This is a genomic window from Pseudomonas sp. FW305-3-2-15-E-TSA4, from assembly GCF_058787295.1.
In genome coordinates, this window is the sequence record NZ_JBYSZP010000015.1 from 65,723 (window position 1) to 172,901 (window position 107,179).

Genomic DNA, 107,179 nt, shown 5'->3' on the forward strand with positions numbered 1-107,179 from the left:
GCCGGGGCGCGTTTCGAGCGCTTCGAACATGACTACGAAACTTACGTGCCCGGTGGCAAGAGCTGGCAGGCCAGTGACAACGCGGTGACTCCGCGCATCGGCGTGACCTATGACCTGACCGAGACATTGGCGATCTATGCCGACACGGCGCGCTCTTTCAAGCCGAACACCGGCGCCAGTCGCCAGGGCGGAGGGTTCGAGCCAGAGAAGGGCAAGTCCTATGAAATGGGACTCAAGTGGGAAGCGCTGGATCAGCAGTTGAGCGTCGACGCGGCGATCTATCAGATCGAAAAACGTAACGTGCTGACCACCGACCCGGTTGACTCGACCTTCAGCGTTGCGGCCGGCGAGGTGCGCAGCCGTGGATTCGACGTCAACGTGGCCGGCAACCTGACGCCCGAATGGCGGGTGATGGGTGGCTACGCCTATGTCGATGCCGAGGTGACCAAGGACAACGTACTGCGCTCTGGCACGCGGCTGATGAACATCCCGAAGAACAGCTTCAGCCTGCTGAACATGTATGAGTTCCAGGACGGCACCTTCAAGGGACTGGGCCTGGGCACTGGCCTCAAGTACGTCGACGAGCGCGCCGGCCAAACCGCCAACACCGCGTTTTCGATGGGCAGCTATACCGTTGTCGACTTGCTCAGCTTCTACAAGATCAATGACAAGGTGCGGCTCAATCTCGACGTGAAAAACCTCTTTGACCGTGATTATGAAGAGGGCGCATTCGGCAACGTCTATGCCTACCCGGGGGCGCCGCGAACCGTGCAGGTCGGCGTTTCCTACACCTTGTAGCAGGGTGGAGCAAAATTCTCACAGGCCACAAATGAAACAGCCCTGAATATTCAGGGCTGTTTCTTGATTATCCGATAACGCTTGAAACGTTCTTGCTGTAGCCGCTGCCGGCCTCCGTCAGATTCGCGTAAAAGATACAGCCGATCAGTCTCGCGAACAGGCCTAACGTATCCGCCAGATCCGGGTCGTCGAAAATCACCGCCCTGGAGTCCAACGCACACAGCGCGCCCCAAAGTTGTCCGTCAGGAAGGAAAATGGGCGCGCCTGCGTAGCTTTCAATCAAATATTGCTTCACCACGGGGCGTGTGGAAAATCTGCCGTCGCGACTTATCTGCGGCACGAAAAGCACCTGAGGGTCTCTGCGAAACTCACTGCACAGCGTGGTTTCCAATTCCAGCGTGTCGCCGGAGTTGATCCCAAGCTCGATCGGATCGTAGGCGGAACAGACGATCCAGTCCGTTTCGGTGAATTTCGCGATCGCCGCGAACCGCGTCCCGGTCATGCGTGTAACAAGCTGCAGAATATTGGTTGTAGCTTCAATTTCAGCGATAGAGGAACGTTCCTCTGCGCTTAGCAACGCTCTGTCAATGGTGTCACTGAGGGGCATGCATTGTTCTCCGGTCATGATTTTTTAAGTTGGCGACTGCTAAACGCTTTTGAAACTGCCCATTTTGATACTAAACAAAATGGATTCGTTCACATCAAAGGTTTCTGATGGCTGCAATAGCGAAGCGTCATTGGCGTGCGGCTTGAGGCGCCGTTATCGGCGGCGTAGCCTTGATCTCATAAATGTTGGATGTCGCATTGAATGAAAGGTGAAGAAAGTGGAAGGTGTAGTGTTGAGCGAAAAGATGCAACGTGAAGCTGATCGGCTCCTGGCGCAGATTGTCCGGGCAGACTCGATGATCATCGCCGTGAAGGCGGGGGCTCGTGCGGATGGCTTCGTGCTTGGGCTGGAAACCAGCGAGGTTCTGCGTGCCGGCGATGCTGAAAGGCTGTACGTCATTTTTGAAGCGGCTTTGGTCGAGCGGCTGAAAACGCTTTCTCGCAGTTGAGCTGCAGAACATTTATCCGCTTGAACTAACGATTGACCGGTAAGTCAGGGTAGTTATCTGCCACTCTGATTTTGAGGTTATTAATGCGCAATTACACCATCGAGTACCTGTTCAACGGCGAGTCCCGTACGCATCAACTCGCGTTGCAGCAGTCGAAGCTCTCCATTCACGACGCTGCCATGCATCTGCTGGAACTGCATTTTGGGGATGCTGAGAACAGTCTGATCATGCCAACAGCTGACTCGACTGCTGAAGAGATACTGGAGCAGGCCAGTCTGGTGGGTATTAAGCAAATCGACGTGAAGGATGCAGGCGCTGACTGATTTCTTCTTCGCTCGCCCCCGGCCCCTGCGCGATGCCCAACCCTGCATTGACGATACTCACGTAGACACTCAGGCGAGTTGACACGCAGTCGTTCGGAAATCGGGACATCAGCATCCTTGAACCCCCAGTTGGTTCCAGTGGACAGGAGGGTATAACTGAGGCAGGCGGCGAAGGCGTCCCAGGCCATGGCCGCGCTGTTGAAGGAGATCGCTATTGGTTTGATTGCTACGAAAAAGCGAGTTTGCCTGTGAGTGGCGGCTAATGGCCGATCTGTGGCGTTCGTGGAGGGCAGAAAACGGCCAAAAGCAGTCATTGCGACGATGCCGTACGATACACGCCTGCCGTTAGATCATTAGGGCTTACCCATGCAATTTCATGGTTTCGAATTCGGGCATATTGAGGTTGAGATTCAAAACCGTGCGTATGACCTTCATAACTTCTACCACGCCAGCACCATTAATTACGACATCATGGATAGGTCGGCTGTACTCATCTTTACTCGACGGACTGAAGCCTGGGTGCCGACCGAAGAAGCACACAAGATTACTATCAGCTTCCATGAGGTCGATTACTTTTCATCAAGTGGGCGGAATGATTACCCAATCGATGGCGACGATAGTGTTATTCATTCGATCGGAGCCGTGGAGTCCAACGCAGAGACACAGGCCTTTTACCTGACAGATCACATCCAACCAGATCATCATCTTGTCATGTGCTTCGAGTCTGGTCTTACATTACGAATACAGGCCGCTGAAGCACGATGCAAAATCGATTTTTAAAAGGCAAAAATTTAGAAAAGGGGACAGAAAAGGGGACGGATTTATTTTCCAGAATGGGAAGTTCAGCTCGATCACCCGCTCTTGGGTCACGCTCTACCCATTTCCTCATACGAAGCATCGACGAACATGATGTGTTCATCGCAAGCCGCTTCAGTTACATCCCGGATTATTTCAGCAAGAGTATCAACATCCAACCCCTGAGCTTCGATGCAGGCCAGGCGTCCGGGTGACCAATCTATGACAGAGCACTGTGGATACTTCCCTAGCAGTGCGGACAGGGCCTTCTGAGGCGGCTCTTTGCAGGTGTACATGAAATCAAAGTACGGGGCGCTGGTGTCCTGAAGCGAGTACACCAGAGCCCAAGCATTTGATGGACCGGAAAAGTACATCGTGACGTAACGATGTGCCCATTCTGGCCCGCCATGTTTGATGAGGCGAAGTACTTCGACGATTGAATGACAATCGGGGATTCGGATCATGCGATCAGGGTCAAACGTTCGGCCAGGCACAGGTTGGGCTGCTACTTTACTGAGCAGAAATGCAGTCATTCTTGCTTTCTTATTCATCGTATTGTCTCGAGTTCGAATGTCCGCTTTTGGCCGAAAGCCGTCGGTCGCGAACGGCAGCAATCGGCCACAAGCTGACATTCTCACAGTATCTTGATAGACATCCTTGAGGCCTGAGAGGCTCTTTGAAATTGGGGACGACTCAATGCAACTCCACTCTAGGGCCGCGCTGTACTAGTCCTCTTAACTACCTGCCCAGAAGTCTGCTTGAGGTAAGGACTAAATAGTATTGCTGCCCTCAACGAATGTGCCGCCGACATGCAACTGCTCAAGTATTTTGAGAGCCAAGAGGCCATAGACTACTTCAGGCTTGGTGTCATTTCGGGCGTACCGGATGCGGGTAACGACATGTGAGGTGCCAAAGCGTCGATTCGCCTCCGATGTTCCTTCGAGTACGCTGGCAACGATAACAGCCTCAACTAATGGTTCGTGATTACATGCCCCCTGCGGCGGGAGACACTCACAGATCGGCTCATGCTGCTCACCAACTCCTAGGCGCAGTTGCAGGAGATTATGCCGAGGCTCAGTAATACGTGAAGCGGCAAGGTACTCTCCGTGGCGGACGAAATGCATGTGATGTGGCTCTGCTGTTTGGTTAAAGGGTGCACTCTTCGCGTCAGGAACTGCGTCCGCCCCCATTCATTGTTTGAGCGTCCCGAAGGAAAAGCGAGCACGAGAGGGCGGTCGCGTAAGTTGCCCGGCTTCTGTGCGGTACGCCCGTCGCGGTGTTCGCCACTGCGACGTGGGCGAATCATGTTTCGTCGCGGACCTGCATCAGCGCGAACCCCAGCAGATTCAGGCCTTGCCACAGGTTGGGGTTATTCGCGTTTACGTGATCCTGGGCGAGTCCGATGCCCCAGATGCTGTCAACCGGGCTAGCCTCAACGATGATGCGAGAACCAGTACCCTTGAGGAATGCGTTCAACTCCGGGTTTTGCGAGAACTTGGCCTGGTTGGCCCGGACGACAATTGCATACCTGTGTTGCAACCAATCGTGTTCGTTGAATCCACGCACGTTGCGGCCAAGCGCCTTGGCCGCGTTGGGCGTAGGCGCCGTTAGCACTTGAGCGCGAATGTCCTGATCGCCGAACAAGGCTGCTTTCTCTGCCATCATGAAATGTTCGGCAGTCGCGTAGCGTTGCCCGTCGACAACAAATTCGGCTTCGAACCACTGGCTGAAGCACGAAGCGCTGACTCCGTGCCTGCTTCGCTGGTGTCCCCAGAAAAAGACATAGTTCAGCTCCTCTCCAGCGTTGAAGCGGGAGCGGAGGTCTTCCAGATATTTGGAGTCGTGCAATTGGACTTCCTTCATGCTTTGTCAAAACCAAACAATGAACGCAGCCAGCCTGCCGACTTCCGTTCATAGAAGGGTGTGGTTTGCTTGAGCAAGTAATCGCTAAGGCCTGAATCTGCGTCATGAACGCGGTACAGGTCAACGGGTTCGCCATCCGGAGCCAAGTCCGCGGCAACGCTGCCCGCTTCGCGCATGACCTGTTCAAAATCGCCGTCCGCTTCGATCCCGATGATCAGATGAGGCTTTTGGTCAGACGAAGCGTCATGCATCAATGCCAGAAACGCGCGCTTCACATTGCGATGTCTGGCGAGTAGTTGCTTGAGCGAATTGACCATCTTCGAGGGATATTGCGACGGCTGTCCGAGCAGTACCTGAGTGTCCTTTTCGACCGTGCGCTGCACCGGTCCCTGGCCGATCTCATCGGAGAGCAGGTAGCGCACTTCCTCGGGGAAAAACTCTTTCCCGTAGGGAGACTTCGGATTGAGGAAAAGAGGAGTGCCCAGCGTGATTTCAAACAGCGATCTGGCCGGGATCTCTATATAGGACTCCTCGCTGTTTATGGATCTTCGTAGTGTATGCAACGAAGTGAAAAACGGGATGACCGCGGAGCCGTCGGGCTTTTGCCAGTGCGCAATGCTGATGTTGCTGCCTGCCTCAAGGTTGACTTGCCCTTCGCCAGTGCCGGCGGTGCCGAGGACGTAGATTTCCGAATTCAGCAGCGTCTTGAAAAAACCAGGTCGGTGGGCGTGTTCATCCGCCGCCAGTCTGAGTGACTTTTCGAGGGTGTTTTCTTGCTGGGTATCCATGATGTCCATCGGCCGTTCCATCAATGCAGGCAAAAAATGGGTGACAAAGAACGCGCAGTTTTTCACGCTGCTGTGAAAACAGGAAGAACTGAAGCCTGATAAATCTGCCGCATCAGGAAGGCAACACCGCGTGATGACGCCGAGCCGCGTGGAAAGAATGCTCTACCTCGCATTCAGTTCATATGCGCACCGTAGAAGTGGTTGAGCAGTATCAACTCAATCACAGCTACAAAAACGCACAGCACGAGAAAGCCAGGACTGAAGACGCGCTTGCGGCCGGATGAGCTTATATCCATCCAGTTAGCGCCGGAATCGCCGGAAGTCAGCAGCAGGAACATTACCCAGGCACAAGCCCAAACTTTGCCCCAGAAACCAGCATTTCTGAAAGATGTCATCCGTGTTTTTCCGTATGCCGCTTGATTCGGCAGATCTTTATTTGCTGGTTAAGCCAAGCGGAAGGGCATTTACGCCTTCCAGAGAACGCTTCTGTGCCAAACGAGACGGCCGATTGATTTCCTCAACCCCCAGAAACGACAAAGCCCTGAATAATCAGGGCTTTGTCGTATCAAATATGGCGGAGGCGATGGGATTCGAACTCATGGACCTGTTACAGTCGACGGTTTTCAAGACCGCTATGGGAAGCCGCTGAATACGCGGCCTCAGCCGCTTTTTCGTTCCAATACTTCTGTTTTGCAGCACCTCTACAGACCGCATTCTACAAGGGGCGACTTTCGGGTTATGGAACTCTTTTTCGGCCTATTTTGAGGGTTTCGCGATGGCACCAACGCGACGGTAAACCCGTTCGGTAATGTCGCCTTTCGTGTGCCCGAGCAGCAGGCTGGCGTCACCCACATCACTGATCTCCGATGCCGCCTTCGGTCGAATGTCCCGGAACTGGAATTCACCGATCCTCTTTGCCAGCAGCTCGTCTCCCTGCTCAAGAGCTTCCAGCTTTGCCTTCTCCCGCGCGGCATCCCATCGCTTCCTCAGCATCGTCGCCGTCATCCGTTTACCGCTCCGGTTGATGATCAGGTAGCTCGAAACGTGCGCAGCGTTCCGCTCTGTGATCGCAGCGATCAGAATGCCCAGGCTGTTCGCCTCTCCGGCGGTCGTCATCTGAATGCGCAGCTTCTTGTGCGTCTTGTTCTGCTGAACAGTCAGATATCCGCCTTCAACATCATCCTTCCTCATAACCAGCACGTCTGCCGGCCTTTGCCCGGTCAGATAGGCCAGGTCCATCGCTTCCTTAAGCTCCTGAGCTGCCTTCTTGTATACCGCCTCCCAAACGACATCATTGGCGTAGTAGTCCCTCGGCGTTTCCTTGTTCTTGCGCACCCCCTGGCAGGGGTTTTCCTTTGTTGTCAGGCCCCACTCCCGGGCAATGTTGAAAATATGGGAGAGGGTAGCGATCTCGCGGTTGGCCCGGACCTTTGCCGATCGCGCGTCTCGGTAGCCAGCAATCGTTGCTGGCGTGATCGAGTCGATTGGGGCGCTATCGAACATCGGCCGAAGCTGCTTGATCTCCGCCAGGTTGTCCTTCTGCGTGCGCGGTGCTTTCTTCGGCACCACATCGCGAATGTACCGATCGAAGATTCCCTTCATGGTGCGCAGGTCGAGCGGTTTTTCCTTGGCTTCGAGTTCGGCCCACTTCAGTCTGGCCTTATCGAGATCCTTGCCCAGGGGGATGTCATTGCCGAGCAGGTCGCGGTAGTAATATGCGGTCCACGTACTACCGTTTTTGCGCTTTCGGGATCGCTTGTACATTCGAGGGGGCAGGTGCTGGTGCTCGGTCTTGCGGGGGCGCATATCAATTCACTCGCGAATAATCAGGTGTCCATACCGGTGCGGCCGGCGGCGGGTTCGGATCGGCGATGGTGGGGCTGATCATGCCCAGCTTCATGCGGGCGTACATCCGCCCCACCAGCGGGCGCTTACCGCGACTTTCGACAAACACCCACTGGCGATCAATCAGCCAGCGGCGCTGGTATGCGCGGGCCTTGTAGCCGGTGAGTTCGGCCAGCTCCTCGTCAGAGAGGATTTCGGTTTCCATGAGGTATTGCTCCATGCCGCGCGTGGCGGCAGAAGGTGGTGGGTATTGAGTGGTCGCACCTGGTCTACAGTTGGTGGACGCGCTACTTGACGTGGAGAAAATGGATGTTCAGCAGGTATCCCGAACAGAAGCAGAGCCGAAGGGTGATGGGAGCTCTTGGTGCTGCATTCCTAGCGTTGGGCTTGTTTCTGATTGCCATCGACGGAGTGGGTGGCGTTCTTTTCACCGTTATAGGGAGCGGTCTATTGCTGTTGGTGTTTCTTGCGAATGAAAAAACGTATGCGAGAGCAATGCGTGTTCTAGGCTGGTTCGACGGACTTTCGTGAGTCGATTTCCTCCCGCTCTACACCTGCAAGCTGTTGAGTTGGGGGAGGGGTTACATCGAAAACAGGCCAGGCGGCGATTCGGGGAACCAGAACCCCGAGATCCGCCAGACCCTGCAGCGCGATCGCGCATTCATCGCCAAAGGCAAACATTGCACTACCAGCACCGGAGCGGCCCTTCTTGTGGCTGTTTTCATGGCCAGGCACGAAGGCAATTCGTCCTTTGATCAGTAGGGTCGCTGAAGCACTTGCCATCGCTTCCTGAAACCACTCGGCATCCGTACGGCTGAACACCAGCGCGATGCCGTCGCCATGAGCAATCAGCCGGCGCATCCAGAACCCAGTATCCGGACCGTAGGGCGGGTTCATCCATACTCGGCCTGTCCACGGTTTCGAGAGGCCGTCATCGAAGATGGTGTATTTCGTCTTCGCCGGTACCGCCGTCACAAAGTCGTGCGGGCTGGAAGGGTCGAGGTCAAACTGCAGCCCGAGTCTGTCGAATATCCAGGCCGGGGTGTACCACTCGACGCTCTTGTGCTTCGGCGGCGCCGCGCGGGCGCCGATCATTCCGGTCATCGCCACGGCCCCCTGTAGATCAGGTAGGCCATGTAGAGCGGGGCGGCTATCGGAATGAGAATGATCATGGCTGAACCCTCTTGAACTCGACGACCCAGACCCACGGGTTGGCATCCCAGTCGCCGCCGGTGGTGTTCCACAGATTGCCGAAAGCGTTCCGGGCGGAACCCAGGCACTGTTCGTGACTGATCGTCTCGGCCCACATCCAGCCTTCTCGCTGCGGGTGATGTTCTGTAGGCGCTGGACAGTCGCCGACCTCACTCCATCCTTTGCCACCATGGCCACACTTTCGGCCGTAGTCGGTGAAGAAGCAGCCTTCTGCCTGGGCCTGTTCCTCGCTGATGTCCTGCAACCGCTCGACGCGCACGTCAGTGATCTCCAGCAGGATGCGGCTGGCCCAGCGCGGCATGTGGATGGAGGGCACAGCTTTTTGGCCGCGCGCTTTATCAACCCTGCGTGGGTTGCCGCTCACGCTGTATCTGGCACCTGGCGCCCGGGTACTTTGAATCCACCAATAACCGAGCTCCGGCGTTCTCGGGACATCGTGGCGGAAGGTGCCTGGCTGAGTAGGATCCTCTGGACTGAGCAATTTGCTGTAAATGCCGCTCTCGCGAACCCACAGCCGGTCGCCGGGCTTGCCGTATGGGCAGCGGATAATTGGGCCGCCGACGTTCCAGCAGACGCTGTTCAGTGGTGATTCGTCGGCGGCGGTTGTCACTGCGAAGCAGGTCGACAATCCTTTGACCGGTCGGCGCGTGACCGTCTTCCTGCCATCCAGAATGGCGCGCACCATCGGGGCCGAGAACAGGATCGGCCGTTCCTTGACGTTGCTCATGCGGACTCCTTGGCTGGCGGCCATTTCGCGTATTCATTTGGCGGAAGCTGATCAGTTACGTCATGACTGGCCCAAGCCAGAAACTTCTCCTTGGTCACCTTCGGGTAGTGCTTGCCGAACCCAACCGAAGGGCCGTCGTACTGAACCTCACACGAACCGACCCAAGTGATGGTTCGGTCGTTGATCGATGGGTTCCAGGTATCACCGGCCTTGGCTGGCTTCTTTGCTCGGTAGGTGCGGCCTACCTGGAGTTTGAGTTTTTCTTCAGGCATGACTTCGTCCTTGCCGCTATAGCGGCTGAATGGAAGAGGGGAATGGCAAAGTGCCTCGATAGAGAGTCTTTGCAAAATTCGTTACAACTGGAATTTGATCTTATTTGGTGACCGGGAGAGAGTCGTGCCGCACAACTTGGATAGGCCGGTCACACATAAATATCGCGGCCATCAGCTTTTTTTGAAGTTCGATTGGGAAAAGCCAAATGACGCGGCGCCGTCTGCGGCGCATGTTTTAGAGAAAAGCGAGATTCCAGGCCTCGCCAATACAGTCGCTGATATCATTGGGCCTTGGCCGGACTATCGAAGCGCTCTTGCGGAAGCAATCTCGGCTGGGGAGCGCTGGATCGATAGTCAATCCCCGTGAGTTCGGGGAGTAGATCCGTATCCAATATTTAGGATCGATGCCACACTGAATCTACAGGAATAGAGGCCCGTACTTCCGAGCCAGTCCTATCCCAGAAGTGCATTCGAAATGCTACCCATTGATGATTTTCGATTCACCGCTCACCAACACCTGCTCGATCTCGACGCGACCACGAATCATCTAATGATGTTGGTAGTCGCCAAAGAGGTTTCCGGAATCCGCTGGGACGATGCAGTGTTGCGCCAGAAACTAGCCTTCGAAGCATGGACATCCATCCTCCCGGGTGTCCATACAGATCCGATGCCTGCGCTTGATGGGCGCCCACCTGAAGAGCCACTCACTTCCTAATACCGCGGCAACGCGGGATTTTGTGGAAGCGCAGATCGGCAGACGAACCGAGGGCGATCATGGCGTCACCTCGCATGCTTCTGCTCTTGCGGCGGCGACCTCGTCGATGAGCGATTGCGGGAGTCGCGCGGCGAACTTTCCTTCCGACCACGACAGCGGTTGAGACTGGCGAATCATCTCGTTCAGCAGCTCGAACGCCGCAAGCAGCTGGTCATCGTTGATCTCGCCGTCTTCCGGCAGGTCGTCGCAGAAATGGTCCGCCGGGTCGATTTCACTCGGATAGTTCGGCTCACAGATGCAGAGCTGCAGGTCGGCCAGGTCGATGTCGCTGTCGACCAGGTAGTCGCGCAGATCGTCTTCATCGAAGAAGTACCGGTTACCATCAAAGATAACCAGCGGCTCGCCGGCCCAGTCCTTGATCGGCATAGCCGCAAATTTTGCTTGGAGCCGGGCGTGCCGGCATTCATTGCAGGAACTGCTCACCTCATAGATCGGATGTTCAGGATTCACGTCGCAGCGGCGATGAGTGGCGCCGCAGTAGCGGGCAAGGTTTTCGTCGGCGCCGAAAAAGCGACCGTCAGCGGAAACCCAACCGGTTACCGTTTTGAGGCTGGCCGCTTCCGGAGCGTCGAACATGATAATTGGCTTTTGTGCAGGCATGACTTCGTCCTTGCCGCTATAGCGGCTGACTTTGAAGGGGGAGGGGTTAATGGGGTTGTATCTAAATTTTTAATGACATTTTCTGGTGTTTAGCTGACGCTTCGTCGGCAGAAACGCTGAACATCTACTAGGGAAGCCAATATGGATATTACTGCGGCTTATCGACTGTGTCTCAGAACGCAAGCTTTAAAGAGAGGTTTGCGTTCTGTCCAAGAATGCCTTGCAAAACAGGCAGAAGATGGTTGGCGGGTTGAGGAAGCCGCTATAGACGTCTTTCAAAAAATTGAGGGTTATAGAGTTAGTACTCCTGATGTCATAGCTTTTTTTCCAAAAAATTTGAGTATTCCGATAACGCATTCAGGCCTCAGTAGAATGCGTGATGATTTTCTTTCGGTAGACATTGTTGTTCCGCCCTATTACCAGATGGGTATGCTAAGCGAACTATCATTCGCAGTTCACTGCGCTCCCACGATGGAGGAGAAGCTTAAAATCGCAGATACTGGCTTGATCGGCATGTTTGATTGTGAGTCGTTGGCAGCGCTTGTTGAGGGTGTATATCGTAAGAAAAGGACAATGCGGAAGTATGCCGATCAAATAAGCGAGTCAATAAAGGCATATTTTTTAGGGCTTTATGGAGTAGCGATCACCGGTCTAATTCCCTGTGTAGAGGGCATAATTAGGACGATGGGTAACGATATTGGCCTACCAGTTGGCGAAAAAGTGGATGCTCGCTCCCTACTCAGGGTTTTCAAGAAACTGAAGCAGCAAGAAGTTGATAGTGCTCTAGACGGCTATGGTTGGTACCCTGAACAGATGAGTGTAGCGTTTTTTGAGCGATTTCATGAGCGTATTCAAATGCTCGGTAATGTTGTTGTATTCATCGAAACTGCTCTCTATCAACATACGTCTTTATATACTCGTGAAACTCTCCTAAACAGGCATGGGATTTCACATGGACTGTTCGAAGGCTACGCATCAGCAGCGAACTTCCTTCGGCTGATCAATCTTATTAACGCGTTGTCCGCCGCAGCTATATTGGTTGAAGGGCTCGGTAGTTTTTTTCATCCGCCAGTGACTGATGAATCTAAAAAACTTGCATGGAATTACCGACGTTGTTGGCTTTTGAAATCTTCTGTGAGCTGATCTATATCCTAAGCCTTGTATGATCACCGGGCAGTGGATGGCGTCGAAAACTAGTTTTAACCGGCCTTAAGCATGTGTTTCGTGCTGCGCACGAGGATCAACAAACGGTCATCCTCTTCTAGTGCTTGCGGGGTGCAAAGCAGAGCGGCACGATGGTTCTGGTAGTTTCCAATCGGAGAAGCGAAATGAAATGCCAGTCAGAGAAGTGCGGAAAAGATTTCAAGGCAGAACCACACGATGACCCATCCATTGGCGGATTAGCCGTCGTTTGTCCGATGTGCGGCGCGAAACACGTTGCAGTAGAAGACATAAGCCTGCCAGGCGGCCCGCTTCAGCAGCGGTTTAGGTTGTGCACAAACACTGCGAAGACCGGAGGTTTCGATCATGACAACGGATAAGCGCACGAGCATTTATTGAAGGCGGTTTAGGCTGTTGGGGAAAGGGCGAGAGTGTCCTCGCCGCCGCGCGCAATGCCGGCGTGCAGATCCACCCTGCGCCCTGCGAGCATTCCCGCGATTTGCGCATTCAGGTCGATATCGACGTCGCGCGCTTTGCGGGCTTTGCCCACGCCTTTGGTTGCGAGGTACTCAGTGATCAGCGCCTTGTCTTGCGCTTCGACTACGATGATGTCGCGGCTGTGGCTTGCTGACGGGATATCGTCTTCGCCTTTTGGGACAAGGGCGATCAGCTTCCCGTAGACCTCGTGGACCCATGCCAGGGCGAAGTGGTCGCCTGCAGTTTCGGCTGAGTACGAGCTGCGGTGCACACCCGCACGCACCGCTGCGACGTATTCCTTGCGGGCAAATTTGAGCTTTATCAGAAGCGCCTCGAACGCATACAGCGCAATGTGCTGAGCAGGTGTCACCCCCACGAAAGAAGTGCGGGCGATGACTCGATCTTTTTCACTGCAGTACTGCCGACAGTACAAAGAGGTGCACCCGAAAACGTTGGCAACCGCTCCGGCCAGGCTACGCTCCCACACGGCTAGGCGTTCGGCCCGAGTGAATTGCGACTCGACTTCGCCGACATCGCTCAACTTCACATCCATTTCAGTCAGCCGGTACTCGCGCATCAGTGCCTGTGCCTGACGCAACGCCGTAGCGGCCTCGTTCTCGTTGGCGCTCTGGGCCAGTGCCAAGCAGTGCTTGATCTTTCGGATCGCGCGCTCGAGTTTCTTTTCGTCGATCTGTTGTGCGGACATAGGGGATCCTCGCCGGCTGGCGTGAAGTGTTGAAGTGATGGAAGATCTAAAGCCTTGAGAGCATTCAGAGGAAGAAAGGCATGACCCAGAGCCAAAAGCGTGCGAAGGACCGGTTTTTATCGTTTTTATTGTTGTCAGTATTTTCTGTTGTGCTGGCAGTCATTGTGGCGGTTGGAGCGTACAGATACACGTTCGGCGGAACTCTGGCGGTAACATCCGTAGAGTGGTCAAACTTCGGGGGATACATCGGTGGGCTCGTTGGCCCGCTCGTGTCGTTTGTAACGCTTCTGGCCGTACTGAAAACTGTGTATATGCAGAGAGAGCTTTTGGATGTGCAGAAGCACGAATTCAATCAGCTCCTTGAATTCCAGCGCCTTGAATCACTCAAGCAAGACGAACAGCTGTTGCTTGCAAAATCCGAGGCCAACAGAGCCAAGGTTCATGCCTACCAAACAAGCCTCCTAAATGTTCTAGAAAGCTTCAGTAATGAATGTAGGCTTGAATCTAATGAGATGTTTGCAGCTGCTGATAAAGTTTCCTCAGATCCCTTGGATGTGATTTTAGGTAATAAGGCAGTGGAGAAATATAAAAGACGCGGTAACGAAGCGAGAAGAAAGGTTGCGGACTTTAAGATCCTAGCTTTTGAGTTATCTGTTGCAGAGTTTTCAGAAGTAAGCGAAGTAAGGGAGAAGTTCGCTCCTAGGTTACTGGAAATAATTAATCGTGCAGAAGATCCACAATAGTTTCAGTTAGGTGCCTCGATTTCATCTTCTGACTCTGGCGGATCTTCAGCGAGCGACTTCCTTCCGGCCGCTTCGATCTGTCGCGACACCTTTTCAGTAACAACAAAAGGTGTCGTGACACACTTCAGCATCTTGGCCTGGGTCTCAAAGTCGGCCGCGATCAGATTGCGCAGCAGGTTCTGATACACCTCCTGCTGGTTGTTGAAGCCGTGGGCGGCCATGACTCGCTTGAGGTCTGGCTTGAACACGCCGGCGACTTCAATCGTAAACTTCTCGACGCCCAATGCAGCGTCCTTCGCTGCTGCCTTCTCGCGCTTCCTGCGCTGCTTGATGGCTTCCGCTGTCGGCTGGGGTTCTTCCACCGTCAGTTCCTGTTCTTCGGCCATGGCCTACCTCTTCAATTCCGCTGGCCGGCAAGTCCGGCCATGTCTGTCGTCGGCGCTGGCGACCTGGTTGCTGATGAGCCTCGTGCAGCGACTATATCGCACAAATTTTTAGATCCATTGTGTGCCTCAATGCGGGCGTCGCCTTGCGGAGCTAAATGCGGTGCGAAAACTTCAGTGATGGCAATTTGCGATTGGAAAATTAGCGCACTGTCATTATGATTGCCGCGCTCATCTCAAGGACGCCGCGTAATGTACCTGCTACTAATCGCTCTAATAGTGTTTCAGATATTTACAACCTCAATCGCTCTATATTTATATGGGTTAACGCGAAAAAAGGGCAGTGATAAGATTGAGCCATATAGCCAATTTTCGATAGGCGCGTGTGCACTCGGTTTTGCTGTTACGATTTTGTTTCTGTTTTATGTTTTTGTTAGCGAGGAGTTTGAGATTTCTAAGAACTTGGGGCAGGTGGGTGACTTTGTTGGAGGGCTGACTAATCCTGTTCTAAGTTTTATTGCTTTGATAGTGCTTTTAAGGACAACTCTGATACAGACGATTGAAACTAGGAAGACTTCCGCGATTATGCTGGAACAGCAAAAGCTTTTTGAGCAGGAGCGATTTGAGTCTAGTTTTTACCAATTGCTTGAACGGTACGAGACTGCTGCTGAGAGGCATTGGCGGCAAACTAATCATGGTGAAAAGTACACGAGGGGGATAAGTAAAGTTCTTGAGCTAAAATCACGTAAAGAGGAAATCGATGCATTTCCAATCAAAGTCAGACTAAAAGAGATTGAAGCGGAGGTAAGGAAATGTCTTGATAATGATAAAGATAAGAAAGCGATTTTAAAGGCTTTCAAGGTGTTTAGCTTTTTGCATGGTTCTAATTTGTCGACAAAAAGAAAAAAATATTATTTTTCTATATTTACTGATGCTATGGAACCGTGTGAGCTGGTTATGTTTTTAAGTATGACATTCATTACCAAAAGCAGTCGTAGAAAGTTGAAAGTTTATGCTCCTTCAGCGAATTTGAAGCACCAATTTTTCGTATCTGAATCTGTTTGTAACTACTTTAGTCGTAGGTGATTCGGTAAGACCATCTCATCGCCCGGATCGCGCTTCAGTTCGGCCAAACATTCACTCTGAAATATCCGCGCCACGCTCTCACGTATCTGAGTTTTGTTGCGCGGACTGGCAATCGCATTATATGAAAGAGTTGGTCCGAGAGCATGCGCATTCAGGATCAAGTCATGCATCGCCTCGTTGATTTCCGTAATGTCGTTCCAGGCCAGCGCGATGCCTTCTTTCTCGCAAATCTCGCCCCGGTTCAGCATCTTGGCCATTTCACGGATTCGCGCGGCCCGCTCAGTTGTTTCATTTCTCACCTCCGGACGCTGGAAGCTTGGCGGATGCTTCCGCTCGGAGGTGCTGGTTAACTTGATCGCCGCCGTTTCTGGCACGTCGATCTACCCGCCGGCGGCCAAGTACTGTGCAATCAGAGTGGAAAGATCGTTGGCATTCTGACGCCTCCGCTCGACGTAGTTGAGGTGGTTGCTGATCATGCCGCCACCCTGACCAACTTCACTCCGGCCATGCTGAACTTGGCGCCTTGGGCGGCGACCATTGCGTCGAGCATCTCCCAGTCCACGGTCAGAACCGAGATTGGAGCATGACCACCTGCGACGGCATGGATCAGCGCTTCCAGATCGAACACCTCAGCTTGCAGGCTAACCGGCACCGCGGTTGTGGTCGCTGGCTTCGATGCAGACTGAACCGGCGCCGCAGCTTTTACCGGTGCCGGGCTGTTGACTGGTGCAGGCTCAATCGGCGCGCTGGCTTTCGCCTCGTCCGCGATGCGCTGCAGCTCCTGCTGACGGATCTGTTCGCGCTGCGCTTCGACTTTCTGCTCCTCCGCCTTCTGGTGTTCCGAGATCCGCACCTTGATCAGCGCGACTAGATCGTCGTGTGCTTTCATCACCAGCTGTTGAACGTCGTTGAACAGGAACATGTAGTCGGCTGCGAGCTCGTCCAGGGTAGCCAAGTTGCTCCGAATGCTGTCGCCGACCTGGCTGGCGGCAATCTTTGCCCGAGCCAGCTCGGAATCGGCAGAGTCGCGTAGGCTGCTGATCGTCTTTTTGCCTTTGATGGCTCCGGCGAAATCTGCTGGCACCGCCGGCATGCGCGCTTTACCGCCCAGTGAAGCGTTGATCTGGTCGATGTGGACCTGTAGCGCCTTGGCTGCATCCATGACGATGTCTTCACGGATGCTGAGCTTGCGGGCCTTTACCAAGCTGTTCAGTTCTAGGCGCTTGCGCCGTGCCTCAGCCGCGATGTCATCAATGGTCTTGAACAGAGCGTCGATGCTTTCAGTTTGGCTCAGCGCGTGCTGCTTGGCGGCTTCCAGGCGCTCCTCGACATCGCCGCACCACTTGACTGTTTTTTCGGCGTCAGCGAAGTGCTGATCGGTTTCCAGCTCGATGTTGATTGAGTTGAAGACAGCCAGCGAGTGCGCTTTGAACTGCTCCAGGTTGCTGGCGGTAACCATGCCGGTCACTTCGATCCGCAGAGCTGGCAGTGATTCCGGCGTTTTGCCGACGGCTTCCGGCACCACCTCGGCGGGGGTGAAGTCCAGCAGGTCAGCTTGGAACTGTTTCCAGCCCGCGACGAGCGTCGCGGCCCGGCCCGGCACCGGCGCGTATTCCATCGACACGAAGTTTTCCTCGGTGCCGTCGGAGCAGACGAAAATTACTTTGTCTGCGCCGCTGACCAGCAGCTGCTGTTCGAGCTGCCAGTAGTAGTGCGGATCAAGGTTGCCGGCGCGAACGTCGGCAGCAAGTTGCTCGTTCCACATTTTGTGTTCGAACAGCACGTCACCGAGGATTGTGCAGCCATCGAGGGATGCGAGCAGATCACCTTCGGTGCCGACGACGGGAAACAGGTCCTCGCCAATTCGCCCCTCAAGAATTGGCCGAGCGAGCGCCTCCGCTTCGTGCCCTTTGTCGAACAGATTTTTCTGCACCCACCACGACACGTCCCGATCAAGACCGGTCTTCTTCGCGTGCAGCAGTTCAGTGCGCTTCATCTGCTTCGAGGCGCCCATCATTGCCGGCGCTTCTGAAGCAGTGAAGTAGTTGGCGCGGAGTGCATGCCAGGCTTCGGAACCCTGAGCGACATTGTGGATTTTCATTCGTGGTCTCCTTCAATCGGCGCGAGCGCTTTGATCTTGGCGATCTGCTCGTCGCTCAGGGTGAATTTGCTGCTGACGGTTGCAATCAGGTGATCAGGGGCGGAGCGTCCGGCATCGACCGCGGTTTGCCATTTGGGAAGGTTTTCCGCGAGCTTCTCGTCGGGGTAGGGTGGAAGTTCAACTGGTGCCGAGCCCCGCGCCGGCGATACGTCGCGAATGGTTGGTGCGGTTTCTTCGAGTTCATCCGGGCTGTACACGCCGAGGATCACGTCCGGGCAATAGAGGCGCGACCAGCGCTTGGTGGCGAGATACGCCAACTGCTGGCGTGGATCATCCGCCCAGAGCGTGCTGTTCCGGGTTCGGGCCTGAGCCAGCAGCAGCTCAAGGATCCGCGGCTCTTCTTCGCCGCGAAAGGTCGCCCAGACCTTCACGCCCAGACCTTGCTCGTCCTCAAGCTTCCATCCTGGCTGACGGTATTGTTTTCCTTCGCTATTGGTCTTGATGTCGAATTGGCCAATCACCTTTTTCCAAGCTCCGAACCACTCGTAGTGCAGACGATCCACCACCGGTGCGCAGGTAGTGATCACCGCGTTTACCAACTGCGCTTCGTAGCCCAGCACGCCGTTCACCAAGTGCGTTTTCTGTGCCACGGCGAACGGGTTCATCTTCCACTGCATCGACTGCATGACGACCGCCAGACAATCCGCTGGGTTGCCGTTGAAGTGCTTCGGCAGCGTGGCGCGGCCGGTGGCCATGACTTCGGCCAGGCGCATCATCTTGTCCAGGCTGTCGCCGTCCAGCACCAAAGCGCTGGTGCTGGTTGCTGCATGCGGAAGGACGTGGAGGTTTCGGTCGTGCGCCACCGGCGCAACGCTTTGAGCGGACATGACTGTTCCTTGCCGCGCTGTGCGCAGCGATTGAATGCTTTGTTTATTGAGTGATGCGATCGGCGAGGGCGCTGAGCAGCATCAGGAAGGTGAAAACGCCGAGTGAGGAGAACGCACCGCGCCAGATGATCAGGCGGCGCGCCCATTGGCGACCGGTCACGGGCGAACCTTTACTGCAATTCGCCCGCCCTTCATTGAAGGAGCGAGGCGCTGAGGCAGATTGGCGACCAGATCCTCGCGCTTGCGACCGATGACCTCGTTAAAGGGAAGGCCGAAGCCGAGCAGGGCGATCTTGTGTTCGATGTCCTCGAGCTGCTCGTCAATCAGCGATTTAACCGGTGCCGTACTCATGCGTCCTCCTTGCGCCGCTGACAGGTATCACGCAGGCGTTTGCAATAGTGGTTGAACTCGTCGATGGTGATGGCGCCGTCGGTGAAGAGGCGGGTGATCAGGCCCTGAACCAGCAGGCTGATGTCTTCTTCGCCGGCGGGCGCCGACACACCTTCTAGGGCTTGGTCGATAAGGATGTGAGGGCTCAAAACCCACACTCCCGCTCTACGCGATCGCTTTCGCGCTTGGCATCGCGGTACTCGTTTGCGTGCACCGCGACCAGGTCGCCGGCGAGCGTTCGAACAATCTGCGGATCACCGCCGACGGCTTCGATGGCCCACTTGTGCAGTACACCGCCATCCCCGCGACAGATCAGTTCGATCAGGATCTTCTCGATGTACCGATCGGGATCAGGGTTCGCGGCCATGTGATCAGCCAGCGCCTCCGGTAAGTGGTCAGCGTTCACCAGGACCTTGCTTCGCCCAACAGGGTTGGGCGCCTCGACGTGGCGCCGATAAAGCAAATCGTCGACCGACTCGGTCAGCCATACCTGACCTGCCTCCGTGTCGAGAAAGTCGTCTTCCGGGATGGTCTTGCGTAGAGCTGACATGGTCGTCTCCAGAGTGGCGGGGTGTTGATCCAACAAAACTCGGATGCACTCATCCGCTCCGCTGGTTGCCGTTGGGCGCGGAGGGGAGTGCATACGGGTGGTGTCGAAAGGTGTAGGGAGGGATAACGGTGTAGCGGTTTAGTGGGGCCGGCGGTGGAGTCTTAGTCCTAGCCGCCGGCAACGAGCATGGTTACTCTACGATGCAAATCCAGCGGTGATCTTGCCGGTATGGCGCGCGAGTGAAGTGAACATCTGAAACCAGATTCATGCCTCGCTCTTGGAGCACTTCGGTCAGTTGTACGAGTGTCTCTGCTTGGATAGTCATTGCTGTCACCTCGTCAGATTTTCTGCGTTCATAATTCTTGACCGGGCGGGCAACTGGCTAATTCAATTTTTCTACTCGGTCCATTTGTTCAATCCACACCGCAGAGCGCTCCCTGACTGTCCCCTTCATTCAAGATTCAGGGCAAGGAGGGCTCTGCGCTGTGGACTGATGCCGCCTCAGAAAAGCGGCATCAATAAATGCATGGGTGTTGCTCGCGCCTCCTACCGGGTCATTCGCCAGTTCGGTCAACACCTCGTCCGCCGTCGCAGTTCTGCGCGTTGGTAGCCTTTCGGGGCTATCGGATCGCCGGTCGCCGGTAGTGGCAGCGCGATTTTGTTCACCTGACTTCATCTCGCCCCACAGGTGTGGCCGGGGCTGACCTCCCAGCGTGAGCCGGGTAATCGTTTATGGCGCGGGTTGTTAAAGAACGGCGCGGCTTTCGCTGCTAGGCCGTTATTGCTTTGGCTTGCGAATAAAAGTAGCAGTGCTGCTATTTAAAGTAAATAGCGCTGCTAATAAATAATTCTTCGTACACGAACGAGCCCGCGTTTGGCGTATGTCATAGGGGGGAGGGGCGCAGCTAAACACTTTATTGCACCGTCAGTCGCCGCCATCGAACCGCTACGTAACGTGCGGCCTCTACCGACTCAAATCGCATTAGGTGAATAGCCATGAGAGTCGAAGAGAAACAAAAAGCACTGTCTGCGTGGCGCAAGCTGCTGGAGGAGCCCGAAATCAGAATGGACGCCGAAGAGCAGTACGATGAGTTGCTCAAAATGGCAGACGCGATGGAGCAGGAAGGATTGATTACTGCCGGCGAGTGGCGCCAGTTGGTCAGAGAGGCTGGCACGAGGTTCGCTCAAGCAACTGAAGGGCTCGGAGGCGGAACGTAGGAGGGGAGATACTGGAAGCCCGGCACTGGGGCCGGGCTCCAAGGTCAACATTCGGCTGAGATAACTTCAGGCCGCCATGTCGCCGTTAGCTAGGCTTTTTTTCAGCGAAGTTTTCATCACTTCCATTTGCTCACCCATTTCATCGAGTTTCGCCTTGCCCAGCAGCTTCTTGGCCTTCGGAAACATTTCGGTTTCCTCTTCCTCGATGTGATGCTCGAGCAACTCCTTCACCACCTTTACCCGGCCGGCAAACTCGGGTGTGGAAGGGTCAGTGCCTTTCAGATCTGGCAGTACCAGGGAATCCACTGTGCGATGCTCTTCCTTCGCCTCGTAGTACATCTCGTCCTGCTCCTTACCACCGGCCTCTTTGAATGCGGGGTAGAGGATCTGCTCTTCCAGCTGGGTGTGGATGGTGATTTCCATCTCCAGCTTATCGAGCAGCTCGACGCGTTTTTTCAGAGCGCGGTCAGTGGATTCGCTCAGCTGGCTCAGGATGCCCTTTACTTTTTCGTGGTCGGCTTTGAGAAGGTCAATAGCGTTCATTTTTGTATGCCTCATCTATCACAGGTTAGCGTCAGCAGCTCTCCGGCTGCGGTTCACGTTCTCCCAGTAGTAAGGGCATCTTCTGTGCCAACTGCCCGAAAGTAAAAGACTCAACGATTTCAAGCATTTCGCAGGGCTGATGGCGAGGTGAGGGCATGCACTCTGCACGGATACCGATTTATCCGCCTTGCAGAAGACGGTTATCGCGCGCAAAAAAAAAGCCCGCCAAGGGGAGGCGGGCTATGAAGTTCATGAGGAGTAGTGAGCATAGTCGACGTGAAGCTATTTGCATGCGATGCATAGACTGCCGCACCGTTCTCCCTTCTCCCAAAAAGGGTATCGCCGACGGTGATGGTTCGCGGGGGGCGTAGAGGAGGCGACAATCTTTCACGCGCACTCGGTCGAAGGGCTTCAGGGATGCAATTAGGAGGGAAGGGCGGAACGGAAAAGCCCGGCGCTGGGCTGGGCTTCTCGCTTATTTGGGCTGTTCGGATGATTTGCTTTCAAGCTTTATGCGCATTTCTGTCACTGACTTCGATATGTCTTTCACGTCATCAGCTATACCCTTCACATCCTCTCGGATGTAGCTGCTGAAGCGAGCGTTCTCCTCCTTTTGCGCCGACAAGCCCCACTGAACCGTGCTGAGAAAAATAGCTAACACGGCTATTGCTGTACCGATTGCCCACCACTTGGCGTTCGATAAAGCGTTAACCGTCTGTTGATTAGATGTTTTGAGATCGGAAATAGCTGTCGCAATGTCAGAAACTTTTCTGTCGAGCCGTTCCTCGATTAGCTGCAGCTTTGCATCGATCTCTTCTCGGGTGATATTGGTCATAGCTGCAGTATTAGGCGTTTTTGCATGATTGTCACCCCTCACGAATTTAGGCCGCGGCAGGTGGCCCTCATTGAAAATTCCCTTTTCAAACTGACTCATTCTCAGCCTCTTCGTGAGATGGTTTATCAAGCCACTCTCTAACCTTGTCAGCGCGGTGTGTTCGCATTAGCCCGCAATTCAGGCATTCAATCTCTAGGTTCAGCACGGAAACGCCATTTCGCGAGAGGCCTGACAATCTCAAAAGGCATTCGTCGTCATTGCCTTTTGCAGTAGGTATCTCCCATTGAGATGCACCACAAGCTGAGCACACCGCACCCTTGCAGACAGTTTCAAAAAAAGTCACTGCTTCGTCAAAAGCGATGGTTAATGGTGCTGCAGCAGTACTAACGACAGCTGGCTTGTTTACATCGTTGCTCACTTAGTGATTCTCCATTGGTCAATAGTCCGATTGCGAGCATTGAAGTAGCTGCGTCAGCGCGAGTACATCGCCCACCAGAACACATGTCCCAGAATCGAGATCTGCTGCTCCTGGATCTGCTGGAACGTGTAGTCCTCATCCGGATGCTCGTCACGGTTGAAGCTGCGAAGGCGCAACCCGGTAGGGATCCGATAAACCTGCTTCACACGAAGCTGGCCGTTGTGGTTGATCGCGTACATCTCGCCGTCGACGATATCGCTCAGTGAGTTTTTCCCCACGTTCACGCCAACTGTGGCGCCGTCGCGCAGCACGGGCACCATGCTGTTGCCGCCAACCTTCACGCACTTCGCGTTGCTGAATTGAACGCCGTTGTGGCGCAGGTCCTTTTTGTTGAAACGCAGGCGCGAGTTGGCGTTTTCTTCGATCGCGAACCTGCCCGATCCGGCCGCCAGCTCGACTTCGTGAAGGAAGGGGACGTAGACCTCGTCTTCATCGAGAGGGGTTTCATCGTCCCAGGTCTCGATGGTGCCAAGTTTCACGCTGGGCTGGATGCGCTCTTGCTGTACGTTGGCGACGGTGGAGACCAGTCGAGAACTGACCTCGCTCGCATCGAAATTCAAAGCCTTCGCGAGTTTCAGCAGCGCTTCTACGTTTAGCGGCACCTTGCCGGTTGCGTATTGACTAAAAGCACTTTGGCCAGACCACCCACAAGCCTCGGCAACATCCGCCTGCGTCAGGCTACGACCGGCCGCTTTTGCAGCTGATTTCCGCTGTTCGTAGATGGCCTTGAGCCTAGCGCTCTCGGCGACTTCTTCGGGGGTGAGGGGGCGACGTATTTTCATACGAATAAGAGTATTAGCAGAGCTGATATCCAAGCAAACAGCGCTGCTAGTATTTTGTTGCTGATAAAAAGCAGCACTGCTACTATCCATGGCAGATATCCAGCCGTGGAAATTCCATGAAAAAGATCCCTTTGAGCAAATACCTAGAAGAGCACGGCACTCAAGCCGCGCTTGCTGCTGCTCTCGGCGTGAACCAGAGCGCGATCTCGCAAATGGTTCGAGCTGGCAGAAGCATCGAAATCACCCTTTATGACGACGGGCGTATTGAGGCGAATGAGATTCGCCCGATTCCTGCGCGCCCCAAGCGCTCCGCAGCCTGAGGCAGCCATTGCTTACTGCCCAACAAATGATCGCCGAGGCACTGGCAGGGCGCCACTGAAACAAATTTGAGGTTTTACGAATGGAAGATTTTCTGCGGGCGTGCCAGAGCGCTGTCCTCGACAACGAAGCCAAGACCCTTGCTGCAAAGATGGGCGTTCCTCACGTTGGCCTGCTTCAGCGCGCCAATCCGGACAACGACGCACACCACCTGACCGTGGAGCATTTGTTCGGGATTCTGTTGCACACCGGCGACGTGCGCCCTCTGGCTGCACTGGCGAGTGAATTTGGTTTCGACCTCGTCGCAAAAGTTGCGCCGGAGCCGCAAGCGTTGACCAAGTCACTGATTAATGTCGGCAAAGAGGTCGCCGATCTGACCATCGCGGTGCACCAGGCGCTGGATGACAACCACGTCAGTTCTTTCGAGAAAAACTTGATCCGCCAGGAGATCAACCACGTTCGGCAGAGCCTAGACGTGATGGACGCCTCGGTGAAGGCCGCCTGAATTCCGGGCACAAAAAAGCCGACGGAGAAGGTCGGCTAATTCGCAAAACTAGAGAGGCCCGATTATGCAGAGCCATCCCATTTCAAGCAATACCTTCAACAGTGTCGCGACACGTTTTCAAATTTCTCAAAACGTGTCGCGAGCTTTTGTCTTTTCCGCTCACGTCAGGAACATCTGACATGCAGTTCACCGTCACGATCAATCAGGTGAAGGCGTTGGAGTGGGGGCTGAATTCTCAGCAGGCCCTGCTGTTCGCCCTCGTCTACGGCTGCCCGAGCTGGACAAAGCCAATCAAGACTGACGACGGGATCTTCTTCGCGCTGAGCAAGGCCAAGATCGTCGAGGAGCTGCCGCTGCTCACTGACAAGCCAGACACTGCTTATCGCATGCTGAAGGCCCTGGAAGAGGCGGATTTGATTGAGCTTTCCAGCACCTCGAACATCACGCTGTTCCGCCTGACCGAGAAGGCGATCGAATGGAACCCCAATCCCATGGGGCACGTCAGCGCTTATCAGCCGGCTATCCAACTACCTCGTCGCCGAACAAAGAAAAAGCCCATCCCTTCAAAATTGCGAACTCTCGTTTTTGCTCGGGATGGACATGTCTGCCTGCGCTGTGGCTGTTCGGTGCGACTCCGCTTGAGAGCTGACCATGTCATTCCAGAGAGCCAGGGTGGCGAAGCATCCATGGAAAATCTTCAAACACTGTGCATGTCCTGCAATAGCTGGAAGGGTGTTCAGACCATCGATTTTCGCGGTATCACCGGAGGTGCCGCATGAGCATGGGCCTTATGGTCGCCGCTATGAAGCTTCGCGTTGGTAACCCACTGCGTAAGCTGGTTCTCATCAAGCTGGCAGACAATGCCAGCGATATGGGGGAGTGCTGGCCGTCCTACCAACACATCGCCGATCAGTGTGAGATCAGCAAGCGTTCCGTTATGAATCACATCACCGCGCTGTGTGAGTCAGGGCTGCTGCGCAAGGAAATTAGGAAGGGTGGGCCGAAGGGCAACTCGTCGAACGTTTACTTCCTGACCCTCGATGGTGGTGCACCTCCCGCACCAGGGGTAGTGCAGCAGATTCACCAGCGTGGTGCAGCAGGTTCACCCCCTAGTGAATCTCCTGCACTAGGGGGTAGTGCAGGAGCTGCACCCAGAACCAGTCACTCTTCTGAACCAGTCAATGAACCGGTCATTGAACCAATTGCACCCCCGGCTTCCGCCGAGGTTGTGCCGGCTCAGTCCCGCAACTTGGTGCTAGTGGTTGATCGCACCGATGCGCCACGGGTCGAGATCCCTGCCGATATGCCAGGCCCAAAAGATCAGTCCTGCAAAACCTTCAAGGTCTGGGCGAACTACGCCATGGCCTACCGCAAGCGCTACAGCACTTGGCCGGTGTGGAACGCCAAGGTCGGTGGCCAGCTCGGCCAACTGGTCGACCGCCTCGGCGCCGATGTCGCTCATCACGTCGCCGCGCACTACCTGAAAACCGGCGATGCCGCCGTTCTGCGCAAGTGTCACAGCCTCAACGAACTGCTGGCCAACGCCGAGAGCTACCACACCCAGTGGGTGACCGGTCAGCGCATCAACGGGACTACCGCGCGCCAGATGGAACGCACCGAGGCGAACGTATCCGCCGCCGAACAGGCCGCGCAAATGGTCTTGGCGAAGCGCAAAGCAGGAGAGCGCAATGAGTACCTTTGAAATGAACGACCAGCAGGTTGCTGGTCTCGCCGCTGCGATCTGCGCTACAGCCGAGGCCATGGGTCAGGAGATGAACCCAGGCACCGCGGCGATGATGGCCGAAGATCTTTGCGCGTACTCGGTGCCTGCTGTGAAGGCTGCGCTGAAGGCCTGCCGCTTCGAGGTGAAAGGCAAGCTGGCGATGGCCGACATCCTCCAGCGAGTGCAGGCCGCTGACGGCCGCCCGGGCAAGGACGAGGCCTGGGCGATCGCCATGACCACCAACGATGAATTCGAAACCGTGGTGCTGACCGACGAAATCCAGCTCGCGCTGGCCGCTGCAAAGCCTGTCCTCGATGCGGGCGACAAGGTCGGTGCGCGCATGGCGTTCAACAGCGCTTACGAGCGCCTGGTGGGGCAGGCTCGGGAGGACAGCAAAGAGGTGAACTGGCATGTGTCTGTCGGCTTCGACGCCAACCGCCGCACGCAGGCGATTACCAAAGCCCTGCAAATGCAGCGAATCCCACAGGAGCGCGCTCAGCAGTACCTGGCCGACTTGAGTGTCGCGCCGGTCACTGAAGACGGTAGGGCCGTGGTTGCGCTGCTCACCGGTGAGGTCGCGCGGCCTTCCCCAAAACTGCGCGAGAGGCTCGCCGCGGTGAAGGACTCGATGCTGGCGATGCGCAAAGCCTCGGACGAGGAAAAAACAGAACTGCGAATTTTGGCAGCCAACGAGCTGGCTGATCGCCGGGCGCAGCTGATTCGGCAGGCCGAACAATTGAAAGCAGGGAGCGCGGCTCAATGACCGATACCACTGAACAGAAAAAGCAGGCTGAGGCCAGCTTCAAAAACTTCCACCGCAGCCTCTGCGAGCGCTTCGGCTACTTCCACGATGAGATCGACTGGCAGCGTGACCTAGTTTCGCTGGAAGAGCACATCGCCACTCAATTCAGCCACGTCAATGCGGAAAACGCGGCGCTGCGTGGACAGGTGCAAGCGCTGCAGCGCGGTGCCGGCCAGTTTCAGGAACAAAACGATGCTTTGCTCGAAGGCATGACACGCATCATGCAGTCGACTCGCTTGGGCGACCCGGCGTTTGCCATAGCGTGCGAAGTGGTTGGGGAGCTTGAGCATTCCGCTGGCAGTCGAGCGGGTGGGGAAGGAACAGAATCCAGCCTCTCGCTTTCGCTCAGACTTCCGAAAGGTTCGCGCGCGCATGAGGCTGGTGAGCAGAGTTTATGCAACGAAAAAAGCGTGATCAAGGGGGTGGACCATGGCTGACAAAATCTCCGTGAACTGCCAGGCCAAGCTTTCCGAGGCTATCACCGCTATCAGTGCCATGTACCGCGACAAGAAGTTCGTCGTGGTCTCGCTGCGCCCCGGCAAGGACCGAACGCTGGACCAGAACCGGCTGTGGTTCGCGATGTACAAGCGTATTTCCGAGATGACCCAGATCGGCGACGCGGCCGACGCCAGGTGCTACTGCAAGCTGCACATCGGGGTGCAGATCCTGCTGAGCGAGGACGCTGGTTTTCAGTCTGAGTGGTATCGAGTGATGCGGCACCTGCCATACGAGGCGAAGCTCGCCCTGATGGGGGAGTGCAAGCTCTTTGGTCCTGACGGGTTCCCGGTGACCAGCCTGTTCAATCGCGCCCAAGGCGTTGCCTACACCGACCGCATTGTCGCGCGCTTTGCGCCGCAGGGCGTGTACTTCGATGATCTGCTGAGCCAGGAGGCTGCGTGACGATCGAGCGAAAACCGCCCCGCGCCAAAACATGCCGCGTCCCAACTTGCAGGGAATCATTCGTCCCTGCGCGCCTTGGACAGGCAGTGTGCAGCCCAGCCTGCGCGCTGAAGGATGCGCCACGGAACGAGCGGAAGGCGAAGCTGGCCATCGCCCAGCGCAATCGCCGCGAGATAAAGGTGCGCAAGGAGGCTCTGAAAACTCGCGCCGATCACCTCAAGGACGCTGAGAAGGCTGTGCGCGATTACCGGCGTACCTACGAGCTGAGCATCGGCAGCGGCTGCATCAGCTGTGGAGAATCGCAGGAATCGATTCTTGCGGCGCAGGGCTGGAAGACTGGCGGCGCGTTCGACGCCGGCCACTTTCTCGGCAAGGGCGCCCGGCCGGAGCTGCGGCTGGTGCCGACCAATATCTGGCTTCAATGCAAAAGCTGCAATGCTGGCTCATCCAAGTACGCCCGAAAGGGCCAGACGGTTTCGCAAAGCTTCCGCGCTGGCCTGATCGCCCGCATCGGCCTGGCAGAAGTCGAAGCGCTTGAAGCCGACCATGAACCACGAAAACACACCGTAGAAGAACTCAAGGCGATCACCGCTGAATACCGGGCCAAGACCCGAGAACTGAAAGAGGGGCAGGCAGCATGAAACTGATCAACGCAAGGCAGGTATGGACTGAGGCTCAGCACGAATCGAACGCTTCGATCAGCGCTGCGGCCATTGACCGGGCACAGTCGGCACCGGTTAAGAAGGGGGCCCGGATGCGTCGGCATGAAGCCGTATTCGCCGCACTTGGTGAAGACAAGGAAGAGCGCATTCAGGTTGTGCGCGAAAGGATCAGTATCAGCGAGACGCGTCGCACGCCAGTTGGCCGCTCAACCGCACGCGCCGCGCATCTGGCGATGATTGGCAAAGTACTGCGCGCGATCGACACGCTGCCGTTCCAAGTACAGCAGTTCGGGCACTACCTGTATCACCCGGCGATGAACATGCGACATCTACTGAACGCGGTACTGCTGATCACTGCCAAGGCGGCGCTACCCGATCTGACCTCGGCCAAGCGAGTGAAGGCGCAGTACCTCGTTACTCTGGCCCTGCAGTCGTACAAAGGAGAGGTTCAGGGGGCGGCGGAGTGGGGGCCGGCGCGGGTGTCGGCTGAGATGGATGCCTTCTTCGGTGTGACAATCGACCCGAAAAATTGGACGCGTGACTGGTTGGGATTGTGGGAATCCCTGAAAGAAGTCATTAAGGAAGTGGATATTCAGGCACAGCAACCGCTATGGCAGGTGATCCACGCGGAAAAAGATCAAGAAGCGGCATAATCATGTTGACATGACGGCGTTTCGGGCGTACTTTTCCCATAGTGCACAAGTAACGCGAAACGCGCTTAGACATTCAAGCCCGGCCAAGCGCCGGGTTTTTTGCTGAGGTGATATGGATACTGCCGGCCACCAGCTCGACCAAATCTACTTCGTCACAATTTACCTACCTGGTTTCTTTTCGTTTGTATTGGTCATCGCCTTATCAGTGCTTCGGAGGCGGTTTTTCGTCATACCGCACTGGATAGCTATTTTGCTCTTTACGATAGGGTTGCTGATCATCGGCGGTGCGTTACCAGTATGGCGAGCACTCTTTCCTGAGCCATGCCTTTACTACCCTTTTAAGCCATTGAGCCCGTGTTGGATGGAGCCATCAGCAGCATTTCAGATGGGACTATTTGGCGGGCTTGTCGGTGCGCTAATTGCGCTGGTGGTACTCAAGGTTTCGCGGGTAGCCGCTAGGAAAATAAGCCGTGTCAGGTAGTAGAAAGCCCGCCCAGTGCGGGTTTTTTTATGTCTTGAATTTACCTGTAGCCAGGACAGCGCTCGGGAAGGCCTAGTAGCAATTTAATGGCGCTCAGTACAAGATGCTCCTCCTAATGATCGCCACGGAGAGCGATATGAACGAAGTGAATGTGCCAGTAAAACGCAACGTAAGCTTCCTGCTTGGTCTTGGAATCGTTTTCTTTCCCATCGTGTTTGTTTGGTTTCTGTTAAGGAAGGAGCATTCGGTTCTTGCGCGCATCATTGGTTTCGGGTGGCTGATTTTGGGCATTCTAGCGATATCTGTAGCACCATCTTCCGGCACTCGAAACTCAACGCAATCCACAGCCTCGATCGCAACTGCACCGGCAACTGTCTCCTCATCAGCACCCGCGACTGCACCCGCGGAGCCTATGAAGGCATACACCGCGATTCAGGTTGCCAAGAGCTATGATGAGAACACTGTTGCTGCTGATGCGCTATTCAAAGACAAGAAGGTAAAAGTCACCGGGCGTATCACCGATATCAACACCGACTTCATGGGTAACCCCTATCTGGTTCTTGCTGGTACCAACCAATTTATGGGACCGCAATTTAAATTCGAAAAATCAGATATGTCCGTTATGGCTGCTCTGAAGAAGGGCGCCACTGTGAGCGTTATCTGTACGGGCATTGGTGATGTTGTTAAAACTCCAATGTTCGAGGATTGCTCAATGGCTAAGTAGTTTGCCTCCGCGCAGCGTTTTTCGTAGTAATCAAGCCCTTGCACTCGCAGGGGCTTTTTCGTTTTCGGCCCACATACCCATTGCTCGGAGCTGGGAATGCAGTGGAGCTGATTCAGTCTGCAGGCCACGGCCTGCCATTTTCCTAACTCCCTAAAGGGGAGGAACCGAGATGCCAAACATGCCAGACAAACCAGACACATGGGCGATAGCGCTTGCGTGGTTGAGCCAGCATTCGCCGATCCTCTATGCGGCTGCGCTGTCCTGCGCTATGGCCGTCTTGAGGATCACTTACGGTGGCGGCACGCGTCGCCAGATGTTGGTGGAAGGCGCCATTTGCGGCGGCCTGACCCTGACCATCATCAGCGGCCTGGACTTCTTCGGACTGCCACAGAGCATGGCCACCTTTGCCGGTGGCTGGGTTGGCTTCCTGGGTGTGGAGAAGATTCGGAACATCGCGGATCGGGTGACTGACTTCAAGTTGCCGGCTCGGAAAGGCGAGTAGGCCTCTTCAGGCTCTAGCTCGTTTAAGGGTAATTGCGAGCATTATCGAAGACGTGATTCCAGGCATCAGGAATATGCATGTGGCCTCTGGGATCTCGCGAAGGTAGTAGGCGACGATCAAGCCCCAGACCATGGTCAACACTGCACCAAACGCGAGTAGCCGAGGATTTCGAATATGGGGCGATGCTGCCATTGCGAGCGCGTAGATTTTCCAGGCCGAACCGATGCCGAAAATCGAGATGAGGCAGATACCAATGGATGCGGCAACCACGAAAAGGGTGGTCGGAGCGATAAATATGGCAGGGACAAAAAGTCCGATCATGCCCGCAGTGAAAAGTAGCGTGATCGGTAGAAGGCCGACAACTGCACCAATTGAAAACACGATGCGCAGTTTTGTCAGGTTATCCATTTCCCACGCCTTGAGTCTTTTAACGCCAATCAGGCGGCTTTATTACCGGTATCCGACCACCATGGCAAGCATTGAGTGAGGCATGGCTGGGTAGATGTGCCGCAGGTGAGTGCGGCACGGATGTCCAGATCTTAAAAAGTCTCTTTTTTGTGGCCTGTGCGGGCTTCTCTGTGTTTGCGGTCAAGCTCAATGAACTCGTCTGTCGGCTCGCCATTGTGAAGTGCTACATATCGTTCTGACTCTTGTCGTGTAAGTCCGACAAACAGTTCTTTGTCGGATTCAACTATGAGCGCTCCCGTCGCTTCCAATTGCTTCCTGTTGAAGCTGGGAAGATACAGGGGCTCCACTCCCGAGTTCAGTAGGCCACAAGCACTCACCGCCTCATCCTCAAATTGATACGGGCCGCCGACATAATCACCGTCGGCCTGCGAGTCCTCGATCTGATAGCAGTATTGATCGATCGGGAGCGCGGGTGGCTGTGCCCCATGTTGAATTGCGATAAGTGCCACGTTTGGGCGGCGCACAACACTGTATCTGTCGTTCATTGAATCCATCCTTGTGTTTGACGCTTACCAATACCGTCAACCAGTTTGCATTTCAAGCAATCGGGACAATCCATGACAATCAGACAACCCGACTGGAAGGCGATCTAGCATGCCCACCCAGCCGAGATTGCAAACTTCAGGGCTTACTGAGCAGGCAAGCAACGATCCCGGGGTTCACACATTCCGGAGCGATCGTGAAAATGACGACTGCTACTGCAAGCACTAAGTAAATTGTGTTTTTCATCCTTCGAGCCTCGTTGGTTAATGAGCGCTCATTAGGCCGGGCTGGCTCGCGAATAGGCGGGCAATCTGCCCCTCTTTTAGGGGCGAACTCTGAATTGAGAAGGTTCTTCTGGTATGAATCGGCCGCTTCCTCCTGCGTCATTGGTCGAGCTATCCGATCTTTCGGATTTCGGCACTCGCCTGATGCCTGCCCCCGAAGTATGGGAATGGCTCCAAACCGAGATCCTCACCGAGACTGGCAGCATCCACAACGAGGACCATGCCCATCTGATCGACGCGGACATTCGTGTGATGTGGGCTTCTGCTGCCTTCACGAAGAAAGGGCAAACGGTGGTTGGCCAGGCTGAGCAGGTAGCGTTCCGCGCGGGTGGCTGGCAGAAGGCCCGGATGGAGCAGCAGATGCGTGATTGGTTCGGCGAAGTGCCGGGCTACATCATCACCCTGGCCGCCGACTACTGCGCTGACTGCTCCGATGCTGACTTCTGCGCTCTGGTCGAGCACGAGCTGTATCACATAGCCCAAGCGACCGATAAGTACGGCCAGCCAGCCTTCACCCAAGAAGGTCTTCCCAGGCTTGAGATGCGCGGACACGACGTTGAAGAGTTCGTCGGTGTAGTCCGCCGCTACGGTGCAAGCCCGGCAGTTCAAGAGCTGGTGGACGCTGCAAACAATCCTGCTGAGGTGGGGAAATTGAACATATCGAGGGCCTGCGGAACCTGTCTGCTCAAGTCGGCCTGATTCTGGACAGGCTCTGGACGGATGAAAATCTATGGCAGCCCTTCAAAACGACGTGAAGGCCTTTATCGTTCAGGCCTTGGCGTGCTTCGACACGCCTTCACAGGTTGTTGAAGCCGTCCAAAAGGAATACGGGATATCGGTGACCCGCCAACAGGTGGAGACACACGACCCGACAAAGACATCAGGGAAAGGCCTGGCCAAGCGCTGGGTGACGATGTTTGAAGATGCCCGCAAGCGCTTCCGCGAGGAAACCGCCGAGATCCCGATCGCGAACCGAGCATATCGACTCCGCGCCATGAACCGGTTTGTCGAAAAGGCCGAATCGATGAAGAACATCGGCTTGGCCATGCAGATACTGGAGCAGGCTGCGAAGGAAGTCGGCGACGTCTACGTCAATCGCCACCGGAAGGATGAACCAGATGACGAACCGGCAATCCCGACGCGTATTCAGGTCGATGTAGTGGATGCGAGGAAGCCGAATGCCGAGCCTTAACGTTCCGCAGTCGCAGTTCCTCCTGTTGCCCCACAAGTTTCGCGCCTTCGTTGCCGGCTTTGGCTCCGGGAAAACCTGGGTTGGATGCTCGGCGCTCAGCAAGCATTTCATGGAGTGGCCCGGCGTCAACGCTGGTTACTTCGCGCCGACCTACCCGCAGATCCGCGACATCTTCTATCCAACAATGGAAGAGGTGGCCTACGACTGGGGGCTGAAGACCAAGATCAACCAGGCGAACCATGAGGTTCACATCTACAGCGGCCGGCAGTATCGCGGCACTGTGATTTGCAGGTCGATGGAGAAGCCGCAGACCATTGTGGGCTTCAAGATCGGTCACGCTCTGGTCGATGAGCTGGACGTGTTGACGTCGATCAAGGCGCAGCAGGCTTGGCGCAAGATTATTGCCCGGATGCGGTACAACATGCCCGGGCTGAAAAACGGCGTGGACGTGACCACGACGCCGGAAGGCTTCAAGTTCGTCTTTCTCCAGTTCGTGAAGCAGTTGCGCGACAAGCCGGCGCTGAAGGAAATGTATGGGCTGATCCAGGCCAGCACCTTCGACAACGAACTGAACCTGCCTGACGACTACATCGCCTCGCTGATGGAGTCGTACCCCGAGCAGCTGATCCGCGCGTACTTAAACGGTCAGTTCGTCAACCTGACGTCCGGGTCGATCTACCACGCCTACGATCGCAAGCTGAACCAGTGCTTCGACACGGTCCAGTCCGGCGAGCCGCTGTTCATCGGCATGGACTTCAACGTCGGCAAGATGGCGGCGATCACCCATGTCAAACGTGATCAGGGCCTGCCGCGAGCCGTGGACGAGTTGATGGATGGCTACGACACGCCGGACATGATCCGCCGCATTAAAGAACGCTACTGGGAACACACCGGCAACGACTTCAGAAAGACCTGCGAGATCCGTATATACCCGGACGCCTCCGGTGATTCCCGTAAATCGGTCAATGCCAGCCTCACCGATATCGCCATGCTCAAGCAGGCAGGCTTCACGGTCATCGCGCCGGCTGCCAATCCGCCAGTGAAGGACCGGATCAACGCCATGAACGCCATGTTCTGCAACGCGCAGGGCGAGCGGCGCTACCTGGTGAACCCGTTCACATGCCCGACCTACGCCGACGGCTTAGAACAGCAGATATGGGCACCCAACGGCGAGCCGGACAAGAGCCAAGGCAACGACCACGCCAACGATGGCGGTGGTTACTTCATTCACCGCGAGTACCCGATCATCAAACCGGTCACCGCTATCAAAATGGGATACGCCCGATGAGCAACGACGTCTCCTTCAAGCGGGCGGACTACATCGAAGCACTGGATCGCTGGTCGACCGTTCGCGACGTTTGCGCCGGCCAGCACCGGGTTGTCGACCGACTGCCTTACATCAACGCTCACGACAAGTCGCCGGAGAACGTAGAACGAAACAAGGCCTATCGCGAACGGGCGGTGTTCAAGAATGCCACCGGTCATACGCGAAATGGCTTGCTAGGCTTGGCGTTTCACAAAGACCCGACGTTGGTCGTTGCGAAGAAGATGGAATATCTGCAGGACAACGCCAACGGCTCCGGTGTGAGCATCTACCAGCATTCGCAGGGCACGCTCGAAAAGGTGCTTGAGGCTGGGCGGCATGGTCTGTACGTCGACTATCACCAAGACAGCGGCACCGGTGGGCACTCGGTGATCCTGTCGTATTGCGCCGAGGACATCATCAACTGGCGTACAGGCATGGTGAACGGGCACAGCGTGCTTACCCTGGTGGTGTTGCGCGAGTCGCCGGAGATCGAAGACGGCTTCGGTTTCAAGGTGGTCGAACAATACCGGGAACTGGCTCTCGAGGATGATGGCTTTGTCTGCCGCGTTTGGCGCCGATCCGGGCCGAAAGGTGGCGGGCCGTTGGCCGTTGTTCAGGAGTTCAAGCCCACAGGAGCCGCCGGGCGCTTGAAAGAGATCCCGTTCACCTTTGTCGGCGCGCAGAACAACGATCCGAGTATCGACGAGTCACCGCTTTACGACATCGCCATGATCAACCTGGGCCATTATCGGAACAGCGCCGACTACGAGGACAGCGTCTTCTGGTGCGGCCAAGCCCAGCCATGGATTTCCGGACTGGACGAGCAGTGGCGCGACTGGATGGAGAAGAACGGCGTTTACGTCGGCTCCCGCGCTCCGATGATGCTGCCTGCCGGTGGTCAGTTCGGGTATGCCCAACCATTGCCGAACACGCTGGTCAAGGAGGCAATGGCCGACAAGAACCGGATGATGATCGAACTCGGCGCCCGGATGGTCGTGGCCTCTCTCTCGACCAAAACGGCGACCGAAGCCCGTGGTGATCAGTCAGCATCGACATCGGTGCTCGCCGGCTGCGTGGCGAACGTCAGCGAGGCGTACACCCGGGCGATCATGTGGTGCTGCACCTACATGGGCGTCGACGACGCGAAGGTTGCATACCAGATCAACCAAGAGTTCGTGGAACTGACGGCAGATCCGCAAATGATCACCGCGCTGGTCGGCCTCTGGCAGAACGGTGGATTCGCCAAAGCGGATCTTCGGGCCTATCTGCGCAGACTGGGCCTGATCGCGCCAGAGCGCACTGACAAGCAGATCGATGACGAGCTGGCAGAGCAGGGCGACGGCCTGGGCCTGGACGATGAGGGCGTAATCGATGGCAGCAAACCAAGCAATCCTTGACGCCACGATCCGGCACGCGGTCTTCCTTGAAAAACTTAAGGCCGGGGAGGTTGGCAAGTTCGCTCCCTTCCTCAAGGAGATCGACCGCTCGATCCGCGACCGGCTCACCCAGTCGGATCTGACCGAGTACAACGTGAGGCGGCTGGAAGCGCTACTGAAAGAGGTCGACAGTCTGCTGCTGGGCATCTTCGACCGTTACAGCGCGCAACTGAACCTCGACCTGATCGACATCGCCAACTACGAGGCTGAATTTGAGGCGTCGAGCCTGGCCCGGTCGGCTCCGGTTGGTGTCTCGTTGGATGTAGTCGCGCCGACGGCAGCGGCTATTCGCACTGCGGTGCTGACCAATCCCCTCAGTGTGCGCGGCACCGGCGGCGGTAAGCTGCTGAAGTCGTTCATCAAGGGCTGGACCAGTGCCGAGCGTGAGCGTGTCACCGGCGCGATCCGGCAGGGATTCTTCGAAGGGCAGACGAACTTCCAGATCATCCGCAACATTCGCGGCACCAAGGCAGCCGGCTACAAGGACGGCATTCTCGCCACCACTAACCGCAATGCCAGCACGGTGGTGCACACAGCGATTCAGCATGTGTCGTCACAGGCGCGAATGGAGGTGGCCAAGGCCAACACGGACATCGTGTCCGAGGTTGAGATGGTCGCCACGCTGGACAGCAAGACCAGCCAGCAGTGTCGGTCGATCGATAAGCGACGGTTTCCGGTCGACTCCGGGCCGAGGCCTCCGTTTCACCCGAACTGCCGCACTACGTTTGTCCTGCTGACCAAGCTCAGCGAGATGTTCGCCAAGGGCGCTACCCGCGCTTCGGTGGGCGCAGATGGAGCGGGGCAGGTCAGTGCTAGCCTCGACTATTACCACTGGCTTCAACAGCAGCCGGCGTCGTTTCAGGACGTCGCGATCGGCCCTGTTCGGGCCAAGCTATTCCGGGAGGGTGGATTGACCGTTGAGCGTTTCGCCGAGCTGCAGCTGGATCGCAACTTTGCGCCGCTGACGCTGGCACAAATGAAGGGGCTCGAGCCTCTGGCATTCGAGCGCGCGGGAGTCTGATATAGGATCGTGGCTCTTATCAAGGAGCCGTTATGGATCAGGTCATTCAAAGGAAAATCGAAGAAGCCTTGAAGGGGCTTTTCACCGCCGTTTCAATGCTCCAGGAAGCCTATCCGGGCAAACCTTTCACTCCGGATGGTCGCCTTGTCGGAGACATCGGCGAAGTGGTCGCGAGTCTGGCTTACGACCTGACACTGAATGAAGGTCTGACCAAGCACCATGACGCTGTCACAAGCGATGGTCGAAATGTGCAAATCAAAACCACCTTCGGCACCAGCCTTACTTTCCCAGTTCACCATGTGCCTGATTATTACCTCGGCATTCGAATGAATCGGGATGGAACGTTTGAGGAGATCTACAACGGTCCGGGGCGTTTTATCCAGGCGGCGCTCTCGGGGCGGAAGGCCACGAAGACAGGCCTTCATGGTGCGCTAATGCCAATGCTCAAGCGATTAAATCAGACGGTTCTCGAAGAAGATCGCATACCCAAACGCTAATTCACATCAAGCCCGGCCAAGCGCCGGGTTTTTTTATGCCTGCAAAGCGGGCAACACATACCCAAGGGGTGCATCAACGTGGCAGAAGAAAACGAAATCGACCTGGACAATCCGGCAATTAAGGCCGCTATCGCGACTGCCGTTGAGGCCTCCGTATCTGGTCTGAAAACCAAGAACTCCGAATTGCTGGGCAAGCTGAAGGACACCACTACCAAGCTGTCGCAGTTCGAAACCCAATTCGAAGGCATCGACATCGACGCCGTCAAAGGCCTTCTCAGCCGGGCCGGCCAAGACGAGGAAACCAAGCTGCTGACTGAGGGCAAGGTGGACGAAGTATTCAACCGCCGTACTGAGCGCCTGCGTGGCGACTATGACAAGCAGTTGAAGACTGTCACCGCGCGAGCCGAGAAGGCCGAAGCATTCGCCGCCAAGTTCCAGGGCAAAGTTCTGGGCGATTCGGTTCGCGGTGCAGCGCTTAAAGCCGGCGCTCTGCCGGAAGCAACGGACGACATCATCCTGCGCGCCAAGGGCGTGTTCTCGCTGAACGAAGAGGGCGAAGCGGTCGCCGTTGATGAATCCGGCCAAGTCATCCTCGGTAAAGACGGCAAGACCCCTCTGACTCCGCTCGAATGGGCGGAATCCTTGCGCGAAAGCGCACCTCATCTGTGGCCAAGGGCTTCAGGGACACAAGCCCCGGGCGGGGGTGGCGGCCAGGCTGCATTCAAGCGCTCCGAAATGACTGCCGAGCAAAAGCGCGACTACCAGCGCAAGCACGGCCAAACCGCATACCTGCAATTGCCCAAGTAAGGGGATTCACCCATGGCAACGACTGTGAACAGCGACCTGATCATCTACAACGATGAGGCGCAAACCGCATACCTGGAGCGTGTCCAGGACAACCTCGACGTATTCAACGCATCGTCCAACGGCGCGATCGTGCTCGACAACGAGCTGATCGAAGGCGACTTTCGCAAGCGCTCGTTCTACAAGATTGGCGGCTCGCTGGAGCATCGCGACGTCAACTCCACCGGCAAGGTGACCGCGAAGAAGATCGGCGCGGGCGAAGCCGTTGGCGTCAAGGCGCCGTGGAAGTACGGCCCATACCAGACCACCGAAGAGGCTTTCAAACGCCGCGGTCGTCCGGTCGACGAGTTCTCCCAGATCATCGGCGCCGACGTTGCTGACGCCACACTGGAAGGCTTCATCCAGTACGCCACCGCCGCACTGCGCGCCTCGATCAGCTCCAATGCTGACATGGTGGTTTCGGCCAACATCGAGACCGACGGCAAGAAGACCCTGACTCGAGGCATGCGCAAGTTCGGCGACAAGTTCGGCCGTATCGCGCTGTGGGTCATGCACTCCAGTGCTTACTTCGACATTGTCGACGAGGCGATCGCGAACAAGGTTTACGAAGAGGCCGGTGTCGTCATCTACGGCGGCCTGCCAGGCACTCTCGGCAAGCCGGTGCTGGTCACCGACACCGCGCCCGCAGATGTGATCTTCGGCCTGCTGCCAAACGCTGTGGTGATCACTGAATCGCAAGCGCCTGGCTTCCGCTCCTACGCGGTGAATGACGAAGAGAACCTGGGTATCGGCTACCGCGCTGAAGGCACCGTCAACATCGATGTGCTCGGCTACAGCTGGAAGGAGGCCGCTGGCGGCGCGAACCCAACGCTTGCCGCCGTGGGTTCGGCTGCGAACTGGGTCAAGCATTCCAACAGCAACAAGGTGACTGCTGGCGTGATGATCTCCCTAACCACTACGCCACCAGCCGGCGGCTGAAACTGGCACTGACAGCGGCCAGCGATGGCCGCTACGGAGACTTTTATGGAACTGGTTTACTCCACTCAGAATTCGGATTTCGATCCGGAAAAGCGGTACCGCAATCCAGCGCACTTTGATCGGCCAGAGTCTGGCGTAACCCATGCGGTCGTGATCGGCGATTGGCCAAAGGTCGTCGAGGCGTATGAGGCCTTGGGTGTCGAGGTATCGGTGTTGCAGCCTTTGATCAGCCGCCCGGTTGATTCGGGTAATGCTGACGCCATTGCCGGTCTTGAACTGGACAACGCCACGCTACGCGCTGAACGCGACGGAATTCTGCGACTGATCGACGCCGCCGAAGGGCAATCGGATCTGGAACACCCGGGCGCCGGCGAACTGCCAATCCGTTTGTTTGGTGCGCTGAAAGCCATTCATGAAGGTTTCGAAGCCCTCACGGGTGAACGTGACAATTTGGCTGGCGAGGTTGAATCTCTCCGCGCTGAAGTCGAACGCCTCAAGGCAGCAGCGGAGCCGGTCGACAATGCCGAGAAGATTGCGAACCTCAAGGCGCAACTCGACGCCGCCAGCGTGACGTATCGGGCGAATGCCTCGGTAGAATCGCTGGAAAAGGCAGTTGCTGACTTGCAGCAGGCTTAACAATCCGGGTGCCCGGCAACGTGGCATCCGATCCAGAAAACCACAGCGAGCTGATTCATGACTCTCATCATCGAGGACGGTACCGGCAAGCCTGACGCCGAAAGCTACGCATCTGCCGAGGACTTGGCCATGTACGCCGTGAAGTTCGGCGTGGTCATCCCGGCGGAAGTGCCAGCACAGGAAGCGCTGCTGCGTCGCGCCGCACTGGCGATGGATGGCATGACGTGGAAGGGCCGGAAGACCAACAGCGAGCAGGCTCTGTCCTGGCCGCGCCGGGGTGTCGAGTTGGATTACGAGATCAAGCCCGATAACTACCTGCCAGCGCGGATCCAGTACGGCCAAATGGCGCTGGCTGCCGAGATCCATACCGACGACGTCGACCCGATCGAGAAACGCAAAGGCGCGGTAACGCTGGAGCGTGTCGAGGGCGCGGTAACTCGCGAGTACGCGACGATCCCGAACACCAGCGGCCGACTGTTGCCGGCGGCGCCGGATCGTCCGAGCGCAACCCAGTTTGCTGACTATCTACAGAAACGCGGTCTGTTCGCCGTGCGCGCATAGCTGAAACGGAGCCAACATGGCCTTCTATGACGAAATGGCCATGATGGCTCTGGAGATGATCACAGAGTTCGGCCAGCCCGTGACCATCAGCAAGACGGAGCCGGGCGAGTATGACCCGGAGACGGGCGGCGAATCGCCAGGCGCCACCATCGAGCAGACCGCCCAAGGCATCCTGCTCGACTTCACCGGCCAGGAATTCCAGAACAACAGCCTCATCAAGCAGGGCGACAAGAAATTGAAGATCGCCGCGCAGGGACTGGAGTGGGTGCCGGACTTGCTCAACAAAGTGATCATTAAGGGGCGCACTTGGTCCATCGTGCCGCCGCTGAAAGAGGTCAACCCGGCCGGCACCACAATCCTTTATGAGCTGCAGGTGCGGTCGTGAGCAAATACTCTGGCCTCAACGGCAGTTTCGCCGAGAACATTCGCCAGTTCGCCGAGCAGGCCCAGGCCGGGCTCGACGCCACCTTCCGCGAGATCGTTATCGAGATCGGCAGCAGCGTCATCCGCATGTCACCGGTGGGCAACCCCGAGATCTGGGCCGCGAACGTGGCGCATCGCGCGACCAACACCCGCGCTGCCGATGACTACGATTTCAAAGTCGCCGTGCGCAACACACTCATCAATCTCGACGAGAGCAATTTCACCAAGGCCGGGAAGCTAAAGCGCGGCGTGAAGTACGCCAAGCCGCTGACAAAGACCGAGCGCGATCAGAACTTGAGCGTGAATGGACTGGTTGCGGGCAAGGATTACGTCGGCGGCCGATTCCGCGGCAACTGGCAGTTCTCGATCGGGGCGCCGGCAGAAGGCGAACTTGATCAGGTCGATCCGGCCGGCGGCATCACACTGGCGAAGCTCAGGCTTCAAGTCGAGCAGCTGACTATTGGGCAAACGGCGTACATCGTGAACAACCTGCCATATGCGGTGCCGCTCGAGTACGGCCATTCGAAACAGGCACCGGGCGGCATGGTGCGTATCACGCTCGCGCGATTCCAGCAGATCGTCGACGAAGCCATCAGGAACAATCAGGTATGAGCCACAACATCATCGCTTCGATCTACGAAGCCCGGCTGATCGCTTGGGCGAAGGCTTTGCCGACCCCCATCAAGGTCGTCGTCGAGAACGAGGCCTATGAGCCCGGAAATGGTGTCACCTACCTGCGAGTTTTCACTCTGCCGGGCGACACCGCAAGCGGCACGCTTGCCGGTGATCACAAGCTGTTCACTGGTGTGTTTCAGGTCAGCATCGTGACACCAGCAGGGAAGTATCGCGGCGCGGCCGGCGCGTTGGCTGACCAGATCGCCGCGCTGTTTCCGCTATACGAGCGAAACACGAAGGGCGCGCTGACCGTGGTGACCATGACACCGGTCGAGCAGGGCCCCGGCATTTCTGGCGACACAATCTACACAGTACCGGTGTCGTTCATGTACCGAGCCGATACCGACTGATCTGCTGAGGTAGAATTCCATCATCAACTCTTAAGAGCGGACTGATGATGGATGAAAATCGGAAGCAACGGCTCCAATACCTCAGCGAATTGGTGGATGCCCACTGCTATCGAAACCGTGAGGAAATTGGCGGGAGCGACCGGTGCCTATGTACTGGGTGCGGCGCATGGCTGATGCCGGCCGAAATCATCAAATGGTACGAAGAACTGCATGCTTGTTGTCCACACTGCGGACTCACCGGCGTGGTTGTCGGTTCGAAGTCCGGCATACCGCTGGATGAAGTGCGTAGCAATATGAAGCTTGAGTAGCACTATCTAATCCGCCCATTGGGCAAACCCAGAACCCGCCATCGAGCGGGTTTTGTCATTTCTGGAAGAGAGGAAAAACCCCATGGCCGGCATTCAAATGCCCAACGGCGCAACGTTCGAAATTGCTTCCGCCTATGGCACTGCAATCTCATTCACTGCCTTGACCAATGCCAACCCGGCAGTGACGACCGCGGCAGCCCACGGTCTGGCCGAGGGCGACATCATCGCCCTCAGCTCTGGCTGGACCCGCCTGGACGGCCGCGCCGTGCAAGTCGGCGAGATTGCCAGCGGCACCTTTGCGCTCGATGGCGTGAATACCACGAACATTCAGCAGTATCCGGCCGGCTCGGGCGTCGGTGCCGCCCGCGAGGTAACGACCTTCACCGAGATCTCGAAAATCACCGAGCTCGGGTCGAGCGGCGGCGACCAGCAGTTTCTGACGTTCGGCTTCCTGGCTGACGATGATGACCGCCAGATGCCGACCACCAAGAATCCAATCACCCTGACCATCACGGTCGCCGACGATCCGTCGCAGCCCTATGTCGATGTCTGCGAGGCCGCGGACGACGACAAACAGGCTCGCGTTCTGCGCCTGAACCTGCCGGGCGGCAGCCGCATCATCTACAACGGCTACGTCTCGATCACTTCGACCCCGACCATGTCGCGCAACAACCTGATGACCCGCGTTATCAGCATCGCGCTGACCGGTCGCCCAACCCGTTACAGCGCCTCGGCGTAAGGAAGGCACATGGCAAAGTTCACACTCGCCCGGAATCCAACCTTCAACCACGTCGTCATGCTGCCAACGGTTGGTGGTGACCCGGTCAGCGTTGGGTTCGAATTCAAATATCGCGATCGCACCGAACTGGCCGGGCTCTACGCGGAGTGGGGTGAGCGTCACAAGGCGCTCAAGGAGAAAGCGGAAGAGGCCGGCATTGAGCAGTTCACGGCTTTGCTGATTGATCTGCAGGTCGAGCAGCTGAAGGCGATTGTCGCCGGCTGGGATATTGCCGAAGAGTTCACCGACGAAAACCTGCGCATCCTGGTCAAATCAATCGCCGCCACGCCGGGCGCGGTGCTGGCCGCTTATTCCGATGCCTTCAGCAACGCACGCTTGGGAAACTCCTAAGCGTCTCCCGCAAGCTGTACGAGCCGGGGCCGTCAGCCGAATCGCTGGCGGCCTTCGGCCTTTCTCTTCGTGACATACCCGATGAGATCTGTGAGGTCTGGCCTGATGTCTGGCAGGCCTTCAAGGTCTTCGAGGCCATGGGCACCCAGTGGCGTACAGGCGCGTGCGGCGCTACCGGACTCGATTACACGTCAATTCGCCATGTCGCCGGCTTCCTCGGGCTTACCCGGTCGGAGGTCGCCGGCGTCTTTCCAGACATCCGCGTCATGGAAGCCGAAGCCCTGCGGGTGATGGCGGAACGGAGGGACAGTAAATGAGCACCACTTTCGCGTCCCTCGGCATCGAGGTGAACTCCTCGTCCGCATCCAAGGCGGCTGACGATCTCGACAAGTTGGTCGACTCGGCAGTTGATGCCGAAAAAGCGATTGATGATCTCGGCAAGTCGGGCGAGGACCTGGCCAACACCGGCAAGAAGATCAGTCAGGCCGAGAATGAGGCTGCTCAGGCCATCGACAAGGCCAACGGCGCCAAAGAGCGCCAGGTCGATGCCAGTCGCAAGGCAGGTGCCAGCGCGGCCAGTGAAATCGCAATCATCAGCCAGCTCGACAAGGCGATGTCCGGCAACATCGGCAGCATGGAGCAACTGATCCAGGCTGAAGGCTTGCTGGAACGCGCTCGCAAGGGCGGTCTCGTCACCATCGAGCAGCAGGAGTCCTATCAGGATCGGCTTGGCAAGGCGTATGAGCGGATCGAGAAAGCCGAAGCCAAGGAGATGGCGCAGAAGCAGCGGCTGATCGACGCTGAAAACCGTCAGATCGAAGCTTTGAAGCGCACGGTCAACGGCATCGACCCGGTCACTGCGAAGTTGGCAAAGCTGGAGGTGCAGGAGAAAGCGCTCAACGATCTGTATAAGGCCGGCCAGATCGACTCGACTCGTTACGGTGAGGCGCTGGCGAAGATCGGCAAAGACCGTGACGGTCTGACCGCGACAGAAACTGCATTCGACAAACTGAAGCTCGGCACCCGCCAGGCGCAAGAAAACGTGATGCAGCTGACCAATGCCCTGCAGTCTGGGGATTGGGGTAGTGGTGCACGGTCTGTTGCTCAGCTCGGCGCCGGTGCGGGCGCGTCTGCCAAAAGCCTGGCCGCAGCACTGATTCCCGCCGGCTTGCTGGCCGGTGTCCTCGGCGCGCTGGGTTATGCCTACTTCGACGCACAGAAGCAGGCCCGCGAGTTCAACGTCGCCATCAACGGCGGATCGAACGATGCTGGTCAGAGCATTGCCAGCCTCAAGATGATGGCCGATACCGCAGGGGCGATCACTGAGAACTTTGCAGGCGCTCGCGAGGCTGTGATTGCACTGGCTTCCGGCGCGGCCACCAGCGGCGTCCAAATGCAGAACCTGGCTCAGGCCGCCGCGGCCATAGGAGAAGTGACAGGGAAGGGCGCTGGAGACATCGCCAAGTCGCTCGCGAATGCCGGTGACACCGCCACAGAGGCAGCGGAGAAGATCAGCGACCAGTATGGGCTGCTCACCTACGAGCAGTACCAGACGATCAAGGCGATTGATGATCAGGGAGACCATCAGCGAGCGCTGGACACCCTGAGTGAAGATCTCAATCAGTCCGCCCAGGAGCGCCTGAAGAGCTACCGCGAATCGCTGTCCGATATCGAACGTGACTGGGATCGGGTGAAGGTGGCCATCAAGGGCGCCTACGCTGAAGTCAGGTCAGAGATTTTCCCTGATCTGGCAAAGCAGATTGAGATCACCCAGCGCGTGCTGGATACCCGGAAGGGTGGTGGTGTTGCCGGTGCGCTATCCAACGGGCTCAGTTGGCTGAACTCCTCGCTGGGGCTGGATGACGGTGAGAACGACGACTCGACGCCTGCACTGGAGGCCAAGCTTGCAGGACTGAAGGCACGCTTATCAGCGAGCGAAAGCAACACTGCCGCGACTGGCGAAGCGACTCGGGCGAACAAGGAATTGATCGCTGTCCAGAAGGAACTGGACAAGCAGATGGACAACCTGAACCCGCTCGCGAAGCGTCGGGACGCGTACAAGAAACTCGACGATCAGTTCACCAAGCTCTATCAGAACGCGGAAAAGACAGGTCAGAAGTCAGCGCTGCTGGATGGTGTTCAGTTTGACGGGAAGAAGTTTTCCGGTGGCGCCTACGACCAGTTGCGCAAGGCAATCGACGAGCAGAAAAAGGACCCCAAAGCCGCTGCGGGTAGCGTCGATCTATCCGGTTTCAATGACTCGAAAAACGCGCTCAATATCGTGCTCGCCGAGTACAAAAATGCGCAAAAGGATTTGGAGGCGTCGCAAAAGGCCGGTCTGATCTCGCAGGCTGATTATTTGCAAGCGCGTGAAGCCATGATCGGCAACGAGCGCGACGAAGTTACTGCTGCGTATGAGGCTGAGATCGCCGCACTGGAAGCGGCGAAGAGCAAAGCCGGCACATCGGCCGCGCAGCGCATCCAGCTTGACCAGAAAATCGCCGACGCCCGGGCCGCCATGGTGAAGGTGCAGCAGGATGCTGACACCGAACTGAGCGTGCTGGCGAAGAACGAAGAGGGCCGGCTGAAGAAACAGACCGAGGCCGTCAACACCTATAGCAGCGCGCTGCAGCAACAAGTCAAAACTCTGCGCGAGCAGGGCCAGCGTGCGGCTGCGGGCATCGGTCTGGGAGATCGTCAGCGCGATCTGGTGAGCCAGCAGAACGGCATCGACGATCGCTTCAATCAGCAGAGGCTGGATCTGGCGAACCAGTACGGCGATGGCTCGCGCGGCATGAGCCTCGACGAGTACACGCAGAAGCTGGCGGCACTGAAGGCCACTCAGCAGGACCTGCACGATACGGTTCAAGCCAACTACGACGAGATGACAGCAGCCCAGGGCGACTGGAGTGCCGGAGCCTCGTCGGCGTGGCAGAACTATCTCGATTCCGCGCAGAACGCCGCGGGGCAGACGAAAAGCTTGCTCACCAATGCATTCAGTTCGGCAGAGGACGCTGTGGCCAGTTTCGCCATCAACGGCAAATTCTCATTTTCTGACTTCACCAAATCGGTGTTGGCGGATATGGCGAAGATCGCCACTCGGCAGGCCACCTCACAAGGGCTCAGCGCTCTGTTCGGTATTGCCGCATCAGCGGCGGGTTCATACTTCGGTGGTGGCGGCGGGAACGGATTGGCCGCCGGATCTGCCGGTGCCGTGTCGTCGGATCTCGGTGCATCGCAGGCTGGCTATACCGGTATCGATTTTTCTGGATACCGGGCAGCTGGCGGACCTGTTGCGCCGAACTCTCTGTACGAAGTCAACGAACTGGGGCCGGAGCTCTATAACGAGGGGGGGCGGTCATTCCTGATGACTGGTGCCAACGGCGGTAGTGTCACGCCGCTGACCACCGGCGGCGGGCCCGCACTGGCTGCAATGTCCGGTGGTGGCGGCAACACGTACAACTTTCCGGTTGCGGTCTCGGTGCAGACATCTGGGAGCGACGGAGCTGGTGTTTCGCAAGAGACAACCAACCAGCTCGGCAAGAGCATACAACAGGCCGCCAAAACCGAAGCGGAAACTGCGATTGCCAGAGCGTTGCAGCCGGGCGGATCAATCTGGCGCCTGACAAATGGGAGGGCCTGATGGCCATCGAGAAATTCACCTGGCCAACCGAGCGCGGGGAAACACCCGATATCAACTATCGGGTGCGTACTTCGAAGTTTGGCAATGGCTACGCGCAGAACGTCGGCGACGGCCCAAACAACAAAGAGGACTCCTACCCGGTTACCTGCGTAGGTCAGAAGTCCAAGGTGCTGGAAATCATGGCTTTCCTCGATCGGCACGCCGGGGCGAAGGCGTTTCTCTGGACAACGCCGCTCGGCGAGCTCGGTCTGTTCACCTGCAAAAATCCCGCCCCCACACCAATGGGCGGCGGCGTCTTCAAACTCACCGCCACGTTCGAGCGGGCATTCCAACCATAAGGGGCAATCATGCCGCTGATCAGTGACATCCAGGTGCTTGAGCCTGGCAGTGAAGTGCTGCTCTTTGAATTGGACGGCACGGATTACGGCGCGGATATTCTGCGCTTCCACGGGCACGCGATACCGCACACGGCCGCCGAGTTGATCGCCGCCGGCGACGACGCGGACCAGCTGCCGGCGAAAGCGATTTACTGGCAGGGCAACGAGTACAGCGCCTGGCCCATGCAGATCGAAGGCATCGAGGCGAATGGCGACGGCACGGCTGTGCGGCCAACCCTGTCGGTCGGCAACGTCAATGGGCGCATCACCGCGCTCTGTCTGGCGTTCGAGGATCTGCTTGAGTTCAAGCTGACGATGCGTCACACGCTAGGAACCTACCTGGACGCGGTGAACTTCCCGGCTGGCAATCCGACGGCGGATCCGACCCAAGAGACGATCGAGGTCTGGTACATCGACCAGAAAACCAACGAGGACGGGGAGAACGTCAGTTGGGAGTTGGCCAGCCCGGGCGACGTCGGTAACGAGTCCATCGGCCGGCAGGCCACGACCCTGTGCCACTGGTGCCTTACCGGCGGCTACCGAGGACCAAACTGCGGCTACACCGGTCCGTACGTGACCAAGGATGGCGTCGTCACCGATAACCCGGAACTGGACGAATGCGACGCCACCCTCGGCAAAGGTTGCATCCCGCGCTTCGGCGAGGGCAACCCGCTGCCGTTCGGTGGCTTCCCGGCCGTTTCGCTGATCGCACGGAGCTGATATGCGCAAACACATCTTGAACGCGATCCAGGCGCACGCAGCCGCCGAGTACCCGAAAGAGTGCTGCGGACTGCTGCTGGGCGTCGGTCGCAAGCAGCAGTACTACCCGTGCCGCAACGTATCGACCGAGCCGAACGAAGAATTCCGGATCGATCCTGAGGAATACGCAGCGGCCGAAGACATCGGCGAAGTGATCGGCGTGGTGCACTCGCATCCGGATGCCACCAGTCGCCCGTCACCGCGCGACCTGGCCATGTGCGAGGCGACGGCCATGCCCTGGCACATCCTGAGTTGGCCCGAAGGCGACCTGCGTACCGTCATGCCTTCCGGGGAGGTGCCGCTGCTCAAGCGGCCATTCGTCCACGGTGCCTGGGACTGCTGGCAAGTCTGTGCCGACTGGTACAAGCGCGAATGGGGGTTGGAGTTCGAAGCCTTCAAACGCGCCGACGGCTGGTGGGAGAGCAAGGACAACACCAGCCTGTACGAGGCCAACTACGAGGCCGCAGGCTTCTACCGGGTCGACCAGCCGCAACGCGGCGACATGATCGTGATGGAAGTGGGGCGCACGGTTTACCCGAACCACGCCGGAATCTTCCTCGGCGCCGATCCGGCACTGCCCGGCGAGGATTCCGCGACTTTCGGCCCCGGCCCGTTCCTGCTTCACCACCTGTACGGCAGGCCATCCGAGGTCATCGTTTTCGGTGGCCCGTGGCTCGAACGTACGCGCCTGATTCTCAGACATAAAGATGCACAACCAACCACCTGATGCGGCGTCGCCGCGGGAGAAAAATATGCAGAGTGTAATAGAGTCAGCAGCTAAAACCGCCAGTGGCGAACCGGTCTGGCGGCTAACAAAGGGTTAGTTGCCTTTGTTTTCCAGCATTTTTTCGATGTAGGAAACGTCCTTCAGAATGACCTCAAGTGGCCATTCGTAGGCGTCTCTTGCTTCGCCGTTTTCGCATCCACCAGCGGGCACCTCTCTGAAAAACTGTGCTGCGCGTTGCAGCGCTTCTTCATTGAACCCCGGTGTCTGTTTCAATGCATGAGTAAGCGACAAAAGCGCCATGAGAACGCCGTTCTCGAAAGGTTTCACTTGGTATGCCACATTGACCTCCAGGTCATTAACGCGCCGAAATTGGCGCAATCCCAGTCCTTGGGCTTGCAGGCAAAGGACTGGGACCCTTCTCATTTTGTTTGGGTCATGACGATCAAACGCCACAAAACCTGGGAATCGTCGGGGTGCTGGTGTTTGTTTTGGGGAGGAAATTTGTCAGGGTGGTTTGAAGTGATTTCATGACCGCACCCTTCGCACCGATAGATTCCTGATACCGGGACCTGATCGCTGATTTCATACAGCGTGTTCCAGTGAGCATTACCTGGTTGATTTGTATTCAACACCAGCTTTCTTGTCTCTGCCGTTACCAGCGCCATACCTAAACTCCATTGTTGTTGGAGGCACAACGCTACTACGATGGGATCCAACTCAGTTACTGGGCTTTCGTCCACGCTGGATGGGCGCACAGCTTGGCGAAAATCATAATCGGTTTATGATGGCTTTTCGCTTTCTCAAGGATTGGAGTCATGGCCTTTCGCATTCGGAAAAGTTTCAAAGTCGCCCCAGGCATTCGCCTCAATGTCAGTAAGAGCGGCCTCAGCACATCGATAGGCGGAAAAGGCGCGACGGTGAATCTGAGCAAGCGTGGGACGAAGGTAACGAGCAGCCTTCCGGGAACTGGGCTTTCGTCATCCAAGCTGTTTGGCGGAGCGCAGAGTGGCGTTGCTAAAACCGCGCCTACACCTATGTGGGCGCACATTGTCACATGGCTGATAATCGCCGCTGTGCTCTGGGCAATCTTCGGCTGAGCAAAGCCCAGATCCTACGCTGGGCTTCCTTGCTGACAGTTGCTAAACGCTCGGCCGATAGGATTCGGAATGCAAATCCCATGTTCGCTGATTCTGATAGCAGAGGTGAAAGTCGAATTCAGGGTGACGGAGATGCACCTTTGGGAGGCTTCCGTCGAAATCATCAATGAGTGCTGCAAAATACTTGGCGCCTAAATACACTCCGGTGATTGCCGCTGCGGGTATGACGAAATCCTGGAATTTTACTTGAGGCGTGTAATCAATTCGGCGAGCTACCCGGATCTCCTCTTCATACGACCAGTGAAGCGACTTGTAGAGAAAAAGCCGCTCGAGCATGAGCCTGTTATGTTGAGAGGATATTTCGTCATGATAGGGAAGAAGGTCGCTGTCTAGGCTTGGGCGGACAGTCGTGTAGATGGCGTTGCCCGAACTGGCTGCGATTATATTGGTGGTCTCGCACTCCAAGCCTGCCGCCTCGCTGTCTATCGCGATCACCCCTCCAGTGTGGTTTTGTCCATAATGGGCCCACATAAGCGGATTAAGCGGATTGCGGGTCAAAGACAAAACGCCTATGGCATTTCTTATCGCGAAAAGCCTATCAGCGTTGGTGGACCCGACTGTTCTGATATTCAACCCTTCATTTGTCGATTCCGCCGATGCGGCGCAATCGAAAGGATCGTTGAAATTAACCGGCTTAGTGAACCTAATTGTCCGGTTGCTCAGACATGCTTCCAGTCCGGCTAGGGTCATGTATTTGTAGACGATCATGAATGCTCCTCGTGTTTTTTTGTTCTGAAGAAGCCCAGGATGCCTAAAGTCGCCTCCGCGATATGGGATTCTGCGAACGACAATTTCCAACAGGCGTCGCCGGAAGCGCGCGGTCCTTCAGCTCAGCGTAATTCTTCGCCCGCGGCTAGGCCATCTGCGGGGGCAAACATATCGAGAAGCATCCGGTCATGTGCTTTCTGAGTAACCGAGTAAACCATGCATCGATCTAGCAGGATTGTTTTCATGCTGCGAGCTGAGGCCAAGTGCCTGGGCTCGACGGAAATTGTCGCCGTCCTGCCGCTCCGTTTATCGGTTACTTCCAGGTTGTACCGGCCAATTAAGCCGTCTTCCCGTTGCGAGTGGCCTAGGCATTTGAGGGTGAGAGTCGATTCTGACACGTGGTATCCAATGGCTATAATTTGTTCAGAAGATCGGCAAAGGCCCAAAGCATGGTGCCTACCGAGGCCACCACGAATTCATGCTTTTGAATTTTTTTGGATATGGCGCTACGAATAACTTCGTTAGCAAAAATTAGACGACGCGCATGCTCTTTTTCTGAAATTTCGTTGATGTGCAGTTCGCTTGTTTCGCTGGTTACTCCGTACAAATGGGCCCGCCTTTTTACCTGCATCAACACAACTTCGGCTGTGACACCTTCGGCAATGCCTATGATTTTTTTGACGTACCTTTCAAGAATACCCGTTACCTCGAATATCATCGCCATGCAGACGAGGAACGCTCCGAACCTCGCAAGCCACGTCCAATCTCGCGTCCAGAAGCTGATTCCGATTCCAAATGCAAGGACGACTGTCACGAGTAGATATGCTGCCGCTAGATAACGCTTTGGAATGTTGAATCCTATAGCTGCCACATCATCAATGTCTCTCATGTATTTCCTGCGAACCTCGCATCCGTTCTGGCGTGATGTGAGTCTAGCCAACCAGTTGGTTCGCTTCCTCTAGTCCGATGATATCTTGCATCCTTTCCCACAGGAGTGACCTCCATGAAATTGATCATAGGAGCGCTGGCGGTAGCGCTGTTGGCGGGGTGTGCGTCGCCCGGCGACGTGAAAAAGAATGACCCGACAATCAGCACCTCAACTGCCAAGTCGGCCAAGAAATACGCACTGTGCGTTTTCCCAAAATGGCAAGAGCAGCGTTCGACTGCGACTATGTCTGCAACCGAGGGCGGGTATCGTCTGGTGATTGCTACTGACATGATGACCGATGAGGTTCTTGAGGTAACCAGCGCTGGATCCGGGAGTAAGGTCGCCTTATACCAGCGGGTGCCATGGTCCAAGATGTGGGGCCGAGGCGCGTTAGAAGCCGCCGTCCGAGAGTGTTTGTGACACGATCAAATTAATAAAACCGCCGTTTGGCGGTTTTTTTTCGTCAGGAGAATAATCGTAATGGCGGCTACAGCTTCGAATTCGTCGATGACTACAATCCTTTTGTCTGGTCCACTGGCCAGACTGTTTGGTCGCACTCATCTCCGCGAGCTCAGTAGCAAATCTGTGGGTGAGGCCTTCCAGGCACTGAAGTGCACACTAGAAGGATTTGAGCAGGCGATCAAAGACCTAGATCGGCGCGGGATGCGGTTCGCAATTTTTCGCAATCGGAAAAATGTCGGCGAAAAGGACTTCGGATTGGGTGGTGCTCAGGAAATCCGAATCGTTCCTGTAATTTCAGGCAGCAAGCGTGCAGGCGTACTTCAAACGATCATCGGCGTTGTACTTATCGCGGCGTCGTTCTTTGCTGGCGGTGCTGGGCCATCCCTGTTTTCTGCGGGTCTCGCCATGACAGCAGGCGGTGTAATCCAAATGCTCAGCCCCCAAGCCTCAGGCCTGAAGCAGAGCGCATCTCCTGAAAACGCCCCGTCCTACGCCTTCGGCAGCGCAAAGAACACCACGGCCAGCGGCAATCCGGTCCCGATCTGCATCGGCGATCGCCGGTGGGGCGGGATGATCATCTCGGCCTCGATCCTGGCTGAAGATAAGACCTAACAGCAAAACCCCTCACCCAAAGAAGGAGGGATTGGCCCTCCAAGTTGGAGGAGGGCTTTTGATGGGAAAATGGTTTCCACTGATTTGCGCAATGACTTGGAGCTTAATCCGCGTTGCTATGTGTGTGATGAAACTTTACCTGAGCCTTCATGGCTTGTGACCAAACCACCCTCGAGGCGGTTTTTTTATGCCTGGAGGAAAGCATGGGCGCAGTGCAACAGATCGAGATCTACGGCGAGAAGGGCGGCAGCAGCAAGCCGAAGTCGCCGGTCGAAGCCAGCGATAGCCTGCGCTCGACCAACCTTGCGAAACTGCTGATCGCCGTAGGCGAGGGGGAGTTCGACAGCGTCCCGACCGATTACGACATCTACCTGGACAACACGCCGATCCGCGATGCCAGCGGCAACTACAACTTCCCGAACGTGAAGTGGGATTGGCGCCCGGGTTCAGTGGATCAGACCTACATCCCGGGCATCCCGTCCGTGGAGAACGAGACTTCGCTGAACATTGAGCTGCGCAGCGATTCGCCGTGGGTGCGCTCGATCACCAACACCCAGCTTTCAGCCGTGCGCATGCGTTTGGCGTGGCCGGCGCTGCAACGCTCCGATGACCAGGGCAACGTCGGCGGCTACCGGATCGAGTACGCCATCGACGTGGCCACCGACGGCGGCGCGTATCAGCAGGTGCTGGTGGACGCTGTCGACGGCAAGACCACCACACGCTACGAGCGCTCGCGCCGTATCGATCTGCCGACCGCCACCACGGGCTGGCAAATCCGCGTGCGCCGCCTGACGCCGAACCAGAACAGCAACAAGGTCGCCGACACCATGCTGGTGGCCGGGTATACCGAAGTGATCGACGCCAAGCTGCGCTATCCGAATACCGCGCTGCTCTACATCGAGTTCGACGCCGAGCAATTCACCAACATCCCCGCGGTGACCGTGAAGTGCAAGGCCCGGCGCTGGATGGTGCCGAGCAACTACGACCCGATCCTGCGCACCTATACCGGGACGTGGGATGGCTCGATGAAATCGGCCTGGACCAACAACCCGGCGTGGATAACCTACGGCATCTGCACCGAAGACCGTTTCGGCCTGGGCAAACGGATCAAGCCGTTCATGGTCGACAAGTGGGAGCTGTACCGGATTGCCCAGTACTGCGACCAGCTTGTGCCGAACGGGCTGGGAGGGCAGGAACCGCGCTTCCTTTGCGACATGAACCTGCAGGGCAAGGCCGATGCCTGGTCGCTGCTGCGCGATATCTCGGCAATTTGCCGGGGCATGACCTACTGGGCGCAGGGCCAGCTGGTGATGCAGGCTGACATGCCGCGCGCGCAAGACTTCGACTACGTCTTCACCCGGGCCAACGTGATCGACGGCAAATTCTCCTACGGCAGTGCCTCGGCGAAAACCCGGTACACCCGGGCACTGGTCAGCTACGACAACCCGGCGAACAACTACGACACCGACGTCATACCGTTTGCGGATCTGGATCTGCAGCGCCGCTATGGCGACCGGCCGACCGAGCTGAGTGCCATTGGCTGCACCCGCGCCTCCGAGGCCCAGCGCCGCGGAAAGTGGGCGATCTTGAGCAACAACCAAGACCGCACCGTGTCGTTCAAGACCGGCATGGAGGGCGTGATTCCGCTGCCGGGCCATATCATCCCGGTGGCGGATTCGTTGTTGGCGGGCCGGGAGGTCGGCGGGCGGATCTCGTCAGCTGCTGGCCGCGTGGTGACGCTCGATCGCGATACCCAGGCCAAGGCGGGTGATCGGTTGATCATCAACCTGCCGGGCGGCCGCGCCGAAGGGCGCACCGTGCAGAGCGTCAACGGCCGCGCGGTAACGGTGACTGTCGCTTACAGCGAGCCACCAGTAGCGCAGCTGCAATGGGCGCTCGACGCCGATGATCTGGCGATCCCGCTGTATCGCGTGCTGCGCACCAAGCGCACCACCGAGGGCGACTTCGAAATCAGTGCGCTGCAGTTCGAGCCGAGCAAATTCGCGCACATCGATACCGGCGCTCGTCTGGAGGAACGGCCGATCAGCGTGATCCCGATCACCGTGGTTCCGGCGCCGGCAAGCGTGTCCCTAACGTCGACATCGTCGGTGGTGCAGGGTTTGGCCGTGGCCACCATGACCATCAGTTGGCCTGCTGTGGACGGCGCCGTCGGCTATGACGTGGAATGGCGCAAGGACAGCGGCAACTGGATCAAGCTGCAACGCACCGGGATGACCAACGTGGACGTGGTCGGTATTTATGCCGGCGCCTACGTGGCCCGGGTCCGTGCGGTAAGTGCGTTCGACATCACGTCACAGTGGCGCAACTCGATCCTGACCAACCTCAGCGGAAAGCAGGGGTTGCCGCCAGCACTGTCGTACTTGACGGCCACGCCGCTGCTGTTCGGCATCTACCTGAAGTGGGGATTCCCTCCTGGCGCCGAGGATAGCCAACGGACTGAAATCTGGTATGGGCCGACGACCAGCCTGGATGCCGCCACGAAGCTGACAGACCTGGCTTATCCGCAGAGTGACTTCTCCATGCTCGGCCTGCGCGCTGGCGTAACGTTCTACTTCTGGGGGCGGATCGTCGACAAAATAGGCAACATCGGGCCGTGGTACCCGATCGGCATGGGTGTGCAGGGGCAGTCCAGTGCGAACGCTGGCGATATTCTTGAAATGATCGCCGGAGAGATTGGCCGTACGGAACTTGGCCAGGACATCCTCGACGAGATCGACAAGATTCCGGGGCTTCAAGAGCAGATCGACAATATCGCCGATGCGCTCGAGTACGACCCTGCGTCAACCTATCTGAAAGGCGACACCGTTCGAGTGGGACGGCGCTTGTACCAGGCTGCGCAGGCAGTTCCAGTCAACACGTCGCCGCCGAACCCGACGTACTGGGATGACATCGGGCAGGTCTTGGAGGAGGCCAATGCGCTGGCGGCACAGGTCTCGAAAAACACGCTGGATATCGAGCATCAGGGAGACCAGCTGATCGCGCAAGCGTCAAAGCTCGATGGCGTCTACGTGCAGGTAAATCCCGCACTGGCGGGGGACACTGAAGGGTTTGCTGGCTCTGACCAAGTTTATGTCGGGGTGTGGTCGGAGCAGTCGGCTCGCATTGAGGACGGTGTGGCCACTGCCAAGCGGATCGATACCGTACAGGCGGACGTGAACAAGAACAGCGCCACAGTGCAGACGGTCAGCCAAGCTGTGGCCACGCTTGACGGCAAGGCCTCAACGATGTGGTCGGTGAAGATGCAGGTCACCGCCGGCGGGCAATACGTCGCCGCCGGCATCGGTCTTGGGATTGAAAACACCGGCGCCGGCCTGCAGAGCCAGTTTCTGGTCAGCGCTGATCGCTTCGCCATCGTCAACTCGATTGCAGGCGGAGCTACGTCGGTGCCGTTCGCGGTGCAGGGTGGTCAGGTGTTTCTCAATTCGGCTTTCATCCTGGACGGCACCATCACCAACGCAAAAATCGGCAGTTACATCAGCTCAACCAACTACATCCCCGGCCAGCAAGGCTGGATTCTCAACAAAGACGGAACGCTGGAGATCAACGGCATCGTGCCAGGGCAGGGACGACTGGTGATCAACTCGCTGAACGTCTCCGTCTACGACGCCAACAATGTGCTGCGTGTTCGTCTCGGCTATTTGGGGTAATCAATGGCTTTATTTGGACTACGCGTCTTTGACGGCAATGGTCAGCTTGCCATGGACACCAATAGCTTTACCTACCAGGTGATTTGGCAGGGGGTGATCGATTTCAGTGGGGCTGTTCCCAGCTACACGCTGAACATTCCGGGCTTCAACCCGGCCAACTGCGTATTCATGATCATCCCGACGAGGGCACAGGACGTGCAGGCATCAGAAACGGATGGGTTGGGAAACAGCAAGTCGTATCCCTACGTGACCACTTCAGTTGGACAGGTTGTTGTGAGCAACAAAAACCCATCAGCCAGTGCTTCGACGACTGCGACGCGAATTGTCGCGAAAGGCTACGCAATCAGGTACGGGACATGACTTTTGGCTTTCAGAGCATCAACGACAACTCGTTTGTTCAGATCGATTCCGAGTCTCCCAGACTCTGCGTCCTGACAAAGGGAAGTTATTCCGGAACCACCAATGCTTCCGGTGTATTTGCCAGGGCTGTCACGAGCCAGGATCCACCGATTGTTTTCATTCGACCGGATCAGACTAGTTCCATTCAGGTGCCGATCTCGGTGTGGTTTACCGGTGGCCCTGGTAACTGGACGGGTTTTACGATGAAAGCGTCCAATGTCGACGGCACGCTCAGTGGTCAATATTTCGTGGCGGCATGGTCTTCCATGGGCACGGCGTCTTACGGCATGCGACTGTGGGATCAAAATGGCGGACTTGTCTACGACAGCGGCGCGCCGGCAGTGGTTGTAACCTTTGCCGCCGGCAACTGGTCGTACCTCGGTGAGGAGGTGCTGGTCGTGGGACGTCGGTACATCTGGGGCATCAGCAAGGCTCTGGGTGTTGGCGAGTACGTTTCCATCAACCCGTTTTCGATGAATTGTCACAACAACGCTACCGGTGGCGGCTGCGCGATCGGCGTCGACTATTCAGGCGGCCGAATCATGATGTACAGCCTTGCGACAACAGCCTGGACTGACCAGGGACATCGCCCATTTCTTTGCGCCAAGCTGGTGGCTTAAACCGCGGCGCTCCAAACAAACGGAAAAATTTCATGGCAAAGCAGACGATCAATCTCGGCACTGCTCCTACCGGCGTGGGCGGTGATACGCCCCGTAGTGCGTTTACCAAAACCCAGAGCAACTTCGACGAGCTATATGCCGCCGACACCGCGAACTACAAGCGCGCGAACATCTTGGGCGCTGTTTCGCAGGCAAGCGGAGTGCCGACTGGAGCGATAATCGAACGGAGCAGTAACGCTAATGGGGAGTTCGTGAAATTCGCGGACGGGACCCTGATATGCACCAGGTTTGTGTCTGGAAACATGGCGCTAACCTCGCCCTACGGTTCGGGCTTCTACAACCCGGTTCCATTGCCTTGGACTTTTCCCGCTGCTTTCGTGGGTACTGTCCCGGCAGTGTCAGCTACGTGCAATATCTCGACGCGCATCATATTGATGTCACTGTCTCCCGGGGAAACTTTGACCTCCTGCAGCTTCTACCTGCTCGACATGCAAGGCTCTGTTTCGGCAAATGCCAATCTCCGCTACTTGGCCGTAGGAAGGTGGTTTTGATGAAAATTATTCTGAGTCCGCAACGCCGTGATGACACGCTTACCTTGGAGCGCGCTGGAACTGTGCTGACAATCAATGGTGAGGACTTCGACTTTTCGTCGATGAATGACGGAGACACGCTTCCGAAAGGCGCTATCGATTGCGAATGGTTCGCCGGTGATATCGAGAAAGTCGACGGCGACCTGGTGGTCACACTGTTTTTGCCAAATCCGGTGAACTACAGCCAGGAGCAGGCGTTCCCGGTGCCCCTCGTCAATATCCCTGATGGACCGGTTCTGCTACCGCAGCCATTGCCTGAACCTTTGGTGCCGGTCACTCTCGATCAAGTGGGCGAGGAGCCGCAAGCATGAATATCGACTGGTCTCGCCTGATTACAAAGGCCATGAAAGAACAAGTCGCGGCTGATCAAGCCTTGGCTATGGTGGTGGCAGAAATCGACCGCCGCCGCGTCATTGCTGACAAGGCAATCGCCCCGCTGCAGGATGCAGTAGACATCGACGATGCCACCGACGCCGACGTCGTACTGCTGAAAGCGTGGAAGAAATACCGCGTTGCGCTGAATCGTCTCCCTGACGAACCCGGCTACCCGAGCAACATCAGCTGGCCCGTCACCCCGCACTGATTGTCGTGACATCCGCAGCCCGCCATCGAGCGGGTATTTTTTTGCCTGGAGAAAACTGATGCCTGTAACCGAGAAAGACCGCGACATCCTCGCCCGCACGCTGTGGGGCGAAGCCCGCGGCGAGGGAACTGCCGGCCAGATCGCCGTGGCGTGGACGATCCGCAACCGTGTATTCGATGGCAAGACCAATTCGTGGTGGGGCGAGGGCTATGCCGGGGTCTGCCAGAAGCCGTACCAGTTCAGCTGCTGGAACAAGACCGATCCGAACTATCAGTTTCTGATTGGCGTGAAGGAAATCCCGTTCCGCGAGCTGGCGCAATGCCGAATCGCTGCTGACGAGGTGATCGACGGCAAGGTGCCGGATCCAACTGGCGGCGCCACGCACTACTACGCCACCAGCATCAAGGCGCCGGCCTGGGCGGCGAAGGCCAAACAAACGCTCAAGTTGGGCGGCCACGTCTTCTTCAAGGATGTGCCGTGATGGTCGTTCCGTGGAAAGAGGTGGGCGCGATGGCACTGGTGCTGATCGGCGCCGGCACTGCCTGGCAGTTTCAGGACTGGCGCTACGGGGAGCAACTGGCGGAGCAGGCGCGGCTGCACGCCGAAACCCTCAATCAAATGACCCAAGCCACCGCCACCGCGCAGCAGGTCGAGCAGGACAAGCGTCTGGCGCTCGAGCAGCGGCTGGCGGCCAGCGAACAAACCCACTTCGAGAAAATGACCGATGCTCAAAAGAACCAAGATCGCCTGCGCGATCGCCTTGCCACTTCTGATTTGCGGCTGTCAGTCCTCCTCGACACAGCCGACGCTGCCAAAGGCTGTGGGGTGCCAGCCACCGCCGGCGCCGGCCGCGTGGATCATGCAGCCGTACGAGCCCGACTTGACCCGGCGCATGCTCAACGAATTATCGCCATCACCGACACCGGCGACCGCGGACTAATCGCGCTACAGGCATGTCAGGCCTACGTCCGTGCGCTGAGTGGTGGCTCGGCGCTATCGTTGCGAGGTGAGCACCGATAAACCATCATTTATGTTCGATCTGGATGATGCGGGCACATGGACAAGCAACTGGCTGGCTACTCAATTGTGATGACGATTATCTGGGTTTCAGTCGTTCTTGCTGTCATGTATTGGATGTCGTAGTGAAGGTAATAGGTGACTGACATGGAAGGCGTGGTACTGAGCGAGAAGCAGAAACGAGAGGCGGATCGGTTGCTGGCGCAAATCGTTCGTGCTGATTCGATGATCATCGCTGTGAAGGCGGGAGCACGGGCGGATGGCTTCGTGCTTGGACTGGAAACCGGCGGGGCTTTGCGCGCCGGCGATGCTGAAAGGCTGTACATCATTTTCGAAGCCGCTTTGGTGGAGCGCCTGAAAACGCTGACGCACAGCTGATCAATCGATGGGTTTTATCAGATCCGGGCCCTGATTCCGGACATTCCCCACGGCCCGATCAACCTTGAACCACTCGAAAACCTCTGTCGGTTCGCCCTGATGCAGCACCATCTGTTCGGCGCGTTCTTTAGGCGTGGCCGGATCCAACCATTCCCGTGCGAGTTCAGGCGATAACGCCACCGGCCGCCGGTCGTGGATATCTACCATTCCCCCGGCGCTGTCGGCTGTAATGATCACAAAGCCGTCGTGCTCGCCCGGGTCGTGCTCTTCGTTCGGATATTGGCCGATGGCGGCACACAGGATTGGTGACTGGTCCCGGTGCCTGATCAGATAGGGCTGCTTCTTCGGCCCGCCTTCGTCGACCCACTCGAACCAGTTGTTTATCGCGATGATCGCCCGGTGTGGCCAGATTGCGCGGAAGAACGGGCCGTGGGCGACTTTCTCCACTCGAGCATTGATCGGCGCGGCGCGATCCTTCGCCCAGTGTGGGCGCCATCCCCAACGAACCATGTCGGCGTGCAGGAATTGACCTTCCTGGTGGAAGAGGGCGAGTTGAGCGGTCGGCGCGGCGTTGTAGCGATCGAAAGTCTGCTCACCGGTCGAGTTGATCAGGGCGTTCGGCATGCTCAGCGCCGCCACGAAGTCATGAATGCCGCTGTACTGGGATAGTCGTCCGCACATTGCCCGCTCCTCGCATTGTTACTTCAGCGTAGACCCACTGGCGCCGGCTTCGTCACAAAACCTTTTCCGGCGCATGCCGGGCAGTCATCACGCGCACCAAAGCTATCGAGGCAGGCAGGGCAAATGCAGAACGCGGCCGATTCAATGTGAGGGCGCACCTTTTCAAAGAAGCGCAGATCTCGATCCTCTTGGGCAATCTGAGCCGCATCAACCAGCGCTCGGTACGCGTCTGGGTCGTCAATAGGGTTGTGGCAAACGCCGCGGATCATCCGTTGCGTCTCGATCAATTGGTACCGTCGCCCGTACATCTCCAAATTCAGCCCCGTGATCGTGCCTACATTCCGGGAAAGTCCCAGATTCAGGTGTATTCCCTCTGGGCCAGAGTAAACCTTGCCGTCATAGGAAGACGAGGAGATGCCAGGCTCGGTGTTTGAGAAGTTAAAGATCGAGCGGCTGATCGTGCCCAGCAATTTCCCATTGTCGACCTGCACGACGTCATAGGTCGATGCTCCGCGGTAATGTCCTGGCGAGTTCTGCAGCTCCTCTACGGCGTGCCAATAGGCAGCGTCCGCCATCTCGTTCATGTCGAACTGCTCAATCTGGTCGATCAGACCCTCTTTATGCAGTGCCGCAGCCAACTCATGAAGAGTTTCCCGATGTCCCTCGGGGTTTTGTATGCGGAAGTCCTGGTCGTCGAGAGTCGCGCGCCATCGCTGGAGCCGGAGGGATTTGGCTTGGTCGAAATTCATGGAAGGAGATTCGCTGCACAGGAACTGTATGCATGTACAGTAATCGAGGAGCGCTATGTGAGCGAGGGGAAGGCGACGAGCTGTAAAAAGCGCTGGGTGCCTTGATCAAAAAAAGTTGTACATATAGATTAATTTTGTACGGCTTTTTTTGGGCAAAAAACATGACACCGCTGGATAGGCTTTTGAATTGGCATGCAGAATGGTCGATTTCGAATGCAACCATAAGGTGCAAGCGCTGTGGCGCTTCTCAGCAAGAAAATGCTAAATCGGAGCGATTTGAGCATTCTTCGACCTGCACTCTTTACGGCTCAAGCATCAGTCCTTGGCAAGCGCTTTACGAAGTGACATCGGCCTTTCACCGGGTTGAGCCGGTCAATCAGGAGCCATCAAGACCGCCAGGCTCATCTTGATAAATTCCTCATTCTTGTCGATTGTCCAGAGTGCGCCACGCACGTTCTCGGCTACTTCTGCCGATCCGCGCTGTTCGACCCAGTTGGACAGCTCCATGATGGCGGCTTCGAGGGCGAGCTGGTTTTCGTTGATCTTGAAGAGCAGGGAAGGGAGCAGGTCGGAGTTGGGCATTTTGGTTTCCTTGGCAGCCAAGGAATCAGCGTAGCACCGTGTTACATGAAGAGTGTTTTAACGATTGGCAGGACGCCGGAGAGGGGGGAAATCGGTCGGAGTTATGGAACGCGTCCACAAAAGTTATGGAACACATACCGAAAGGCAGAAATTTTCGTAAGCGCCAGAAACGACAAAGCCCTGAATAATCAGGGCTTTGTCGTACATAAGATGGCGGAGGCGATGGGATTCGAACTCATGGACCTGTTACAGTCGACGGTTTTCAAGACCGTTGCCTTAAACCACTCGGCCACACCTCCGTTTGCGTTGCGGGCGCCATAATACCTGAATGAAACACACTGTCAAACTCTGTGCATGGCTTGTTACAGAGCGTCTGTTATGATCTTTGCCACTGAACGTTTCAAACCAACAGGAGTGTCGCCATGCGCGAACAGGATTACGCAGTTCACAACAGCGTGCAGGCTGAGCAGCTAGAGGTTAGCCGCGTCCTGCGCAACACTTACGGTCTACTGGCGCTCACCCTCGCATTCAGCGGTGTGATGGCTTTCGTGGCCCAGCAGATGCGCGTCGGCTATCCGAACATTTTCGTGGTGCTGATCGGTTTCTACGGGCTGTTCTTCCTCACCAACAAACTCCGTGATTCCGCGTGGGGCCTGGTGTCCGCCTTTGCGCTGACCGGTTTCATGGGTTTCCTGCTCGGCCCGATCCTCAACCGTTACCTGGGCATGCAGGGCGGCGCAGAAGTGGTCAGTTCGGCATTCGCCATGACCGCGCTGGTGTTCGGTGGTCTGTCGGCCTATGTGCTGATCACCCGCAAGGACATGAGCTTCCTCGGTGGTTTCATCACCGCCGGTTTCTTCGTGTTGCTGGGTGCAACGCTGGCGAGCATGTTCTTCCAGATCAGCGGCCTGCAACTGGCGATCAGCGCCGGTTTCGTGCTGTTCTCGTCGGTGTGCATTCTGTTCCAGACTAGCGCGATCATCCACGGTGGCGAGCGCAACTACATCATGGCAACCATTAGCCTGTATGTATCGATCTACAACCTGTTCATCAGCTTGTTGCAGATCTTCGGCATCATGAGCCGCGACGACTGATCGCTGTTTGTGAATCAACAAAAAACCCGCTTCGGCGGGTTTTTTGTTGCCCGTGCGAAAGCGTAGTGGCCTTTCGCCGACATTTTTTCAAGAAATCATGGCGCCTTTATGGAATTGGCCTACACCTAAGACAAGGAAGAACGGCAGGCGGTCGACAGGAGTCGGCATGCAGTAACACCTTCTACAGCCCCCGCATCCCATTTTTCTTCTTCTGTTCAAGCCCGTAGCTTCGCCCGGATTGTCGTATTCGTTCATCCGGAAAACAGGAGGTCCTCCAAACCAGCCTACCCAGATTCAACCGTGAGTTGCTCTCGGCCCGCAAGCCGAGTCCCTGATTATCAAAAAAATAATGGAGGCCCTGGTGGTCGGACTCGATTCATGGGTCGCTGCAGGCGTTGTCCCAATCAAGGAGATCATCGATGAACCAGCCCCAAGGAAAGCGTGCCGTTTTGGCTATCACGACAGCACTGTTCAGTGCCTCGACTCTTGCCGGTGTCTACCCCGATTTTGGCTATCAGCCACCCGCCAGCCAATATTCAGGCCCGTTGTTCGAACTCAGCCAGAGTTACCCGACCCAAGCTCCCCAAGGAGCGCTGCCGGACTTTTTCAAAAAACTTCCGGCCAAACCCGACAACAACTTTGAAACCTGGCGTGCCTACATGGAGGAGGTGAAGCACTATTGCCTGGAAGGCAATGTCGAGGTCGATTGGAATGTACAGAAGAACAAGCTGCGCCAGTGGTACCACATGCCTTGGCAGCACTATGGCCCGCTGGGGCGTGAAGGTATTCATGGTCTGACCAAGGAAGCGCAGATTCCGGTCAAACAACTGGCACAGACGCAGATCGCCAGCGGCCAGACCTACGCCGTGGGCATTTACAACGATATTGGCGCCTACACCATTGGCGAGGTCTGGAAAGATCCGAACAACCCGGATCCTGGCTTCACTTCGCAACCCAAAAGCTTTGCCAATGGCACCGTAGTCTGCAAGGCATTGTTTGCCGATATTGATCGCACCACCGTACCGTTCCTCGTCAACCCGGTGTTGTGGCAAGGCTATATCACTGAAACTTTCACGTCCGCAAATCGCAAGATCAAAGATGTTGCGCTCATTCAGATGGACATCGCCGTGCGTGATACCCGTATGAGCGACACAGGCTGGATTTTCGGCACCTTCCAGTACAACGGAGCTAAAACCGGCAAACCCGGTTGGGACAATCTCGTTCCGGTCGGGATCATGTGGGGTAACGATCCGAAAGAAACCGGCAATGACTTCACCAATCCGACGCCGACTGAAACCAGAATCAACCCGGCATTGCAGCAGACGGCAATCAACGCCAACACCAAAGAACTGCCGCCCACCCACCTGGGCTGGAACGGTCGCCTCAACGGGCCTGTAGACAACCCCAACAGTTCCTGCCTGAGCTGCCACGCCACGGGTGAGTCGCCACAGGTGGCGATCATGAATCCCACCTTCCAGCCCAAGGACAAAATACCGAGCCCGGGTTCTTCGGAATGGATGAAGTGGTTCCAGAATATTCCGGCGGGTCATCCATTCACGCCAGGGACCAAGAGCACGGACTACAGTCTGCAACTGTCAGGCGGTCTAGTTAATTATTTCGAATGGAAATGTGACATGAGCGGGATCTACGCCGATGGCAAGAACGCCTGCGCCAAGGTTCAGAACCTCAAGTTGAAAATGCTCAAGACAGGCGACGACAATTCGCAGCCTCAGCAAAAAGTCATGCGTGACCCAAGCTTGCAGCAATTGCTCGAGTAAAGTGCAGCAGCCTCCAGACGTCTCGGCGTCTGGAGGTTTTCAATCAGTTGATCACGATGCTGCCATCGGCCTGTTGCTTGTAAATCGTGTAGGGCAGCAGAAACGTATCCAGCACACCCGAAACTGCTGCATCGACCACCAGGCCAAGGGAGGCGTTGTTGTAATTGAACGCGTCGACGTCATCCGGTTTCTCGGCGTGCAGCATGCAGAAGTCGTAGGTTGCACCGCTGTAAATGCGCGGAACAGCGCCGCAGTAGCTCTTCTTGGTCTTCAACTGGTCCACGGAAGCCTTGTCGCTGAGCACGACGGTCTGCACCGTCCCGCACCCGCCGAGCATCAACACCGTCAGCATCACTGCCTGAATTCTCATTACCGCCCAATCCTTTCGCCGGAAAAACCTCAATCTACGCCGAGCAGGCGCAAAAAGCACTCACGCCATCGGCGGTAACCGGCGCTTGACCGGGGTTTTCTTGACGATCGCGGTGTTGGTTTCGGCCAGCGTGTTGAGGCGGTCGAGCAGGGTGTCCAGCTGTTCCATCGAGCGCACGTGCAGGCGGGCGATGAAGCAATCTTCCCCGGTGACCTTGTCGCACTCGGTGAACTCCGGGATCGACATGATCTGCCGTTCCACTTCTTGCAGTTGACCCGGCAGCGGCCGCACACGAACGATCGCCTGCAACTGATAGCCGAAGCATTTGGGGTCGATCTCGACGGTATAGCCCTTGAGCACGCCGCGCTCCTCCAGGCGGCGCAGGCGTTCGGCCACGCTGGGTGAGGACAGGCCGCTGATTTGCGCCAATGCCTTGAGCGAGCGACGCGAGTCGTCCATCAAGGCGCTGATGAGGATCTGGTCGATATCGTCGGTCATGGGGGCAACTCCAATATTAGGCATTTAAGGGAAACCACCTGCGATAAAAAAGGCAGAAATCGAGTTTAGCCTGCTTTTTGCGCTGGAGGCGCTCGTGGTCGGCTTGGCATACTTTTGCCACGCTTTCGTCAAACGCTTAGGGAGATCGATGATGGACAACACAATCCGCCGTGGTTCATTGGAAATGACCGCCGCCATGCTGATTTCCGGGACCATCGGCTGGTTCGTGCTGGTGTCCGGGCAACCGGTGCTGGATGTGGTGTTCTGGCGTTGCGTGTTCGGCGCCGGCACCTTGCTGCTGATCTGCGCGGCATTCGGCTTCTTGCGTCCGGGCATTCTGACCCGCACCACGTTCCTGCTCGCGGTGCTCAGTGGGGTGGCGATTGTCGGCAACTGGGTGTTGTTGTTCGGCTCGTATTCCCGGGCCTCGATTGCCATCGGCACAGCGGTCTACAACGTGCAGCCGTTCATGCTGGTCGGTTTGGCGGCGCTGTTTCTCGGCGAGAAAATCACCTTGCAAAAGCTGTTCTGGCTGGCGATTTCTTTTCTCGGCATGCTGGCAATCGTCAGCGCCCATGGCACGCAGGGTGAGAGCGGAGGTGAGTATCTGCTGGGTATTGCGCTCGCATTGGGCGCGGCGTTGCTCTACGCGATGGCGGCGCTGATCATCAAGCGCCTCACCGGCACGCCGCCGCATCTGATCGCGCTGATCCAGGTGTGCACCGGAGTGCTGTTGCTCGCGCCGTTCGCGCACTTCAACGGCCTGCCGCAAACCAACGGAGCCTGGGCCAGTCTGGTGACGTTGGGCATCGTCCACACCGGCCTGATGTACGTGCTGCTGTACGGCGCGATCCAGAAACTGCCGACTGCCCTGACCGGTGCGCTGTCCTTCATCTACCCGATTGCGGCGATTTTCGTCGACTGGTTCGCCTTCGGCCATCGCCTGCAGATCCTGCAGTGGATCGGGGTCGCGGCGATTCTGCTGGCCGCCGCCGGGATGCAACAGGGCTGGGGCCTGAAAGCCCGGCGCCAGCTCAAATCGGTTTGATCAGATCCTTGAACAGGCCTTTGAGCTGTTGATTGCCGGCATCCACCAGATGATTGTCGTCAAAGTACAGCGGCACGCCGTCCATGGAGCCCATGCAATTGCCGTTGGGGCACAGGTACGGCGTCGGGTCGATCACCGTCGCGTTGCAGCGGCTGGCGGCGGCTTCGATGGTTGCGATGGCGATGCGGTTGCGCTTCTCATAGGCCTGCAACGGCAAGGAAATGTCTGTGTTTTGCCGGAACAAGCGCTGATTCAGATTCAAGCCCTTGTAGACGCTGAAAGGCATCTCCGGGATCGGTTTGACGATGTACACCGGATGGTTTTCCGCGATCGAGCAGACCGTGCTGACGTACTCTTCGGTATACGCTTCGGCAAACGTGGCCTGGCGCTCGGGAAAGGAAATCCGGTAGCTGTTTTCCCGGCCCGAATCCGCATACAGCGCCGCACGGCTGAACAGCACCACCGGCACGCGGGCGTACGCGGTTTTCAGTTGTTGCAGCTTTTCCTGATTGAAGCCCCGGCACTGGCTTTCGACGGTCTTGTCGTGCATGGCGAAGTGCGTCAGGGTCGGGCAACCGCCCCGTGACCATGACAGTGCCGCCTGAGGATTTTCCATCTGCACCGCCGCTGCGGTGGATTGCGCATGGCTGTCGCCGTACAGAATCACCGACACATCACCCGTGCCCAGTTTGCAATCCGCCGCCGCATAGGCATTCGGGTAGCACTCCTGCGGATACAGCTTGCTGGTGTATTCCGGCTGGCCAAGTTCGACCAGTGCCGGGCGCCAGTCGGGGTGTTGCTTGACCAGCGACGACGTCGTTGCCGACACGGCCACCACCGCTACCGTCAGTGACGCGAACTTGATCACTGTTCGAGTAGCGCTCGTACCTTTCTTCACCTTCGATTCCACCAGGTAGAGCGACAGGGTGCCGAGGGCGAACGAGGCGATGATTGCGCCGATCACGTGCGGCCAGCTGCTCAACAGCCCGCACAGGTAAAGCAGTACCACCAGCGGCCAATGCCACAGGTACACCGAGTAGGAAATGCTGCCGACAAATTGCAGCGCAGGATTGCCGCTGAACATCGACCGGGTGTTGGCGTGAATCACCAGCATCGTCCCCAGCACCGGCACCAGTGCCAGGTAGCCCGGCCACAGATCCGCCTCCGAAAAAACCAGCACGCTGACGGCAATCGTCAGCAGACCGAGCCCTTCGCAAATCGCGCCGCCGCGCTGGCTCAATCGCAGGGGAAACAGAAAAACCAGCCCGCCAGCGATCATTTCCCAAGCGCGGGTGGGCAGCATGTAGAAGGCGAACGTCGGGTTGACGCGGGTCACGATGATGGACGCCAGCAGCGAAATCAGCGCCACGGCCAGCAAGGCAAAGCGAGTTTTATCGGTGCCGAAGAACCGGTGCAGCCCCATGATCAGCACGGGGTAAAGCAGGTAGAACTGCCATTCAACCGACAGCGACCAGGTATGCAGCAACCAGTTTTCATGCAGCGGCGCCGCGAAGTAATTGCCGCTTTGGGCAAAGCTGAAGTTCGAGCTGAACAGCAGACTGCTCTTGATCGTACGGATGGTTTCGCGCAAGTCATCCAGCGGCAGATAAAAGTAGCCGAAGATCAGCAGCGCAACGCACAGGACCAGCAGGGCGGGAATGATGCGGCGGGCGCGGGAGGCGTAGAAACCGAGGAGGGAAAAGTTCTGCTGCTGCACGCCATTGACGATGATGCTGGTCATCAGGAAGCCGGAGATGACGAAGAACACGTCTACGCCGACGAATCCGCCCTCAAACCCTGGCACCTTGAAATGAAACAGCACGACCGCGAGCACGGCCAGTGCCCGCAGGGCGTTGATACTCTTCCTGAATTGCATTTATGCGTCCATGTCACATCCGTTGTGCGGCGCATTGTAGTGATGATGTCGGCTTTGTTACATGGTTTTTTCCGCTGATTCAGATGTTCCAGCGCGGCGCCGTCATCGCCAGGCGTTGGCGCAGTTCGGCAATGTTCGCGGCCAGTTGTCGGGTCAGCAAGCGGTAACCGTCCAGCGTGCTGTAGACCGGTGTTTCGAGGCTGGCGTCCGGCAACTCCAGCGGGCGCTGCAGGCGTTGCGTGGCGCCAGACTTCAAGGCCCGGGCCATGCCGATCAACTGTATGCGGATCACCCGGTGCTCGGCCCGCAGTGCCGATTGCAGGTGCGCCATGGCTTCGGGGTCGTTGGCATCCGGGCGGGTGTTGCCGAGGATTTCCAGGGTACTGACGCACATCCGCAGGTTGCGTTGAATCGCGTCCAGCTCGGTCATGGAGATTTTCACTTCCTTGGACACCGAAGGCATCAGCGAGCGCAGTTGCACCATCACCGTGGTCACCCGACCCATCAGCTTGAGATGTTCATCGGCGCTGACCGGTTGGCCGCCAATGATCCGCCCGTACAACGTGGCGCAGTCGCGCAAGGCATCGGCCAGGTTGTAGCGCCACGAATACACGGCGTACAGCGGCAGGGCGAAGGAAAATGCCAGGGCCAGGGCGATGCCGATCAGGATGTCGACCCCGCGCCATAAGCCATCGGTGATCGGGTTGTCGCCATGCCCGGCGACAATGAATACGGTGATTGCCGAGAGCAGGGCGGTGTACCCGCCCTTGCCGATCGCGTGATAGGAGAAGAACCCGCAGACCACCGCCATGGCAAAGTAGGTCAGCCACGGCAGGCCCAGCCATGCCTGTTGCGCTACCAGCAGCAGACCGACGCCGGCACCGATCAGGGTGCCGGTGGCGCGTTCGGCGGCTTTCTTGCCGATGTTGCCGTGGTGTTGCAGGCCGCCGATCACCACCAGCATGGTCACCGAAGCCCACTCGCCGTGGGGCAGGTTGATGCCGGTGGTCAGCAGGATGGTCGCCAGCAGCCCCAGCGCTACCCGCACCGCGTGAATCAGTCGGGCGTGCTGGTAGCGGCGGTACGGGTCCAGCAACGGACGCAGGATTCGCCGCAGCAGCGGTGGCAGTCGTTGGGTGCTGAAGGTGCTCAGTGCAAAGTCCTCGTCAGAAGATGTAATCGGTGGTCAGGAAGCTCGAATCGCGGCCGCGAATGATTTCGCTGATCAGGTCCTTGTTGCTGTCCTGGAACTTGGTTGCCACCAGTGTGCGGATCGAAAACACCCGCAGGGCATCGTGTACCGACAGCGTGCCTTCGGCGGAGTTCTTGCGCCCGTTGAACGGGTAGGTGTCCGGGCCGCGCTGACACTGGGCGTTGAGGTTGATCCGCCCGACCTGGTTGGCGAAAGTGTCGACCAGTCGGCCGATCGCCACCGGGTTGGTGCCGAACAGGCTCAGTTGCTGGCCGAAGTCCGATTCCAGCACGTAATCGATCACGGTATCGAGGTGACGGTACGGCACGATCGGCACCACCGGGCCGAACTGTTCTTCGTTGTACACGCGCATCTGCGGTGTCACCGGGTACAGCACGGCGGGGTAGAAGAACGACTCGCGACTCTCGCCGCCGTTCGGGTTGACCACTTGTGCGCCCTTGCTCTGCGCGTCGGCCACCAGACCGTGCAGGTAATCGACCTTGCCCGACTCCGGCAATGGCGTCAGCGCCACGCCGCTGTCCCACGGCATGCCCGGCTTGAGCGTGGCGAGTTTGGCGTTGAATTTTTCGATGAAGGCGTCGACCACGTCTTCGTGCACAAAGAGGATTTTCAGCGCGGTGCAGCGCTGGCCGTTGAACGACAGCGAACCGGTGACAGCTTCGCTGACCGCATTGTCCAGATCGACTTCCGGCAGGACGATGCCGGGGTTTTTCGCGTCCAGGCCCAGCGCGGCGCGCAAGCGGTGTGGTTTCGGATGCAGTTTTTTCAGGTCGCTGGCGGCCTTGTTGGTGCCGATGAAGGCGAAGATGTCGATCTTGCCGCTGGCCATCAGTGCGCTGACGGTTTCGCGGCCGCTGCCGTAGATCACGTTGATCACGCCGCTCGGGAAGCTGTCGCGGAACGCTTCGAGCAAAGGGCGGATCAGCAACACGCCGAGCTTGGCCGGTTTGAACACCACGGTGTTGCCCATGATCAGCGCCGGAATCAGCGTGGTGAAGGTTTCGTTCAGCGGATAGTTGTAAGGGCCCATGCACAGTGCCACGCCGAGCGGCACGCGGCGGATCTGGCCGAGAGTGTCCTGTTCCAGTTCGAAACGGCTGGAGCGGCGGTCGAGTTCTTTCAGTGCATTGATGGTGTCGACGATGTAGTCGCAGGTGCGGTCGAACTCTTTTTCCGAGTCCTTGAGGTTCTTGCCGATCTCCCACATCAGCAGCTTGACCACGGCTTCGCGCTGCTGGCGCATGCGGCCGAGAAACGCTTCGACGTGCTGAATGCGTTCGGCCACGCGCATGGTCGGCCACAGGCCCTGACCACGATCGTAGGCACGCACGGCGGCGTCTAGGGCGGTGAGCGCGGTGTCGGCATCCAGCAGCGGGGTGCTGCCGAGAATCACTTGTTCATCGCCGTTCTCGCCGTGCAGGTACACCGGGCTGCGCACCGTGGCGAGCGGGCCGTCCCAGCGCCGCAGTTCACCGTCGACGAGGTATTCGCGTTGCTCGACCTGACCGTCGAGGCGGTATTTTTCCGGGATGTCGCTGACAGAAGGGAACAGATTGCCAAGGATGTTTGCTGTGGTCATGTCGCTACCCCGTGTTGATGTCCGTATTCAGATCAAAAAGTCTTTACAGGTTATACGCCTGAATGCGCCGAAATTTAAACCCGCCAATGTCACGCGAATGTCACGCAGATCCCCGGAGCAGAGCTTTGACTGGTTTATGAAATCCACTGTGGGAGCGAGCTTGCTCGCGAATGCGTCCTTTCAACTGACATCCTCATTGCTGACACACCGCATTCGCGAGCAAGCCCGCTCCCACAGTTGAATTGGGTGGCCTGAACACTCTCTACTGGCCCCGTTTGCCCCCATCGTTGTCCCGCAATGCCCTCAGCCCGCAGCCGTGCCTGCCTTAAGGTGAGATCACAACAATAAGCGCTGCCATCCTTGAGGATCGTTATGCGGGCAATCCCACTCACTTTACTGCTGGCGCTGTCCATGACGCTGTGCGGCTGCGACGAAAAATCCGCACCGCCGGCGACCACTCGCAACGCCACCCCCTCCGACCCGGCCCTGGCGCAGATCTACGTCAACAGCTGCCAACTGTGCCACGCCAACCCGGCTGCCAATGCGCCGCTCACTGGTGATCGTCAAGCCTGGGAACCACGCATCCGCCAAGGCGCCGACACGCTGCTCGACCACGCCATCAATGGCTATAACGGCATGCCGCCGATGGGCCAGTGTGTCGAGTGCACCGAAGAGCAATTCCTGCAACTGATCGGCTTCATGGCCGACCAGCCCCTCCCAGAATAAGGGTGCGCGCATGAGCATGGATCTGACACGGCGTCAGTTGTTGCAACGGGCAAGCATCGTCGGCGCGTTTACTGCACTGGTGGCCAATCCCGCGCTGGGGCAATTGATGCGCGCACCACGGCTGATTCCCTGGCGCAACTGGTCGGGCGGGCAGAGTTGCCTGCCGGCGGCGCGGCTGGCGCCGAAGAACCTCGATGAACTGACCGCCGCGATCCGTCAGGCTCAGGGCAAAATCCGCCCGGTCGGTTCGGCACATTCGTTCAGTGCGCTGGTGCCCACCGACGGCACGCTGCTGTCGCTCAGCTACTTCACCGGTTTGCTCGACCACGACCCGAAAACCCTGCAGGCCGAATTCGCCGCCGGCACGCCGATGTCGCGCATGGGCGTGCCGCTGAAGGACGTCGGTCAGGCCCTGCAGAACATGGCCGATATCGATTACCAGACCCTCGCCGGGGCGATTGCCACCTCGACCCACGGCACCGGCACAACCTTTCAGTCGTACTCGGCGCATGTGTGCGGCATGCAATTGGTGACGGCCAACGGCGAGGTGCTGGACTGCGACAGTCAGCGCCACCCGGAAGTGTTCAATGCCGCCCGGGTATCCCTCGGGGCACTGGGCGTGGCGACGAAAATCCGTCTGCAAAATCGCCCGTCCTACCGCCTGCGTGAGCGTCAATGGATCGCCAAGACCGAAGAGCTGCTGGAAGACCTCGACAAAAACACCCGGGAAAATCAGCACTGGGAAATGCTCGTGGTCACCCATTCCGACTACGCCTTGTCCATCGCCCTCAACGAAACCAGCGACCCGGCCACGCCGCCGATCCCGCCCGAAGAGGAGGGCGGCAACGAGTTCGTGACCCTGATCGAGAAGCTCGACAAGTACGGCAGCGACTTTCCCGAGCTGCGCCGCACGCTGCTCAACAGCCTGCGGCATATGGCGAGTTTCGATGATCGGGTCGGCGACTCGTTCGACATCTACGCCAACGTGCGCACCGTGCGCTTCAACGAGATGGAATACTCGGTGCCCGCCGAACACGGCCCGGCCTGCCTGCGTGAAATCCTCAAGCTGATTCAGGACAAGGACCTGCGCACCTGGTTTCCTATCGAGTACCGCTACGTCAAGGCTGATGACATTCCGCTGAGCATGTTCGAGGGCCGCGACAGCTGTTCGATCTCGGTGCACCAGCATTACCAGATGGATCATCACAACTTTTTCGCCGCGGTCGAGCCGATCTTCTGGAAGTACAACGGCCGCCCGCACTGGGGCAAATTGCACACGCTCAACGCGAAGAATCTGCAACCGCTGTATCCGCGCTGGCGCGAATTTGTTGACGTGCGCCAGGCGCTGGATCCGAGCGGGCGTTTTCTCAATGCACATCTGGCATCGATTTTGGGGGTGAACTGATGGCGGTCAATCGACGCAATTTTCTCCTCGGCACGCTGGGTGTCGGCGCTTTGTTAGTGGGCGTGGGCGCCTGGCTGCGACCGAGTGATCGTGGCGGCCCGTACAGCGAGTATTTCCGCGCGCTGAATAAAGAGTTGAAGGACAACGGCCCGATGCGCCCGGTGCTGTTGATCGATCTGGATCGCCTCGATCACAACATCGACGTGGTGATGCAGTCGGTCAAACGCGGCGGCAAGCAATTGCGTCTGGTGGAAAAATCCCTGCCGTCACCGGGGTTGTTGAGCTACATCGCACAACGGGCCGGGACGCAAAAACTCATGTCGTTTCACCAGCCGTTCCTTAATCACGATGCCGTCACGTTTCCCAAGTCCGACATCCTGCTCGGCAAGCCGTTGCCGGTGCGTTCGGCCGAACTGTTTTATCAGACCCACAAAGGCCCGTTCGATCCTTCCAGGCAGCTGCAATGGCTGCTCGACGGGCCTGAGCGCTTGCAGCAATACCTCGCGCTGGCAAAGAGTTTGGGCACGCGGATGCGCATCAACATCGAACTGGATGTCGGCTTGCATCGGGGCGGGGTCAGGGATGTAAATGTGCTGGGGCAGATGCTCACGCTGATCAGCGCCAACCCGCAGCACTTGGCGTTCGCCGGGTTCATGGGCTACGACCCGTTTGTGGGCATGGGCGTGCCGGGGATACTCGGCTCACCGGAAGAACTGTTCGCCAAGGTGATGGTGATTTATCAGCGTTGCGTGGATTTCACTCGCCAGCAGTTTCCGGCGTTGTGGAACGAGAACCTGTGCCTGAACACCGCCGGCAGCCCGAGTTACTGCATCCATGAAAACGAGCAGTTGAGCACCGAGGTTTCGGTGGGCACGGCGATGCTCAAGCCGACGCATTACGACCTGCCTTCTCTGGTTGACCACGTGCCGGCGACCTACATCGCCACGCCTGCGTTGAAGAGTACGGGGGCGGTGAACATTCCGGCGCTGGATGACAATTCCAAATTGTTTTCGTGGTGGGACCCGAATCAGCGGCAGACTTATTTCATCTATGGCGGCAACTGGATGGCCGAGTTCGAATCGCCGCCGGGGTTACAGAGCAATGGTGTGTACGGACGCAGTTCGAATCAGGAGATGGTCAACGGTTCCAACGCCGTCGGCCTGACCGTCGAGGATCAAGTGTTTCTGCGCCCGACCCAGACCGAAGCCGTGCTGCTGCAATTCGGTGATCTGCTGGCGGTGCGTGACGGCAAGATTGTCGACACCTGGCCGGTCTACACCTGACCCGCAGCCACCACAAATTTCCTCTGTAGGAGTGAGCCTGCTCGCGATAGCGTCCTGTCAGCTGAACTGTATTTTGCTGATCCAACGCCATCGCGAGCAGGCTCACTCCTACATTAGATTGATGTACACCTGACATCCCGCGCCATCTCCCACATTCTGTAATGAAGCTTTTATGACAAAAGTTCGGTAGCACATAGCCAGTCCGGTCATGCCTATGTAACGCGCTTGAGGGGCCCAACGGGGCGCTTTTCACAAGCCGAGGCGGGACGCCGGGAGTGAGGCAATGGGGACTATGGAACGCTACTCGAAAGTGGGCATGCAGGAACTCGATCAGCGCCTGTCGAAGATCGTCGAAGCGGCGCGCAAGAAGCCGGTTTCGGTGTATCGCTACGGCGCGCCGTGGGTCTGGATCGTCTCGCAGGATGACTGGCAGGGCGCCTTGAAGGAGGTCTCCAGCTACATTCCGCCAGGCCATTCGCTGGTGTTGCTGCGCCCGCAGATCGACGACTTGCTCGACGCCCACCAAGGTCTGCTGCACGAACTGAATGCCGAACCGGGCATGCTCATCCCCGCGCAAACCGTCATGCACATCTTGCTCCTGCAACTGCTGTATTCGGTGCCCAGCGAGCAGCAACTGTATGAACAACTCAATTACAACCTGCTGTTCCGCTGGTTCGTCGGTCTTGGCCTGAACCAGAAAGTCTGGAGCTTCAACGTCCTCAGTCGCGACATCGCCACGCTGCTCAACAACCCGCGTGCGGTGCAGCTCATTCAGAAAATCATCGGCGAAGTGTTCTGCGGTGCCTTGCTGCAAATGCCCGAGTTCTCCTTGAACTTCGCGCTCCTGCACACCTGGCTCGGCAAGCACAGCGGTGCCTCGACAGTCAGCAACTGACGCAACACACAAGGCGCGCAACAGCGCCAACAGGTCATCGCGAATTCAGGGGGTAGTGTGGATCAGATTTTCACGTCACGGCTGGCGCTGTGGGGCTGGCTGCTGGTGACGGCCGGCGCGCAACCGGCGTTCGCCGAAGAGGCTGCCCAAGGCGCCGCGCCGCAACGTCTGGTGGACGTCAACGAATACTTCGTGCGCGGCAACACCGTGCTTGACGCGCGGGCCATCGAAGAAGCGGTGTATCCGTTTCTCGGCCCGCAAAAAGCCATGACTGACATCGAAGGCGCCCGCGATGCCTTGCAGAAGGCTTATCAGCAGCGGGGCTACCAATCGGTGTTCGTCGAGTTGCCGGAGCAAGCAGTAGCGGACGGCATCGTCTATCTGCAAGTCAGCGAAACCAAGGTCGGCCGGGTGCGGGTGGTCGGCGCCAAACACTATTCGCCGCTGGACATCCGCGACAACGTCCCGGCGCTGAAAGAGGGTGAAGTGCCGGACTTCGCCAAGGTTCAGGGCGAACTGGCGCAGCTCAATAAAACTCCCGGCCGCCAGGTCATGCCGCTGGTGCGCGAAGGTCAGCGCCCCGGCACCATGGACGTCGATTTGCAGGTCGAAGACCAGAATCCGTGGAGCGCCAGCGTCGGCCTCAACAACGACTACAGCGCCGACACCGAGAAACTGCGTGCCGTGACCAGCCTCGGCTACAACAACCTCTGGCAGCTCGGCCACAGCATCAACCTGACGTACTTCACCGCGCCGCAGGACACCGACAACGCCAAGGTCTGGTCGGCTTCCTACACAGCGCCGCTGAGCGAGCGCTGGAGTGTGCAGTTCTCCGGTTATCAGTCCGACAGCAACGTCGCCACCATCGGTGGCAGCAACGTGCTGGGCAAGGGCCATTCCTATGGCGTGTCGGCGATCTACACGTTGCCGTCCAGTGGCAACTGGTCGAACTCGCTGTCGGCGGGTATCGACTTCAAGGACTTCGACGAGCGTCTGACCCTGTCCGGCGAGAGCGACAAAGTGCCGCTGAAATACGCGCCGTTCACCTTCGCCTACAACGGCTTCCGCTACACCGAAAAGAGCCAGCTCGGCCTCGGCCTGAGCCTGGTCGCAGCCACCCGTAGCATTTTTGGTTACGGCAGTTCCGACGAAGATTTCGACTACAAACGCTACCGGGCCAACCCGAGTTTCGCCCTGCTCAAGGGCGACAGCAATTTCACCTGGACTTTCGACAACGACTGGCAGAGCGCGAGCAAAGGCGCGTTCCAGCTGGCGTCGGGGCCACTGGTCTCCAACGAACAGTTTTCCGCTGGCGGCGCGACCTCGGTGCGCGGCTATCTGGCGGCCGAGCGCACCGGTGATGACGGCGTGCTGCTCAGTCAGGAGCTACGTACCCCGTCGCTGGCGAAATACGCCGGCAGCTGGATGCAGGAATGGCGCTTCTACGCCTTCGCCGAAGGCGCGCAACTGTATCTGCGTGACGAGTTGCCGGACCAGGACGCCAGTTATGCCCTGGCCAGCGTCGGCCTCGGCACCCGCGCCAGCCTCAGCAAATGGCTGTCCGGCAGCCTCGACTGGGGCTTCCCGTTACTCGAAGGGCCGAACACCTCGAAGCAGGAATCGCGCCTGCACTTCAACCTTCAAGCCACTTTCTAAAGGAGCACGTTCATGCAGCGCCTCATTCTTTCGTTGTTGATCTGCCTGGGCTTCGTGCTCCCGGCCACGGCGCAGGCCTGGTGGCAGGACGACTGGCATTACCGCAAACAGATCGCCGTCGACACCACACCGCAGGGTGCCGGGATCAATCAGGCGCTGGGCCGCACCGCATTGCTGGTACGCCTGCACACTGGCAACTTCACCTTCGACGGGGTCAAGGAAGACGGCGCGGATTTGCGCTTCGTCGCCGCCGATGACAAAACCGTGCTCAACCACCAGATCGAAAGCTTCGACGCGCTGATGGGCATGGCGCTGATCTGGGTCGATGTGCCGAATGTCGAGGGCGGCCAGCGTCAGGACATCTGGATGTACTACGGCAACCAGAAGGCCCCGGCCACCGGCAATGGGCAGTTGACCTTCGATCCGAATTACACCGCGCTGTATCACTTCGACGGCGCCACCGGCACCCCGGCCAAGGACACCACCGCCTATGGCAACACCGCACAAAGCGCCACCGGCGCGGCGATTGACGGTGTAGTAGGGCGCGCCTTGCAGTTCAGCGGCCAGCCGTTGCTGCTACCGGCCAGCCCATCGTTGCAGCACAACGCGGGCAGTGCGTTCACCTTCAGTGCGTGGCTGCGGCTGGACCAGGCCAATGGCGAACAACTGATCCTCGCCCGCCGCGAAGGCGCCAACAGCCTGCTGGTCGGGGTCAATCAAGGCGTGCCGTTCGTGGAGATCGACGGCCAGCGCGCCGTGGCCACTCAGCCGTTGAATCCGGGACAATGGCAGCTCGTCGCGCTGACCGCCGAAGGTTCGAAAGTCAGCTTGTACATTAACGGTCGTGAGGGCGCGTCCCTCGCTCAAGCGATGCCGGCGTTCAATTCGGTGATGGCGATTGGTGGCGATCTGGCCGCTGGCCCGTACCAGCCATTCGTGGGCGCCATCGACGAACTGCGCCTGTCGAAAGTCGCGCGCCCTGCACCATTGCTGCTGGCTGATGCCACCGCGCAAGGCGCCGAGTCGCAACTGGTGGCCTACGGCGTCGACGAGGAACAGTCCGGTTTCGGCTTCGGCAGCCTCGGTTTCCTGCTCAACGCGGTACCGGTGGACGCCTGGGTGATCATCGCCGTGCTGGTGCTGATGATGTTCCAGTCGTGGATCATCATGCTGCGCAAGAACCGCACCCTCAGCCGCGTGAGCAAGGCCAACGAGGACTTCCGCGAGCAGTTCGCCAAGGTCGGTACCCGTCTGGAGATGTTCGCCGACGACGCGCAACTGGCCCAGCGTCTGCAGCATTCGCCGCTGTGGCGCCTGTACGCGGTGGCGGTCAAGGAAATCCGTACTCGCCGCGAGCAGGGCGCCGATACCTCTTCGGTTTCCGCAGCAACTATCGAAGCCATCCGTTGCTCGATGGACGGCGTACGCACTCGTGAGAACCAGGCGCTCAGCTCGAAACTTTCGACCCTGTCCAACGCCATCGCCGGCGGCCCGTACATCGGCCTGCTCGGCACCGTGCTGGGGATCATGGTGGTGTTCCTCGGCACGGCCATGGCCGGCGACGTCAACATCAACGCCATCGCCCCGGGTATGGCCGCAGCCTTGCTGGCCACCGCCATGGGCCTGTTCGTCGCGATCCCGGCGCTGTTTGGCTACAACCGCCTGATCACCCGCAACAAGGAAGTCAGCGCCGACATGCGTGTGTTCGTCGACGAGTTCATCACGCGTCTGGCGGAGATGCACGGCGAAGGCCAGTCCAGCGAAGCGGCGCATCAGCGCGGCCATCACGCCAACCACACCGTACCGGCCTGAGGAGCACTGCCATGGCGTCCGTAAATGCCTCCCACGACGATGACGAAGATGCAGCGGTTGACAGCATCAACATCACCCCGCTGGTCGACGTGCTGATGGTGGTGCTGGTGATGTTCATCCTCACCGCCACTGCGCAGGTCTCCGGGATCCAGATCAACCTGCCCAAGGCCAGCGCCTCGGTGTCGCTGTCGGAGGCCAAGACCAAGGCGATTTCGGTCAACGACGGCGGTCAGGTTTTCCTCGACGCCTACCCGGTGACCCTTGCGGAGCTGGAAGAACGCCTGCGTATCGAGAAGGCGCAGAGCCCGGACTTCCCGGTGATCGTGCGCGGCGACGCCACGGTGCAGTACCAGAAGGTCATTGAAGTGCTGGATCTGTTGCGCCGGCTCGAACTGTCTCAGGTCGGTCTGGTGACCGGCAAACCGACGCAGGGCTGAGTGATGACCGCACAACTTCCGATCGAGCCGCTGCCGGTGAAAAGGTCGCCGATGCGCTTTGTAAAGTGGGGCGCCGGGCTGCTGCTCGGCGCGCTCGCCGCGTGGTTCCTGTGGCAGTGGGCCAATGACATGAGCGGCGTGCGCCGTGAAGCGCCGAAGGTGCCGACGATCATTCCGTTGCCGCCACCGCCGCCGCCACCTCCGGAAAAACCACCGGAGCCGGAAACCCCGGTGGAAGAAAAAGTCGTCGAGCCCGAGCCCACGCCCGAGCCGCAAGAGGTCAAGCCCGAGGAAGAGGCGCCGCCATCGCCAGCAGACGATCTGGCCAACCCGATGCAAATGGACGGTGACGCGCAGAGTGGCAACGACGCTTTCAACATCGGCGCCGGCAAGGGTGGCGGCATGGCCGGTGCGGGTGGCGGACGCCTGGGCACCGGCATTTACAGCCAGTTCCTCGCGTTCACTTTTCAGCGCTTGCTGCGCGAGAACTCCGATCTGCGCAACCTGGCTTTTTCGCTGCAGGCCGATGTGTGGCTGAGCAGCGTCGGCGAAATCACCCGGGTCGAGTTGGTCAAGTCCAGCGGCAAGCCCGAGATCGATACCCAGGTGCTGGCCGCATTGCGTAACGCGCCCCATCTGAGCGAACGGCCACCGGCCTCCATCACCTTGCCTGTGCGCCTGTCCCTGCAAGGACGGCGTCCGGGTTAACCGAATTCATAAAGCTGTATGAAAAGGAGTTGTGTGCAGATGATTTCCAACGTGAATCGATTGTCCCTGGCGGTCGGCATGGTCATCGCGACCCTGGTCGGTCAGGCCGCGGCAGCGCCTGCGCCCTCGGAGAACGCCACGATCAATCTGATCCGCTTGCTGGTCGAGCAGGGCATTCTGAAACAGGACAAGGCTGACGCGCTGATCGCCCAGGCGCAGAACGAAGCCGCCCAGGCCAAGCAGGCAGCGGCTTCGACTGCGGTGGTGGCCGGACCGGTGGCGGCACCGGGCGATGTGCGCGTGCAGTACGTGCCCGCCGCGGTGCGCGACCAGATCCGCGATCAGGTCAAGGCCGAAGTCATGGCCACCGCCAAGCAGGAAAACTGGGCGGCGCCCAATACCTTCCCGGACTGGGCTTCGCGTATCAGCTTCGACGGCGACATTCGTCTGCGTGACGAGTCGCGCTACTACTCGGGCAGCAACAGCAACGAAATCGTCGACTTCGCCAAACTCAACAACAACGGTCCGTACGACGTGAACCCCAACAGCAGCACCAGTCTGCCGCCGTTGCTCAACACCCGTGAAGACCGCACCAACCAGTTCCGCCTGCGCGCACGGCTGGGCATGAAAGCGGTGATCTCGCCGGAATGGACCGCCGGCATCCGCATCGGCACCGGCTCGGACAACAACCCGGTGTCGACCACGCAGAACCTCGGCGGCGGCTTCGCCAAGAAAGATATCTGGCTCGATCAGGGCTACCTGAACTGGAAGCCGACCGATGAGCTGACCCTGACCGGCGGGCGTTTCGCCAACCCGTTCATGTCCACCGACATGCTGTATTCCAACGACCTGAATTTCGATGGCGTGGCGGCGATTTTCGACCACAAGCTCAACCGCGACTGGGGCGTGTTCGGCACCGTCGGCGCGTTCCCGGTGGACTACACCAACGACACCACCACCAGCAACGGTTTCGACAAGGAAGAGAGCGACAACAAATGGCTGTACGGCGCGCAGCTCGGCGCCAAGTGGGCGATCAACAGCAACAACCGCCTCAAGGGCGCGTTGGCCTACTACCGTTTCGACGACATTCAGGGGCAACGCTCCAGCCCTTGCGAACCGTGGGCCGGCGCTCCGGGTTGCGACACCGATGGCACTCGAGCGGCGTTCATGCAGAAGGGCAACAGCGTGTTCCTGCTGCGCGACATCACGCCGAACCCGGCCAACCCGACCACCACGCCGCAGCCGCAATTCGTCGGCCTGGCGTCGGAGTTCAACCTGCTCGACCTGAACCTGGTGTGGGACGCCGATCTGCCAGAGGACTTCAAGCTGCGCAGCCAGGGCAACTACATCCACAACCTCGGATACGACGAAGGCGACATGCGCAAGCGCTCCGAGGGGCAGATCGTCAACAACCTCAACAGCAACGGCGAGATCGAAAGCGGCGCCAATGCATGGATGGTGCAGTTCACCCTCGGCAACGCGCTGGACCTGAAGAAGCAGGGCGACTGGAATATGTTCGCCGGCTACAAGTACATCCAGCCGGACGCCTTGCCCGACGGCTTCAACGATTCCTCGTTCCACCTCGGCGGCACCAACGCCAAGGGCTATTTCCTCGGTGGCAATTACGGTCTGGCGAAGAACGTCTACGCCACCGGCCGCTGGCTGAGCACCGAGGCGGTGTACGGCGCGCCGTTCGACATCGACGTCTTGCAGCTTGAGATCAACACGCGCTTCTAAGGCGCCGGGAGTACGGTCATGCACGCACGAGTTTTTCTGTTGGGGCTGAGTTTTTTCATTGCACAAGGCGCGCACGCCGAAGGCATGGAGGAGCGTCTGCGTACCCAGTTGCGCAGCACCACTCAACAGTTGCAGGCCCTGCAAAGTCAGCAGGCCCAGGCCAGCGCCGCGCAACTGGTGGCGCAGAACGAGGCCAAGGCCGCGCAGGCGCAGATCAAGCAATTGACCGCTGAACTGGCCAAGGCCAAAGGCGTCGCCGAGCAGTTGGCTGGCCAGCAGCAGAGCCTGCACAGCCAGGCGCAAGCGCAAGTCGCCGCCAGCAGCGAACAGGTCGGCAAGTTCAAGAAGGCCTACGACGAGTTGCTGGTCATGGCCCGTGCCAAAGAGGCAGAACGGTCTAAGCTTCAAGCGCAATTGGCTGAACGTGACACACAAGTGCAGCAATGTTCAGTCAAGAATCAGCAGATGTACGGCGTCGCCAAACAGATCCTCAGCGCTTACGAAAACATCGATGTTGCCGAGGTGATGAAGATCCGCCAGCCCTTTGCGGGCAGCGCCCGGGTCAAGTTCGATGAGCTGGCCCAGGGGTTTGGTGACGAGCTTTACAAGACTCAATTCGACGCGCCGCAAGCTGCGCTCTCGCACTGATAAACAAGGAAGAAGTCATGACTCAATTGATCAGCCATGTGTCCCCACAATCCCTGACCGACGTCCTGCAAGCGGCCGGTTATCGCGTCAACCAGACCGAACAGAACGGCATCGTGCAATTGCTCAGCGCCAGTCAGGGCATCGGTTATGCCGTGCGTTTCGGCAACCCGGCGGTGGAGCAGGGCAGCTACGTCGATTTCACTTTCAGCTGCGCGCTGCGGGTGCAAGGTGAGTTGCCACAGGGCGTGGCCGAACAGTGGAACGCCACCCGGCGTTTTGCGCGGTTGTCATTGCAGGGCGAGTTTCTGGTGATGGAAATGGACGTGGTGCTGGCGGCCGGTGTGAGCAGCGATCACCTGCGCGGCAATCTGGAATTGTGGGATCGTCTGTTGCAGGAGTTCATCGTCTACCTGCGTGATTTCAGCCAGGCCGCGCAAGTCTCGCCGGCCAAAGTCGCTACCGCTGAGCAAGAGGAAGTCGCGCTGTGAAAAAGCCTGCCATGGTGATCGGCGCCGGGGCAGTGGCGCTGTTGGTGGTAGCCGTGGCGCTGGTGCTGCGACCGGGTGCTGACCCGGTCGCCGCCCAGCAATCGTCGCCGTTGGCGGCGGTTGCTGCGGGGCCTGCGGTAGCGCGGTTGGGCAATCAGCAGGTGACGCCGCAGGAATTGCAGGCGCTGCTGGCGACCGTCCCGCCGGCGACTCGCGAGCAATTGCGCGGCAACCGTGAAGCGCTGGAGCGCTGGATTCGTACGCGGTTGGCGGAGAAAGCCGTGCTGGAACAGGCCGATGCTCAGGGCTGGGCGCAGCGTCCGGACGTGGTGCGGCAAACCCGCGCGGCCACCGAGCAGATCGTCTTTCGCGATTACCTGCGCTCGGTCAGCACGGTGCCGGCGGACTACCCGAGTACGAGCGAGTTGCAGCAGGCGTATGACGCTGGCAAGGGCAACTGGCAGACGCCGGCGTTGTATCGGGTAAGCCAGATTTTCCTCGCTGTGAATGACCCGCAGAACCTCGAAACGGTGCGCAAGCAGGCGACCGAGCTAAGCAAGAAAGCCCAGGGCACGCCGGCGGATTTTGCCGCGCTGGCGACTCAGTATTCGCAGGACCGGCAGACTGCCGAACGTGGCGGCGACACCGGGCTGCAACCGTTGCAGCAACTGGTGCCGGAGGTACGGGGTGCGGTGGCGAAATTGAAGGTCGGTGCGGTGTCCCAGCCGGTGCAGAGCGCGGCCGGCTTCCATGTGATCAAACTCACCGAACAGCAACCGGCACGTACTGCGACCCTCGACGAACTGCGCGACCAATTGACTCAAGCCTTGCGTGCGCAACGTCAGGAGCAGATTGCTCAGGCGTATCTGGACGGGATGCTCAATACCGCAACGCTGAGTATCGATGGGGCTGAGCTGAACAAGGTCCTCGAATCCAACCATTAGAGCACTGGCACACCACAAACCCTGTAGGAGTGAGCCTGCTCGCGATAGCGATGTGTCAGGCAAAGAGATGTCAGCTGTGCCGACGCCATCGCGAGCAGGCTCACTCCTACAAGGGGCTGCGCAATGTCTAAATACAAAGATCGACAGGGAGTCATCGATGTCATTCACCGAACCCGCAGGACGACAGGGTAGCCCCGACTATCGCTGGGCACAGGGCGAGCGCGAACCATGGCTGGCGCAAGCCGCGACCATTGATGCCGAGGTCGCGCAATATTTTCTGGTCAGTGCCCGCTGCGGCTGCTTCATGCAGGCCGCGCGCAGCCTCAACGTGCGTTCGACTTTGCTGCGCAAGCAGTTGGCGCAGCTGGAGCAGGAGCTGCAGCACTCGCTGTTCAGCTTTCAGGGCAGCGCCCTGAGCCTGACCCGCGAAGGTCAGCAGTTGCAGGCGCAATTGGTCGCGCTGGCCCACGAACGCAAACTGCCGGTGGTCGAGCAGCCACTGGTGCGTTTGGCGGTGGCCGAATCGATCCTGCATGACATCCTCGGTCGCGACCTGATCGCGTTGCTGCGCCGCAATGCCAGCGTGCGCCTGGAGATCATCGCGCTGGACAGCGAACTGGCGTTGCGCGCGGTCAGTGCCGACGTGGTGCTGTGGCTGGCCCACGGCGAAACCCCCAGCCCCGGCCCGACTTTCACCACCAGTCAGCCGCAGGCCCTGGCGCGTCTGGATTACCTGCCGCACATCGCCAAACGCTATTCCCGGGTCACCGCGCGCCCGGCGAGTGCCGACGACCTCAGCGATTTCATGCTGGTGCAATGGCAGCACGACCGGCAGATCGACAGCTTCCGGCCGTGGAATGAACTGGTCGAACAACGTCTGGCGGGCGTGGTGCAGATGCAGTCTTATGAACTGATGCTGGAAATGATCCGTTGCAGCGCTTGCATTGGTTTATTGCCGGCGTACATGAGTCGTTTCGACCGGGGGCTGGTGGCGTTGCCGGGGTTGTTTGATGAGCCGATGCAGCTACAGGCGTGGCTGGCGGTGAATGCTGAATCCCGGGACGTCGCCGAAGTGCAAACCCTGGTCGAACTGATCCAGCACACCTTCAACGAACGCCAGGAATGGTTCCAGACCTGATCCGATTCTGCCAACACCCCCAATCCCCTGTGGGAGCGGGCTTGCTCGCGAAGGCGGTGTGTCAGGTGACAGAGATGTTGAATTTCAGACCGCTTTCGCGAGCAAGCCCGCTCCCACATTTTGCTATTCGCCAGCCAGAGGCTCAACGGTTTAGAGTAAGCGGCCACCCATCGATCCAGGAAGGATCTGCCATGCCCGACCACGCTCCCACCATCAAAATCGAACGCTTCAATGAGTCGCACCTTGAGGGCATCACCGCGCTGTACAACGATCCGGCCGTGACCCGGCAGGTGCTGCAGATGCCGTTTCAGCCCACTGAGGTTTGGCGCAAACGCCTTGCGCCAGATAACGAACGGGTGGTGCAACTGGTGGCGCTGCATGAGGGTGTGGTCATTGGCAATCTGGGGCTGGAAAACTATTCGCGGATCCGCCGCGCCCACGCCGGCAGTGTCGGCATGGCGGTCGCCGTGGCCTGGCAGGGCAAAGGTGTCGGGTCGAAACTGCTGGCGGCGGCGCTGGACGTCGCCGACAACTGGATGAACCTGCACCGGGTCGAACTCTCGGTGTACGCCGACAACCAGGCGGCCATCGGTCTCTACCGCAAGTTCGGCTTCGAGAACGAAGGCCTGTTTCGTGACTACGCCGTGCGCGACGGGCAATGGGTCGACACCCTGAGCATGGCCCGTCTGCGTCGTCGATAAGCCAAAAAATCCTGTGGGAGTCAGTTGCCCAGAGCGAACGCCACCGCCGACTGCGCATGCAGCTCGGTGGTGTCGAGCAGGGGCAGGGCGCTGTGTTCGGGTTTGACCAGCAGGCCGATTTCCGTGCAGCCGAGGATGATCGCCTGGGCACCGCGCGCGGTCAGCGCTTCGATCACCTGTTGATAGATTTTGCGTGATTCGTCACTGATCACCCCGACGCACAATTCGTCGTAGATGATCCGGTGCACGTCCTTGCGCTCGGCGTCGTCCGGCACCAGTACCGTCAGACCCTGCGCAATCAGGCGCTGCTTGAGAAAATCCTGCTCCATGGTGAACGCCGTGCCGAGCAGACCGACCGTGCGCGCATCGATGGCCAATGCTGCCTGCGCCGCCGGTTCGGCGATGTGCAGGAACGGAATGCTGATCGCTGCCTGAATCTGCGCCGCGACCTTGTGCATGGTGTTGGTACACAGCACCACGCATTCGGCGCCGCCGGCCTCGAGCCTGCGCGCGGCATCCACCAGAATCGCCGCCGCATCGTCCCAGCGCCCGGCGTGCTGCGCCTGTTCGACCGGGCCGAAGTCGACGCTGTACATCAGGATTGGCGCCGAGCGCAGCGAGCCGAGCCGGTCACGAACCTGTTGATTGATGAGACGATAATATTCCGCGCTGGATTCCCAGCTCATGCCGCCGATCAGGCCGATGGTGCGCATTGAAATTCCTCGAACAATGGCCCGTATTGGAAAAGTCGGGCTCCGGCCGAGTGTCCATCGGTTCAATGACGGATGCCAGTACAAAGCAACTGTACCGTTGATCCTGTTGCCAAGTGTCCCGGTGCCGGCGATCGAGGTTTAACGTACGCCGGCGCCTCGATCTGTCACTATCGACTATCGCAGGCTCTCCCCGAGGAACGTACCGATGAACGACGTACAACAACTGGGCGAAATGCTTCGTCACTATGCCGAGAGTGAAGCGCACAAGAAGCAATTGTTCGAAACGCAGTCACAGGCGTGGGCCAGCCGCATCACCGAGCTGTTCGGCCAGATCCAGCAATGGCTGGAACCGGTGCAGGCACCGAACCTGCTGGAGGTGAGCCGCGAGGCTTACGTCGCATTCGGGCCGAGCACGCCGGTGGAAACCTCGACCTTCAAGACTGAAAAACTGAGCATCGTGATTGCCGGCAAACCGGTGGAATTCGTGCCGGACGTGATGGGCAGCGCCGGGCAGATTTCCCTGGCGGTGATGGGGCTGACGGCGGCGCGCTACGGCAGTATTTCGCTGGTCGGGCTGCCGAACGGCGAGTGGCAATGGCGCAAGACCAATGGCTTGAAGGATCCGGACACCTTCGTGTTTGATGCGGATTTTCTCGCACAGCAGTTGCAGAGCCTGATCCCGCGCGATCGCAGCTGATATCAGGGCTTCACCCATTTCCCATTGTGGGAGCGGGCTTGCTCGCGAAGGCGGCAGCCCATTCGACATTGATGGCGACTGATAGACCGCTTTCTCGAGCAAGCCCGCTCCCACAGGGGATTGAGGGTGATCCTACATATCGAGGTTGATCCAGCCCGGTTTCGCCTCTTCCGGCGCCACGGCTTTCACGGTTTTACCGGTGGCCAACTCAACCCGCCGTGCCACCTCCGGATCATCAGCAAACGGCACCATGCTCGCATCGTCGAGGCTCTCTGAAGTCTGATGGCGCAGGCAGTACTCCACCGCCAGCCACAGAAACACCACCCCCAGCACATTCAAGAAAATATCCATCCTCTGCGGCTCCCTGCCTCAGGCGATCTGCGCCTGGCTGCGTGCCAGCGCCACGTCGGCGACCCGCACCGTGCGCCAGACGTTGTAGGCCATCAGCAGCATGCCGCTGAGGAAGAACACCCCGCCGGCAAAGCGCACGATGAACCCCGGATGACTGGCCTGCAGCGCCTCGACAAACGAATAGGTCAGCGTGCCGTCCTCGTTGATCGCCCGCCACATCAGGCCCTGAGTGATGCCGTTGACCCACATCGACGCGATGTACAACACGGTGCCGATGGTCGCCAGCCAGAAGTGCAGGTTGATCAGCGGCGTGCTGTACATCTGCTCGCGGCCAAAGACTTTCGGCACCATGTGATACGTCGCGCCGAAGGTGATCATCGCCACCCAGCCCAAGGCCCCGGCGTGAACGTGGCCGATGGTCCAGTCGGTGTAGTGGGACAGGGCGTTGACCGTTTTGATCGCCATCATCGGGCCTTCGAAGGTCGACATGCCGTAGAACGCCAGCGACAGCACCAGGAAGCGCAAAATCGGGTCGGTGCGCAACTTATGCCAGGCACCCGACAAGGTCATCATGCCGTTGATCATCCCGCCCCAGCTCGGCGCCAGCAGGATCAGCGACATCGCCATGCCCAGCGACTGCGCCCAATCCGGCAGCGCGGTGTAGTGCAAGTGGTGCGGGCCGGCCCAGATGTACAGGGTGATCAGCGCCCAGAAATGCACGATCGACAACCGATACGAATACACCGGGCGGTTGACCTGTTTCGGCACGAAGTAATACATCATTCCGAGAAAGCCGGTGGTCAGGAAGAAACCCACCGCGTTATGCCCGTACCACCACTGCACCATGGCATCGGTGGCCCCGGAATACACCGGATAGGATTTGAACCAGTCCACCGGGATCGACAGGTGATTGACCACGTGCAGCATGGCGATCACCAGAATGAACGCGCCGAAGAACCAGTTGCCGACGTAGATGTGTTTGGTCTTGCGCTGCACCACGGTGGTGAAAAACACGATGGCGTACGCGACCCAGACCACCGCCATCCACACCGCGCCGGAGAATTCGATCTCGGCGTATTCCTTGGTGGTGGTGTAGCCCAGCGGCAGGGTGATCAGCATGATCACGATCACCGATTGCCAGCCCCAGAAGGTGAAGGCCGCGAGCTTGTCCGAATACAGGCGCACCTGGCAGGTGCGCTGCACCGCGTAGTAACTGGCGGCGAATTGCGCGCTGCCGGCGAAACCGAAAATTACCAGGCTGGTGTGCAATGGCCGCAAGCGGCCGAAGGTGGTCCAGGGCAGGTCGAGGTTCATGTCCGGCCATACCAGTTGCGAGGCGATCCATACCCCCATCGCCATGCCGACGACACCCCAGAAAACCGTCGCGATAACGAATTGGCGGACGACCTTGTAGTTATAAGCCTGTCCGATTGTTGCTGTGCTCATGGTCAGTTCATCCACGGTTGCAAAGTCTTGCCAGGCCACCCTGGTCTGGCACGAGCTGCACTGTAGGAACACCACTGGAAACAAAACAGGCTCAGGAATCTTTCATTTGTACGGATCAGATTGAAGTGCTGCCTGCGGCGTTCTGCCGCGCCCTGATATGGTTTTTATCGTTTCAGGTGAATCTGTTGCGTGCTGCGCTGCTCGTCCATAGTCGGGGAAAATCTGTAGGAGTGAGCCTGCTCGCGATTGCGGTGTGTCAGTCAACAAAGCAGTTGCCTGACACACCGCAATCGCGAGCAGGCTCACTCCTACAGGAATTGCGCACAATTCTGATGGGGTAGCCGCTGCATGTATCAATACGATGATTACGACCGCGCACTGGTGTTCGAGCGCGTTGCGCAGTTTCGCGATCAGGTCGAGCGCTTCATGGCCGGAGAGTTGAGCGAGGAGGAGTTCCTGCCGCTGCGCCTGCAAAACGGCCTCTACCTGCAGAAGCACGCGTACATGCTGCGGGTGGCGATTCCCTACGGGACATTGAGTGCCGAACAGATGCGTACGCTGGCGAGCATCGCCGCCGATTACGATCGCGGCTACGGCCACTTCACCACGCGGCAAAACCTGCAATTCAACTGGATCGAACTGGCGCAGGTGCCGGACATCCTTGAACGCCTGGCGCAGGTCAACATGCACGCGATCCAGACCTCCGGCAACTGCGTGCGCAACATCACCACCGAAGCCTTCGCCGGGGTCGCGGCGGACGAGTTGATCGACCCGCGCCCGTTGGCAGAAATCCTCCGCCAATGGTCGACGATCAACCCGGAATTCCTCTTCCTGCCACGCAAGTTCAAGATCGCCATCTGCTCGGCGAAGCAGGACCGTGCGGCGATCATGATGCATGACATCGGCCTGTATCTTTATCCGGGGCGAGACGGGCAGATGCTGCTGCGGGTGATCGTCGGCGGCGGGTTGGGGCGCACGCCGATCCTCGGTCTGCAGATTCGCGAAGGCTTGCCGTGGCAGCATCTGCTGTCCTACGTCGAAGCGATCCTGCGGGTCTACAACCGCCATGGCCGGCGCGACAACAAGTACAAGGCGCGGATCAAGATTCTGGTCAAGGCGCTGGGCATCGAGGCATTCGCCAAAGAGGTCGAGGAAGAATGGCAGCACCTCAAGGACGGCCCGGCGCAGCTGACCGAGGCTGAATACGAGCGGGTCGCCAGTGCCTTCGTGCCGCCGATCTATCACACCCTGGCCGATACCGATCTGGATTTCGGCACGCATCTGGCTGAAAGCCCGGCGTTCGCCCGCTGGGTCGCGCGCAACGTGCAGCCGCACAAGAAACCGGGTTACACCAGCGTAGTGCTGTCGACCAAACCGGGTCTGAGTGCACCACCGGGTGATGTCACCGGCCAGCAGATGCTCGCGGTGGCCGACTGGTCGGAGCAATTCGGTTTTGGCGAGATTCGCATTGCCCATGAGCAAAATATCGTCCTGCCCGACGTAAAAAAGTCTGACCTGTATGAGCTCTGGCAACTGGCCTGTGAGCACAATCTGGGCAGCGCCAACGTCGGCCTGCTGACCGACATCATCTCCTGCCCAGGCGGCGATTTCTGTGCGCTGGCCAACGCCAAGTCGATCCCGATTGCCCAGGCGATTCAGGCGCGTTTCGACAACCTCGACTACCTGCACGACCTGGGCGACATCAGCCTGAACATCTCCGGCTGCATGAACGCCTGCGGCCACCACCACATCGGCAATATCGGCATTCTCGGCGTCGATAAAAACGGCAGCGAGTGGTACCAGATCACCCTCGGCGGCGCGCAGGGTAAGCACAGCGCACTGGGCAAGGTCATCGGCCCGTCGTTTAGCGCGACCGAAGTGCCACAGGTGATCGAGCGGATCATCGGTACGTTTGTGCGTTATCGCGAAAGCGAGGAGTTGTTTGTCGACACCGTGGCGCGCATTGGCCTGGAGCCGTTCAAGGAACGGGTCTACCCGAAAGCGCTGGAGGTATCGGCATGAACAATCTGCTGCGCCTGGAGCAGGGTGTCGCACGCCTGATCGAGGACGATCCATGGACGCTGGTTCGCGAGCCGGAGCAGGGCAGGCCGCAAGGGTTGCTGATCCTGCCGCTGGCGCACTGGCTGCAATCGCCCTCGACCCACGCGGTGTGGCTGGGGCCGGACGATGAAGTTGAAAGCGTGGTGCCGTGGCTGGCCTCGCTGCCGCTGATTGCCCTGGACTTTCCGAGCTTTCGTGACGGTCGCGCCTACAGTCAGGCGTATCTGCTGCGTAGCCGGTTTGGCTGGGCTGGCGAGTTGCGCGCGATTGGCGATGTGTTGCGCGATCAGCTCAGCCATATGCGTCAGTGCGGGTTCGACAGTTTTGCGGTACGCGAGGACAAATCGGCCGAAGATGCCCTGAAGGGACTGGCCGGCATGAGCGTGCTGTACGGCCGCTCGGTGATCGAGCCGCGGCCGTTGTTCCGCAGACGCTGAATATCCATTGCTTGATAGATACTTTGTGGTGAGGGGATAAATCCCCTCACCACAATTGTCTAGCGGCCCCTTCTATACAGGGGAAACCCTTACATCCCGCACCATTCCCGGATTTTTCCTTGGGTCGATGCTGGCCTTTTGGTAGAGTCCCCGTCGCCAGCGGGTTTTCGGCTGGACGACGGAACGAAGAAGGGAGTCTGGGTAGTGAGTGCGGGCAAAAAGATTTTGGGCCTCACGGCGTTGCTGTTGATGCTGACGCTGTGGGCCAGTTACTTCTATGTGTTCAAGGAAAACCGTGACGGCCAGTTGGGCGGTGCCGGTGAAAGCACCGCGTGGTGCGGCGCGCCGCCATCCACTGAAGCGGCGCTGTTGGGCAAGGATCAACTGACCTTGCGCGTCACCAACAACCTGCGCGGCGAGTTCATGCTCAGTGGCTCGCTGGTGGTCTCCGAACGCACCTTCAACCGCTACGACCTGGGCCGCAACGAACTGCGTCTGCGGCTGGAACCGTTGCAGTGGTCGTACGGCGTGACGCCGATCTTCCTCGAACAGGTCAAGATTCAGCCGCTGAGCCGCAACCTCGCCTCACCGACCAAAAGCGCCTACGCCGAGCTTGAACCTCGCCCGATCGGCGTGCAGGGCCAAGTCACCGAATTCCCCTTCGACACCTATCGCTACGGCTACAAACCGGTGCTGTATTACCTCAAGGGCAGCGAGCGCATCGACCTGCGCTTCAAGAACATCACCACGCTGATGGAGATGTCCAACACCTTCACGCCGATTCAGAAATACAACCGCGTCGAGTACATCAACGAGAAGAACTCGATGATCCGCGACGAGGATTACAAGGCCTACGGCCCGCACGAATGCGCGTTCAGCGTCGAGCGCAAAGGCTCGTTCAAGGTCGTGGTGCTGTTGTTCCTGCTGGTGCTGTGCCTGCCGCTGTTGCACGTGTTCTATCGTGACGAGCCGGGGATCGATTTCCTCGCCACGCTGGTGACGATTGCCGTGGTGCGGGTGCTGCTGGTGGGGCCGGTGCAGGACTTCCAGCTGTACAACATCGACTTCCTGTTCGGCGCGGCGATTCTGCTGGTGGGCTCGGTATCGCTGATCAAGGCGATGCGCGCCAACAGCCGGCGCGAGATGGCGTTGAAGAGCGGGGCGACGTCGTCCTGGTAACACTCAGTGTTTGAGACCAATCACTGACCCTGTGGGAGCGGGCTTGCTCGCGAATGCGGTACATCAGTCACCCTTGATGTTGGCTGAGAGAATGCATTCGCGAGCAAGCCCGCTCCCACAAGGGATCAGCGCTCACTTCAGCGCCGGATCCCCCATGTTCATCTTCTTCCAGCCCTGCAACAGCACCTGCGCTTTCGGCTCCTGGCCGTTCTCCAGGTAGTACTGGATCAGCGACAGCCGTGCATTGCGGTTCGCCGGTTGCACCTTGAGCAAACGCTCCAGCTCAGCACACGCCTCGCTCACCTTGCCGCTGTCGTGCAACGCCACCGCCAGCACGTAACCGTACTGCGCGTTCTGCGGCTCCAGTTGCGCGGCTTTGTGCAGCGCGGTCATGGCTTCGGCAGTCTTGCCGGCGCGGATCAAGGACAGGCCACGGGTGTGCTGCAACAACGCAGCCTCCGGGTGCGCCTTGAGGCTGTCGTCCAGCAGGCTCTGCGCTTCCTGACCTCGGCCATTGGCCTCCAGCCATTGCACCAGCGTCACCAGTGCCGGGTAGAAATCCGGATCGCGTTTGAGTGCCGTGCGCAGCAACCCTTCGACTTCGGATGCGCGGCCACTGGCCTGATACAACATCGCCAGGTTCAGGTTGGCCTCGGCCCGTTCCGCGAGACTGTTCTGCACCGCCTCATACTCGGCAATCGCCGCGTCCCAATTGTCCTGCGCGGCGCCGAGGCCGCTGTTGCGCGCGACGCTGAGCAGATCCCGCGCCGCGACGATGCGTACGGCTTTCACTGGATCGCCGAGCAGCGGCGTCAGCAACGACGCGCGCTCGGCGGGCGGCAGGAAGGCACTGATCGCCCGCACTGCGCTTTCGCGAACCTGCGGCGCCGGATTCTGCAGATCCCGGGTCGCCAGTTTCAGCGATTGATCGCTTGGGTACAGCGGCAGTTCGGCGAGTAACGTCGCACGCTGAATCGCCGGCAGATCGCTGCGCTGCAATTGCTCATGCAAGGCGTCCGCCGCACCGGGCTGGCCGTTGCGGATCAGCCACAGGCTCTCGTCATAGCGTGGTGCCTGCGGTGTCGAGGCGGAGGCATTCCACAACTTGAACTGTGCGCTGACCTTGTCACCGGCCTTGCCCTGATGGCAGCTGAGACACGCATCGGGCGTACCGAGTTTTTGCGCGCGTTCCGGGTTGGGGATGCTGAAGCTGTGGTCATGGCGCCAGTCGTTGCCCATGTAGAACTTGCCGGGCATGTGGCAATCCACGCACTGCGAGCCGGGCTGGCCCGGGGTGTGGCGGGTGTGTTCGATGGAATCGTAGTTCTTCGCTTGCAGGCCCTTGCCGTCGACGCCAGCGACCGAAGTCTTGCCCGCCGTGTTGTGGCATTGCAGACACACGGCATTGCCCGGCGCCTTGAGTTCAGTGCTGTGCGGATTGTGGCAGTTACTGCAGCGCACACCCTTGTCGAACATCTTGCTTTGCAGGAACGAGCCGTGTTCGAACACTTCATCCTTGATCTTGCCGTCCAGCGCATACAGTTCGCGGGTGAGGGTGCTCGGCAGGTAGTCGTCCATCAAGCGCTTGCCGACGGTGTAGCCATCGCCCAGCGGCGCCCGGCGCGCATGGCAGCGGGCACAGGTTTCGATCTCGACGCTGGCGTTGTTGTCCTTGAGGTCGACGACGAAACCCTTGTGGATCAGGTCGTCTTTTTTCTGCGCCCATTGCAGGTGATTCGAGGCCGGACCGTGGCAGGCCTGACAGCCGACGCCAAGGCTGTTCCACTGGCTGTTGAACGTGTTGCTGGCCGCATCGAAATTGCGCTTGAAGCCGGTGGTGTGGCACTCGGCGCACATGAAGTTGGCGTTCTGACTGGGCTTGCTCCAGTGCAGCGGATTCTTGAAGTTCACGCCTTGGCCGGGGTAGAGGTGAAACCAGCGGTGTTTCTCGGTATCCCACGCCACGCCGAGCGCCTGTAAACGGCCTTCGCCGACCTCGATCAGGTATTGCTGCAACGGGGCGATGCCGAAGGTGTAGGCGACCTTGAAATCGGCGTTCTTGCCATCGATGCCCGGCGTATTGACCCAGAACTCGTCACCCTTGCGTGAGAAACGGGTGGTCTCGTTTTCGGCCTTGAAGGTGACGTTGTTGAAGTCGCCAAGCATGGTTTCGCCATTTGCGGCCTGCATCGCCAATTGGTGATGCGAGCCTTGCCAGTCCTTGACCTGCTCGGTGTGACAGCCCTGGCATTGTTGCTCATCGACCATGGTCGCGGGCTTCTGCGCCACAGGTTGCGGTCTGGCGACGACAGGCGCCGCCGCGCTGATCGGCGGTGCCGTGTACGGCGCGGGCGCGGGGCTGAACAGAAACCAGCCAATCCCCGCCACTGCGGCCAGCAGCACGCCGATGGTGAGGGGGAACAGGTAACGTGAAAGGGGCTGTCGGGATGAATCAGGATCAGGCTGTACGACTTTATTTTTATGCTTGGGCATTACGACTTCCGTGGTCAGATGCATTGGCCTGCTGGCATGCGTTCAAGCTCGATGCAGCTTTGCCGGATGAGTCGCTGTCTGTCAAATGGCGGTTGTGATCAACTGCGCAACCACGTGTGAATCTTCAATGTTTGCAGGGCAAATACGCGGGCATTGGCTATAACTGTAACTCCCCCAAGCAATTTCTTCGGCTTTCTGACAGGAGTTACAGCATGAAGCTTGCACTGATGATGAGCACCCTCTGCATCGCCACGCTTGGAGTGGCGGGGTGTTCGAGTAAGGTTGTCGAGCCTGACCAGTACTCCGGATTTCTCAAGGACTACAGCCAGCTCCGGGAAGCCAGATCACCGTCCGGTGCCGAGGTAATGCGTTGGGTCGATCCGAAGCTCGACATCAACCGGTTTACCAGCGTCTACGTCGAGCCGACCCAGCTCTATCCCAAGCCGCAGGCGACGGTGAAGATTCCGCAACAGACCCTCAACGGCATCACCAGCTACTACGATCAAGCGCTAAAGCGCGAAATCAGCAAGTCCTTGCCATTGGCCAACGGCCCTGGCCCCGGTGTAATCGTGGTACGTGCGGCGATTACTGCCGTGAGCAGCAAGACCGAAGGCCTCAAACCGTATGAAATCATCCCGGTTGCGCTGGTTGCGGCAGCGGTCAGCACGGCCAGCGGTATCCGCGATCAGGAAACCACACTCGCCACCGAAGCGGTGTTTCTCGACGGCGGCAGCAATAAGGTTGTGGCCCAGGTTGTGCGCAAGGGCACTGGCAAACCATTGGCAAACGACACTCAGGTAATGAAAGCCGATGACGTCAAAGCGGTGATCGATGGCTGGGCGGCGGACATGCATCAGTCCTATCTCAAGCTCAAGTCGAAGTAAGATCCGCCAGCGGGATCGTTCAGGGCGAACGATCCCGTGCGTGTTTCATCAGAACTCGGCTCGGGCCTGGCGGTTGTAATGACTGAGCAGACCGTCGTAACTCCGGTTGACTGCGTGGAAGTCGTCGCTCAGTTGCTGCGGTGGTGCGTGGTCCTGCCAGTCCTTGTGCAGTGTGTTCAACGCCGCCAGATAGCGGGTCGCTGGCTCGCCGATGTGGAACCACAGATCCCGCGCCGCGTCCGTCTTCGTCCTGAACGCGTTGTTTTGCGAGACGAGGAAGGGTGCCCGACGATCCCAGGCCTGCTGCAGCTTTGCCGTGGTGTCGGCCAGCAATTGTGGCGTCAGTGTGCGGTTTCTCATGCCTTCATCGAGCAAGTCGATAGTTTCTCGGGCCTGGATCATGTATGCCAGTAAATACCAATGGATATCCTTGCCCAGACGCGCTTCCATCCGTTTCAACTGTTCGGGGCGTTGCGCGGCGTCCAGTGGCAGCAAGGCTTCTCTCAGGGCCGTTGACGCCTTGATGTAACCGCTCGCAGCGGACTCGATGAATGCAGATTCGACAATGATGGCCGCCGGGTTTTGCGACCCGGTCGAAAAGCTGGCTTCCCTGTAAATCCGGCCGACCGGAATCACCGTCGCGAGTGTATTCAGCGAGCGAGCGTATTCAGTTGCCTTTTGCGCCAATTCGGGCTGGTAGGCCAGTAATTGGAGTTTTTCGGCGAGGCCTTGAGAGCAGACGTCGCGCTGTATGTCACGCACATTCAACGCATCACTGTCGTCGAAATCCTTGAGGCCAAGCATCCATTGCTGGTTGTGAGGCTGAGGCGGCTGGGGATTTTTGTAACGGTCGTAAGCCACTCGCCATTGCACGTCGACCCGGTTGACGCAGCTGATGAGCGGGCTCAGGGCATTGGCCTGGGCGGTGATCGGCGCATCGCGTCCATCCAGCCAGAGGTCGAGTTGTGAGAAGGGCCGACTGGCCCCCATCAATCCCATCACGACAACGGCGATCACCAGACCAATGGGGAACAACAAGTTCGCGTTTTTCACGGTCGCGCCTCCTTGCCGTACCACTGCTCAACGGTGGCCGGTGCGTTGCATTCGGTGGTGGTCGCCGGCATACGGCTGCACGAACGTTCAGTCCAGGGTTGCAACCCCTGATTACGGTTGACCGTGCCTTGGCTGGCGATCACGTTGATGACACCCAGCACAACGACCAGAACCACTATCCCCAGACTCGTCAGGCAGATTTTCAGAATTGGGCTGCTCTGCTCCCAGGAGACCTGCGGTTTGACCTGGCGCCGCCGTACCAGCCCGAAAACTGCGAGGGTTGCGGTGTATACAACGCCAGCGATCGGACCGAAAAGCCAACTGAGTCCGGCTGCCATCAGCGCACAGGGAATGAGGTCGCGCAGAACTCCGAACGGCGGCGAGTCGGAGCGCAAGCCCAGGCGAAGGCGTGCACTGAGCCGGTCATCCAGTAACCACCAGCGATGGGCCAGGTCATGCACCAGCCAATTGAGCCCGGCTGCGATCACGGCAAATACGACCGTCGTGATCATGACAATGTTGATCAGCCCGCTGACGCGCAGGCCCTGCGGGATGAAGTGGGTAAAAGAGCCGATCAGACAAGCCAGCACGACACCCACGTATGTCGGCCAATCGTTGAAACTCAATTCCCAGTCGCGCCAGAAGAACGCGGTGCCACCGGGCATCTCCGCCCAGACCTGTGGGTTATTGGCGTACAGCGCCGAGCTCAACTTACGGCACTGCGCCCAGTCTTCTTCGCGCAGGCGTCGGGCCAGAGCGCGACGTTGATTGAAGGGGCCGTTGCCCAGGAGCATGCGCGCGGCGCGGTGTTCAGGCGTGGCGAGCGGTGCCTCGGCAAGCTGGCGCTGCCGCGCGAGAAAAATCGGCGCTTCATGACGGGCGAGCAGGCGCGTCCATTCACTCTCGGGGCAACGGTTGGTTGGGCCTGGGTGCCAGCCCTGGCCGGCGCATACCTGTTCGAAAAGGTTTGAGGACCAGTAACGGCTATCCAGCAGCAATTGACTGAGGAGCAGGTTGAGCCATTGCCGGTGCACTTCTGCTTCGAGCCACAGGTACTGCGTGCGAGACTTGTACGCCTGCAGAAAATCTTCGTCGTCCTCTAGTTCAAGGGCGTCACGCAGGGGGCGAGCGATACGCTCGCGCTGCTGAGCGAGCAAAAGCGTGATCGATTCCTCGTCCAGTTCAAGGCGCTGCCAGGCACTGAACCAGTGAAATGTGGGAATCGCCCAGTCCACCAGAGATTCCGATGTATCGGGATGCTCGATGCAGTGCTGCAGGACAGTGTCTTCGAGGATATGCGCGCAACCCTGTTGAACGGCCATCGCATGACGCCGGACCAGTTCGTCGAGGCTGATGCCCGCCAGCGAACGCGTCACCTGCTGCAACGCGTCGACTTCTACTACCGTCAGACCGGTAAGGTCCCAGTTGCCGTCGTCATCCTGCTGGTCGTCGTTGAACTGTGCCCATTCTTTGTAGTTGAGGGCCTGCTCATACGCGTCACGCAGGCGCTGAAAACCTTCGGCGTCGTCGTCCGGACGGGTCTTTTTGAGAGGGGCAGCGTATTGGCGTTTGATACTGCGCGTATCGGCGTCGGGCGTCAGGCCCAGGACGGTCCAGCAACTCATTGCGTATACAACTCCATGAAAACCTGCGACGCGATCCAGTGATGGCAATTTGATTTTGCGCACCCTACCTGTTTCGCGTCGAAAAGTCCTCAGCCGTTGCTCATTTGCCGACGAACCAGCGGAAGTAAGGATTGCCACCGTCGCTCTGCATCACTTCGCTCATGTCCCGCCCCCAGGCATCGCGGTCGCCGTTGTACGCATGCAGGCTCGCGCGGTAGAACTGCAGCAGACGCTGGCGGTGGGTCTCCATTCGCTCAGTGAACCCGGTATCGGCATTCACCAGTGGCGGCGGCACATACAGATCCAGCAGCGCCGGCAGCACCCGGGTGATTTCCTTGCTGCGCACCCACGGCGCGTATTCGATTCGGGGCTGATCGTCAGTCACCGCCGGCGCGTTTACCGCAAAGCGTTCAAGGCCTGCGCGGTCGGTGACCCAGGTCGCGAGCAACGCTGGTGCCGAGCCAATCCCGACATCCTGCAAGGTGCTGCGTACGCTGGCCTGCTGGAAGCGCTCGGTGATTTTCGCCGCGTCCAGTTGCATCGGCTGCAGCGAACCGACCAGCAGCATCTCGTGGAACTCACTGGTCCACAGCGAGGCATACGGGAACACGTCGAGGAAGCTGCGTACCAGTGCGCGCGAATCGTCGATGTTCTGGGTCGGCAGCGGCAGCCACTGCGCGACGATGCCTTGTTGCTCCAGGCGACTGGCCGCTAGTTGATAGAAATCCCGCGAGTACAGATTGACCACACCGGCCGCCGATGGCGGTGGCGGTTCGAGGGTGATCAGGTCGTAGGTCTGCGGGCTGCGCAACAGTTCCTGACGACCATCGCGCAGGCGCACCTCGACGCCGGGATCGTTGGCAGCGTTGAAGTTGCCCTTGAACAGAGGCGCGGCCTTGACCACCGATGGCAGCAGTTCGGCGACCACCCGCTGTTCCAGGCCCGGATAGCGCAGCAGGGCGCCGGCGGTGATCCCGGTGCCGAAGCCGATCACCAGCGTCGAGCGCGGCTCGCCGTTATGGATCAGCAGTGGCAGCAGCGCCTGGATGCGCATGTAGCGCAGCGACGGCATGGCGTCGCCGGTGTTGGACACGCCTTGAATGTACAGGCGGTGGAAGCTGTTCTCACCACGGCCCTGAGCGACCACCGCCACGGTGCCGCCACGGCCTTCCTCGTAGAACACCAGCGTGCCGTTACGCGCACCGGGCAGCAGACTGGCGAGTTTGTCCACTGGCGTCAGCACGGCGAGCACGACCGACAGCAGCCCCAGCGCGACCACGGCCTGACGCCGGCCTTTTTTGACGTGATGACCCTTGCGGACGGCCACGTAGCCGATGCCGGCCGCGATGATCGCCAGCAAGCCCAGCGTGCGCACCAGCCCCAGCAGCGGGATCAGCAGAAAACCGCAGAACATCACCCCGACAATCCCGCCCAGGGTGTTGAACGCAACCACGGCCCCGACATCGCGGCCGACCCGCTCACGACCGACACTCAAGCGCAGCGCCAGTGGAAACGCCGCGCCGAGCAACAGCGTCGGCACAAACACGATGCTCAGCGCCGCCACTGCGAAACGTGCGCTCATACCGGCCAGTTCGCTGGCGCCCAAGGCCAGCAGCCAGCTCTCGGCCTGACTCTGGGCCAACACCAGCCAGCGCCCGAGCAGGGCAATTTCCAGCAAGGCGATCAGCCCGGCACCGGCAATCAACAGACCGAACACGCCCCATGGATCGCGAATGCGCTCGACGCGGCGGGCGAGCAGGGCGCTGCCGATGAACAGCCCGGTCAGGTACGTCGCGAGCACCACGGCAAATGCGTAGGTGCGGGTGCTCATGAACTGCACGATCGACTGCGACCAGACCACTTCATACCCCAGCGCCACGCCGCCGGCGATGGCGTACAGCCACAGTGCGGTGCGGTCCGCGGCTTTCTCGGTGTGATGTTTGACCGCAGCCGCAATCGGCGTCGGCTGTTGACGCTGCCACCACAGCGCACCGGCCGCGGCCAGCAGATTGAGCATTGCGGCAAACAGCGCACTGCCGCGCACGCCGAGGGTGGCGATCAGCACGAACGCGGCGAGCAGGGTGCCGACAATTGCGCCCAGGGTGTTGGCCGCATACAGCTGACCGCCGGCCCTGCCCGGATCAGCCGCCAGCGAGCGCACCAACACCGGGAGCGTGCCGCCCATCAACACCGCCGGAATCCCTACCAGCGTAAACGGCAAGCACCAGGCGAGAAGGCCGATATGACCTTGCAACCAGGCAAACGGGCTCGCCGCCAGGCTCATCGCAACCGTGGCGCCAACCCCGAGTATCGCCACCAACACTTCCAGCCCGGCGTAGAGCAGCACCGGTTGCTGAAAGCGATCAGCCCAGCGCCCGAACAGCCAGCCGCCAATGGCCAGCCCGGCAAAAAACGCGCTGATGCCGGTGGTGATGGCATAGACCTCGACGCCGACCACCAGCGACAACTGCTTGATCCACAGCACCTGATACACCAGCGCGGCGGCGCCGGAGATGCACAACAGCAGGGCGGGGATCAGCAGCGCCGGGGTGGCGGCTTGAGTGGTGGGTATGGCCGACGGCTTGCTGGCGATACGTGAGGACATGCGGATTGCCTTATTTCAATTCAGAAATTGCGGTGATGGTGCTGGCCTTTTCGCGAGCAGGCTCGCTCCCACAGGGGATTTGTGTTGGACGCAAGTCCAGTGTGGGAGCGAGCCTGCTCGCGAATGGGCCGATACGATCCCAGATTGGAAACAGGGCCGCCCGCCAATGAGGGCGGGTGGCAGTTCAACGGTCTTACTGTGCAGCCGGTGCCGCTTTCATTTTCTCTTCAATCTTCGCGTCCACCGCAGCACGAATCTGGTCGATGCTGAAGCTCGCCGGTTTCTGGCTCGGCGGATACTCGATGAAGGTCTGCAGGAAGCGTGCTGCCTTGGTTGTCGCAACGGCGACCAGATAAACGTTTTTGGTCGACCAGTCGTAGTATTGATCGGAAACCACGTCAGCCCGCTCGTACGGGTCCATTCTCAGGTTGAAGATCTTGGGCACGCGCAAGGGCGTGAACGGGTTGCTCCAGACTGCAAAACCACCCGGCGCTCGCTGCTCGGCGAAAACGGCCTTCCAGTTGCCAAAGCGCATTGAAACCAGCATGCCGTCGTCGTTGAAGTAGTAGAACTCCTTACGCTCACCGTTGGGTTGCTGGCCGGTCAGGTAGGGCAACTGGTTGTAACCGTCCAGATGCACTTTGAAGTTGTTGCCTCCGGAGGTCGGCGCCCAGCCCTTGAGCAGCTTGTCTTTCACCTCGGTGTCACCGGCAGCAGCGAGCAAAGTCGGGAACCAGTCCAGGCCCGAGAACATCTCGTTGGAGACTTCCCCCGGCTTGATTTTGCCCGGCCAGCGAATCATCGCCGGTACACGGTAGGCGCCTTCCCAGTTGGAGTTCTTCTCGTTACGGAACGGCGTGGTCGCCGCGTCCGGCCAGGAGAACTGATTCGGACCATTGTCGGTGGTGTAGACCACGATCGTGTTGTCGGCGATTTTCAGGTCGTCGAGGGTCTTGAGCAGTTTGCCGACATCTCCGTCGTGTTCCAGCATGCCGTCGGCGTATTCGTTGCCGGGCATGCCGCTCTGGCCCTTCATCGAGTCACGCACGTGGGTGAACAGGTGCATGCGCGTGGTGTTCATCCAGACGAAGAACGGCTTGTCGGCCTTGGCCTGTTTCTCGATGAACGCTTGCGCGGCAGCGGTGGTTTCGTCGTCGATGGTTTCCATGCGCTTGGTGGTCAGCGCGCCGGTGTCCTCGATCTTGCCGTCGGCGAAACTGTGGATTACGCCCCGTGGCGAGTTGGCTTTGACAAAGTCCGGGTCATCCTTGGGCCAGTAGGGGCGTTCGGGTTCTTCTTCGGCGTTAAGGTGATAAAGGTTGCCGAAGAATTCGTCGAAACCATGGTTGGTCGGCAGGTATTCATCTTTGTCCCCAAGGTGGTTCTTACCGAACTGGCCGGTGGCGTATCCCTGAGACTTGAGCGCCTGAGCGATGGTGATATCGCGCTTTTGCAGGCCCACCGTCGCTCCTGGCGCGCCGACTTTCGACAGGCCGGTACGCAGCGGCGTCTGGCCGGTGATGAACGAGGATCGTCCGGCGGTGCAGCTGTTCTCCGCGTAATAGTCGGTGAACATCATGCCTTCTTTGGCAATCCGGTCGATGTTCGGGGTCTTGTAGCCCACCACGCCCATGGAGTAGGCGCTGATGTTGGTCTGGCCGATATCGTCGCCGAAGATCACCAGAATGTTGGGTTTCTCAGCCGCTGTGGCAGTTGCCGACAGCGCCATCACCGAGGTTGCCACCAGGGCGAGTTTCGGTAGCCACTTGCGTATGCGAGTCATCTGACTTGCTCCTTATCGCGGGGGTCGTTGTTGCGACTTACGTTTCTTGCAGTCCTGCATCACGCTTTTTCTTATTGCACCTGCCCGGTTGCCGGTGGATCGAACGGGTAGATCCGGCGCCATTCGGTCGCCATGTCCACCACGGTCCAGCCACGGGAATTTGCTTCGTCGAGGGCTTTGTCGAGTCGCCCGATATCGGATTTTCGGTCGTAGGCCCACTCGCGTCTGGCGTCGGTGTGGTGCACCAGCCCCATGAAGCGTTTGCCGGGGCCGGCGGCGGTCCACTGCAGCATCTGCAGGTCGCCGTCGGAATTGCCGAACGCGAGGATCGGCCGTTTGCCGATCACTGCATCAATGCTCTCCGGTTTGCCCGGGCCGTCGTCGTTGTGTGCCAGTTTCCGGGTGCGCAGGATCGAGGCCTGGCCGTCCTTGAACTGGAACGCGGTGACGAACGTGGTGCCGATCACCTGTTCCGGCGGGATGCCGTAAACCTTCTCGGCGAAGGCGCGCATGAAGCCGGTGTCGCCGCCGGAAACGATGTAGGTCTTGAAGTCCTGGCTGCGCAGGTAGTCGAGCATTTCCAGCATCGGCTGGAAGATCATCTCGGTGTAGGGCTTGCCGGTTTTCGGATGTCGAGCCTGGCTCAGCCAGGTCTTGGCGTAATCGTCGAAAGCCTCGGTGGTCATGCCGGTGTGGGTGGCGCCGAAGATCTTGATAATCCCGTCCATGCCGGCGGCGGCCAGGGCCTGATGATCGTTTTCCAGCACGGCTTTGAATGGCTGGGTGGTTTGCCATTCCGGGTGCTGCGGCGCATTGCGCTTGACTTCGTCGAGGGCGAACAGCAACTCGAAATACATCGGCTGCTCGCTCCACAGGGTGCCGTCGTTGTCGAACACGGCAATGCGATCGGCGGGTTTGACGAAATCTTTGCCGGACTGATCGGTGACGGCTTGCACAAACTCGATGATGTGTTTTTTGGCCGGGCCGTCGTTCCATGACGGCAGTGGCTCGCTGGCCTGGGCCAGCAGTGGCAATGCCAGCGCAAACACCAGCGCAAGGCTGAAACGTTGACGCTGCTGCGGTGGATGGGTCATGGGAAATCCCTTTCATGAACGGGGTTGAGCGGGCGCAGGGCCGGAGCCGGTTTGCGCTGCTGTTGGGCGGCCTGACTGTGAAGCGTAGTCAACGATTCATGCAGTTGAGCGAGTGTTTGTGCAGTCTGTGGATCACGTCCATAAAGCCCGCGCAACAGGCCTTGCAGTCGCGGGCCGGCATTCACCAGTTGCAGCCCGAGGCGACTGCGGCGCAGCCACAGATACAAGGCGCTCAATTGCGCCGGTTGAGCCTGCAGTTGCGGGTTGATCTGCTGCCAGGCGAAGTCCGCCGATTGCTCCCAGGCCAGTTGCCGCGCGTGCTTGCGCGCCTGCCATTGGTGCCGGGCGCGCATCAGCGCCGGACGCAGCCAATAACCGACGCCAATACACACGGCGAGTAGCGCCAGCCACAGCAACCAGCGCGTGGAAAAATGCGGGTTGTTGCGGCCGAGCTGCTGGAGATCGTCGGTGATCGAAAACACCGGTTTGTAGGCGCTGTTGGCTGCGGCTTCGAAGGTCACTGCCGGCACGTGCGCAATGCGGCTCTGCTGCGTTTTGACGTCCCACCATTTCACCGCGATGGCCGGCAGGGTGTAGGCGCCAGCCTTGTCGATGCGGTAGGTGACGGCGTCGATGCGCTGACCACCGAGCACGTTGCCGCGGCCGTCATCCAGGTGAGTGACTTGTGGGGTCTGCAGATAACGACTCAGCCCGGCCACGTCAGCCAATGGCGGAACCGGGAGCGCCATCGCCAGTGCGCCATCGGCTTGCAGGATCAGTTGCCGGGTGATGCTGTCACCGGTTTTCAACGGGGTTGCCGAGTTGATCAAGCTTTGGCTCAGGCGCACATCGCTGGCCACCAACGGCGTTTCTCCGGGTTTGAAGCCGGGTGGCTGGGTGGTGCTGAAGTGCAACGGTTGGCTTTGGGCGCTGATCGCTGTGCTGGCCTGACCGGGTGTCGCACTGACCGTCAACGGCGGAATATCGAAGCGGCGGGCGACATTCGGGGTGATCAGGTAGCTGTAGCGCAAGCCGCTGAAGGATTGCCCGTCGATGGTCTGATTCAGGTGTTGGGCCTGGCCGTCCGGCGGCGTGACCAGGGCGCCGTCGAGTTTCAGTTCGGGCAGGGTGGCGGCGCTGGTGAACCAGGTGTCGGTGAGCACGTCGACTTGCAGCTCGAGCAGTCCGCCGACCATCGCGCCTTCGGCGGGTTGCAGGTGCGCCTGGATTTTCAGTTGGGGTTCGGCGGCAGAGGCGTGGATTGTGAACAGGCAACTGGTGAGCAGGGTCAGCAGGGTTGCGGTGATCAGGCGGGCGCCATCGCGAGCAGGCTCACTCCTACAGAAGATTTTCGGCGCACACAAATCCCCTGTAGGAGTGAGCCTGCTCGCGATGGCCGCAACCCGGTTCATGGTCTGGCCCCCGATTGATCCTGCAAACTGAATTTCTGCTTGAGAAACTTCGCCGGCGAGGTGTTCAGGTTTTGCAACCACAACGCATCGGACGTCGCTTGTTCAGTCTCGACCTTTTTGCTCTGGCCCTTGCCCGGCGCCTTGTCGAATTTCACTTCGTCCGGTTTGGTCTCGGGGGCGTTCTTTTCGGCGCTGTCGGTGTCCTTGAGCAACGCCTGCGCCAGCGCCAGATTGGCCGTGGCTTCAGGGAACTGCGGTTGCCGTTGCAAGGCTTGGGTATAGGCGGCGATCGCCTGATCGAACTTGAAGCGCCGCACGTAAATGTTGCCCAGGTAGAACCACGCTTGCGCCGTGTCCAGCCGGGCGAAGGTCGCCAGTGCGAGGTCGTAATCTGCTGCGTGATAGGCCGCCACGCCTTTCCAGTACGGATCGACAAACAGCGCCGCCGCTTGCGGCCAATGCTCATGCTCGGCGGCCCAGCGCCCTTGCTGATCGCGGGTGAAGAACGCGTCGGTCAGTGCGCTGGCCTGGGCGGGTGCAGCAGGCCAGCCAAGGCTTGTGGCCAACAGCAGCGCCGGTACCCAGTTGATGCTCCAGCCCTTGCGCACACCGAGCAGCGCCAACAATAGAAGAGGCCAGCACAGCCAGTAACCGGCGTCTTTCCAGTGCAATTGCTGTTGTTCGGCGCTGGCACTCTGGAAATGTTGTTGCGCGTGCAGCTCAATCCAGTCCAGATCATCGTCGTCGAGGGTGAGGCTGCCCAGCGGCGCGTCAAGGGCGGCGGCCAATTGCTTGAGTGCCGCCGGATCGAAATGGCCGAGCAGCGGACGCCCGTTGCTGTCGACTGCCGGCTGGCCATTGGCGCCCTGAATCACGCCGCCATCCGCGTTGCCCACCGCCAGTACCAGTACCTGCAATTGGCTGTCGTCGAGTTGTTTGCCGAGACCATCGAGCTGTGCAACGTCAGCGCCGTCGGTGATCAACAGCAGGCTGCCCGGGGTTTGCTCGGCGCTGAGCAGGCGTTTGGCCTGCTCGATGACGGCGCTAACGTCCTTGCCCGGTTTGTCGATGAGACCTGTGCCCAGCGCCTGAATGAAGGTGTCGAGCAGCGCCGGATCGTCGGTCGGCGACAACACCAGATGCGCGCTGCCGGCATAGGCGATCAGTGCGGTGCGGGCGCCGGCGCGACGCTGAATCAGGTCGTGGAGTTTGTGCTTGGCCGCTTCCAGGCGCGTCGGTGGCACGTCGCTGGCGTCCATCGATGGCGACAGATCCACGGCGACGATCAGCGGCGCGCGATTCTGCAGAAAGTCCGGGCGATCCTGCTCCCAGGTCGGCCCGGCGGCGGCGAGCGCCCCGAGTGCCAACACCGCGCACAGCCAGTGCACCGGGCGCAGACGCTGCTGATCCGTTGGCGTGACCAGCAGGTGCGGCAGCAAGTGTTCGGCGATGTTGCTG

At 58.7% G+C, this 107,179-nt stretch carries 124 protein-coding genes, 1 tRNA gene and 2 pseudogenes (2 of these 127 cut by a window edge); 77 read left to right on the forward strand and 50 right to left on the reverse strand.

Going from position 1 to position 107,179, the window contains the following annotated elements:
- A protein-coding gene (locus tag AC3WMV_RS20550; protein WP_103367569.1) for a TonB-dependent siderophore receptor crosses the window boundary here: on the forward strand, positions 1 to 798 show its final stretch. 1,329 nt of this gene lie to the left of the window's left edge; 798 of the gene's 2,127 nt are visible here — the last part of the coding sequence; the start codon falls outside the window, past its left edge; the stop codon is at positions 796 to 798.
- A 67-nt stretch (positions 799 to 865) separates the two neighbouring features.
- On the opposite strand, the gene AC3WMV_RS20555 is transcribed toward AC3WMV_RS20550, so the two are convergent.
- Positions 866 to 1,405: a GAF domain-containing protein gene (locus AC3WMV_RS20555; protein WP_027613840.1), complete on the reverse strand. Its 540-nt coding sequence runs from the start codon at positions 1,403 to 1,405 to the stop codon at positions 866 to 868.
- A 217-nt stretch (positions 1,406 to 1,622) separates the two neighbouring features.
- Here AC3WMV_RS20555 and AC3WMV_RS20560 point away from each other — a divergent pair, with 217 nt between their 5' ends.
- Together AC3WMV_RS20560 and AC3WMV_RS20565 are read left to right on the forward strand one after the other, a co-directional pair.
- Positions 1,623 to 1,853, forward strand: coding sequence for a hypothetical protein (locus AC3WMV_RS20560; protein ID WP_096796848.1), 231 nt, complete (start codon positions 1,623 to 1,625; stop codon positions 1,851 to 1,853).
- A gap of 83 nt (positions 1,854 to 1,936) precedes the next feature.
- Entirely contained in the window at positions 1,937 to 2,176 is a 240-nt protein-coding gene (locus AC3WMV_RS20565) for a hypothetical protein (RefSeq protein ID WP_103367568.1), read from the forward strand.
- A gap of 1 nt (position 2,177) precedes the next feature.
- On the opposite strand, the pseudogene AC3WMV_RS20570 reads toward AC3WMV_RS20565, so the two are convergent.
- Positions 2,178 to 2,340: pseudogene (locus AC3WMV_RS20570) on the reverse strand (LysR family transcriptional regulator); the annotation flags it as partial.
- Positions 2,341 to 2,542: 202 nt separating this feature from the next.
- Here AC3WMV_RS20570 and AC3WMV_RS20575 point away from each other — a divergent pair.
- Positions 2,543 to 2,956, forward strand: a complete 414-nt coding sequence (locus AC3WMV_RS20575) for a hypothetical protein (protein ID WP_027613844.1) — start codon at positions 2,543 to 2,545, stop codon at positions 2,954 to 2,956.
- A gap of 86 nt (positions 2,957 to 3,042) precedes the next feature.
- On the opposite strand, the gene AC3WMV_RS20580 is transcribed toward AC3WMV_RS20575, so the two are convergent.
- The 4 genes from AC3WMV_RS20580 to AC3WMV_RS20595 all read right to left on the reverse strand — a co-directional run bounded on the left by AC3WMV_RS20580 (position 3,043) and on the right by AC3WMV_RS20595 (position 6,017).
- Entirely contained in the window at positions 3,043 to 3,522 is a 480-nt protein-coding gene (locus AC3WMV_RS20580; RefSeq protein WP_167797073.1) for a hypothetical protein, read from the reverse strand.
- 751 nt (positions 3,523 to 4,273) lie between these two features.
- Positions 4,274 to 4,819 carry a riboflavin biosynthesis intermediates N-glycosidase gene (ybiA, locus tag AC3WMV_RS20585; RefSeq protein ID WP_103367567.1) on the reverse strand — a complete coding sequence of 182 codons (546 nt, stop codon included), beginning with the start codon at positions 4,817 to 4,819 and terminating at the stop codon, positions 4,274 to 4,276.
- Between the two features lie 11 nt (positions 4,820 to 4,830).
- Positions 4,831 to 5,631: an enhanced serine sensitivity protein SseB gene (sseB, locus tag AC3WMV_RS20590; protein WP_103367566.1), complete on the reverse strand. Its 801-nt coding sequence runs from the start codon at positions 5,629 to 5,631 to the stop codon at positions 4,831 to 4,833.
- 164 nt (positions 5,632 to 5,795) lie between these two features.
- Positions 5,796 to 6,017 (reverse strand): hypothetical protein, encoded by a 222-nt coding sequence (locus tag AC3WMV_RS20595; RefSeq protein ID WP_103367565.1) that lies wholly within the window; start codon positions 6,015 to 6,017, stop codon positions 5,796 to 5,798.
- A gap of 2 nt (positions 6,018 to 6,019) precedes the next feature.
- Here AC3WMV_RS20595 and AC3WMV_RS20600 point away from each other — a divergent pair, with 2 nt between their 5' ends.
- Positions 6,020 to 6,271, forward strand: coding sequence for a hypothetical protein (locus AC3WMV_RS20600; RefSeq protein ID WP_158248887.1), 252 nt, complete (start codon positions 6,020 to 6,022; stop codon positions 6,269 to 6,271).
- A gap of 107 nt (positions 6,272 to 6,378) precedes the next feature.
- Here the strand turns inward: AC3WMV_RS20600 and AC3WMV_RS20605 are convergent, their stop codons facing one another.
- The 5 genes from AC3WMV_RS20605 to AC3WMV_RS20625 form a co-directional block, all read right to left on the reverse strand.
- The gene (locus AC3WMV_RS20605) at positions 6,379 to 7,428 is read right to left on the reverse strand and encodes a tyrosine-type recombinase/integrase (protein ID WP_103367564.1); all 1,050 of its coding nucleotides are present in this window, start codon (positions 7,426 to 7,428) and stop codon (positions 6,379 to 6,381) included.
- A 1-nt stretch (position 7,429) separates the two neighbouring features.
- On the reverse strand, positions 7,430 to 7,672 hold the full coding sequence (locus tag AC3WMV_RS20610; protein ID WP_095135434.1) for a DUF4224 domain-containing protein: 243 nt from the start codon (positions 7,670 to 7,672) through the stop codon (positions 7,430 to 7,432).
- 299 nt (positions 7,673 to 7,971) lie between these two features.
- Positions 7,972 to 8,571: a DNA N-6-adenine-methyltransferase gene (locus AC3WMV_RS20615; protein WP_158248886.1), complete on the reverse strand. Its 600-nt coding sequence runs from the start codon at positions 8,569 to 8,571 to the stop codon at positions 7,972 to 7,974.
- A gap of 64 nt (positions 8,572 to 8,635) precedes the next feature.
- Positions 8,636 to 9,406 (reverse strand): hypothetical protein, encoded by a 771-nt coding sequence (locus tag AC3WMV_RS20620; RefSeq protein ID WP_103367562.1) that lies wholly within the window; start codon positions 9,404 to 9,406, stop codon positions 8,636 to 8,638.
- Positions 9,403 to 9,678, reverse strand: a complete 276-nt coding sequence (locus AC3WMV_RS20625; RefSeq protein ID WP_103367561.1) for a hypothetical protein — start codon at positions 9,676 to 9,678, stop codon at positions 9,403 to 9,405. The genes AC3WMV_RS20620 and AC3WMV_RS20625 overlap by 4 nt, the downstream gene beginning before the upstream one ends.
- Before the next feature lie 124 nt (positions 9,679 to 9,802).
- Between AC3WMV_RS20625 and AC3WMV_RS20630 the strand changes: the two genes are divergently transcribed.
- Entirely contained in the window at positions 9,803 to 10,045 is a 243-nt protein-coding gene (locus AC3WMV_RS20630) for a hypothetical protein (protein WP_103367560.1), read from the forward strand.
- Positions 10,046 to 10,450: 405 nt separating this feature from the next.
- On the opposite strand, the gene AC3WMV_RS20635 is transcribed toward AC3WMV_RS20630, so the two are convergent.
- Entirely contained in the window at positions 10,451 to 11,053 is a 603-nt protein-coding gene (locus AC3WMV_RS20635; protein WP_103367558.1) for a hypothetical protein, read from the reverse strand.
- 141 nt (positions 11,054 to 11,194) lie between these two features.
- Between AC3WMV_RS20635 and AC3WMV_RS20640 the strand changes: the two genes are divergently transcribed.
- Positions 11,195 to 12,196, forward strand: coding sequence for a hypothetical protein (locus AC3WMV_RS20640; RefSeq protein WP_103367557.1), 1,002 nt, complete (start codon positions 11,195 to 11,197; stop codon positions 12,194 to 12,196).
- A gap of 424 nt (positions 12,197 to 12,620) precedes the next feature.
- Here AC3WMV_RS20640 and AC3WMV_RS20645 read toward each other — a convergent pair whose 3' ends face one another.
- On the reverse strand, positions 12,621 to 13,397 hold the full coding sequence (locus AC3WMV_RS20645) for a DUF2786 domain-containing protein (protein ID WP_103367556.1): 777 nt from the start codon (positions 13,395 to 13,397) through the stop codon (positions 12,621 to 12,623).
- 80 nt (positions 13,398 to 13,477) lie between these two features.
- Between AC3WMV_RS20645 and AC3WMV_RS20650 the strand changes: the two genes are divergently transcribed.
- On the forward strand, positions 13,478 to 14,140 hold the full coding sequence (locus AC3WMV_RS20650) for a hypothetical protein (protein WP_103367555.1): 663 nt from the start codon (positions 13,478 to 13,480) through the stop codon (positions 14,138 to 14,140).
- A gap of 2 nt (positions 14,141 to 14,142) precedes the next feature.
- On the opposite strand, the gene AC3WMV_RS20655 is transcribed toward AC3WMV_RS20650, so the two are convergent.
- Complete coding sequence (locus tag AC3WMV_RS20655; RefSeq protein ID WP_103367554.1) at positions 14,143 to 14,526, reverse strand: hypothetical protein; 384 nt, start codon at positions 14,524 to 14,526, stop codon at positions 14,143 to 14,145.
- Between the two features lie 249 nt (positions 14,527 to 14,775).
- On the opposite strand from AC3WMV_RS20655, the gene AC3WMV_RS20660 reads away from it, so the two are divergent.
- Entirely contained in the window at positions 14,776 to 15,609 is an 834-nt protein-coding gene (locus AC3WMV_RS20660; protein ID WP_103367553.1) for a hypothetical protein, read from the forward strand.
- On the opposite strand, the gene AC3WMV_RS20665 is transcribed toward AC3WMV_RS20660, so the two are convergent.
- The 6 genes from AC3WMV_RS20665 to AC3WMV_RS20690 all read right to left on the reverse strand — a co-directional run bounded on the left by AC3WMV_RS20665 (position 15,591) and on the right by AC3WMV_RS20690 (position 19,537).
- Positions 15,591 to 15,983, reverse strand: a complete 393-nt coding sequence (locus tag AC3WMV_RS20665; RefSeq protein ID WP_146038489.1) for a hypothetical protein — start codon at positions 15,981 to 15,983, stop codon at positions 15,591 to 15,593. The two genes, AC3WMV_RS20660 and AC3WMV_RS20665, sit on opposite strands and share 19 nt — an antisense overlap.
- Positions 15,984 to 16,081: 98 nt before the next feature.
- Positions 16,082 to 17,710 carry a YqaJ viral recombinase family protein gene (locus AC3WMV_RS20670; protein ID WP_103367551.1) on the reverse strand — a complete coding sequence of 543 codons (1,629 nt, stop codon included), beginning with the start codon at positions 17,708 to 17,710 and terminating at the stop codon, positions 16,082 to 16,084.
- A complete protein-coding gene (locus AC3WMV_RS20675; protein ID WP_103367550.1) occupies positions 17,707 to 18,597 on the reverse strand; it encodes a RecT family recombinase in 891 nt (296 codons plus the stop codon). The genes AC3WMV_RS20670 and AC3WMV_RS20675 overlap by 4 nt, the downstream gene beginning before the upstream one ends.
- 156 nt (positions 18,598 to 18,753) lie before the next feature.
- Entirely contained in the window at positions 18,754 to 18,948 is a 195-nt protein-coding gene (locus tag AC3WMV_RS20680; RefSeq protein ID WP_103367549.1) for a hypothetical protein, read from the reverse strand.
- Positions 18,945 to 19,136: a hypothetical protein gene (locus tag AC3WMV_RS20685; protein ID WP_103367548.1), complete on the reverse strand. Its 192-nt coding sequence runs from the start codon at positions 19,134 to 19,136 to the stop codon at positions 18,945 to 18,947. The genes AC3WMV_RS20680 and AC3WMV_RS20685 overlap by 4 nt, the downstream gene beginning before the upstream one ends.
- A complete protein-coding gene (locus AC3WMV_RS20690; RefSeq protein ID WP_103367547.1) occupies positions 19,133 to 19,537 on the reverse strand; it encodes a hypothetical protein in 405 nt (134 codons plus the stop codon). The genes AC3WMV_RS20685 and AC3WMV_RS20690 overlap by 4 nt, the downstream gene beginning before the upstream one ends.
- Positions 19,538 to 20,533: 996 nt before the next feature.
- Here AC3WMV_RS20690 and AC3WMV_RS20695 point away from each other — a divergent pair.
- On the forward strand, positions 20,534 to 20,755 hold the full coding sequence (locus AC3WMV_RS20695; RefSeq protein WP_103367546.1) for a hypothetical protein: 222 nt from the start codon (positions 20,534 to 20,536) through the stop codon (positions 20,753 to 20,755).
- A gap of 66 nt (positions 20,756 to 20,821) precedes the next feature.
- On the opposite strand, the gene AC3WMV_RS20700 is transcribed toward AC3WMV_RS20695, so the two are convergent.
- The 4 genes from AC3WMV_RS20700 to AC3WMV_RS20715 all read right to left on the reverse strand — a co-directional run bounded on the left by AC3WMV_RS20700 (position 20,822) and on the right by AC3WMV_RS20715 (position 23,393).
- Entirely contained in the window at positions 20,822 to 21,298 is a 477-nt protein-coding gene (locus AC3WMV_RS20700) for a PA2171 family ribosome-binding persister protein (RefSeq protein WP_103367545.1), read from the reverse strand.
- Positions 21,299 to 21,773: 475 nt separating this feature from the next.
- On the reverse strand, positions 21,774 to 22,232 hold the full coding sequence (locus tag AC3WMV_RS20705) for a hypothetical protein (RefSeq protein WP_103367544.1): 459 nt from the start codon (positions 22,230 to 22,232) through the stop codon (positions 21,774 to 21,776).
- The gene (locus AC3WMV_RS20710) at positions 22,219 to 22,551 is read right to left on the reverse strand and encodes a hypothetical protein (RefSeq protein WP_146038488.1); all 333 of its coding nucleotides are present in this window, start codon (positions 22,549 to 22,551) and stop codon (positions 22,219 to 22,221) included. Before AC3WMV_RS20710 ends, AC3WMV_RS20705 begins: the two co-directional genes overlap by 14 nt.
- A 53-nt stretch (positions 22,552 to 22,604) precedes the next feature.
- Positions 22,605 to 23,393 carry a LexA family transcriptional regulator gene (locus AC3WMV_RS20715; protein ID WP_103367612.1) on the reverse strand — a complete coding sequence of 263 codons (789 nt, stop codon included), beginning with the start codon at positions 23,391 to 23,393 and terminating at the stop codon, positions 22,605 to 22,607.
- Positions 23,394 to 23,509: 116 nt separating this feature from the next.
- Here AC3WMV_RS20715 and AC3WMV_RS20720 point away from each other — a divergent pair, with 116 nt between their 5' ends.
- From AC3WMV_RS20720 to AC3WMV_RS20775, 12 genes and pseudogenes are all read left to right on the forward strand, one after another.
- On the forward strand, positions 23,510 to 23,713 hold the full coding sequence (locus AC3WMV_RS20720) for a Cro/CI family transcriptional regulator (RefSeq protein WP_103367543.1): 204 nt from the start codon (positions 23,510 to 23,512) through the stop codon (positions 23,711 to 23,713).
- 80 nt (positions 23,714 to 23,793) lie between these two features.
- Positions 23,794 to 24,216 carry a phage regulatory CII family protein gene (locus tag AC3WMV_RS20725; protein WP_103367542.1) on the forward strand — a complete coding sequence of 141 codons (423 nt, stop codon included), beginning with the start codon at positions 23,794 to 23,796 and terminating at the stop codon, positions 24,214 to 24,216.
- Positions 24,217 to 24,395: 179 nt separating this feature from the next.
- A pseudogene (locus tag AC3WMV_RS20730) lies at positions 24,396 to 24,705 on the forward strand (phage replication protein); the annotation flags it as partial.
- Positions 24,706 to 24,707: 2 nt separating this feature from the next.
- A complete protein-coding gene (locus AC3WMV_RS20735) occupies positions 24,708 to 24,995 on the forward strand; it encodes an HNH endonuclease (RefSeq protein ID WP_256584904.1) in 288 nt (95 codons plus the stop codon).
- Entirely contained in the window at positions 24,992 to 25,918 is a 927-nt protein-coding gene (locus AC3WMV_RS20740) for a helix-turn-helix domain-containing protein (RefSeq protein WP_103367540.1), read from the forward strand. The genes AC3WMV_RS20735 and AC3WMV_RS20740 overlap by 4 nt, the downstream gene beginning before the upstream one ends.
- Positions 25,905 to 26,702 carry a hypothetical protein gene (locus tag AC3WMV_RS20745; protein WP_103367539.1) on the forward strand — a complete coding sequence of 266 codons (798 nt, stop codon included), beginning with the start codon at positions 25,905 to 25,907 and terminating at the stop codon, positions 26,700 to 26,702. Before AC3WMV_RS20740 ends, AC3WMV_RS20745 begins: the two co-directional genes overlap by 14 nt.
- Positions 26,699 to 27,178, forward strand: coding sequence for a hypothetical protein (locus tag AC3WMV_RS20750; protein WP_007965024.1), 480 nt, complete (start codon positions 26,699 to 26,701; stop codon positions 27,176 to 27,178). The genes AC3WMV_RS20745 and AC3WMV_RS20750 overlap by 4 nt, the downstream gene beginning before the upstream one ends.
- Positions 27,171 to 27,641 (forward strand): NinB/YbcN family protein, encoded by a 471-nt coding sequence (locus AC3WMV_RS20755; RefSeq protein ID WP_103367538.1) that lies wholly within the window; start codon positions 27,171 to 27,173, stop codon positions 27,639 to 27,641. The genes AC3WMV_RS20750 and AC3WMV_RS20755 overlap by 8 nt, the downstream gene beginning before the upstream one ends.
- Positions 27,638 to 28,282 carry a recombination protein NinG gene (locus AC3WMV_RS20760; protein WP_103367537.1) on the forward strand — a complete coding sequence of 215 codons (645 nt, stop codon included), beginning with the start codon at positions 27,638 to 27,640 and terminating at the stop codon, positions 28,280 to 28,282. The genes AC3WMV_RS20755 and AC3WMV_RS20760 overlap by 4 nt, the downstream gene beginning before the upstream one ends.
- Positions 28,279 to 28,956 carry a bacteriophage antitermination protein Q gene (locus AC3WMV_RS20765; RefSeq protein WP_103367536.1) on the forward strand — a complete coding sequence of 226 codons (678 nt, stop codon included), beginning with the start codon at positions 28,279 to 28,281 and terminating at the stop codon, positions 28,954 to 28,956. Before AC3WMV_RS20760 ends, AC3WMV_RS20765 begins: the two co-directional genes overlap by 4 nt.
- Before the next feature lie 617 nt (positions 28,957 to 29,573).
- Complete coding sequence (locus AC3WMV_RS20770) at positions 29,574 to 30,161, forward strand: OB-fold protein (protein ID WP_158248885.1); 588 nt, start codon at positions 29,574 to 29,576, stop codon at positions 30,159 to 30,161.
- A gap of 169 nt (positions 30,162 to 30,330) precedes the next feature.
- A complete protein-coding gene (locus AC3WMV_RS20775) occupies positions 30,331 to 30,663 on the forward strand; it encodes a phage holin, lambda family (RefSeq protein ID WP_103367533.1) in 333 nt (110 codons plus the stop codon).
- Positions 30,664 to 30,669: 6 nt separating this feature from the next.
- On the opposite strand, the gene AC3WMV_RS20780 is transcribed toward AC3WMV_RS20775, so the two are convergent.
- Positions 30,670 to 31,071, reverse strand: coding sequence for a hypothetical protein (locus AC3WMV_RS20780; RefSeq protein ID WP_103367532.1), 402 nt, complete (start codon positions 31,069 to 31,071; stop codon positions 30,670 to 30,672).
- Between the two features lie 131 nt (positions 31,072 to 31,202).
- Complete coding sequence (locus tag AC3WMV_RS20785) at positions 31,203 to 31,616, reverse strand: hypothetical protein (protein WP_103367531.1); 414 nt, start codon at positions 31,614 to 31,616, stop codon at positions 31,203 to 31,205.
- A gap of 357 nt (positions 31,617 to 31,973) precedes the next feature.
- Here AC3WMV_RS20785 and AC3WMV_RS20790 point away from each other — a divergent pair, with 357 nt between their 5' ends.
- The 21 genes from AC3WMV_RS20790 (at position 31,974) to AC3WMV_RS20890 (ending at position 48,720) form a co-directional block, all read left to right on the forward strand.
- Positions 31,974 to 32,597 (forward strand): putative metallopeptidase, encoded by a 624-nt coding sequence (locus tag AC3WMV_RS20790; RefSeq protein ID WP_103367530.1) that lies wholly within the window; start codon positions 31,974 to 31,976, stop codon positions 32,595 to 32,597.
- Positions 32,598 to 32,628: 31 nt separating this feature from the next.
- Positions 32,629 to 33,090 (forward strand): DUF2280 domain-containing protein, encoded by a 462-nt coding sequence (locus tag AC3WMV_RS20795; protein WP_103367529.1) that lies wholly within the window; start codon positions 32,629 to 32,631, stop codon positions 33,088 to 33,090.
- Entirely contained in the window at positions 33,077 to 34,378 is a 1,302-nt protein-coding gene (locus AC3WMV_RS20800) for a terminase large subunit domain-containing protein (RefSeq protein ID WP_103367528.1), read from the forward strand. Before AC3WMV_RS20795 ends, AC3WMV_RS20800 begins: the two co-directional genes overlap by 14 nt.
- Positions 34,375 to 35,793, forward strand: coding sequence for a DUF4055 domain-containing protein (locus AC3WMV_RS20805; RefSeq protein WP_103367527.1), 1,419 nt, complete (start codon positions 34,375 to 34,377; stop codon positions 35,791 to 35,793). The genes AC3WMV_RS20800 and AC3WMV_RS20805 overlap by 4 nt, the downstream gene beginning before the upstream one ends.
- Positions 35,768 to 36,853: a minor capsid protein gene (locus tag AC3WMV_RS20810; RefSeq protein ID WP_103367526.1), complete on the forward strand. Its 1,086-nt coding sequence runs from the start codon at positions 35,768 to 35,770 to the stop codon at positions 36,851 to 36,853. The genes AC3WMV_RS20805 and AC3WMV_RS20810 overlap by 26 nt, the downstream gene beginning before the upstream one ends.
- A 32-nt stretch (positions 36,854 to 36,885) precedes the next feature.
- Positions 36,886 to 37,350 (forward strand): DUF6998 domain-containing protein, encoded by a 465-nt coding sequence (locus AC3WMV_RS20815; protein WP_103367525.1) that lies wholly within the window; start codon positions 36,886 to 36,888, stop codon positions 37,348 to 37,350.
- A gap of 78 nt (positions 37,351 to 37,428) precedes the next feature.
- The gene (locus AC3WMV_RS20820) at positions 37,429 to 38,157 is read left to right on the forward strand and encodes a hypothetical protein (protein WP_103367524.1); all 729 of its coding nucleotides are present in this window, start codon (positions 37,429 to 37,431) and stop codon (positions 38,155 to 38,157) included.
- A gap of 12 nt (positions 38,158 to 38,169) precedes the next feature.
- A complete protein-coding gene (locus AC3WMV_RS20825; RefSeq protein ID WP_103367523.1) occupies positions 38,170 to 39,132 on the forward strand; it encodes a major capsid protein in 963 nt (320 codons plus the stop codon).
- A 45-nt stretch (positions 39,133 to 39,177) separates the two neighbouring features.
- Positions 39,178 to 39,768: a hypothetical protein gene (locus tag AC3WMV_RS20830; RefSeq protein ID WP_103367522.1), complete on the forward strand. Its 591-nt coding sequence runs from the start codon at positions 39,178 to 39,180 to the stop codon at positions 39,766 to 39,768.
- Between the two features lie 57 nt (positions 39,769 to 39,825).
- Positions 39,826 to 40,329, forward strand: coding sequence for a DnaT-like ssDNA-binding protein (locus AC3WMV_RS20835; protein WP_103367521.1), 504 nt, complete (start codon positions 39,826 to 39,828; stop codon positions 40,327 to 40,329).
- Positions 40,330 to 40,345: 16 nt separating this feature from the next.
- Positions 40,346 to 40,714, forward strand: coding sequence for a hypothetical protein (locus AC3WMV_RS20840; RefSeq protein ID WP_103367520.1), 369 nt, complete (start codon positions 40,346 to 40,348; stop codon positions 40,712 to 40,714).
- On the forward strand, positions 40,711 to 41,364 hold the full coding sequence (locus AC3WMV_RS20845; protein WP_103367519.1) for a hypothetical protein: 654 nt from the start codon (positions 40,711 to 40,713) through the stop codon (positions 41,362 to 41,364). The genes AC3WMV_RS20840 and AC3WMV_RS20845 overlap by 4 nt, the downstream gene beginning before the upstream one ends.
- Positions 41,361 to 41,777: a phage tail terminator-like protein gene (locus AC3WMV_RS20850; protein WP_103367518.1), complete on the forward strand. Its 417-nt coding sequence runs from the start codon at positions 41,361 to 41,363 to the stop codon at positions 41,775 to 41,777. The genes AC3WMV_RS20845 and AC3WMV_RS20850 overlap by 4 nt, the downstream gene beginning before the upstream one ends.
- 44 nt (positions 41,778 to 41,821) lie before the next feature.
- Positions 41,822 to 42,085, forward strand: a complete 264-nt coding sequence (locus tag AC3WMV_RS20855) for a hypothetical protein (RefSeq protein WP_256584874.1) — start codon at positions 41,822 to 41,824, stop codon at positions 42,083 to 42,085.
- An 82-nt stretch (positions 42,086 to 42,167) separates the two neighbouring features.
- The gene (locus tag AC3WMV_RS20860; protein WP_103367517.1) at positions 42,168 to 42,824 is read left to right on the forward strand and encodes a phage tail protein; all 657 of its coding nucleotides are present in this window, start codon (positions 42,168 to 42,170) and stop codon (positions 42,822 to 42,824) included.
- 9 nt (positions 42,825 to 42,833) lie between these two features.
- A complete protein-coding gene (locus AC3WMV_RS20865; RefSeq protein ID WP_103367516.1) occupies positions 42,834 to 43,214 on the forward strand; it encodes a phage tail assembly chaperone in 381 nt (126 codons plus the stop codon).
- Between the two features lie 44 nt (positions 43,215 to 43,258).
- Entirely contained in the window at positions 43,259 to 43,531 is a 273-nt protein-coding gene (locus AC3WMV_RS20870) for a DUF1799 domain-containing protein (protein WP_103367515.1), read from the forward strand.
- A complete protein-coding gene (locus AC3WMV_RS20875) occupies positions 43,528 to 46,857 on the forward strand; it encodes a phage tail tape measure protein (protein WP_103367514.1) in 3,330 nt (1,109 codons plus the stop codon). Before AC3WMV_RS20870 ends, AC3WMV_RS20875 begins: the two co-directional genes overlap by 4 nt.
- The gene (locus AC3WMV_RS20880; protein WP_103367513.1) at positions 46,857 to 47,195 is read left to right on the forward strand and encodes a phage tail protein; all 339 of its coding nucleotides are present in this window, start codon (positions 46,857 to 46,859) and stop codon (positions 47,193 to 47,195) included. The genes AC3WMV_RS20875 and AC3WMV_RS20880 overlap by 1 nt, the downstream gene beginning before the upstream one ends.
- Before the next feature lie 9 nt (positions 47,196 to 47,204).
- Positions 47,205 to 47,954, forward strand: a complete 750-nt coding sequence (locus tag AC3WMV_RS20885; RefSeq protein WP_103367512.1) for a phage minor tail protein L — start codon at positions 47,205 to 47,207, stop codon at positions 47,952 to 47,954.
- A gap of 1 nt (position 47,955) precedes the next feature.
- Positions 47,956 to 48,720, forward strand: a complete 765-nt coding sequence (locus AC3WMV_RS20890) for a C40 family peptidase (RefSeq protein ID WP_103367511.1) — start codon at positions 47,956 to 47,958, stop codon at positions 48,718 to 48,720.
- A gap of 93 nt (positions 48,721 to 48,813) precedes the next feature.
- Here AC3WMV_RS20890 and AC3WMV_RS20895 read toward each other — a convergent pair whose 3' ends face one another.
- Positions 48,814 to 49,059, reverse strand: coding sequence for a hypothetical protein (locus AC3WMV_RS20895; protein WP_146038487.1), 246 nt, complete (start codon positions 49,057 to 49,059; stop codon positions 48,814 to 48,816).
- 80 nt (positions 49,060 to 49,139) lie between these two features.
- The gene (locus AC3WMV_RS20900; RefSeq protein WP_103367509.1) at positions 49,140 to 49,385 is read right to left on the reverse strand and encodes a protein L; all 246 of its coding nucleotides are present in this window, start codon (positions 49,383 to 49,385) and stop codon (positions 49,140 to 49,142) included.
- A gap of 150 nt (positions 49,386 to 49,535) precedes the next feature.
- On the opposite strand from AC3WMV_RS20900, the gene AC3WMV_RS20905 reads away from it, so the two are divergent.
- Positions 49,536 to 49,817, forward strand: coding sequence for a DUF4236 domain-containing protein (locus AC3WMV_RS20905; RefSeq protein ID WP_103367508.1), 282 nt, complete (start codon positions 49,536 to 49,538; stop codon positions 49,815 to 49,817).
- 42 nt (positions 49,818 to 49,859) lie between these two features.
- Here the strand turns inward: AC3WMV_RS20905 and AC3WMV_RS20910 are convergent, their stop codons facing one another.
- Both AC3WMV_RS20910 and AC3WMV_RS20915 read right to left on the reverse strand, forming a co-directional pair.
- Positions 49,860 to 50,585 carry a DUF2971 domain-containing protein gene (locus AC3WMV_RS20910; RefSeq protein WP_103367507.1) on the reverse strand — a complete coding sequence of 242 codons (726 nt, stop codon included), beginning with the start codon at positions 50,583 to 50,585 and terminating at the stop codon, positions 49,860 to 49,862.
- A gap of 412 nt (positions 50,586 to 50,997) precedes the next feature.
- Positions 50,998 to 51,474, reverse strand: coding sequence for a hypothetical protein (locus AC3WMV_RS20915; protein WP_103367506.1), 477 nt, complete (start codon positions 51,472 to 51,474; stop codon positions 50,998 to 51,000).
- 114 nt (positions 51,475 to 51,588) lie between these two features.
- Between AC3WMV_RS20915 and AC3WMV_RS20920 the strand changes: the two genes are divergently transcribed.
- From AC3WMV_RS20920 to AC3WMV_RS20970, 11 genes are all read left to right on the forward strand, one after another.
- Positions 51,589 to 51,933: a hypothetical protein gene (locus tag AC3WMV_RS20920; RefSeq protein WP_103367505.1), complete on the forward strand. Its 345-nt coding sequence runs from the start codon at positions 51,589 to 51,591 to the stop codon at positions 51,931 to 51,933.
- A 60-nt stretch (positions 51,934 to 51,993) separates the two neighbouring features.
- On the forward strand, positions 51,994 to 52,587 hold the full coding sequence (locus AC3WMV_RS20925) for a tail assembly protein (protein WP_103367504.1): 594 nt from the start codon (positions 51,994 to 51,996) through the stop codon (positions 52,585 to 52,587).
- A gap of 203 nt (positions 52,588 to 52,790) precedes the next feature.
- Positions 52,791 to 56,255, forward strand: a complete 3,465-nt coding sequence (locus tag AC3WMV_RS20930) for a TipJ family phage tail tip protein (RefSeq protein ID WP_103367503.1) — start codon at positions 52,791 to 52,793, stop codon at positions 56,253 to 56,255.
- 3 nt (positions 56,256 to 56,258) lie between these two features.
- A complete protein-coding gene (locus AC3WMV_RS20935) occupies positions 56,259 to 56,615 on the forward strand; it encodes a hypothetical protein (protein WP_103367502.1) in 357 nt (118 codons plus the stop codon).
- Positions 56,612 to 57,274, forward strand: coding sequence for a hypothetical protein (locus AC3WMV_RS20940; protein WP_103367501.1), 663 nt, complete (start codon positions 56,612 to 56,614; stop codon positions 57,272 to 57,274). Before AC3WMV_RS20935 ends, AC3WMV_RS20940 begins: the two co-directional genes overlap by 4 nt.
- Before the next feature lie 32 nt (positions 57,275 to 57,306).
- On the forward strand, positions 57,307 to 57,825 hold the full coding sequence (locus tag AC3WMV_RS20945; protein ID WP_256584873.1) for a hypothetical protein: 519 nt from the start codon (positions 57,307 to 57,309) through the stop codon (positions 57,823 to 57,825).
- The gene (locus tag AC3WMV_RS20950; RefSeq protein ID WP_103367500.1) at positions 57,825 to 58,175 is read left to right on the forward strand and encodes a hypothetical protein; all 351 of its coding nucleotides are present in this window, start codon (positions 57,825 to 57,827) and stop codon (positions 58,173 to 58,175) included. The genes AC3WMV_RS20945 and AC3WMV_RS20950 overlap by 1 nt, the downstream gene beginning before the upstream one ends.
- Entirely contained in the window at positions 58,172 to 58,447 is a 276-nt protein-coding gene (locus AC3WMV_RS20955; protein ID WP_103367499.1) for a tail fiber assembly protein, read from the forward strand. Before AC3WMV_RS20950 ends, AC3WMV_RS20955 begins: the two co-directional genes overlap by 4 nt.
- 58 nt (positions 58,448 to 58,505) lie before the next feature.
- Entirely contained in the window at positions 58,506 to 58,928 is a 423-nt protein-coding gene (locus AC3WMV_RS20960; RefSeq protein WP_103367498.1) for a cell wall hydrolase, read from the forward strand.
- Positions 58,928 to 59,467: a lysis system i-spanin subunit Rz gene (locus AC3WMV_RS20965; RefSeq protein WP_103367497.1), complete on the forward strand. Its 540-nt coding sequence runs from the start codon at positions 58,928 to 58,930 to the stop codon at positions 59,465 to 59,467. Before AC3WMV_RS20960 ends, AC3WMV_RS20965 begins: the two co-directional genes overlap by 1 nt.
- Before the next feature lie 144 nt (positions 59,468 to 59,611).
- Positions 59,612 to 59,842, forward strand: a complete 231-nt coding sequence (locus AC3WMV_RS20970) for a hypothetical protein (protein WP_103367496.1) — start codon at positions 59,612 to 59,614, stop codon at positions 59,840 to 59,842.
- Here AC3WMV_RS20970 and AC3WMV_RS20975 read toward each other — a convergent pair whose 3' ends face one another.
- The 4 genes from AC3WMV_RS20975 to AC3WMV_RS20990 form a co-directional block, all read right to left on the reverse strand.
- Positions 59,843 to 60,523 (reverse strand): SOS response-associated peptidase family protein, encoded by a 681-nt coding sequence (locus AC3WMV_RS20975; RefSeq protein ID WP_103367495.1) that lies wholly within the window; start codon positions 60,521 to 60,523, stop codon positions 59,843 to 59,845.
- A gap of 23 nt (positions 60,524 to 60,546) precedes the next feature.
- Positions 60,547 to 61,272, reverse strand: a complete 726-nt coding sequence (locus AC3WMV_RS20980) for a hypothetical protein (protein ID WP_103367494.1) — start codon at positions 61,270 to 61,272, stop codon at positions 60,547 to 60,549.
- 372 nt (positions 61,273 to 61,644) lie between these two features.
- Positions 61,645 to 61,854, reverse strand: coding sequence for a hypothetical protein (locus AC3WMV_RS20985; RefSeq protein ID WP_103367493.1), 210 nt, complete (start codon positions 61,852 to 61,854; stop codon positions 61,645 to 61,647).
- Positions 61,855 to 62,065: 211 nt separating this feature from the next.
- Positions 62,066 to 62,153 (reverse strand) — tRNA-Ser (locus AC3WMV_RS20990).
- A gap of 123 nt (positions 62,154 to 62,276) precedes the next feature.
- On the opposite strand from AC3WMV_RS20990, the gene AC3WMV_RS20995 reads away from it, so the two are divergent.
- Both AC3WMV_RS20995 and AC3WMV_RS21000 read left to right on the forward strand, forming a co-directional pair.
- Complete coding sequence (locus AC3WMV_RS20995) at positions 62,277 to 62,948, forward strand: Bax inhibitor-1/YccA family protein (protein WP_027613775.1); 672 nt, start codon at positions 62,277 to 62,279, stop codon at positions 62,946 to 62,948.
- Positions 62,949 to 63,367: 419 nt separating this feature from the next.
- Positions 63,368 to 64,726, forward strand: coding sequence for a hypothetical protein (locus AC3WMV_RS21000; protein WP_103367492.1), 1,359 nt, complete (start codon positions 63,368 to 63,370; stop codon positions 64,724 to 64,726).
- A 43-nt stretch (positions 64,727 to 64,769) separates the two neighbouring features.
- Here AC3WMV_RS21000 and AC3WMV_RS21005 read toward each other — a convergent pair whose 3' ends face one another.
- Together AC3WMV_RS21005 and AC3WMV_RS21010 are read right to left on the reverse strand one after the other, a co-directional pair.
- The gene (locus AC3WMV_RS21005) at positions 64,770 to 65,096 is read right to left on the reverse strand and encodes a YceK/YidQ family lipoprotein (RefSeq protein ID WP_027613773.1); all 327 of its coding nucleotides are present in this window, start codon (positions 65,094 to 65,096) and stop codon (positions 64,770 to 64,772) included.
- 60 nt (positions 65,097 to 65,156) lie between these two features.
- Positions 65,157 to 65,594: an Lrp/AsnC family transcriptional regulator gene (locus AC3WMV_RS21010; protein ID WP_027613772.1), complete on the reverse strand. Its 438-nt coding sequence runs from the start codon at positions 65,592 to 65,594 to the stop codon at positions 65,157 to 65,159.
- Between the two features lie 151 nt (positions 65,595 to 65,745).
- Here AC3WMV_RS21010 and AC3WMV_RS21015 point away from each other — a divergent pair, with 151 nt between their 5' ends.
- On the forward strand, positions 65,746 to 66,642 hold the full coding sequence (locus AC3WMV_RS21015) for a DMT family transporter (RefSeq protein ID WP_103367491.1): 897 nt from the start codon (positions 65,746 to 65,748) through the stop codon (positions 66,640 to 66,642).
- Here AC3WMV_RS21015 and AC3WMV_RS21020 read toward each other — a convergent pair.
- The 3 genes from AC3WMV_RS21020 to AC3WMV_RS21030 form a co-directional block, all read right to left on the reverse strand.
- The gene (locus AC3WMV_RS21020) at positions 66,629 to 68,518 is read right to left on the reverse strand and encodes an acyltransferase family protein (RefSeq protein ID WP_103367490.1); all 1,890 of its coding nucleotides are present in this window, start codon (positions 68,516 to 68,518) and stop codon (positions 66,629 to 66,631) included. The two genes, AC3WMV_RS21015 and AC3WMV_RS21020, sit on opposite strands and share 14 nt — an antisense overlap.
- Positions 68,519 to 68,597: 79 nt before the next feature.
- On the reverse strand, positions 68,598 to 69,638 hold the full coding sequence (locus AC3WMV_RS21025; protein WP_178085228.1) for an FUSC family protein: 1,041 nt from the start codon (positions 69,636 to 69,638) through the stop codon (positions 68,598 to 68,600).
- 46 nt (positions 69,639 to 69,684) lie between these two features.
- Positions 69,685 to 71,310 carry an NADP-dependent glyceraldehyde-3-phosphate dehydrogenase gene (locus AC3WMV_RS21030; protein ID WP_103367488.1) on the reverse strand — a complete coding sequence of 542 codons (1,626 nt, stop codon included), beginning with the start codon at positions 71,308 to 71,310 and terminating at the stop codon, positions 69,685 to 69,687.
- Positions 71,311 to 71,682: 372 nt separating this feature from the next.
- Here AC3WMV_RS21030 and AC3WMV_RS21035 point away from each other — a divergent pair, with 372 nt between their 5' ends.
- The 14 genes from AC3WMV_RS21035 to AC3WMV_RS21100 all read left to right on the forward strand — a co-directional run bounded on the left by AC3WMV_RS21035 (position 71,683) and on the right by AC3WMV_RS21100 (position 85,888).
- The gene (locus AC3WMV_RS21035) at positions 71,683 to 72,036 is read left to right on the forward strand and encodes a c-type cytochrome (protein WP_103367487.1); all 354 of its coding nucleotides are present in this window, start codon (positions 71,683 to 71,685) and stop codon (positions 72,034 to 72,036) included.
- Positions 72,037 to 72,112: 76 nt separating this feature from the next.
- Entirely contained in the window at positions 72,113 to 73,441 is a 1,329-nt protein-coding gene (locus tag AC3WMV_RS21040; RefSeq protein ID WP_178085227.1) for a D-arabinono-1,4-lactone oxidase, read from the forward strand.
- A 74-nt stretch (positions 73,442 to 73,515) separates the two neighbouring features.
- Entirely contained in the window at positions 73,516 to 74,724 is a 1,209-nt protein-coding gene (locus AC3WMV_RS21045) for a DSD1 family PLP-dependent enzyme (RefSeq protein ID WP_178085226.1), read from the forward strand.
- A gap of 283 nt (positions 74,725 to 75,007) precedes the next feature.
- Positions 75,008 to 75,619, forward strand: coding sequence for a transposase (locus AC3WMV_RS21050; protein WP_007969141.1), 612 nt, complete (start codon positions 75,008 to 75,010; stop codon positions 75,617 to 75,619).
- Positions 75,620 to 75,676: 57 nt separating this feature from the next.
- The gene (locus AC3WMV_RS21055; RefSeq protein WP_103367484.1) at positions 75,677 to 77,275 is read left to right on the forward strand and encodes a ShlB/FhaC/HecB family hemolysin secretion/activation protein; all 1,599 of its coding nucleotides are present in this window, start codon (positions 75,677 to 75,679) and stop codon (positions 77,273 to 77,275) included.
- Between the two features lie 12 nt (positions 77,276 to 77,287).
- The gene (locus AC3WMV_RS21060; RefSeq protein WP_103367483.1) at positions 77,288 to 79,087 is read left to right on the forward strand and encodes a DUF2341 domain-containing protein; all 1,800 of its coding nucleotides are present in this window, start codon (positions 77,288 to 77,290) and stop codon (positions 79,085 to 79,087) included.
- An 11-nt stretch (positions 79,088 to 79,098) separates the two neighbouring features.
- On the forward strand, positions 79,099 to 79,524 hold the full coding sequence (locus AC3WMV_RS21065) for an ExbD/TolR family protein (protein WP_003224462.1): 426 nt from the start codon (positions 79,099 to 79,101) through the stop codon (positions 79,522 to 79,524).
- A gap of 3 nt (positions 79,525 to 79,527) precedes the next feature.
- Entirely contained in the window at positions 79,528 to 80,232 is a 705-nt protein-coding gene (locus AC3WMV_RS21070) for an energy transducer TonB family protein (RefSeq protein WP_103367482.1), read from the forward strand.
- A 39-nt stretch (positions 80,233 to 80,271) separates the two neighbouring features.
- Positions 80,272 to 81,969, forward strand: coding sequence for a putative porin (locus AC3WMV_RS21075; protein ID WP_103367481.1), 1,698 nt, complete (start codon positions 80,272 to 80,274; stop codon positions 81,967 to 81,969).
- An 18-nt stretch (positions 81,970 to 81,987) separates the two neighbouring features.
- Entirely contained in the window at positions 81,988 to 82,617 is a 630-nt protein-coding gene (locus AC3WMV_RS21080; protein ID WP_103367480.1) for a DNA repair protein, read from the forward strand.
- 17 nt (positions 82,618 to 82,634) lie between these two features.
- Positions 82,635 to 83,105 carry a YbjN domain-containing protein gene (locus AC3WMV_RS21085; RefSeq protein ID WP_096797632.1) on the forward strand — a complete coding sequence of 157 codons (471 nt, stop codon included), beginning with the start codon at positions 82,635 to 82,637 and terminating at the stop codon, positions 83,103 to 83,105.
- Positions 83,102 to 84,049: a peptidylprolyl isomerase gene (locus tag AC3WMV_RS21090; RefSeq protein ID WP_103367479.1), complete on the forward strand. Its 948-nt coding sequence runs from the start codon at positions 83,102 to 83,104 to the stop codon at positions 84,047 to 84,049. The genes AC3WMV_RS21085 and AC3WMV_RS21090 overlap by 4 nt, the downstream gene beginning before the upstream one ends.
- Positions 84,050 to 84,206: 157 nt before the next feature.
- Positions 84,207 to 85,187: a LysR family transcriptional regulator gene (locus tag AC3WMV_RS21095; RefSeq protein WP_096797630.1), complete on the forward strand. Its 981-nt coding sequence runs from the start codon at positions 84,207 to 84,209 to the stop codon at positions 85,185 to 85,187.
- A 191-nt stretch (positions 85,188 to 85,378) separates the two neighbouring features.
- Positions 85,379 to 85,888, forward strand: coding sequence for a GNAT family N-acetyltransferase (locus AC3WMV_RS21100; RefSeq protein ID WP_097090075.1), 510 nt, complete (start codon positions 85,379 to 85,381; stop codon positions 85,886 to 85,888).
- 20 nt (positions 85,889 to 85,908) lie between these two features.
- On the opposite strand, the gene AC3WMV_RS21105 is transcribed toward AC3WMV_RS21100, so the two are convergent.
- Positions 85,909 to 86,601 carry an aspartate/glutamate racemase family protein gene (locus AC3WMV_RS21105; RefSeq protein ID WP_103367478.1) on the reverse strand — a complete coding sequence of 231 codons (693 nt, stop codon included), beginning with the start codon at positions 86,599 to 86,601 and terminating at the stop codon, positions 85,909 to 85,911.
- A 205-nt stretch (positions 86,602 to 86,806) separates the two neighbouring features.
- On the opposite strand from AC3WMV_RS21105, the gene AC3WMV_RS21110 reads away from it, so the two are divergent.
- Complete coding sequence (locus tag AC3WMV_RS21110; RefSeq protein ID WP_096797627.1) at positions 86,807 to 87,298, forward strand: hypothetical protein; 492 nt, start codon at positions 86,807 to 86,809, stop codon at positions 87,296 to 87,298.
- A 132-nt stretch (positions 87,299 to 87,430) separates the two neighbouring features.
- Here the strand turns inward: AC3WMV_RS21110 and AC3WMV_RS21115 are convergent, their stop codons facing one another.
- Together AC3WMV_RS21115 and ccoN are read right to left on the reverse strand one after the other, a co-directional pair.
- Complete coding sequence (locus tag AC3WMV_RS21115; protein WP_096797626.1) at positions 87,431 to 87,649, reverse strand: CcoQ/FixQ family Cbb3-type cytochrome c oxidase assembly chaperone; 219 nt, start codon at positions 87,647 to 87,649, stop codon at positions 87,431 to 87,433.
- An 18-nt stretch (positions 87,650 to 87,667) separates the two neighbouring features.
- Positions 87,668 to 89,095: a cytochrome-c oxidase, cbb3-type subunit I gene (gene ccoN, locus AC3WMV_RS21120; RefSeq protein WP_047294666.1), complete on the reverse strand. Its 1,428-nt coding sequence runs from the start codon at positions 89,093 to 89,095 to the stop codon at positions 87,668 to 87,670.
- Between the two features lie 348 nt (positions 89,096 to 89,443).
- On the opposite strand from ccoN, the gene AC3WMV_RS21125 reads away from it, so the two are divergent.
- The 3 genes from AC3WMV_RS21125 to AC3WMV_RS21135 all read left to right on the forward strand — a co-directional run bounded on the left by AC3WMV_RS21125 (position 89,444) and on the right by AC3WMV_RS21135 (position 92,772).
- Positions 89,444 to 91,117, forward strand: a complete 1,674-nt coding sequence (locus AC3WMV_RS21125; protein ID WP_103367477.1) for a nitrite/sulfite reductase — start codon at positions 89,444 to 89,446, stop codon at positions 91,115 to 91,117.
- Positions 91,114 to 91,593 (forward strand): DUF934 domain-containing protein, encoded by a 480-nt coding sequence (locus tag AC3WMV_RS21130; protein ID WP_096797324.1) that lies wholly within the window; start codon positions 91,114 to 91,116, stop codon positions 91,591 to 91,593. The genes AC3WMV_RS21125 and AC3WMV_RS21130 overlap by 4 nt, the downstream gene beginning before the upstream one ends.
- Positions 91,594 to 91,797: 204 nt before the next feature.
- Positions 91,798 to 92,772 carry a hypothetical protein gene (locus AC3WMV_RS21135; protein WP_103367476.1) on the forward strand — a complete coding sequence of 325 codons (975 nt, stop codon included), beginning with the start codon at positions 91,798 to 91,800 and terminating at the stop codon, positions 92,770 to 92,772.
- A gap of 132 nt (positions 92,773 to 92,904) precedes the next feature.
- Here AC3WMV_RS21135 and AC3WMV_RS21140 read toward each other — a convergent pair whose 3' ends face one another.
- The gene (locus AC3WMV_RS21140; protein WP_207264420.1) at positions 92,905 to 95,265 is read right to left on the reverse strand and encodes a tetratricopeptide repeat protein; all 2,361 of its coding nucleotides are present in this window, start codon (positions 95,263 to 95,265) and stop codon (positions 92,905 to 92,907) included.
- Between the two features lie 212 nt (positions 95,266 to 95,477).
- On the opposite strand from AC3WMV_RS21140, the gene AC3WMV_RS21145 reads away from it, so the two are divergent.
- Positions 95,478 to 96,149, forward strand: a complete 672-nt coding sequence (locus AC3WMV_RS21145; RefSeq protein ID WP_103367474.1) for a DUF3313 domain-containing protein — start codon at positions 95,478 to 95,480, stop codon at positions 96,147 to 96,149.
- 48 nt (positions 96,150 to 96,197) lie between these two features.
- Here the strand turns inward: AC3WMV_RS21145 and AC3WMV_RS21150 are convergent, their stop codons facing one another.
- From AC3WMV_RS21150 to AC3WMV_RS21180, 7 genes are all read right to left on the reverse strand, one after another.
- On the reverse strand, positions 96,198 to 97,202 hold the full coding sequence (locus tag AC3WMV_RS21150; protein WP_256584871.1) for a DUF3829 domain-containing protein: 1,005 nt from the start codon (positions 97,200 to 97,202) through the stop codon (positions 96,198 to 96,200).
- Positions 97,199 to 98,827: a J domain-containing protein gene (locus tag AC3WMV_RS21155; RefSeq protein WP_103367473.1), complete on the reverse strand. Its 1,629-nt coding sequence runs from the start codon at positions 98,825 to 98,827 to the stop codon at positions 97,199 to 97,201. Before AC3WMV_RS21155 ends, AC3WMV_RS21150 begins: the two co-directional genes overlap by 4 nt.
- A 100-nt stretch (positions 98,828 to 98,927) precedes the next feature.
- Positions 98,928 to 101,432 carry a fused MFS/spermidine synthase gene (locus AC3WMV_RS21160; protein ID WP_103367472.1) on the reverse strand — a complete coding sequence of 835 codons (2,505 nt, stop codon included), beginning with the start codon at positions 101,430 to 101,432 and terminating at the stop codon, positions 98,928 to 98,930.
- Positions 101,433 to 101,625: 193 nt separating this feature from the next.
- On the reverse strand, positions 101,626 to 103,215 hold the full coding sequence (locus AC3WMV_RS21165; RefSeq protein WP_096797328.1) for an arylsulfatase: 1,590 nt from the start codon (positions 103,213 to 103,215) through the stop codon (positions 101,626 to 101,628).
- Between the two features lie 71 nt (positions 103,216 to 103,286).
- A complete protein-coding gene (locus AC3WMV_RS21170; RefSeq protein ID WP_103367471.1) occupies positions 103,287 to 104,309 on the reverse strand; it encodes an HAD family hydrolase in 1,023 nt (340 codons plus the stop codon).
- Entirely contained in the window at positions 104,306 to 105,721 is a 1,416-nt protein-coding gene (locus AC3WMV_RS21175) for a BatD family protein (RefSeq protein ID WP_103367470.1), read from the reverse strand. Before AC3WMV_RS21175 ends, AC3WMV_RS21170 begins: the two co-directional genes overlap by 4 nt.
- Positions 105,718 to 107,179, reverse strand: partial view of a VWA domain-containing protein gene (locus AC3WMV_RS21180; protein WP_103367469.1) — the 3' portion only. Its footprint extends 119 nt past the window's final position; 1,462 of the gene's 1,581 nt are visible here — the last part of the coding sequence; its start codon lies beyond the right edge, outside the window; it ends in the stop codon at positions 105,718 to 105,720. Before AC3WMV_RS21180 ends, AC3WMV_RS21175 begins: the two co-directional genes overlap by 4 nt.

What these genes read in the sequence shown, in the direction of transcription:
- AC3WMV_RS20555 (WP_027613840.1), bottom strand. Translation starts at nt 1,405, where the DNA reads ATGCCCCTCAGTGACACCATTGACAGAGCGTTGCTAAGCGCAGAGGAA.
- AC3WMV_RS20565 (WP_103367568.1), top strand. Translation starts at nt 1,937, where the DNA reads ATGCGCAATTACACCATCGAGTACCTGTTCAACGGCGAGTCCCGTACG.
- AC3WMV_RS20575 (WP_027613844.1), top strand. Translation starts at nt 2,543, where the DNA reads ATGCAATTTCATGGTTTCGAATTCGGGCATATTGAGGTTGAGATTCAA.
- AC3WMV_RS20580 (WP_167797073.1), bottom strand. Translation starts at nt 3,522, where the DNA reads ATGAATAAGAAAGCAAGAATGACTGCATTTCTGCTCAGTAAAGTAGCA.
- sseB (WP_103367566.1), bottom strand. Translation starts at nt 5,631, where the DNA reads ATGGACATCATGGATACCCAGCAAGAAAACACCCTCGAAAAGTCACTC.
- AC3WMV_RS20595 (WP_103367565.1), bottom strand. Translation starts at nt 6,017, where the DNA reads ATGACATCTTTCAGAAATGCTGGTTTCTGGGGCAAAGTTTGGGCTTGT.
- AC3WMV_RS20605 (WP_103367564.1), bottom strand. Translation starts at nt 7,428, where the DNA reads ATGCGCCCCCGCAAGACCGAGCACCAGCACCTGCCCCCTCGAATGTAC.
- AC3WMV_RS20610 (WP_095135434.1), bottom strand. Translation starts at nt 7,672, where the DNA reads ATGGAAACCGAAATCCTCTCTGACGAGGAGCTGGCCGAACTCACCGGC.
- AC3WMV_RS20615 (WP_158248886.1), bottom strand. Translation starts at nt 8,571, where the DNA reads ATGACCGGAATGATCGGCGCCCGCGCGGCGCCGCCGAAGCACAAGAGC.
- AC3WMV_RS20620 (WP_103367562.1), bottom strand. Translation starts at nt 9,406, where the DNA reads ATGAGCAACGTCAAGGAACGGCCGATCCTGTTCTCGGCCCCGATGGTG.
- AC3WMV_RS20625 (WP_103367561.1), bottom strand. Translation starts at nt 9,678, where the DNA reads ATGCCTGAAGAAAAACTCAAACTCCAGGTAGGCCGCACCTACCGAGCA.
- AC3WMV_RS20635 (WP_103367558.1), bottom strand. Translation starts at nt 11,053, where the DNA reads ATGCCTGCACAAAAGCCAATTATCATGTTCGACGCTCCGGAAGCGGCC.
- AC3WMV_RS20640 (WP_103367557.1), top strand. Translation starts at nt 11,195, where the DNA reads ATGGATATTACTGCGGCTTATCGACTGTGTCTCAGAACGCAAGCTTTA.
- AC3WMV_RS20645 (WP_103367556.1), bottom strand. Translation starts at nt 13,397, where the DNA reads ATGTCCGCACAACAGATCGACGAAAAGAAACTCGAGCGCGCGATCCGA.
- AC3WMV_RS20650 (WP_103367555.1), top strand. Translation starts at nt 13,478, where the DNA reads ATGACCCAGAGCCAAAAGCGTGCGAAGGACCGGTTTTTATCGTTTTTA.
- AC3WMV_RS20655 (WP_103367554.1), bottom strand. Translation starts at nt 14,526, where the DNA reads ATGGCCGAAGAACAGGAACTGACGGTGGAAGAACCCCAGCCGACAGCG.
- AC3WMV_RS20660 (WP_103367553.1), top strand. Translation starts at nt 14,776, where the DNA reads ATGTACCTGCTACTAATCGCTCTAATAGTGTTTCAGATATTTACAACC.
- AC3WMV_RS20670 (WP_103367551.1), bottom strand. Translation starts at nt 17,710, where the DNA reads ATGAAAATCCACAATGTCGCTCAGGGTTCCGAAGCCTGGCATGCACTC.
- AC3WMV_RS20675 (WP_103367550.1), bottom strand. Translation starts at nt 18,597, where the DNA reads ATGTCCGCTCAAAGCGTTGCGCCGGTGGCGCACGACCGAAACCTCCAC.
- AC3WMV_RS20680 (WP_103367549.1), bottom strand. Translation starts at nt 18,948, where the DNA reads ATGAGTACGGCACCGGTTAAATCGCTGATTGACGAGCAGCTCGAGGAC.
- AC3WMV_RS20690 (WP_103367547.1), bottom strand. Translation starts at nt 19,537, where the DNA reads ATGTCAGCTCTACGCAAGACCATCCCGGAAGACGACTTTCTCGACACG.
- AC3WMV_RS20695 (WP_103367546.1), top strand. Translation starts at nt 20,534, where the DNA reads ATGAGAGTCGAAGAGAAACAAAAAGCACTGTCTGCGTGGCGCAAGCTG.
- AC3WMV_RS20700 (WP_103367545.1), bottom strand. Translation starts at nt 21,298, where the DNA reads ATGAACGCTATTGACCTTCTCAAAGCCGACCACGAAAAAGTAAAGGGC.
- AC3WMV_RS20705 (WP_103367544.1), bottom strand. Translation starts at nt 22,232, where the DNA reads ATGAGTCAGTTTGAAAAGGGAATTTTCAATGAGGGCCACCTGCCGCGG.
- AC3WMV_RS20715 (WP_103367612.1), bottom strand. Translation starts at nt 23,393, where the DNA reads ATGAAAATACGTCGCCCCCTCACCCCCGAAGAAGTCGCCGAGAGCGCT.
- AC3WMV_RS20720 (WP_103367543.1), top strand. Translation starts at nt 23,510, where the DNA reads ATGAAAAAGATCCCTTTGAGCAAATACCTAGAAGAGCACGGCACTCAA.
- AC3WMV_RS20725 (WP_103367542.1), top strand. Translation starts at nt 23,794, where the DNA reads ATGGAAGATTTTCTGCGGGCGTGCCAGAGCGCTGTCCTCGACAACGAA.
- AC3WMV_RS20735 (WP_256584904.1), top strand. Translation starts at nt 24,708, where the DNA reads ATGGGGCACGTCAGCGCTTATCAGCCGGCTATCCAACTACCTCGTCGC.
- AC3WMV_RS20740 (WP_103367540.1), top strand. Translation starts at nt 24,992, where the DNA reads ATGAGCATGGGCCTTATGGTCGCCGCTATGAAGCTTCGCGTTGGTAAC.
- AC3WMV_RS20745 (WP_103367539.1), top strand. Translation starts at nt 25,905, where the DNA reads ATGAGTACCTTTGAAATGAACGACCAGCAGGTTGCTGGTCTCGCCGCT.
- AC3WMV_RS20750 (WP_007965024.1), top strand. Translation starts at nt 26,699, where the DNA reads ATGACCGATACCACTGAACAGAAAAAGCAGGCTGAGGCCAGCTTCAAA.
- AC3WMV_RS20755 (WP_103367538.1), top strand. Translation starts at nt 27,171, where the DNA reads ATGGCTGACAAAATCTCCGTGAACTGCCAGGCCAAGCTTTCCGAGGCT.
- AC3WMV_RS20765 (WP_103367536.1), top strand. Translation starts at nt 28,279, where the DNA reads ATGAAACTGATCAACGCAAGGCAGGTATGGACTGAGGCTCAGCACGAA.
- AC3WMV_RS20770 (WP_158248885.1), top strand. Translation starts at nt 29,574, where the DNA reads ATGAACGAAGTGAATGTGCCAGTAAAACGCAACGTAAGCTTCCTGCTT.
- AC3WMV_RS20775 (WP_103367533.1), top strand. Translation starts at nt 30,331, where the DNA reads ATGCCAAACATGCCAGACAAACCAGACACATGGGCGATAGCGCTTGCG.
- AC3WMV_RS20780 (WP_103367532.1), bottom strand. Translation starts at nt 31,071, where the DNA reads ATGGATAACCTGACAAAACTGCGCATCGTGTTTTCAATTGGTGCAGTT.
- AC3WMV_RS20785 (WP_103367531.1), bottom strand. Translation starts at nt 31,616, where the DNA reads ATGAACGACAGATACAGTGTTGTGCGCCGCCCAAACGTGGCACTTATC.
- AC3WMV_RS20790 (WP_103367530.1), top strand. Translation starts at nt 31,974, where the DNA reads ATGAATCGGCCGCTTCCTCCTGCGTCATTGGTCGAGCTATCCGATCTT.
- AC3WMV_RS20795 (WP_103367529.1), top strand. Translation starts at nt 32,629, where the DNA reads ATGGCAGCCCTTCAAAACGACGTGAAGGCCTTTATCGTTCAGGCCTTG.
- AC3WMV_RS20800 (WP_103367528.1), top strand. Translation starts at nt 33,077, where the DNA reads ATGCCGAGCCTTAACGTTCCGCAGTCGCAGTTCCTCCTGTTGCCCCAC.
- AC3WMV_RS20805 (WP_103367527.1), top strand. Translation starts at nt 34,375, where the DNA reads ATGAGCAACGACGTCTCCTTCAAGCGGGCGGACTACATCGAAGCACTG.
- AC3WMV_RS20810 (WP_103367526.1), top strand. Translation starts at nt 35,768, where the DNA reads ATGGCAGCAAACCAAGCAATCCTTGACGCCACGATCCGGCACGCGGTC.
- AC3WMV_RS20815 (WP_103367525.1), top strand. Translation starts at nt 36,886, where the DNA reads ATGGATCAGGTCATTCAAAGGAAAATCGAAGAAGCCTTGAAGGGGCTT.
- AC3WMV_RS20825 (WP_103367523.1), top strand. Translation starts at nt 38,170, where the DNA reads ATGGCAACGACTGTGAACAGCGACCTGATCATCTACAACGATGAGGCG.
- AC3WMV_RS20830 (WP_103367522.1), top strand. Translation starts at nt 39,178, where the DNA reads ATGGAACTGGTTTACTCCACTCAGAATTCGGATTTCGATCCGGAAAAG.
- AC3WMV_RS20835 (WP_103367521.1), top strand. Translation starts at nt 39,826, where the DNA reads ATGACTCTCATCATCGAGGACGGTACCGGCAAGCCTGACGCCGAAAGC.
- AC3WMV_RS20840 (WP_103367520.1), top strand. Translation starts at nt 40,346, where the DNA reads ATGGCCTTCTATGACGAAATGGCCATGATGGCTCTGGAGATGATCACA.
- AC3WMV_RS20850 (WP_103367518.1), top strand. Translation starts at nt 41,361, where the DNA reads ATGAGCCACAACATCATCGCTTCGATCTACGAAGCCCGGCTGATCGCT.
- AC3WMV_RS20855 (WP_256584874.1), top strand. Translation starts at nt 41,822, where the DNA reads ATGATGGATGAAAATCGGAAGCAACGGCTCCAATACCTCAGCGAATTG.
- AC3WMV_RS20860 (WP_103367517.1), top strand. Translation starts at nt 42,168, where the DNA reads ATGGCCGGCATTCAAATGCCCAACGGCGCAACGTTCGAAATTGCTTCC.
- AC3WMV_RS20865 (WP_103367516.1), top strand. Translation starts at nt 42,834, where the DNA reads ATGGCAAAGTTCACACTCGCCCGGAATCCAACCTTCAACCACGTCGTC.
- AC3WMV_RS20875 (WP_103367514.1), top strand. Translation starts at nt 43,528, where the DNA reads ATGAGCACCACTTTCGCGTCCCTCGGCATCGAGGTGAACTCCTCGTCC.
- AC3WMV_RS20880 (WP_103367513.1), top strand. Translation starts at nt 46,857, where the DNA reads ATGGCCATCGAGAAATTCACCTGGCCAACCGAGCGCGGGGAAACACCC.
- AC3WMV_RS20885 (WP_103367512.1), top strand. Translation starts at nt 47,205, where the DNA reads ATGCCGCTGATCAGTGACATCCAGGTGCTTGAGCCTGGCAGTGAAGTG.
- AC3WMV_RS20890 (WP_103367511.1), top strand. Translation starts at nt 47,956, where the DNA reads ATGCGCAAACACATCTTGAACGCGATCCAGGCGCACGCAGCCGCCGAG.
- AC3WMV_RS20900 (WP_103367509.1), bottom strand. Translation starts at nt 49,385, where the DNA reads ATGGCGCTGGTAACGGCAGAGACAAGAAAGCTGGTGTTGAATACAAAT.
- AC3WMV_RS20905 (WP_103367508.1), top strand. Translation starts at nt 49,536, where the DNA reads ATGGCCTTTCGCATTCGGAAAAGTTTCAAAGTCGCCCCAGGCATTCGC.
- AC3WMV_RS20910 (WP_103367507.1), bottom strand. Translation starts at nt 50,585, where the DNA reads ATGATCGTCTACAAATACATGACCCTAGCCGGACTGGAAGCATGTCTG.
- AC3WMV_RS20915 (WP_103367506.1), bottom strand. Translation starts at nt 51,474, where the DNA reads ATGAGAGACATTGATGATGTGGCAGCTATAGGATTCAACATTCCAAAG.
- AC3WMV_RS20920 (WP_103367505.1), top strand. Translation starts at nt 51,589, where the DNA reads ATGAAATTGATCATAGGAGCGCTGGCGGTAGCGCTGTTGGCGGGGTGT.
- AC3WMV_RS20925 (WP_103367504.1), top strand. Translation starts at nt 51,994, where the DNA reads ATGGCGGCTACAGCTTCGAATTCGTCGATGACTACAATCCTTTTGTCT.
- AC3WMV_RS20930 (WP_103367503.1), top strand. Translation starts at nt 52,791, where the DNA reads ATGGGCGCAGTGCAACAGATCGAGATCTACGGCGAGAAGGGCGGCAGC.
- AC3WMV_RS20935 (WP_103367502.1), top strand. Translation starts at nt 56,259, where the DNA reads ATGGCTTTATTTGGACTACGCGTCTTTGACGGCAATGGTCAGCTTGCC.
- AC3WMV_RS20940 (WP_103367501.1), top strand. Translation starts at nt 56,612, where the DNA reads ATGACTTTTGGCTTTCAGAGCATCAACGACAACTCGTTTGTTCAGATC.
- AC3WMV_RS20945 (WP_256584873.1), top strand. Translation starts at nt 57,307, where the DNA reads ATGGCAAAGCAGACGATCAATCTCGGCACTGCTCCTACCGGCGTGGGC.
- AC3WMV_RS20950 (WP_103367500.1), top strand. Translation starts at nt 57,825, where the DNA reads ATGAAAATTATTCTGAGTCCGCAACGCCGTGATGACACGCTTACCTTG.
- AC3WMV_RS20955 (WP_103367499.1), top strand. Translation starts at nt 58,172, where the DNA reads ATGAATATCGACTGGTCTCGCCTGATTACAAAGGCCATGAAAGAACAA.
- AC3WMV_RS20960 (WP_103367498.1), top strand. Translation starts at nt 58,506, where the DNA reads ATGCCTGTAACCGAGAAAGACCGCGACATCCTCGCCCGCACGCTGTGG.
- AC3WMV_RS20965 (WP_103367497.1), top strand. Translation starts at nt 58,928, where the DNA reads ATGGTCGTTCCGTGGAAAGAGGTGGGCGCGATGGCACTGGTGCTGATC.
- AC3WMV_RS20970 (WP_103367496.1), top strand. Translation starts at nt 59,612, where the DNA reads ATGGAAGGCGTGGTACTGAGCGAGAAGCAGAAACGAGAGGCGGATCGG.
- AC3WMV_RS20975 (WP_103367495.1), bottom strand. Translation starts at nt 60,523, where the DNA reads ATGTGCGGACGACTATCCCAGTACAGCGGCATTCATGACTTCGTGGCG.
- AC3WMV_RS20980 (WP_103367494.1), bottom strand. Translation starts at nt 61,272, where the DNA reads ATGAATTTCGACCAAGCCAAATCCCTCCGGCTCCAGCGATGGCGCGCG.
- AC3WMV_RS20985 (WP_103367493.1), bottom strand. Translation starts at nt 61,854, where the DNA reads ATGCCCAACTCCGACCTGCTCCCTTCCCTGCTCTTCAAGATCAACGAA.
- AC3WMV_RS20995 (WP_027613775.1), top strand. Translation starts at nt 62,277, where the DNA reads ATGCGCGAACAGGATTACGCAGTTCACAACAGCGTGCAGGCTGAGCAG.
- AC3WMV_RS21000 (WP_103367492.1), top strand. Translation starts at nt 63,368, where the DNA reads ATGAACCAGCCCCAAGGAAAGCGTGCCGTTTTGGCTATCACGACAGCA.
- AC3WMV_RS21005 (WP_027613773.1), bottom strand. Translation starts at nt 65,096, where the DNA reads ATGAGAATTCAGGCAGTGATGCTGACGGTGTTGATGCTCGGCGGGTGC.
- AC3WMV_RS21010 (WP_027613772.1), bottom strand. Translation starts at nt 65,594, where the DNA reads ATGACCGACGATATCGACCAGATCCTCATCAGCGCCTTGATGGACGAC.
- AC3WMV_RS21015 (WP_103367491.1), top strand. Translation starts at nt 65,746, where the DNA reads ATGGACAACACAATCCGCCGTGGTTCATTGGAAATGACCGCCGCCATG.
- AC3WMV_RS21020 (WP_103367490.1), bottom strand. Translation starts at nt 68,518, where the DNA reads ATGCAATTCAGGAAGAGTATCAACGCCCTGCGGGCACTGGCCGTGCTC.
- AC3WMV_RS21030 (WP_103367488.1), bottom strand. Translation starts at nt 71,310, where the DNA reads ATGACCACAGCAAACATCCTTGGCAATCTGTTCCCTTCTGTCAGCGAC.
- AC3WMV_RS21035 (WP_103367487.1), top strand. Translation starts at nt 71,683, where the DNA reads ATGCGGGCAATCCCACTCACTTTACTGCTGGCGCTGTCCATGACGCTG.
- AC3WMV_RS21050 (WP_007969141.1), top strand. Translation starts at nt 75,008, where the DNA reads ATGGGGACTATGGAACGCTACTCGAAAGTGGGCATGCAGGAACTCGAT.
- AC3WMV_RS21060 (WP_103367483.1), top strand. Translation starts at nt 77,288, where the DNA reads ATGCAGCGCCTCATTCTTTCGTTGTTGATCTGCCTGGGCTTCGTGCTC.
- AC3WMV_RS21065 (WP_003224462.1), top strand. Translation starts at nt 79,099, where the DNA reads ATGGCGTCCGTAAATGCCTCCCACGACGATGACGAAGATGCAGCGGTT.
- AC3WMV_RS21070 (WP_103367482.1), top strand. Translation starts at nt 79,528, where the DNA reads ATGACCGCACAACTTCCGATCGAGCCGCTGCCGGTGAAAAGGTCGCCG.
- AC3WMV_RS21075 (WP_103367481.1), top strand. Translation starts at nt 80,272, where the DNA reads ATGATTTCCAACGTGAATCGATTGTCCCTGGCGGTCGGCATGGTCATC.
- AC3WMV_RS21080 (WP_103367480.1), top strand. Translation starts at nt 81,988, where the DNA reads ATGCACGCACGAGTTTTTCTGTTGGGGCTGAGTTTTTTCATTGCACAA.
- AC3WMV_RS21085 (WP_096797632.1), top strand. Translation starts at nt 82,635, where the DNA reads ATGACTCAATTGATCAGCCATGTGTCCCCACAATCCCTGACCGACGTC.
- AC3WMV_RS21095 (WP_096797630.1), top strand. Translation starts at nt 84,207, where the DNA reads ATGTCATTCACCGAACCCGCAGGACGACAGGGTAGCCCCGACTATCGC.
- AC3WMV_RS21100 (WP_097090075.1), top strand. Translation starts at nt 85,379, where the DNA reads ATGCCCGACCACGCTCCCACCATCAAAATCGAACGCTTCAATGAGTCG.
- AC3WMV_RS21105 (WP_103367478.1), bottom strand. Translation starts at nt 86,601, where the DNA reads ATGCGCACCATCGGCCTGATCGGCGGCATGAGCTGGGAATCCAGCGCG.
- AC3WMV_RS21110 (WP_096797627.1), top strand. Translation starts at nt 86,807, where the DNA reads ATGAACGACGTACAACAACTGGGCGAAATGCTTCGTCACTATGCCGAG.
- AC3WMV_RS21115 (WP_096797626.1), bottom strand. Translation starts at nt 87,649, where the DNA reads ATGGATATTTTCTTGAATGTGCTGGGGGTGGTGTTTCTGTGGCTGGCG.
- ccoN (WP_047294666.1), bottom strand. Translation starts at nt 89,095, where the DNA reads ATGAGCACAGCAACAATCGGACAGGCTTATAACTACAAGGTCGTCCGC.
- AC3WMV_RS21125 (WP_103367477.1), top strand. Translation starts at nt 89,444, where the DNA reads ATGTATCAATACGATGATTACGACCGCGCACTGGTGTTCGAGCGCGTT.
- AC3WMV_RS21130 (WP_096797324.1), top strand. Translation starts at nt 91,114, where the DNA reads ATGAACAATCTGCTGCGCCTGGAGCAGGGTGTCGCACGCCTGATCGAG.
- AC3WMV_RS21140 (WP_207264420.1), bottom strand. Translation starts at nt 95,265, where the DNA reads ATGCCCAAGCATAAAAATAAAGTCGTACAGCCTGATCCTGATTCATCC.
- AC3WMV_RS21145 (WP_103367474.1), top strand. Translation starts at nt 95,478, where the DNA reads ATGAAGCTTGCACTGATGATGAGCACCCTCTGCATCGCCACGCTTGGA.
- AC3WMV_RS21155 (WP_103367473.1), bottom strand. Translation starts at nt 98,827, where the DNA reads ATGAGTTGCTGGACCGTCCTGGGCCTGACGCCCGACGCCGATACGCGC.
- AC3WMV_RS21160 (WP_103367472.1), bottom strand. Translation starts at nt 101,432, where the DNA reads ATGTCCTCACGTATCGCCAGCAAGCCGTCGGCCATACCCACCACTCAA.
- AC3WMV_RS21165 (WP_096797328.1), bottom strand. Translation starts at nt 103,215, where the DNA reads ATGACTCGCATACGCAAGTGGCTACCGAAACTCGCCCTGGTGGCAACC.
- AC3WMV_RS21170 (WP_103367471.1), bottom strand. Translation starts at nt 104,309, where the DNA reads ATGACCCATCCACCGCAGCAGCGTCAACGTTTCAGCCTTGCGCTGGTG.
- AC3WMV_RS21175 (WP_103367470.1), bottom strand. Translation starts at nt 105,721, where the DNA reads ATGAACCGGGTTGCGGCCATCGCGAGCAGGCTCACTCCTACAGGGGAT.